The organism is Pedobacter foliorum (assembly GCF_013266735.1).
Classification (GTDB): Bacteria; Bacteroidota; Bacteroidia; order Sphingobacteriales; family Sphingobacteriaceae; genus Pedobacter; species Pedobacter foliorum.
This window is the reverse complement of the sequence record NZ_JABSNU010000013.1, coordinates 57,672-165,685: the sequence shown is the minus strand read 5'-3', so window position 1 is coordinate 165,685 and position 108,014 is coordinate 57,672. Positions and strand designations below refer to the sequence as shown.

85 protein-coding genes (1 of these 85 only partly in view) are annotated in these 108,014 nt (G+C 39.3%); 22 read left to right on the top strand and 63 right to left on the bottom strand.

Annotated features, from left to right (window positions below; all coding sequences use genetic code 11):
* Positions 1 to 256 precede the first annotated feature (256 nt).
* From HQN83_RS20955 to HQN83_RS20845, 23 genes are all read right to left on the bottom strand, one after another.
* The gene (locus tag HQN83_RS20955) at positions 257 to 433 is read right to left on the bottom strand and encodes a hypothetical protein (protein WP_048904203.1); all 177 of its coding nucleotides are present in this window, start codon (positions 431 to 433) and stop codon (positions 257 to 259) included.
* Positions 434 to 691: 258 nt separating this feature from the next.
* Positions 692 to 1,933: an aminotransferase class I/II-fold pyridoxal phosphate-dependent enzyme gene (locus tag HQN83_RS20950; protein ID WP_173093015.1), complete on the bottom strand. Its 1,242-nt coding sequence runs from the start codon at positions 1,931 to 1,933 to the stop codon at positions 692 to 694.
* 160 nt (positions 1,934 to 2,093) lie between these two features.
* Positions 2,094 to 3,728, bottom strand: coding sequence for a cell division protein FtsZ (gene ftsZ, locus HQN83_RS20945; RefSeq protein WP_173093013.1), 1,635 nt, complete (start codon positions 3,726 to 3,728; stop codon positions 2,094 to 2,096).
* 129 nt (positions 3,729 to 3,857) lie between these two features.
* A complete protein-coding gene (gene ftsA / locus HQN83_RS20940; protein ID WP_108203430.1) occupies positions 3,858 to 5,216 on the bottom strand; it encodes a cell division protein FtsA in 1,359 nt (452 codons plus the stop codon).
* Between the two features lie 51 nt (positions 5,217 to 5,267).
* Positions 5,268 to 6,152 (bottom strand): cell division protein FtsQ/DivIB, encoded by an 885-nt coding sequence (locus HQN83_RS20935; RefSeq protein WP_173093011.1) that lies wholly within the window; start codon positions 6,150 to 6,152, stop codon positions 5,268 to 5,270.
* The gene (gene murC / locus HQN83_RS20930; protein WP_173093009.1) at positions 6,145 to 7,500 is read right to left on the bottom strand and encodes a UDP-N-acetylmuramate--L-alanine ligase; all 1,356 of its coding nucleotides are present in this window, start codon (positions 7,498 to 7,500) and stop codon (positions 6,145 to 6,147) included. Before murC ends, HQN83_RS20935 begins: the two co-directional genes overlap by 8 nt.
* Positions 7,500 to 8,615 carry an undecaprenyldiphospho-muramoylpentapeptide beta-N-acetylglucosaminyltransferase gene (murG, locus tag HQN83_RS20925; protein WP_173093037.1) on the bottom strand — a complete coding sequence of 372 codons (1,116 nt, stop codon included), beginning with the start codon at positions 8,613 to 8,615 and terminating at the stop codon, positions 7,500 to 7,502. The genes murC and murG overlap by 1 nt, the downstream gene beginning before the upstream one ends.
* A gap of 9 nt (positions 8,616 to 8,624) precedes the next feature.
* Positions 8,625 to 9,782, bottom strand: a complete 1,158-nt coding sequence (locus HQN83_RS20920; protein WP_173093007.1) for an FtsW/RodA/SpoVE family cell cycle protein — start codon at positions 9,780 to 9,782, stop codon at positions 8,625 to 8,627.
* Positions 9,783 to 9,794: 12 nt separating this feature from the next.
* Positions 9,795 to 11,138 carry a UDP-N-acetylmuramoyl-L-alanine--D-glutamate ligase gene (gene murD / locus HQN83_RS20915; RefSeq protein WP_173093005.1) on the bottom strand — a complete coding sequence of 448 codons (1,344 nt, stop codon included), beginning with the start codon at positions 11,136 to 11,138 and terminating at the stop codon, positions 9,795 to 9,797.
* Complete coding sequence (gene mraY, locus HQN83_RS20910) at positions 11,138 to 12,409, bottom strand: phospho-N-acetylmuramoyl-pentapeptide-transferase (RefSeq protein ID WP_173093003.1); 1,272 nt, start codon at positions 12,407 to 12,409, stop codon at positions 11,138 to 11,140. The genes murD and mraY overlap by 1 nt, the downstream gene beginning before the upstream one ends.
* Positions 12,409 to 13,866 (bottom strand): UDP-N-acetylmuramoyl-L-alanyl-D-glutamate--2,6-diaminopimelate ligase, encoded by a 1,458-nt coding sequence (locus tag HQN83_RS20905; protein ID WP_173093035.1) that lies wholly within the window; start codon positions 13,864 to 13,866, stop codon positions 12,409 to 12,411. Before HQN83_RS20905 ends, mraY begins: the two co-directional genes overlap by 1 nt.
* Before the next feature lies 1 nt (position 13,867).
* Positions 13,868 to 15,967 (bottom strand): penicillin-binding protein, encoded by a 2,100-nt coding sequence (locus tag HQN83_RS20900; RefSeq protein ID WP_173093001.1) that lies wholly within the window; start codon positions 15,965 to 15,967, stop codon positions 13,868 to 13,870.
* The gene (locus HQN83_RS20895; protein WP_173092998.1) at positions 15,957 to 16,367 is read right to left on the bottom strand and encodes an FtsL-like putative cell division protein; all 411 of its coding nucleotides are present in this window, start codon (positions 16,365 to 16,367) and stop codon (positions 15,957 to 15,959) included. The genes HQN83_RS20900 and HQN83_RS20895 overlap by 11 nt, the downstream gene beginning before the upstream one ends.
* On the bottom strand, positions 16,364 to 17,269 hold the full coding sequence (gene rsmH / locus HQN83_RS20890) for a 16S rRNA (cytosine(1402)-N(4))-methyltransferase RsmH (RefSeq protein WP_173092996.1): 906 nt from the start codon (positions 17,267 to 17,269) through the stop codon (positions 16,364 to 16,366). Before rsmH ends, HQN83_RS20895 begins: the two co-directional genes overlap by 4 nt.
* A complete protein-coding gene (mraZ, locus tag HQN83_RS20885) occupies positions 17,259 to 17,732 on the bottom strand; it encodes a division/cell wall cluster transcriptional repressor MraZ (RefSeq protein WP_173092994.1) in 474 nt (157 codons plus the stop codon). The genes rsmH and mraZ overlap by 11 nt, the downstream gene beginning before the upstream one ends.
* A gap of 212 nt (positions 17,733 to 17,944) precedes the next feature.
* Positions 17,945 to 19,138 (bottom strand): phosphoglycerate kinase, encoded by a 1,194-nt coding sequence (locus tag HQN83_RS20880; protein WP_173092992.1) that lies wholly within the window; start codon positions 19,136 to 19,138, stop codon positions 17,945 to 17,947.
* Positions 19,139 to 19,176: 38 nt separating this feature from the next.
* Positions 19,177 to 19,611, bottom strand: a complete 435-nt coding sequence (locus HQN83_RS20875; protein WP_173092990.1) for a GNAT family N-acetyltransferase — start codon at positions 19,609 to 19,611, stop codon at positions 19,177 to 19,179.
* A complete protein-coding gene (gene gap / locus HQN83_RS20870) occupies positions 19,604 to 20,599 on the bottom strand; it encodes a type I glyceraldehyde-3-phosphate dehydrogenase (RefSeq protein WP_173092988.1) in 996 nt (331 codons plus the stop codon). The genes HQN83_RS20875 and gap overlap by 8 nt, the downstream gene beginning before the upstream one ends.
* 233 nt (positions 20,600 to 20,832) lie before the next feature.
* Positions 20,833 to 21,114, bottom strand: coding sequence for a type II toxin-antitoxin system RelE/ParE family toxin (locus HQN83_RS20865; RefSeq protein WP_173092987.1), 282 nt, complete (start codon positions 21,112 to 21,114; stop codon positions 20,833 to 20,835).
* Positions 21,114 to 21,320 carry a DUF2683 family protein gene (locus HQN83_RS20860; RefSeq protein WP_173092986.1) on the bottom strand — a complete coding sequence of 69 codons (207 nt, stop codon included), beginning with the start codon at positions 21,318 to 21,320 and terminating at the stop codon, positions 21,114 to 21,116. The genes HQN83_RS20865 and HQN83_RS20860 overlap by 1 nt, the downstream gene beginning before the upstream one ends.
* Positions 21,321 to 21,423: 103 nt before the next feature.
* Positions 21,424 to 21,822: a DUF6266 family protein gene (locus HQN83_RS20855; protein ID WP_173092985.1), complete on the bottom strand. Its 399-nt coding sequence runs from the start codon at positions 21,820 to 21,822 to the stop codon at positions 21,424 to 21,426.
* Positions 21,797 to 22,411, bottom strand: coding sequence for an STN domain-containing protein (locus HQN83_RS20850; RefSeq protein ID WP_173092984.1), 615 nt, complete (start codon positions 22,409 to 22,411; stop codon positions 21,797 to 21,799). Before HQN83_RS20850 ends, HQN83_RS20855 begins: the two co-directional genes overlap by 26 nt.
* A gap of 325 nt (positions 22,412 to 22,736) precedes the next feature.
* Positions 22,737 to 23,957 (bottom strand): FecR family protein, encoded by a 1,221-nt coding sequence (locus HQN83_RS20845; protein ID WP_173092983.1) that lies wholly within the window; start codon positions 23,955 to 23,957, stop codon positions 22,737 to 22,739.
* A gap of 311 nt (positions 23,958 to 24,268) precedes the next feature.
* Between HQN83_RS20845 and HQN83_RS20840 the strand changes: the two genes are divergently transcribed.
* The gene (locus tag HQN83_RS20840) at positions 24,269 to 24,637 is read left to right on the top strand and encodes a VOC family protein (RefSeq protein ID WP_173092981.1); all 369 of its coding nucleotides are present in this window, start codon (positions 24,269 to 24,271) and stop codon (positions 24,635 to 24,637) included.
* Here HQN83_RS20840 and HQN83_RS20835 read toward each other — a convergent pair.
* The gene (locus HQN83_RS20835) at positions 24,634 to 25,947 is read right to left on the bottom strand and encodes an ATP-binding protein (protein WP_173092980.1); all 1,314 of its coding nucleotides are present in this window, start codon (positions 25,945 to 25,947) and stop codon (positions 24,634 to 24,636) included. The genes HQN83_RS20840 and HQN83_RS20835 overlap by 4 nt on opposite strands.
* Before the next feature lie 107 nt (positions 25,948 to 26,054).
* Positions 26,055 to 27,434 (bottom strand): hypothetical protein, encoded by a 1,380-nt coding sequence (locus HQN83_RS20830; protein ID WP_173092979.1) that lies wholly within the window; start codon positions 27,432 to 27,434, stop codon positions 26,055 to 26,057.
* A gap of 270 nt (positions 27,435 to 27,704) precedes the next feature.
* Between HQN83_RS20830 and HQN83_RS20825 the strand changes: the two genes are divergently transcribed.
* Together HQN83_RS20825 and HQN83_RS20820 are read left to right on the top strand one after the other, a co-directional pair.
* Positions 27,705 to 27,941, top strand: coding sequence for a UPF0175 family protein (locus tag HQN83_RS20825; protein WP_173092978.1), 237 nt, complete (start codon positions 27,705 to 27,707; stop codon positions 27,939 to 27,941).
* Complete coding sequence (locus tag HQN83_RS20820; RefSeq protein ID WP_173092977.1) at positions 27,913 to 28,392, top strand: DUF3368 domain-containing protein; 480 nt, start codon at positions 27,913 to 27,915, stop codon at positions 28,390 to 28,392. Before HQN83_RS20825 ends, HQN83_RS20820 begins: the two co-directional genes overlap by 29 nt.
* 31 nt (positions 28,393 to 28,423) lie before the next feature.
* Here the strand turns inward: HQN83_RS20820 and HQN83_RS20815 are convergent, their stop codons facing one another.
* Both HQN83_RS20815 and HQN83_RS20810 read right to left on the bottom strand, forming a co-directional pair.
* Positions 28,424 to 28,585: a hypothetical protein gene (locus tag HQN83_RS20815; RefSeq protein WP_173092976.1), complete on the bottom strand. Its 162-nt coding sequence runs from the start codon at positions 28,583 to 28,585 to the stop codon at positions 28,424 to 28,426.
* A gap of 90 nt (positions 28,586 to 28,675) precedes the next feature.
* Complete coding sequence (locus HQN83_RS20810; RefSeq protein WP_173092975.1) at positions 28,676 to 29,260, bottom strand: RNA polymerase sigma factor; 585 nt, start codon at positions 29,258 to 29,260, stop codon at positions 28,676 to 28,678.
* Between the two features lie 168 nt (positions 29,261 to 29,428).
* On the opposite strand from HQN83_RS20810, the gene HQN83_RS20805 reads away from it, so the two are divergent.
* Positions 29,429 to 30,928: a serine hydrolase gene (locus HQN83_RS20805; protein ID WP_173092973.1), complete on the top strand. Its 1,500-nt coding sequence runs from the start codon at positions 29,429 to 29,431 to the stop codon at positions 30,926 to 30,928.
* On the opposite strand, the gene HQN83_RS20800 is transcribed toward HQN83_RS20805, so the two are convergent.
* A complete protein-coding gene (locus HQN83_RS20800) occupies positions 30,925 to 31,383 on the bottom strand; it encodes an SRPBCC family protein (protein ID WP_217277442.1) in 459 nt (152 codons plus the stop codon). The genes HQN83_RS20805 and HQN83_RS20800 overlap by 4 nt on opposite strands.
* Before the next feature lie 243 nt (positions 31,384 to 31,626).
* On the opposite strand from HQN83_RS20800, the gene HQN83_RS20795 reads away from it, so the two are divergent.
* A complete protein-coding gene (locus tag HQN83_RS20795) occupies positions 31,627 to 32,580 on the top strand; it encodes a SphA family protein (protein ID WP_173092972.1) in 954 nt (317 codons plus the stop codon).
* Positions 32,581 to 32,965: 385 nt separating this feature from the next.
* Here the strand turns inward: HQN83_RS20795 and HQN83_RS20790 are convergent, their stop codons facing one another.
* The 3 genes from HQN83_RS20790 to HQN83_RS20780 all read right to left on the bottom strand — a co-directional run bounded on the left by HQN83_RS20790 (position 32,966) and on the right by HQN83_RS20780 (position 38,975).
* Positions 32,966 to 34,174, bottom strand: a complete 1,209-nt coding sequence (locus tag HQN83_RS20790; protein WP_173092971.1) for an efflux RND transporter periplasmic adaptor subunit — start codon at positions 34,172 to 34,174, stop codon at positions 32,966 to 32,968.
* Positions 34,175 to 34,182: 8 nt separating this feature from the next.
* Positions 34,183 to 38,565, bottom strand: a complete 4,383-nt coding sequence (locus HQN83_RS20785; RefSeq protein ID WP_173092970.1) for a CusA/CzcA family heavy metal efflux RND transporter — start codon at positions 38,563 to 38,565, stop codon at positions 34,183 to 34,185.
* A 92-nt stretch (positions 38,566 to 38,657) separates the two neighbouring features.
* Entirely contained in the window at positions 38,658 to 38,975 is a 318-nt protein-coding gene (locus HQN83_RS20780) for a hypothetical protein (protein ID WP_173092969.1), read from the bottom strand.
* Between the two features lie 85 nt (positions 38,976 to 39,060).
* On the opposite strand from HQN83_RS20780, the gene HQN83_RS20775 reads away from it, so the two are divergent.
* Both HQN83_RS20775 and HQN83_RS20770 read left to right on the top strand, forming a co-directional pair.
* Complete coding sequence (locus tag HQN83_RS20775; RefSeq protein WP_173092968.1) at positions 39,061 to 40,623, top strand: sulfatase family protein; 1,563 nt, start codon at positions 39,061 to 39,063, stop codon at positions 40,621 to 40,623.
* A 56-nt stretch (positions 40,624 to 40,679) separates the two neighbouring features.
* Positions 40,680 to 41,231: a hypothetical protein gene (locus tag HQN83_RS20770; RefSeq protein ID WP_173092967.1), complete on the top strand. Its 552-nt coding sequence runs from the start codon at positions 40,680 to 40,682 to the stop codon at positions 41,229 to 41,231.
* 168 nt (positions 41,232 to 41,399) lie between these two features.
* Here the strand turns inward: HQN83_RS20770 and HQN83_RS20765 are convergent, their stop codons facing one another.
* The gene (locus HQN83_RS20765; protein ID WP_173092965.1) at positions 41,400 to 42,242 is read right to left on the bottom strand and encodes a hypothetical protein; all 843 of its coding nucleotides are present in this window, start codon (positions 42,240 to 42,242) and stop codon (positions 41,400 to 41,402) included.
* A gap of 187 nt (positions 42,243 to 42,429) precedes the next feature.
* Here HQN83_RS20765 and HQN83_RS20760 point away from each other — a divergent pair, with 187 nt between their 5' ends.
* The 3 genes from HQN83_RS20760 to HQN83_RS20750 all read left to right on the top strand — a co-directional run bounded on the left by HQN83_RS20760 (position 42,430) and on the right by HQN83_RS20750 (position 44,987).
* Positions 42,430 to 43,038, top strand: coding sequence for an RNA polymerase sigma factor (locus HQN83_RS20760; RefSeq protein ID WP_317172527.1), 609 nt, complete (start codon positions 42,430 to 42,432; stop codon positions 43,036 to 43,038).
* Entirely contained in the window at positions 43,025 to 44,290 is a 1,266-nt protein-coding gene (locus HQN83_RS20755) for a hypothetical protein (protein ID WP_173092964.1), read from the top strand. Before HQN83_RS20760 ends, HQN83_RS20755 begins: the two co-directional genes overlap by 14 nt.
* A gap of 280 nt (positions 44,291 to 44,570) precedes the next feature.
* Positions 44,571 to 44,987, top strand: coding sequence for a DUF1801 domain-containing protein (locus HQN83_RS20750; RefSeq protein ID WP_173092963.1), 417 nt, complete (start codon positions 44,571 to 44,573; stop codon positions 44,985 to 44,987).
* A 227-nt stretch (positions 44,988 to 45,214) separates the two neighbouring features.
* On the opposite strand, the gene HQN83_RS20745 is transcribed toward HQN83_RS20750, so the two are convergent.
* The 4 genes from HQN83_RS20745 to HQN83_RS20730 are packed head-to-tail and all read right to left on the bottom strand — an operon-like array spanning position 45,215 to position 50,705.
* A complete protein-coding gene (locus HQN83_RS20745) occupies positions 45,215 to 45,595 on the bottom strand; it encodes a c-type cytochrome (protein ID WP_173092962.1) in 381 nt (126 codons plus the stop codon).
* 59 nt (positions 45,596 to 45,654) lie between these two features.
* Complete coding sequence (locus HQN83_RS20740) at positions 45,655 to 46,770, bottom strand: Gfo/Idh/MocA family protein (RefSeq protein WP_173092961.1); 1,116 nt, start codon at positions 46,768 to 46,770, stop codon at positions 45,655 to 45,657.
* 32 nt (positions 46,771 to 46,802) lie between these two features.
* The gene (locus HQN83_RS20735) at positions 46,803 to 47,660 is read right to left on the bottom strand and encodes a sugar phosphate isomerase/epimerase family protein (RefSeq protein ID WP_173092960.1); all 858 of its coding nucleotides are present in this window, start codon (positions 47,658 to 47,660) and stop codon (positions 46,803 to 46,805) included.
* A gap of 18 nt (positions 47,661 to 47,678) precedes the next feature.
* Positions 47,679 to 50,705, bottom strand: a complete 3,027-nt coding sequence (locus tag HQN83_RS20730) for a PVC-type heme-binding CxxCH protein (RefSeq protein ID WP_173092958.1) — start codon at positions 50,703 to 50,705, stop codon at positions 47,679 to 47,681.
* Positions 50,706 to 50,827: 122 nt separating this feature from the next.
* Between HQN83_RS20730 and HQN83_RS20725 the strand changes: the two genes are divergently transcribed.
* The 6 genes from HQN83_RS20725 to HQN83_RS20700 all read left to right on the top strand — a co-directional run bounded on the left by HQN83_RS20725 (position 50,828) and on the right by HQN83_RS20700 (position 57,403).
* Positions 50,828 to 51,706, top strand: coding sequence for an AraC family transcriptional regulator (locus HQN83_RS20725; RefSeq protein ID WP_173092956.1), 879 nt, complete (start codon positions 50,828 to 50,830; stop codon positions 51,704 to 51,706).
* A gap of 262 nt (positions 51,707 to 51,968) precedes the next feature.
* On the top strand, positions 51,969 to 52,175 hold the full coding sequence (locus HQN83_RS20720; RefSeq protein WP_173092954.1) for a hypothetical protein: 207 nt from the start codon (positions 51,969 to 51,971) through the stop codon (positions 52,173 to 52,175).
* Positions 52,176 to 52,238: 63 nt separating this feature from the next.
* Entirely contained in the window at positions 52,239 to 53,411 is a 1,173-nt protein-coding gene (locus HQN83_RS20715) for an HlyD family secretion protein (protein WP_173092952.1), read from the top strand.
* 7 nt (positions 53,412 to 53,418) lie between these two features.
* Positions 53,419 to 55,584 (top strand): peptidase domain-containing ABC transporter, encoded by a 2,166-nt coding sequence (locus tag HQN83_RS20710; protein ID WP_173092950.1) that lies wholly within the window; start codon positions 53,419 to 53,421, stop codon positions 55,582 to 55,584.
* 102 nt (positions 55,585 to 55,686) lie between these two features.
* Positions 55,687 to 56,118 (top strand): SRPBCC family protein, encoded by a 432-nt coding sequence (locus HQN83_RS20705; protein ID WP_173092948.1) that lies wholly within the window; start codon positions 55,687 to 55,689, stop codon positions 56,116 to 56,118.
* Between the two features lie 52 nt (positions 56,119 to 56,170).
* Positions 56,171 to 57,403 (top strand): TCR/Tet family MFS transporter, encoded by a 1,233-nt coding sequence (locus HQN83_RS20700; RefSeq protein ID WP_173092946.1) that lies wholly within the window; start codon positions 56,171 to 56,173, stop codon positions 57,401 to 57,403.
* Here HQN83_RS20700 and obgE read toward each other — a convergent pair.
* The 10 genes from obgE to HQN83_RS20650 form a co-directional block, all read right to left on the bottom strand.
* Entirely contained in the window at positions 57,400 to 58,398 is a 999-nt protein-coding gene (gene obgE, locus HQN83_RS20695) for a GTPase ObgE (protein ID WP_173092944.1), read from the bottom strand. The two genes, HQN83_RS20700 and obgE, sit on opposite strands and share 4 nt — an antisense overlap.
* A 102-nt stretch (positions 58,399 to 58,500) precedes the next feature.
* The gene (locus HQN83_RS20690) at positions 58,501 to 59,070 is read right to left on the bottom strand and encodes an adenylate kinase (RefSeq protein ID WP_173092942.1); all 570 of its coding nucleotides are present in this window, start codon (positions 59,068 to 59,070) and stop codon (positions 58,501 to 58,503) included.
* 338 nt (positions 59,071 to 59,408) lie between these two features.
* Entirely contained in the window at positions 59,409 to 60,980 is a 1,572-nt protein-coding gene (locus HQN83_RS20685; RefSeq protein WP_173092940.1) for a right-handed parallel beta-helix repeat-containing protein, read from the bottom strand.
* Between the two features lie 82 nt (positions 60,981 to 61,062).
* Complete coding sequence (locus tag HQN83_RS20680; protein WP_173092938.1) at positions 61,063 to 62,370, bottom strand: IPT/TIG domain-containing protein; 1,308 nt, start codon at positions 62,368 to 62,370, stop codon at positions 61,063 to 61,065.
* A gap of 33 nt (positions 62,371 to 62,403) precedes the next feature.
* Complete coding sequence (locus tag HQN83_RS20675) at positions 62,404 to 64,275, bottom strand: RagB/SusD family nutrient uptake outer membrane protein (protein WP_217277441.1); 1,872 nt, start codon at positions 64,273 to 64,275, stop codon at positions 62,404 to 62,406.
* A gap of 24 nt (positions 64,276 to 64,299) precedes the next feature.
* Entirely contained in the window at positions 64,300 to 67,728 is a 3,429-nt protein-coding gene (locus tag HQN83_RS20670) for a TonB-dependent receptor (protein ID WP_173092934.1), read from the bottom strand.
* Between the two features lie 181 nt (positions 67,729 to 67,909).
* Positions 67,910 to 69,079 carry a FecR family protein gene (locus HQN83_RS20665; protein ID WP_173092932.1) on the bottom strand — a complete coding sequence of 390 codons (1,170 nt, stop codon included), beginning with the start codon at positions 69,077 to 69,079 and terminating at the stop codon, positions 67,910 to 67,912.
* A 62-nt stretch (positions 69,080 to 69,141) separates the two neighbouring features.
* Entirely contained in the window at positions 69,142 to 69,729 is a 588-nt protein-coding gene (locus HQN83_RS20660) for an RNA polymerase sigma factor (protein WP_173092930.1), read from the bottom strand.
* Between the two features lie 89 nt (positions 69,730 to 69,818).
* Positions 69,819 to 70,919, bottom strand: a complete 1,101-nt coding sequence (locus HQN83_RS20655) for a glycoside hydrolase family 2 TIM barrel-domain containing protein (protein WP_173092928.1) — start codon at positions 70,917 to 70,919, stop codon at positions 69,819 to 69,821.
* Positions 70,920 to 70,944: 25 nt separating this feature from the next.
* The gene (locus HQN83_RS20650; protein ID WP_173092926.1) at positions 70,945 to 71,760 is read right to left on the bottom strand and encodes a phytanoyl-CoA dioxygenase family protein; all 816 of its coding nucleotides are present in this window, start codon (positions 71,758 to 71,760) and stop codon (positions 70,945 to 70,947) included.
* Positions 71,761 to 71,914: 154 nt separating this feature from the next.
* Between HQN83_RS20650 and HQN83_RS20645 the strand changes: the two genes are divergently transcribed.
* Complete coding sequence (locus HQN83_RS20645; RefSeq protein ID WP_173092924.1) at positions 71,915 to 72,775, top strand: AraC family transcriptional regulator; 861 nt, start codon at positions 71,915 to 71,917, stop codon at positions 72,773 to 72,775.
* Here HQN83_RS20645 and HQN83_RS20640 read toward each other — a convergent pair.
* Complete coding sequence (locus HQN83_RS20640; RefSeq protein WP_173092922.1) at positions 72,772 to 74,685, bottom strand: GxGYxYP domain-containing protein; 1,914 nt, start codon at positions 74,683 to 74,685, stop codon at positions 72,772 to 72,774. The two genes, HQN83_RS20645 and HQN83_RS20640, sit on opposite strands and share 4 nt — an antisense overlap.
* A gap of 186 nt (positions 74,686 to 74,871) precedes the next feature.
* On the opposite strand from HQN83_RS20640, the gene HQN83_RS20635 reads away from it, so the two are divergent.
* Entirely contained in the window at positions 74,872 to 78,207 is a 3,336-nt protein-coding gene (locus HQN83_RS20635; RefSeq protein WP_173092920.1) for a VCBS repeat-containing protein, read from the top strand.
* A gap of 82 nt (positions 78,208 to 78,289) precedes the next feature.
* Here the strand turns inward: HQN83_RS20635 and HQN83_RS20630 are convergent, their stop codons facing one another.
* The 14 genes from HQN83_RS20630 to HQN83_RS20565 all read right to left on the bottom strand — a co-directional run bounded on the left by HQN83_RS20630 (position 78,290) and on the right by HQN83_RS20565 (position 99,895).
* Positions 78,290 to 80,509: an IPT/TIG domain-containing protein gene (locus tag HQN83_RS20630; RefSeq protein WP_173092918.1), complete on the bottom strand. Its 2,220-nt coding sequence runs from the start codon at positions 80,507 to 80,509 to the stop codon at positions 78,290 to 78,292.
* Between the two features lie 34 nt (positions 80,510 to 80,543).
* Positions 80,544 to 83,741 (bottom strand): TonB-dependent receptor, encoded by a 3,198-nt coding sequence (locus tag HQN83_RS20625; protein WP_246254559.1) that lies wholly within the window; start codon positions 83,739 to 83,741, stop codon positions 80,544 to 80,546.
* A gap of 59 nt (positions 83,742 to 83,800) precedes the next feature.
* Positions 83,801 to 84,811 carry a fasciclin domain-containing protein gene (locus tag HQN83_RS20620; RefSeq protein WP_217277440.1) on the bottom strand — a complete coding sequence of 337 codons (1,011 nt, stop codon included), beginning with the start codon at positions 84,809 to 84,811 and terminating at the stop codon, positions 83,801 to 83,803.
* 34 nt (positions 84,812 to 84,845) lie between these two features.
* Positions 84,846 to 86,072 carry a fasciclin domain-containing protein gene (locus HQN83_RS20615; protein ID WP_173092914.1) on the bottom strand — a complete coding sequence of 409 codons (1,227 nt, stop codon included), beginning with the start codon at positions 86,070 to 86,072 and terminating at the stop codon, positions 84,846 to 84,848.
* A gap of 21 nt (positions 86,073 to 86,093) precedes the next feature.
* The gene (locus tag HQN83_RS20610) at positions 86,094 to 87,173 is read right to left on the bottom strand and encodes a fasciclin domain-containing protein (RefSeq protein ID WP_173092912.1); all 1,080 of its coding nucleotides are present in this window, start codon (positions 87,171 to 87,173) and stop codon (positions 86,094 to 86,096) included.
* 24 nt (positions 87,174 to 87,197) lie between these two features.
* Positions 87,198 to 88,394 (bottom strand): hypothetical protein, encoded by a 1,197-nt coding sequence (locus tag HQN83_RS20605; RefSeq protein WP_173092910.1) that lies wholly within the window; start codon positions 88,392 to 88,394, stop codon positions 87,198 to 87,200.
* Positions 88,395 to 88,407: 13 nt separating this feature from the next.
* Positions 88,408 to 90,132, bottom strand: a complete 1,725-nt coding sequence (locus HQN83_RS20600) for a DUF4397 domain-containing protein (RefSeq protein WP_173092909.1) — start codon at positions 90,130 to 90,132, stop codon at positions 88,408 to 88,410.
* A gap of 2 nt (positions 90,133 to 90,134) precedes the next feature.
* On the bottom strand, positions 90,135 to 93,695 hold the full coding sequence (locus tag HQN83_RS20595; RefSeq protein WP_246254558.1) for a carboxypeptidase-like regulatory domain-containing protein: 3,561 nt from the start codon (positions 93,693 to 93,695) through the stop codon (positions 90,135 to 90,137).
* Between the two features lie 167 nt (positions 93,696 to 93,862).
* A complete protein-coding gene (locus tag HQN83_RS20590; protein ID WP_173092907.1) occupies positions 93,863 to 94,894 on the bottom strand; it encodes a FecR family protein in 1,032 nt (343 codons plus the stop codon).
* 66 nt (positions 94,895 to 94,960) lie between these two features.
* The gene (locus HQN83_RS20585) at positions 94,961 to 95,554 is read right to left on the bottom strand and encodes an RNA polymerase sigma-70 factor (protein ID WP_173092905.1); all 594 of its coding nucleotides are present in this window, start codon (positions 95,552 to 95,554) and stop codon (positions 94,961 to 94,963) included.
* 163 nt (positions 95,555 to 95,717) lie between these two features.
* Positions 95,718 to 96,188, bottom strand: coding sequence for a carboxymuconolactone decarboxylase family protein (locus tag HQN83_RS20580; protein WP_173092903.1), 471 nt, complete (start codon positions 96,186 to 96,188; stop codon positions 95,718 to 95,720).
* 150 nt (positions 96,189 to 96,338) lie between these two features.
* Positions 96,339 to 98,330 carry a conjugal transfer protein MobC gene (gene mobC, locus HQN83_RS20575; protein WP_317172525.1) on the bottom strand — a complete coding sequence of 664 codons (1,992 nt, stop codon included), beginning with the start codon at positions 98,328 to 98,330 and terminating at the stop codon, positions 96,339 to 96,341.
* Positions 98,331 to 98,339: 9 nt separating this feature from the next.
* The gene (locus HQN83_RS20570; RefSeq protein WP_173092902.1) at positions 98,340 to 99,518 is read right to left on the bottom strand and encodes a relaxase/mobilization nuclease domain-containing protein; all 1,179 of its coding nucleotides are present in this window, start codon (positions 99,516 to 99,518) and stop codon (positions 98,340 to 98,342) included.
* The gene (locus HQN83_RS20565; protein WP_173092901.1) at positions 99,503 to 99,895 is read right to left on the bottom strand and encodes a plasmid mobilization protein; all 393 of its coding nucleotides are present in this window, start codon (positions 99,893 to 99,895) and stop codon (positions 99,503 to 99,505) included. The genes HQN83_RS20570 and HQN83_RS20565 overlap by 16 nt, the downstream gene beginning before the upstream one ends.
* Before the next feature lie 544 nt (positions 99,896 to 100,439).
* On the opposite strand from HQN83_RS20565, the gene HQN83_RS20560 reads away from it, so the two are divergent.
* Positions 100,440 to 101,069: a hypothetical protein gene (locus tag HQN83_RS20560; protein ID WP_173092900.1), complete on the top strand. Its 630-nt coding sequence runs from the start codon at positions 100,440 to 100,442 to the stop codon at positions 101,067 to 101,069.
* Between the two features lie 108 nt (positions 101,070 to 101,177).
* Here the strand turns inward: HQN83_RS20560 and HQN83_RS20555 are convergent, their stop codons facing one another.
* On the bottom strand, positions 101,178 to 102,131 hold the full coding sequence (locus HQN83_RS20555; protein ID WP_173092899.1) for an RteC domain-containing protein: 954 nt from the start codon (positions 102,129 to 102,131) through the stop codon (positions 101,178 to 101,180).
* A gap of 309 nt (positions 102,132 to 102,440) precedes the next feature.
* On the opposite strand from HQN83_RS20555, the gene HQN83_RS25540 reads away from it, so the two are divergent.
* Complete coding sequence (locus HQN83_RS25540; RefSeq protein ID WP_173093023.1) at positions 102,441 to 102,614, top strand: YdeI/OmpD-associated family protein; 174 nt, start codon at positions 102,441 to 102,443, stop codon at positions 102,612 to 102,614.
* Positions 102,615 to 102,742: 128 nt separating this feature from the next.
* On the opposite strand, the gene HQN83_RS20545 is transcribed toward HQN83_RS25540, so the two are convergent.
* Positions 102,743 to 103,300, bottom strand: a complete 558-nt coding sequence (locus HQN83_RS20545; RefSeq protein WP_173092898.1) for a helix-turn-helix domain-containing protein — start codon at positions 103,298 to 103,300, stop codon at positions 102,743 to 102,745.
* Between the two features lie 565 nt (positions 103,301 to 103,865).
* Between HQN83_RS20545 and HQN83_RS20540 the strand changes: the two genes are divergently transcribed.
* The gene (locus HQN83_RS20540; protein WP_173092897.1) at positions 103,866 to 106,877 is read left to right on the top strand and encodes a SusC/RagA family TonB-linked outer membrane protein; all 3,012 of its coding nucleotides are present in this window, start codon (positions 103,866 to 103,868) and stop codon (positions 106,875 to 106,877) included.
* A gap of 10 nt (positions 106,878 to 106,887) precedes the next feature.
* Positions 106,888 to 108,014: the 5' portion of a RagB/SusD family nutrient uptake outer membrane protein gene (locus HQN83_RS20535; protein ID WP_173092895.1), read on the top strand. Its footprint extends 247 nt past the window's final position; only the first 1,127 of its 1,374 coding nucleotides appear in the window; its start codon is at positions 106,888 to 106,890; the stop codon falls past the right edge of the window.

The following is a 108,014-nucleotide window of genomic DNA, read 5'->3' as shown; positions in this document are numbered from 1 at the left end:
ATATTCAGGAAAATAATATTTCAGAAGCCAAATATTGCAGCCATTTGTAAGTCGGCTGTCCGGTTAAAATTTATTATAAAACTTTCTCCGGACAACAGTGAATTTATTTCAGGACCTCGCATCAGTAAGTCTAACCCAGAGAGTGTGGGGTCCTGAAATAAATTCAGGATAACGAGTAGTCTAAAAACATTCAACAAAAAAAGCGTCCCGAATTATCGAGACGCTTTTTTTTCATCAAAACAAAAATAGGGTGGTTCTAACCTTTATTTTTTGTCTCTTGAATCTCTAAACGAATAGTTTGAGCTAAGTTCTTAAGGTCTTGCATACCTTTACGTACACGTGTACCTGCAGCGCTGTTCGCCTTGTTGTAGAATTTGTCGGCATCAGCTTCTAAAGCTGCTACAAGTTCTTTTACTTCATTAAATTTTTTCATCGTTAATTTACTCCTTTTAGGTTTTTAAGGTTTTGATTAATACTCTATTACTAAAGTAAGATGTTTATTTTACAAAAAAAATTTTTGGATTAATAAAAAAATGCCCATAACACTGTTTTTTTCCACATTCAAAGGGGTTATTCACAATTAAAACTCAATAAAAAAACATCACTCAACTGAAAACCAACCAATTACAAAACACCGAATAGCAAAAAAGCCCCTCTAACAGTGTTAAAAGGGCTTTTACATTAATTAATATTATGCTATTGAGAATTGATTCTCTTTGTAGTATCCACTTTTCAATTTATCAGAAACCTCGCTAAAGGCATCTAATGTACGCTGTACATCTTCCATTGTATGAACAGCCGTTGGTATCAACCTAAGCTCAATTAGTCCTTTAGGAATAACAGGATACACTACAATCGAACAGAATATTGAATAGTTCTCACGAAGATCCATTGTAAGCGCTGTAGCGTCCAATAGCTCTCCTTTTAAGAATACCGGAGTAACCATTGTATTTGTTACGCCTAAATCAAATCCACGCTCTCTAAGACCTTTCTGCAATGTATTAGCTACATTCCATAATTTTTCTCTAAGTTCCGGATTGTTCTTTAACAGCTCTAATCTTTTTAACAAACCAATAACCATAGGCATTGGTAATGCTTTAGCAAAAGTTTGAGAACGCATGTTGTAACGGAAGAAATTAGTTATTTCCTCTGTAGAGGCAACAAATGCACCAATACCTGCCATAGATTTTGCGAAAGTGCCGAAGTAAACATCAACACCATCTATGCAGTTTTGCTCTTCGTGAGTACCTGCACCAGTAGGGCCCATAGTACCAAAACCATGAGCATCATCAATCAATAAACGGAAGTTAAATTCCTTTTTAAGATCGACAAGTTCTTTCAATCTTCCTTGTGCACCCGACATACCGAAAACACCTTCAGTAATTACCAAGATACCGCCACCACTTTGTTCGACAAGCTTAGTTGCTCTTTCCAGTTGTTTACGTGCACTATCAATATCGTTATGTTTGTAAACAAAACGTTTACCCATATGCAAACGCAATCCGTCAATGATACATGCATGAGATTCAGCATCATAAACAATAACATCATTTCTATCTACAAGACTATCAATGATAGAAACCATTCCTTGATAACCATAGTTTAATAAGAAAGCATCCGGTTTACCTACAAATGCTGCAAGTTCCTGCTCTAATTGTTCATGGTATTTAGAGTTACCCGACATCATACGAGCACCCATAGGATAAGCCATTCCAAATTCTGCAGCACCCTTTAAATCAGCTTCCCTTACTTCAGGGTGATTAGCTAAACCTAAATAGTTATTTAAACTCCATACCAGGTGTTCTTTGCCACGGAAGTTCATGTGAGGAGCAATATCCCCTTCTAATTTAGGAAATGAGAAGTATCCATGTGACCATTTGTGATGTTGCCCAAGTGGGCCCATATGCTTTGTTATCTTTTCAAAAATATCCAATGTTATATGTATTAAGTTCTTTTATTTTTTTTTTGCAAATTTAAGATTAATATGACTGATACGCAACATCAGCATATACCGAGGCCAATAAGCTATTATTATGCCAAAAAAGCCCTAACATATTTATTGCTAAGGCTTTTTATTTTTTATGTGTTAATAATTAATCAACATTATCGTGAAGGAAGGAGTTATTAGGTCTGATTTCAGTTGATCCGTCTTCATCATTACTTAAAGTAAATCTTGAAACCTGAGATTCAGATGAGTGCTGAACCTGCTGTAATTGCATTTGCTTACGTTTATAAGCCGGCTCATTCTCTAACTCTTGCAAACCATTGCTGGTTCTTAATTTCATACTAAGATCTTTTAATCTTAAGATTCTCTCTTTTGATTTTTTAAGCTGATCTTCTATTGATTCATCGTTTTTGTCATCATCAGCTCCTGCTTCATGAACTTCTTCTCTATGAGGTTCAACATCGTTATTGAAAACAGATGCAGGGGTTTCAAATACAAAATCTGTTTCGGCAAGCTTAATTTCGAATTCAAAGCCTGAAGACTCTTGATGAGTTTCCTGAATAGGCTCTTCTTCAATTAAGGTATGTCTTACGATTGTATTTTCAGGCTCATCAACTTTTCTGGCTTTGTTGATATTAAACAAATCGCCGAAAAGATCAGATTGCTTTATTTCTTCTTTAGCTCTCATTACTGGTTCCTCAGAAGGAACCTCAGCCTTAGGCTGTATGAAAGAGTTAACAGGCTCTACCGGACGCACCATAGGCGCTTCTTCAGGGGTTAATAAAGAGATCTTTTTAACGTTCTTTTTATCCTCTTCGCGCTGTTCTTTCGTTTGGAAACCAGTAGCAATAATAGTTACTGATAATCTTTCGCCAAGGTTCTCATCAATACAGTTACCCCAGATCAAATCAGCAGAAAGACCTGCTTTTTCCTGGATGTAATCAGTGATGATAGTAACCTCATCCATTGTTACTTCCTGTACTCCGGAACTAATATTTAATAAGATATATCTTGCACCTTCAATCTCATTGTCTTTCAACAATGGAGAAGCTAAAGCGCCTTCAACAGCATTTAATGCTCTGTTTTCGCCTTCGCATGCAAAACTACCCATTATAGATACACCACTGTCTTTCATAACAGTACGCACATCTTTAAAATCCACGTTGATATATCCTGGTACAGTTATAATCTCCGCAATTCCTTTTGCCGCAGTTGTTAAAATATCATCCGCTTGGGCAAATGCTGAACCTAAAGTAAGGTTACCGAATATTTCACGCAACCTGTCGTTAGAAATAACAAGGTAAGAATCTACATATTTTTTCAGTTCATCCAAACCATCGTTAGCTTGCATTTTACGTCTTTTACCTTCAAAGGCAAAAGGAGTAGTTATGATTGCTACCGTTAAAATATCTAATTCTTTAGCAGCTTTGGCAATGATTGGACTGGCTCCTGTTCCGGTACCTCCACCCATTCCCGCCGTGATGAACAACATTTTTGTAGTGCTGCCCAACATCTGCTTAATATCATCAATATTCTCTATGGCTGAATTTTTACCAACTTCAGGGATTGAGCCCGCTCCCATGCCTTCAGTTAAACTTGCACCAAGTTGAACCTTATTAGGAATAGGACTAAACTCCAAAGCCTGAGCATCAGTATTACAAATGATAAAGTCTACACCTGTAATTCCAGAACGGTACATATGGTTTACCGCATTACCTCCACCGCCACCAACACCAATTACCTTGATGATTGACGACTTATCTTTTAACATTTCAAACTGCATATCTTTATGAATCAGTTATTTAAAAATTCGTTTTTCCTGTTCATCTCTCTATGTAATATTAACACTTTTTTAACAGGCGTTTTCCACAACTGTTAAGAATGTGGAAAAATCGTGTTTTGTTGAAAAATATTACGGCTTTATATAATCTTCATCACTTACATTCATGTCGTCTTTGATGAAATCCTTTGTTTTTGCAAGGAGTTTATCAAACAATCCGCCACCTGAACGCTTCACTTTCTCTTTATCTTTTGGTCGCTCTACAAATACTCCCGGCTGCTTCATTTCTTCAAGTAGCTCCTCAGCTTTTTGAATTCCTTTAATCAACAAACCAACACTGGTAGCATACATTGGGCTTTTCAAATCATCGTAGATGGTTTTAGGCATGTCTTCATATTTAGACAAATGCTCATTTGGATATCCAACGCGGCAATCTAATCCGGTTACATATTCTACCAACTGCGACAAGTGCTTCAACAAAGCACCACCACCTGTAATCACTACTCCTCCGATTAGTTTTTTCTCATATCCTGAAGATTTGATTTCGTAATAAACATGCTCAATGATTTCCTCCATACGGGCCTGGATTACATAAGCAAGATTTTTCACAGAAATCTCTTTAGGTTCTCTTCCTCTTAATCCCGGAACACAAATAATCTCGTTCTCTTTATTTTCTTCAGCAAGTGCAGAACCAAAACGGGTTTTCAACAACTCTGCCTGATTTCTCATCACAGAACATCCCTCTCTGATATCTTCCGTTACGCTATTACCTCCAAAAGGAATAACAGCAGTATGACGGATAATTCCTTCGTGGAAAATTGCAATATCGGTAGTACCACCACCTATATCAACTAAAGCAACACCTGCTTCTTTCTCTTCGTCGCTCAACACCGATTCAGAAGAAGCTAATGGCTCCAGTATTAATTCCTGAGTTTGTAAACCTGCATTGGTTACACACCTCATTATATTTTTTACCGCAGTAACCTGACCAGAAATGATGTGGAAGTTTGCTTCCAAACGCACTCCTGCCATTCCAATAGGATCTTTAATACCTGGCTCATTGTCGATAGTAAACTCTTGTGGCAAAACATGAATGATTTCTTCTCCTGGGGGCATAACCAGTTTGAACATATCATCAATTAATTTGTCAATATCTTTCTTCCCTATCTCATTATTTAACTCTCTCCTGGTCAAAATACCTCGGTGCTGTAAACTTTTGATATGCTGGCCAGCGATACCTACATTAACAACGCGGATTTCGACGTTCGATTGCCCACTTGCAAGTTCCACCGCCTGAGATATCCCCTGAACTGTTTTTTGGATATTGGATACCACACCACGTGTTACCCCTGCGGATTCTGCTTTTCCTATACCTAATACTTCTATTTTTCCGTGTTGTGTTCTGCGACCAACGATCACACAGATCTTAGTAGTACCAATATCCAATCCTACTACAATTGGAGACTGAGTGGTTAATTTTTCTTTGCCCATAACTATATTGATTTGTTGAGTTTTTTATTCTTGTTTTTCCTGGTATCTGTATTAATTGTCTTCTTTTAGTTCATCCGGCATCTCTTCACGTACCATCGTATCTATCGGCTTCTTATTCGTGGAATCTAAACCCGCTTTAGCTCCCCCCGTTAAAGAATCAACCTTGTTCTTTTCGCAAACAACCTGGTTGGTATATTTTATATTGATGGTTTTATAAGTGTCCCATCCCACCTTAGGCATTGCCTTGTTGTAAAAAGCCCGCAAGTTCCTCATCTTAACTTCCAAAGAATCCGCACTTCCCAAAATGATCCGCTGATTACCTACTCTTGGCACCAATTCAATATCATTCTTATCATTTACAACCAATTGTTCAATCTGCGCATCCCACAGCGTATCCTGCTCTATGTAGAATGCCGTTTTATATAAATCTTTCGCCAGCTTAGTAATTAAAGTATCAACCTTACCACTAAAGCTTTCCAGTATCCTTCCATTAGCCACCAATACACTGGCGGTAAAGTTTGGAGAAATCGGCATTTTCAGTCCATTTCTATCAATATAGAAATCCTGATCACTAGCATTTATTATCCTTAATATCGGCTGACGCTGCTTCACATTAATATGAATTACACCATTCATATCAGCATAGACAGTTGCAAAAGCGATATAAGGATTAGCTTTTAATTTTTGCTCTATCTGTTCGAGATTGATCTGCTCTAATTTCTGTCCGATCAATACTCCCTGACTCTGCTTTAAAATTGCGTCTACTTCTTCTCGCTCAATAAAATTATCCGCTCCAGGAATTAAGATTTTAATATTGGTACAAGTCACAGTATTTTTCTTAATGCTCACAAAACTCATGAGCACTATGATTCCGGCCAGACTAACTATCCAGGCAAAACCTTTAAATACCGATCTCCAATCTATTCCCTTAAGCATTCGTTAACAGAGTTTTTAATGGTTGTATCAATGTATCTATATCTCCAGCACCTACAGTTAAAAGTAACTCAGGCTGTTTGTTCTTTATGCGTTGCACAACTAAATCTTTTCCACATATCTCTTTGTTATTCAAGGAGATCTTATCCAACAAATACTGCGAATTAATCCCTTCCAGCGGCAATTCCCTGGCAGGATAAATTTCTAACAGTACCAAATCATCCGCTGTGCTTAAAACTTTCGCAAAATCATCTGCAAAGTCGCGGGTACGGGTAAACAAATGCGGCTGAAAGATCACAGTTAGCTTCTTGTCAGGATACAATTGTCTTACTGCATTAAAGCAGGCTCTTAATTCTTCAGGATGATGCGCATAATCATCTATATAAATATGCTCCGGAGAATTTACGATATACTCAAATCTTCTCTTTACACCTTTAAAATTACCTACAGCAGTTTTTATTTTTTCAGGATCAATCCCTAGTTTCAAAGCAACTGCAATTGCAGCCACCGTATTTTCTACATTATGTTTTCCAGGAAGCATCAGACTGATTCCTTCTATCAAATGCTCACCATCACTATAATCGAACACAAAACTTGCATTCTCTACCCTGATGTTTTGCGCCTTAACCTGTGAATCCAGATCTGCGCTATAGCTTATAGCACCTGATAATGGCAAACCTTTTTTCGCAAACAGTGTTCCCTCAGGTTTTAGCTGACCGGCAAACAATTTAAACGATTCCTGCAATTGTGAAGCATCACCATAAATATCCAAATGATCTGCATCCATAGAAGTGATCACGGAAATGTCTGGATGTAATGTCAGGAATGAACGATCATACTCATCAGCCTCAACAACTACTACATTATTACTACCAATTAAAAAGTTACTGTTATAATTGGTAGCTATCCCTCCTAAAAAGGCAGTACAGCCATACCCCGTATCTGTTAAAATATGAGCTACTACAGATGAAGTAGTGGTTTTACCATGCGTACCGGCAACAGCAATACAAAACTGACCCTTACTGATGATACCCAAAACCTCGGAGCGTTTTTTAAGCTTAAAACCATGCCCTTTAAAGTAATTCAATATTTGAGAATTCTTAGGTATAGCAGGCGTATAAACAACTAGCGTTTCTTTATCATCTATAGTAAAGCAATTAGGCAAAGTGTCTTCATTATCTACATAAGATATTAAGACTCCTTCTTGCTCAAGAGCTGTCGTAAGATTGGTTTTTGTCTTGTCATAACCGCACACAATACACTTTCTCTTTACAAAATAGCGAGCAAGTGCACTCATTCCAATTCCACCAATACCCACAAAATAAACTCTTTTTATATTGTCCAGTTCCATTATTTATGCCCTCCCTTTCCAGCTAAATTTAAAACCTGTTGTGCAATCAGATTATCGGCATCAGGTAAAGCCATCTGACCAATATTCTCAGAGAAAACCTTACTTCTATCCTTGTCCTTTAATAAGGCCAAAGCTTCTGGAACCAGTGTATCTTCGGCAGAGCGATCTGCAATTAAAAGTGCGGCATTGTTTTTCACTAAAGCCAAAGCATTTTTAGTTTGATGATCTTCAGCAACATTTGGCGAAGGAACCAGAATAACAGGTTTCTTAATCAAACACAATTCTGCAATAGTGCCAGCACCAGCTCTTGATATAATCACATCAGCCGCTGCATAAGCCATATCCATCTTATTCAGGAATTCCAGAATTCGCACGTTTGGATGAAAATTTAAACCTAAACGTTCAACAATTCCTTTATAATAGAACTTACCTGTTTGCCATATTACCTGCACATCTTCCTTCAGTATTTCCGGCAAGTGCTTTTCAATGCTTTTATTTAATGTACCGGCGCCTAAACTACCGCCTGTAACTAATATTGTTTTCTTAAGCGGATCAAGCTTTAGCAATTCTGCTCCTGCATGATGCTTATTTAAAATATCGACAACATCTTTCCTTACCGGATTCCCAGTTTTCAATATATTGGCAGCAGGGAAAAACTGATCCATGTTGTCAAAAGCCACACAAACTTTAGCAGCCTTTTTACCCAACCATTTATTAGTTATACCTGCATAAGAGTTTTGCTCTTGTATCAGATAAGGAATATTTTTTAATGATGCAGCGTATAATATTGGTCCGGATGCGTAGCCCCCAACCCCAACAACTACATCTGGTTTAAATTCTGAGATCAGCTGCATTGCCTTTCTCACACTTCCTAAAAGCTTAAATGGCAAACCAAGATTCTTAATAATAGATCCCCTTTGAATACCACTAATATTTAAACCGACAATTTTATATCCGGCAGCAGGAACTTTTTCCATTTCCATTCTGCCAGTAGCGCCAACAAATAATATTTCGCACTCGGGCTCCATACGCTTTAGCGCATTGGCAATAGATATGGCCGGAAAAATATGTCCGCCAGTACCGCCACCTGAAATAATTACTCTTGTTGGTTTCATCATCTTATATTATGCCATTGCGGGTATTTCACCTACAATTACTTTCTTATTACTATTCTCTTCAACATCCTTACTCACACTCAATATTATACCAAATGCAATACTTGTAAATAACAAAGAGGTTCCTCCCATACTTACCAACGGCAAAGGAACACCGGTAACCGGCCCCAAACCAACTGCTACAGCCATATTTGCAAAGGCCTGTATGGTTAAACTAAAACTTAATCCTGCTGCCAGTAGTGCCCCAAATGCTTTGGGCGCTCGGGTTACAATCTTTATACATCGATAAAGCAATACCAGATACAATGACATTACAATTATCCCTCCAATAGTTCCATATTCTTCAATAATCATTGCAAAAACAAAATCGGAATAAGGGTGAGGCAAAAAGTTCTTTTCAATACTATTTCCAGGTCCTTTACCAAACACACCACCCGAGGCCAGTGCAATTTTTGAGTGGTCGGACTGGAATGTTTTATCCGAATTCTGACGTTCCGGGTGCATGTAAGTCTCGATACGAGATTTATACACTTCTCTACGTGGACCTAAAAAGGCTACAAAAAGTAAAAGCACAAAACCTCCGGCACACACCATCATGATCTGCTTAATACTGATACGACCAATAATCAACAACAAAATGCTTACACCAAATAGCATTAAAGCTGTCGACATATTTGCCCATGCAATCAATACAAAGACCACACAAACAGAGCCCATAATAGGAATAAATGCCTCCTTCACATCCTTAATATTTTCCTGTTTTCGGGTCAGCATCCTCGCCAAAAACGTAATCAGGGCCAGTTTAGCTAAATCGGACGTCTGAAATGTTAAACCAATCACCGGTATCTTCACCCACCTTGAAGCATCATTTACGTTTGCTCCAAAAATCAGTGTATACACCAGTAATGGAATAGTAATCACCATCAACACTTTAGAGATTCCGGCGTAATATCGATAATCCAAAAGGTGGGCTATATAAATCATAGCTATACCTATAAGTACAAAGATTACGTGTTTGGTAAGCAATAATTTTTCCACCCCCACACCACGCTTAAATGCCAAAGTACTGGTAGAACTGTATACTACCAAAATGGAAATAAGCGACAACAAAATGATGATCAGCCAAATCCAGCGATCTCCTTTTGTCTTGTCCAGAAGTTTATTCATTGCAAACATAACCTACAATTCTTTAACAGCAGTTTTAAATTGATTGCCTCTATCTTCGTAATTTTTAAACAAGTCAAAGCTTGCACATGCCGGCGAAAGCAATACTGTATCTCCTTTTTTAGCAAGGTGATAAGCTACCTGTACTGCTTCATGAGCAGAAAAAGTATTCACTATGATCTCTACATCATCTTCAAAAGCTTCATGAATACGCTTGTTGTCTTTACCTAAACATACAATAGCTTTCACTTTCTGATGTACCATATCCTTAAGCATATTGTAATCATTACCTTTATCAACACCACCCATAATCAGGATCACGTCAGTACCTACGCTCTCTAAAGCATACCAGGTAGAATTCACGTTAGTAGCTTTAGAATCGTTGATATAATCTACACCCGAAATCTTTGCCACATGCTCTAACCTGTGTTCAATATTCTTAAAATCTCCCATACTCTCGCGGATGGAAGTATTTCGAATGTCTAATACTTTGGCAACTATGCCCGAAGCCATAGAGTTGTAAATATTATGCTTGCCCTGAAGGGCTAACTCTGAAATAGACATGGTTAGTTCGTCGTTTAGGTGTATATTTATGTGTATGTTATCGCTTTCCAAGTATGCCCCGCTCTCAATTTTCTTACGAATAGAGAAGGGATACATTTTTGAACTTACGTTCGTATTCTTTAAAACTTTTAAAGTTTCAGGGTCATCAGCGCAATAGATGAAAACATCATCTGCTGTCTGATTTTGAGTAATGCGCATTTTTGAAGCTGCATAATTACCCAGTTTATAATCGTACCTGTCTAAATGATCAGGTGTAATATTCAATAGTACTGCTATATCAGCCTTAAACTCATGCATATCATCCAGCATAAAGCTCGAAAGCTCCAATACATACCAGTCATATTCTGCTGTGGCTACCAAAGCCGCAAAGCTATGTCCAACATTACCCGCCAAACCTACATTCATCCCCGCATTTTTCAGGGCATGATAAGTAAGCATTGTAGTAGTTGTTTTACCATTTGAACCGGTAATACAAACTGTTTTTGCATTGGTATATCTTTTTGCAAACTCAATTTCAGAAACTACAGGAATCCCCTTTTTCTTAATCTCCTTAATAATTGGAGCTGTATCAGGTATCCCCGGACTCTTGATCACCTCAACTGCGTTCAATATTTTTTCAGCAGTATGTTGCTTCTCTTCAAAATCAATACGCAGTTCTTCCAGAATCTCTTTGTACTGCGTTGCTATAGCCCCAAAATCAGACACAAAAACATCAAAACCCTGTTTTTGCGCCAGCATTGCTGCTCCAACCCCACTCTCTCCTGCTCCAAGAATTACAATTCTATCCTTTTCCATTATCGCAGTTTTAAAGTGATTATAGTGATGATGGCCAACAAGATTCCAATGATCCAAAAGCGCGTTACGATTTTAGCCTCATGGTATCCTTTCTTCTGGTAATGATGGTGTAATGGCGACATTAGGAATACCCTTCTACCTTCACCAAACCGTCTTTTTGTGTACTTAAAGTAGCTTACCTGAATAATTACAGACATATTCTCTACCAGAAAAACTCCGCATAAAATTGGAATCAATAATTCTTTTCTAATCATGATGGCAAAAGCCGCGATGATACCTCCAATAGCCAAACTACCTGTATCTCCCATAAATACCTGGGCAGGATAAGAGTTATACCATAAAAAGCCTACGCAAGCACCTACAAAAGCACCCGCAAAAATCATCAGCTCTCCCGAATTGGGGATATACATGATGTTGAGGTAGTCGGCAATCACCGTATTACCAGATACATAAGCCAACAAACCAAGGGTTAAACCTATAATAGCCGATGTCCCCGTTGCGAGCCCATCAATACCATCCGTAATATTAGCTCCATTAGATACCGCAGTTACAATTACCACTACAAACAACAGAAAAACCATTACGGCATACTTCTCATAACCAGGGCCTAAAAACTTCAGCACCTTAGCATAATCGAATTCGTTATTTTTATAGAAAGGAACATTGGTAATAGTAGATTTAACGTCCTGTGTATAATAAAAACTTTCGCCCTTTTGCCTTAAAACCATTGGGGCAGTAGTCTTCGCAGCTATACCGGTTGTTGCTTTTACATTCGCACCTTCATCAACAGTCTGTCTTACAACAATATTAGGATTAAAGTACATTGTCCACCCAATAATAAGTGCCAATCCAACCTGTCCAACAATCTTAAAACGTCCTGCTAATCCTTCTTTATTTTTTCTAAAAACCTTAATATAATCATCAACAAAACCAATAACCCCCATCCAAACTGTGGTTACAATCATCAGGATTACATAAATATTAGTAAGGTTGGCAAATAACAATGTAGGCACCAAAATACCCAGCAAGATTATGATACCCCCCATAGTAGGCGTACCTTGTTTTTGCATCTGGCCTTCTAAACCCAGGTTTCTAACCGTTTCACCTACCTGCATTTTTTGCAGATAATTGATCAATCTTCTACCATAAACAGTTGTGATGATCAGCGAAATAATCACAGCCAAAGAGGTACGGAAAGTGATGTATTGAAACAACCTCAATCCGGGAAAATCATAATTCTGATTTAGATATTCGAATAAATAATACAACATTAGCTGATCAAGTTAAATTGTTCCATCAATACCTCTTTATCATCAAAATGATGTCTTACACCATTTATTTCCTGATACTTCTCATGCCCCTTACCTGCCAATAAAATAATATCACCAGGTTTGGCCAAATGACAGGCAGTTTTAATTGCCTCTTTCCTGTCCACTATACTTAATGTTTTTCTTTTGTTTGTTGGCGAAACACCCTTTTCCATATCCTCCACTATCGTTTGCGGGTTCTCCGTTCTCGGATTATCCGAGGTTAAAATCACCTTATCACTCCAATCGCAGGCAACCTGCGCCATGATAGGTCTTTTAGTTTTATCCCTATCACCACCACAGCCAATTACCGTAATCACCTGCTCGGTTCCTTTTCTTATATCCTGAATGGTACTCAATACATTTTGTACAGCATCAGGTGTATGTGCGTAATCAATTATTCCTATTACACCAGTATTAGAAACTATGTATTCAAATCTACCCTCAGCACCTGTCAACCTGCTTAATACAGTCAACACCGAAAGCTGATCCTGCTCCAATAACATTGCAGTACCATATACCGCAAGCAAATTATAAGCATTAAAAGAACCTACCAGCTTAAAGAATACATCAGCCCCATCAATATCAAGATGCAAACCGTTAAAGCTATTCTCCAGAACCTTTGCTTTAAAGTCACCTAATTGCTTAAGCGCATAAGTCTTTTTTGATGCCTTAGTATTCTGAAGCATCACCATTCCATTCTTGTCATCAACATTGGTTAATGCAAAAGCTGATTTTGGCAACCCATCAAAAAATGCTTTTTTCGCTTTTATGTAGTTATCAAAGGTTACATGAAAATCTAAATGGTCGTGAGTGATATTAGAAAACACGCCGCCAGAAAAGTCTAACCCTTCAATTCTATGCTGAACCACAGCATGAGAACTTACTTCCATAAAGCAATAGCTACAATCAGCCGCTACCATATCCTGTAAAAGACTATTTAAAGCCAATGGATTTGGTGTGGTATGTGTGGCAGGAATAACCTCATCGTTGATATGATTTTCAACTGTAGAAATCAACCCAACTTTATAACCAAGCTCTCTAAATAATTTAAATAATAAAGTAGCAATGGTAGTTTTACCATTAGTACCCGTAATACCTATTAATTGAAGTTTAGAAGAAGGATTTCCATAAAAATTAGAGGCCATAATACCTAGTGCAGCAGCACTATTTTCTACCTCTATATAAGTTACCAGTTCATTTTTAACCTCAGGGATTTCCTCACAAACAATCACACTCGCACCAGCTTCAATAGTAGCAGGAATGTAAGTGTGTCCGTCAGACAAAGTACCTTTAACCGCAAAAAACACACTATCCTTAACAACCTGACGTGAATCAAACACCAAAGCAGTAACTTCCCTGTTGGTTGATCCAACCAGGTTTGTTATTGCTACCCCATATAAAATCTCCTGCAATCCCATCTTATTGTAATTCAAGTTGAACTAATAATCCCCTTCCAATTCTATTTCCGGCAGGTATAGACTGAGCTATAACCTTACCGCCACCTTTTACTCTGGTTTTTAAGCCTGCATTACCCAACAGGTATAATGCATCTTTTAAACCCATGCCTTTTACATCAGGCATTACCCCTTTTACAGCGGCATGCTCTTCATACGGAACACCGTTATTGGTATCAATACCACTTACAGACTTATCAGCATAAAGGGCTTTAATACCCAAGGTTTTATATATCTTTTTAACCGCTTTGCTCTCACCTACTTTCGCTTCAGGAGCTTTTGTATTTCCTACCAGATGATCGTTTGGAATGTCATGATACATTTCCATATCGCTGGCATAAATGCGATCTGCAATTTCTTTAAACACCGGACCAGCCACTGCTGCACCATAGTAACCATTTTTCGGCCCGTTAATAGCAACCATAATGGAATATTTAGGCTTATCAGCCGGGAAATAACCACAAAAAGAAGCCTGATAGCTTTTCTTTGCCCTATAACCTTTGTTGCCGTCAGCTACCTGTGCAGTACCGGTTTTACCCGCAACTCTATATAATGGAGATCCCATTTGTTTACCCGTACCTTTGGTAACTACAGACTCAAGCATCGCCTGTAATTTCTTAACTGTTTTTTCAGAACAAACTCGCTCCGATATCACCCTTGCACTAAACTGCTCAATTGGATTTCCCAGTCTGCGAATTTCCTTAACAAAAATTGGTGATATGTACTTACCATCATTAGCAATAGCATTATAAAATGTCAGCATCTGTAAAGGAGTAATCTGCATTTCATAACCATAAGCCATTTGCGGCAGGGTCATATTTTTATTCCAACTTTTAAAAGATGGATTCTTTATCACAGGCTTAGTTTCTCCAGGTATCTGCAGGTCAAGCCTTTCATTCATATGAATATCATACAAATGATCAGTAAACTGCGATGGATTATCCTGATAAGCGGCATTAACCAATTTAGCTACCGCAGTATTTGCCGATTGCTCAAAAGCTTTCATTACGGTAACCGTTCCAATACCACCATGCGAATCTTTAATCGTATGTCCCGGTATCCTGTAAGTTCCATCTCCCGTAGCCACCATTGTATTGGTATCTACTTTATTATCTTCCAAAAGCGCCATGTAAGAAGCCAACTTAAAGGTTGAGCCAGGATCCTGACTACCGCCAATAGCATAATTAAACTTCTCTTCGTAAACCCCTTCTTTAACTCTGGTGTAATTGGCAACCGCCCTTACCTCTCCGGTAGTCACTTCCATCAATATCACCGTTCCGTGATCCGCATCGCTAATTTTTAATTGCTTCTCTAATGCGCTTTGCGCCAGATCCTGCATATTAATATCAATGGTAGAAATGATATCAGCACCCTCTTTAGGTGCTACCTCAGCTTCATCATTAACAGGCATCCAAACACCACCAGATATTCTCTGAACCAGTCTTTTTCCACTTTCACCATTAATGTATTCACCATAAGCACCCTCTAAACCAACACCATTGCTAACATTTTCATTCTTATAACCAATAGTTCTGGCAGCCAAATATTTAAATGGCTTAATTCTTTTGTTTTGTTGAACAGCAATTAAACCACCAGTGTATTTCCCTACATTATATAAAGGAAAAGTCCTGATTGTTTTCAATTCCTGATAACCAACTTTACGCTTAATCAGCAGGTAACGTGCACTATCACGTCTGGCTGAACGTAAATACCTTGAATACTCTTTAGGGCTTTTATCTTTAAAGAATTGAGAAAGTCTCAATGCCAATGAATCAACCTTACTATCAAACACTTCATTGTCAGCAATACCACCGGCATACAAATCCATGCGGAGCTCATACTCAGGAATAGAAGTTGCAAGCAAACTTCCATCATTTGAGTATATATTTCCACGCGCTGCTTCCACATTGATATACTTTGTAGAGAGACTGTCGGCCATGGCACGCCATTTATGTCCCTCCACAAACTGTACATCGCAAAGCCTGATCAGTACTGCCACGGCAAACAGCACAATCAGTCCGAAAGACAGATAAACACGTAATAATATGTTAGCTCTAATATTCATTACTGCTTATTACAATTTTTTTAGGCGGCTCTGTTAATTCTTTTATCCCCAGAGTATCCACCTTTTTAGCAACCTCTGTTAGTTTACTTTTGAACATCAAATCAGCCTTAAGCGATTTGTATTCCCAGCTCATTTCTTTTACCTCTTTACTTAACTGATCAATATTTCTGATGTTTTTGATGGCCATATGGCTATTCGCGATATACAGCATTCCCAAAACCGACAGAAATATCAAAAACGGCAACATCTCTGTTGCAGCTTCCTTACTCACTACTCCTTCTGTAAACAACTTCCTAAAGAACTGATTTTCGGATACCGGGGCTTTTTTCTTAATCCTGATATCCATCTCTCCTTCTTCTTCGGGCTCCTCATCTAAATGCTCCCTAAACCTGTTACTCATAACCGCTCTCCAATCCTCAATTTCGCACTTCTGGACCTGCTATTGCGTTCCAACTCTGCTTCATCAGCCATTATGGCTTTCCTGGTTATTACTTTAAAAGGCTTTTGTTCGTTCCCGTAAAAGTCTTTATCCACCTCACCTTTAAACTTTCCTTTGGCCAGGTAATTTTTTACCGGCCTATCCTCCAAAGAATGGTAAGACATCACCACCAGACGTCCTCCACTCTTTAGCACATCAGCAGTCTGTACCAGAAAATTCTCCAGCACTTCAATCTCGGCATTCACCTCGATGCGCAGGGCCTGAAAAACCTGCGCCATATATTTATTTTCTTTTCCTTTTGGAATGTATGCAGCTACCGCTTTCTTAAAATCAGCCAGCGTTTCTATAGGGCGTTCTATACGACCAGTTACAATTGCTTTAGCCAACGACTTTGCATTTTTAACCTCACCGTAGATTCCGAATATCCTATGTAACTTTTCTTCTGTATATGTATTTAATACTTCCGCCGCAGTCAACTTACCCTGTTTATCCATTCGCATATCTAATGCAGAATCAAACCTGGTCGAGAAACCTCTTTCCGGCTCATTAAACTGATGAGAAGAAACACCAAGATCAGCTAGGATGCCATCAACAGCTTTAAAACCTAGCAAGCGCAGGTTATTTTTAAGAAAAGCGAAATTCTGATCTACAAAGTGAAAGCGCGGATCATCAATCTTATTTCTTTGCGCATCCGGATCCTGATCAAAAGCGATCAGCACACCGTCTTTACCCAAGTGTTTAAGAATCTCTCTGGAGTGTCCGCCACCACCAAATGTAACATCTACATAAACACCATTAGGTTTAATATCCAAACCATCGATGCACTCTTTTAACAATACTGGAACGTGGTAATTATTTTCCATCTTCCCTCCTGTTTTTATCTCCCATCACTTCGGCAGCAAGCAGCGCAAAGTCAGCAGGATCTTTATCAAATAATGCTTCGTATGATTTTTTAGACCAAACCTCAATCTTATCAAACTGACAAGCCAGTACCAGCTCAGTATTAATTTCAATACCTACTGATTCCAGTAAAGAGTTAGGCAAATTAACCCTACCGGTCGCATCCAGTGTCAATTCCGTCGCGCCGCGGGTAAATAATCTTATAAATTCTCTGTTTTTTTGTTCGTACGGATTCAGCTTACTCAAGTCCTCCACTATCTTTTCCCATACTTTTTTAGGATAAACTACCAGGTGCTTCTCAAAACCCCTGTTAATCACAAGTCCCTCTTGCTCAACATTAGGCAATTGTTTTTTTAGGCTCGAAGGGACCATCAAGCGGCCTTTCGCGTCTAATTTACAATCAAATTCTCCTAATAACTGAACCATTATAATATGTGCACTTTTTATGTAGTGTAAAAATAGGTACTTCTACCACTTTTTACCACATTCTACCACAAAAAGTTTTCCACATATTATTTACCTACCACTTTCCCCCATTTTTACTATAAAAAGGCCATAAAACACGGTGGGAGGAAGTGGTAAACAAAACAGGCGTTTCGCAAAAACGAAACGCCTGTCCTTAAAATTAGTCAGGTTGTCTAGTCATTTATAGCCTTAACACCCGGTAATTCTTTACCTTCCATATATTCAAGCAATGCACCACCACCGGTAGATACATAACTTACTTCATCTTCTAAATTAAACTTCGCAATTGCAGCAGCAGAATCACCACCACCGATTAAAGAGAAAGCATCGTTTTCTTTAGTTGCAGCAACAACCGCGTCAGCAACCGCACGTGTACCTTGCTCAAAGTTTGCCATTTCAAAAACACCCATTGGACCGTTCCATAACAATGTTTTAGAGTCTTTAATGATACTTGAGAACAACTCAACAGTTTTCGGACCGATATCTAAGCCCATCCAGTCAGCAGGAATTTGTCCGGCATCAACTGATCCTTTTTGTGCATCATTGTCAAATTTATCAGCAATAACAGTATCTACAGGTAAAACTAAGTTTACACCTTTAGCCTTAGCTTTATCCAATAACTCTAAGCAAAGCGCCATTCTATCAGCTTCTAATAAAGAAGTACCAATTTCACCACCTTGTGCTTTAGCAAAAGTATAAGCCATACCACCACCTATAATCAGGTTGTCTACTTTTTCAAGTAAGCTTTCAATCAATAAAATTTTGTCAGAAACCTTAGCACCACCCATAATAGCAGTAAAAGGTCTAACAGCACCATGATTTACTTTCTCAGCATTTTTCAATTCTTCAGCCATTAAGTAACCGAAGTATTTATCATTAGGAAAAAACTCAGCAACAATAGCAGTCGAAGCATGTGCACGGTGTGCAGTTCCGAAAGCATCATTTACATATACGTTTCCAAGTTGAGCCAATTTTTCAGCGAAGGCTTTATCACCTTTTTCTTCTTCTTTATAAAAACGTAAGTTTTCTAATAAAAGAACTTGTCCCGGAATTAAGTTTTTCGCTTTTTCTACGGCTTCAGCACCAATACAATCATTAGCAAATTTCACCTCGATATCTAACATTCTCGAAAGATCACCTAAAATGTGTTTCAAAGAATCTTTATCATTCGGACCATCTTTTGGTCTGCCAAGGTGAGACATTAGAATTACACTACCGCCATCATTTAATATTTTATTGATTGTAGGTAGCGCAGCACGCATTCTTTTATCATCAGTAATATTAAAATCTTTATCCAAAGGGACGTTAAAGTCAACTCTGACTAAAGCTTTCTTATCTGCAAAGTTGCATTGATCTATTGTTCTCATTTTTTAAATTATTGTTTTTGTATTGGTTGGTTCTAAATTTATGCTGTTAAATATTTAATCATGTTAAAGTGCGGCCCTATTCCGGGAACTTCAAACTCATCGGAGATTACCTCAAAGCCTAATTTCTTGTAGAATACCACAGCCGAACTCCTTGCGTTGCACCAAATATAAGAAGCATTAGCGGATGTAAGTGCCGAAACTGCAAAATTTATCAGTTTTGCCCCATAACCTTTACCTGCAAAAGCCGGATCGGTAGCCATGCCGCGAAGCCTAAATCCCCCTACACCCTGCTCTGGATAGTCTTCCGGAAAAAATGTAGCTATAGAAACTATTTGCTCATCTGCTACAGCCCCCAAGTGAAAACCTCCATCAATATCATCTGTCGGAAACACGCACTGATCAAAAGGAAGGCTGTCCCTTAAAACACTGCTCCTCAGTGGCAACGTATCCTCAGCATTTATATATTTAACCATTATTCTTTATAATTTTCTGCACCACATCTACCAGTCGCGCAGAGTAGCCCGACTCATTATCATACCACCCTACTACCTTTACCAAGTCGCCCACTATCGAGGTTAGCTGACTATCAAAGATGCAGGAATGCGGATTGTCTAAAATATCAACGGAAACAATCGGGTCTTCAGTATACTCCAATACTTCATTCATCTCATTTTGCGAAGCTTTTTTAAAAGCCGCATTGATCTCTTGGATGGTAGTTTCCTTTCTAAGAATACAGGTAAAATCAGTTAACGATCCATTTAATACCGGAACTCTGATACCTGCACCACCCAACTTACCATCCAAATGAGGAAATATATTGGTAATCGCTTTTGCAGCACCCGTACTGGTTGGTATAATAGATGCCGATGCCGCTCTTGCCCTGCGTAAATCTTTATGTGGAGCATCATGCAGGTTCTGATCGCCTGTCATCGAGTGCACAGTAGTGATGTATCCATCAAGGATTCCCCAGTTGTCGTCCAATATTTTAACCATCGGCGCCACGTTATTTGTGGTACACGAAGCATTGGAAAGCACCTGAGCTGTCAAATCTACATCTGCATCATTCACACCCAACACCACCATTTCTACACCTTTATCACCACATGGCGCCGATATCAGCACTTGTTTAGCACCTGCTTTTAAATGAAGATCAGCCCCTGCCTTACTTGCAAACTTACCTGTCGACTCTAATACCAGATCAATCCCCAGATCAGCCCATGGTAGTTTTTCAGGATTAGGTTCTGCATAAACAAGAATCTTCTTTCCATTAATGATCAAGCTGTCATTTTCAAATTTCACTGTCCCCTTAAAACCTCGGTGTACGGTATCGTACTTAAAAAGGTGAGCCAATGTAGCCGGATCTCCCAGATCATTGATGGCAACAACGTTGATGTTTTTTTCGATAGCAGTACGCAAAAAGATGCGCCCAATCCTACCAAAACCATTAATTGCGATATTCATTTTACTCGTTTTGTTCTGGCGGCAAAAGTACCTATATTCTTATTAGCAGTGGTATAAAATTGGAAGGGATTATTAAAAATTACGTGGGTATTATACCAATAGCATTTAGTAAGTAGTACTTAGTATTTAGACGATGGTATTAAAGGGGTCGTCATCAATAAAGTGGCCGTCATCCTGAATTCGTCATGCCGGCGAAGGCCGGTATCAGGACCTCGCAAGAGAAAGTAAGCTGATTAGAAAGATAATGGTTCTTGTCTGTTATCCCAAAAAAACAGTAGTCCGATATGATCTTCATGAATCTCATAAAACACAATAGATTGAGATACAATTACAGCTTTCCTCACACTCGGAATTTCTGTTTCGGGAAACATATGAGGCATTGAAGAAATTGATTTCAGCAACTTTCCCGTCTTTTTTATAAAGCCCCTTGAAGCCGAAGTACCCCAATTATTTGTAATAAAAGTAACTATAGAATCAAATGTCTCCTCTGCTTCGGGAGCCCAAATTATTTGCATTATAAATTCTCGTATTTTCTAAATACTTCTTGTGTAGTTTTGCCCAATCCACTTTTAAGCTGATCCTGTCCTCTTTTAATGCCTTTAACTACATGATCAGGAAGCGGCTCATCCTTTTTCTTCTCATAAGGAACGGCCAAAGCCTTTAGAAAAGCCCTTAATGCTTTTTCCTGCGATTTATCCGGATGCACAAAATACGTTTCCATAATTTAAATAATTCTTGTCAGTGAATACAAATTTAACAAATATTGTTCCTAATAACAATGCTAATGCTTCCAAATTCTCATTACCTCATTAAAACCTCCCCCTTTACCCAATCACCATTTCTCCTAAATAAACGCTAGTACTTACTTTATCACCCGCATCATTTACATACCCCATCCAGCAATGCACAAGATCCCCCGTAAAATTACCAGGCAACTGTAAGCTTACCTCATTGTCACTTCTTTCTGCTGAATTCTCAAACGTAACAAACTGCTCCTTGATGGGATTATACACAATAAAATTAGCCCTATCATTATCTTTACAATACACCGACTCAGGAGCATAAGCCCATTTAATGGTTAACAAACCATCTATTAAGCATAAAATCTCCAATATCCACGACACCAACAACTCACCTCTGCTAAACACTGCCTTTTTAAAATCAATCGTATAATCAGGGCCTTTGCCAACAACCGCCTCATTTAAATGAAGTGAAGTCGCCAAATTCATCTAGTTTAGACAAACTCAATTCCAACACCACACCCCCAACATCTTTCGAAGCCTTTACTTCCTTAGGTGCATAACCTATAAATGAAATCAACAACACCGCACCCTCGTCTACATTCTGCAAAGAAAACTCGCCTTTGCTATTGGTACTGGCAGCTTTATTTCCTTTCCCTTTTATCCCTACCGAAGCCCCGACCAACGGCTGACCATTAGCATCAACCACCCTACCATGTACATCGATTGAACGAAATAAATTCAGGATAGCGCTTTTCGTTTTATCAACAAAAGAAGCCTCCTTTCTTCTAATCACTATGGTATTATCACTCAGTTCATAACTTAACGCTTGCCCTTCCAACACTTTATCAAGCGCATCTTTTAAAGGAATATCAGATAATTTAACACTCACCTTTTTAGCCTGATCAAAAATATCATCAGCAAAAAGGATGTTCATTTTACTTTGTACTTTTATCTTATTCAGAACCTGTTCCAGAGGTGCATCTACTTCGGTCAAAGTTATTCTCTGCCCAAAACCAGAAGCACTAACCTGCAGTAAAAAGGTAGTCATGATCACTATGATTAATCTCATAATCAGTAGTATTTTGGGCGGCAGCCACAGACGCGACATGCCCGGGTTAAAAGCAGTTAATTTCATACTTTCATCGTTATTTGTATTCTCCCCAGGGCAGCCGATGAGAGCCCGTAATTATTGCTTTGTTAAGCAATAATGCCTAAGTTTGAAATGGTTTGAGTTGATGGTAAATTGTTCATACGATTTTTTTATCCCGGCATACCGGGAAAGGTCATCTCAAACTATTGTCGGGTGGTGTATCGAGCACTACCCGGCTTAATTTTAAGTAACCCGAGCGCTCCTTTAGCGCTGCTCCTTCAGATTTCTTTTCATACGTTGCTGTTTATTTATATTTTTCAACTATTATTTTATTTCCTTCTATACTAAAATGTACTTTCTTGGTTTTTTCGAGCACACCAAGCAGGGTAGATACTTTGTCAAATCTGGATACTGATCCGCTAAAAGTAACCGGCTCTATTTCTCCCTTGTAAATCACATCTACATTGTACCAGCGCTCTACTTTGCGCATAATCTCTTGAAGTGATTCTTTTCTTAATACAAACTGCCCGTTCTTCCAGTCAATGGCATCTTCAGGGTTTATATTTTTGACGGCAAGCTGGTTTGTGGTAAGGACGGCTTCCTGGTCGGGTTTGAGTATTATGGACTGAGCTGTGCGAGGTCCTGAACCAAGTTCAGGATGACGACCGTTTATAGCGGATGCAGAAACTTTTACAGAGCCTTCTAGCAGTGTTGTTTTGGTTGCGGCTTCATCAGCATAACTGTTGATATTGAAATGTGTACCGAGAACTTCAACGCTTTGTTTATCTGTTGTCACTATAAATGGATGGGATTTATCTTTTGCTACTTCAAAGTAGGCCTCGCCACTCAATTCAACTTTTCTTTTTCCTAATTCGTGAAAAGTTGATGGGAATTTAAGAGAGGAAGCGGCGTTTAGCCATACTTTGGTACCATCCGGCAATGTGATTTGGTATGTACCACCGCGAGGGGTTTGTATAATGCGAGGTCCTGACCCTGAACTAAATTCAAGGCTGGTTTCAGGATGACGACCGTTTATAACAGATTTGTTAGCTGTAGCGCTGTTAACTTCAGTACTGTCATTATACCGGAGTTGTTTATCGCTTACCACTACTCCTGATTTTGCTTCACTAAGCACAATGGTTGATCCATCGGCAAGAGTAATGGTTGCAGTATTTTTGCCGGGAAGTATATCCAGAGATCCTGAAACAAGTTCAGGACGACGACCGTCGGCCTGACGAGTTGTATAAAAGTATATTGCTGTACTAAGAGCGATTACAACAGAAGCCGCCACAGCAATACGAGGCCATAACCTAACAGGTTCTTTAACTCTGGTTTGTTTAATGTGGTCTTGTATCCGACCAAACATTTTTTGCTCTATCTCCTGTTTAACACCCAATACCTTTTCATCCCAAACAGTAGTATCCTGAAAGCTGCCATAGTAGTTAAGCAACATTTGCTCTTCCTCCATTGAAGCATCACCTGCAAGGTACTTATCTATAAGTGCTAAAAACTGTTGCTTATCCATTTTATCCAGGGTATAAATACCGCCTCTTAACCCTTAGAGTAAAAAAGCAGACCTATCCCCTAGTCGGTCAGAAAATATTTTTATATTTATTATGAATTTTCATTTTTGATGTCACACTTTTACATTGTTTAATGGCCTAATTCGCCATGCTGAATTTATTTCAGTATCTCACATCTGCTATTCAAAACCTGCTCAAATGAGGTCCTGAAACAAGTTCAGGATGACGAGATGATGAAAAGTGTGCCAATTAATATGTGAAAATAAGCCATCAAAAGAGTAAATTCACTTTTACATAAATAAACACCAATATCATGGCAACACGCATCACAGGCATCGGCGGTATTTTCTTCCGTTCTAAAGACCAGGAAGCCCTGGCAGATTGGTATGAGAAACATTTCGGCATCAACTCTATGAAAACCGGATACATCTGGAATCAGGAAGCCGGCCCTACGGTATTTTCTCCTTTCCCTCAAAACACTGATTACTTCGGCAATGACAACCAGCAATTCATGCTCAACTTCCGTGTTTCCAATCTAGATGAATTACTTGTCGAGCTAAGAGCCGAAGGTGTAGTAATTGACGAGAAAACAATGGAAGAAAGCTATGGCAAATTCGCATGGGTTTATGATCCCGAAGGAAACAAAATTGAGTTATGGGAACCATTAGAGCCTGAAAGTTAAAGAGAAAGTAACTTTTCAGTATAATCCACCATAAACAGAGGGATGTTAATCAACCCCTCATCTTTTTTAAGATTTTTCAATGAATACCTTATTCTAACAGGTGGCTGATAAAGACCATTATATACAGAAAGGCTTTTACTCTTGACATTCTCGTCTGACTTCACTTCTATTGGAATAATTTCATTCTTAACTTGAATCAGAAAATCTACTTCAGCCTGATTATTCGATGTCCAATAACGAGGCTGTACCTCAAAATTCTTAATTAAATGCTGTAGCACATAATTTTCCGTTAGGGCGCCTTTGAACTCTGTAAATAAACGATCTCCTTCTCTTACCGCTATAGGATCCAATAATGAGAGTCTACGAAGCAAGCCCACATCAATCAGGTAAAGTTTAAATGCTGATAGGTCATCGTATGCTGAAATTGGCAAACCCGGTTTACTACTTCTACAAACTTTGTGTACAAGCCCTGCGTGCGAAAGCCAAAGCAAGGCATCTTCATATTCGCGAGAGCGAGCTCCGCTTCTAACGCTCTGGTATAGGAATTTTTTATTATCTCTTGCCAATTGAGAAGGAATAGACGACCATAAATGATTAATCCGAGGTACATCTTTTGGCTCAGCATATTTTGAAAAATCAAGTGCATAAGCACTTACAATGTTTTGCAACACTTGTTGAGTTCTTTCCACATCCTGGGTATCTAACAAAGTAACTACTGCTTCCGGCATTCCACCGCAAACAAAAAACTTCTTTAACTTATCAACTAGTGGATTGAAAAAAATATCAGGTAAAGGCTCTATTTTGTCAATTCCCTCCAAATAGTTGAATAACTGTGAATCATCGGCCGCTAAAAATTCAGAGAAACTAATTGGGTTTACTTGCAAAAAATCGACCTTTCCAACTGGGAAAGAATTCCCTTTAGACATGGCAACTCCCAATAATGAGCCTGCACTTACCACTGCATACTCGGGAGCATTCTCATAAAAGTACTTCAAAGCATTTAAAGCCTCATTACACTCTTGTATCTCATCAAAAATAATAAGCGTTTTTTGAGGTAATATGGCCTGCCCATATACTAACGATAAATTTTGTAGTATACGCTTGATATCCTTTGTATTTTCAAAAAATTGTTTCAAATCCGGTTGCTCTTCAAAATTGAAGTAAGCAACATTATCAAACTCAGTTGCACCAAAATGTTTCAACAACCACGTTTTACCAACTTGTCTTGCTCCCTGGAGCACCAGTGGTTTACGATTTGAATCTGTTTTCCAAAGCGATATTTTTTTTTGTACTGTTCTGTATATTTGCATAAAATCACACTTTAAGTGACAATTATGTGTAAAAAATCACATAATTGTCACTTAACTATGTAAATATACAAACATTCACCGATCTTCGCCAACAATATTTCAAAGTATTAAATCCTATTTACTGTTACAGATTTCCCTGCTTGTACCCAAACTGGTGCTTTAACAATCACCTTGCCTTTGTCGTTCAAAAACCGAGGTTGCCACAGGATTTTCTTTTTACCATTATTGGTTAATACTGACTTTTTGTTCCCTTCGTGCTTTAGCGTGATCAATGTATTTAACACCGGCAAATCATTCAACTCCGATGTAACTTCACTTTTTCCGCGATACAGTGTGCTAATCTTACTAACACGTGCATCCGCTTCTACACCCATTAAACCCTCTACAAAACCCTTTATCACACCATAAGATACCTCAGGATACTCTCTTCTTTTCGTTTCAGGATTAGTCAAGTGAAGCATATAATTGTAAGCTCTATCAGCCTGACCATTCTGATACATGATCAAAGGAAAGTATGATAGGTTTTCAATATTCCAATCTCTAGACAATAAATGCTGTATGGTCTTTTCCTTTCTGTCTCCTTCTTTCAATGCATCAAACCAAAGCAAAAAGGTATCTCCTTCTTCCATGCCAAACTTAAGATCATTTGAGTAATAAGTATTGTAACGTGAAGCCGACTCATTCCACCACAAATCATCGATGCTCTTCTGATAAGCCGCTGCTTTTTCTTTATACAATTTCGCCTTTTGAGTTTGTCCTTTTAACTCCAATATTGCAGCATACGACATCAACCCTCTGTATATCGCTCCAACCAAATCTACTCCCATTTTAATATTAGGCACTCCCTCCGAATAAGAAGGTAAACCACGACATCTGTGAAAAGAATCTTCAATATTAAAAGGCACCGGTGCATTTGGATGGGTCGGTCTGGTCAAAAGGGAATCAGCCTGTAATACCCATCTATCAATAAAATCTGTTACAGATTTTTCATGGAAGTTCTCAAATCCGGCTCCTTTAATATATTCCTGATCGCCCGTCCACAAATACAATTTCCAGTTGGTATTTAAAACATCAAAATTTGCATTTAGGTTATACCAAAACTCTTTATCATTGCGGTAATCTTCTCCTGCTGGTTTACCCAAATGGTTTATTTCCCAATAGGAGCACCAGTCTTTTGATTCGGATATATTGTTCACAAAAAGACGTTGCATATTTTTGTTCTCTTTGTGTAATCCCAAAATTTCTCCGCCTATGCTTTGATGTGAAACATCTCGCATACAGAATGCCGCTCGTGGTGGCAATGCCGATTCATACCATGGGCCAACCGGATCTCCCGGTTTTCCCTTATAGCTTAAAGCCATTTCCTTCGCCCTGCCAAAAGCAGTTTGCAAAGCCGCATCAGATGATTTAAATGTTACTCCACCATTCTGGGCATAAGCACCGCAGCAAAGGCAAAGAAATAAGTATAAAAGAAGGGATCTTTTCATTTATAGGTTTAATAATTTGGTTTGGTTATCGTGAAGGTAATGACAAATTTGTTTAATCAACCCGTCACCCTGAATTTATTTCAGGGCCTCGCACTTGCATGGGTTTCTTTCTCTTGTGAGACCCTAACTACGAAGAAGCAGCGAAGCAAAATAAATTCAGGACGACCAGAGTTTTGAATTTCAATTCGCTCCTTCTATCTTACAGCGTTTGGTATAATAGCATGGAAATTATTATCTTTACATATAACAACAATAATCCATCATAAAGTTATGACCACGATAACATTAGAAGTTCCTGATAGCCTAGCTGAGTATCATAACGATACTGTTAGATTTATTGCGGCTAAATTATTCGAATCTGGCAAGCTTTCACTAGGTCAGGCTGCCGATATGGCCAGATTATCCAAGAGAACCTTTGCTGAATTACTTAGTGATTATGGTGTTTCTTACATTAACTATTCTGCTGACGACTTAAGAGATGAATTGGACAGGATCTCGGGAATATAATATCATCATTACCGAAACCAGCTGCTTTATTACTTTAGAAAAGATTGGCGCGTTCGAAATACTACATCAAGTATTCAAAAATATAGTTACCACACCTGAAATTCAACAGAAATTTGGCTCAGAGCTACCCAATTGGATTGAAATCAGATCTGTTCGTGACACTGCACTCCAGGAGGTTTTTAAAGAAAATGTTGACGCAGGTGAAGCCAGTGCAATAGCGCTGGCAATGGAAACATCAAATGCAATTCTAATTGTTGATGATTTAAAAGGACGCAAATTAGCTTCAAGAATGGCCTTAAATTTCATGGGAACACTCGGTCTCCTAGTGAAAGCTAAAGAATACGGCGTCATTTTAAATGTTAGACCTTATATAGAGAAAATTCAAGCTACGGATTTCCGGATTTCACCCGCTTTAGTGGACTTAGTTCTTGAAAGAACAGGAGAAAAATAAAGCTAATCCAATAATAGTATTAGATCTGATATCAGGCTTCAAGTTTACTATAAACCTTCATAAACTTACCTTTTTTAGTAAGAATCCCAGCTTTGTTAAGTGAAAGAATTGCCTCCTTCTTAGTCATGAGTTTAGCCTCAGCTAGTTTTATCCTAGCCAAATCAATTAACATTTCGATATCCTTATCATTCATGTAATTAAAAATTTATAACCATATTCATTTACAACAAACAAATTGAGGCTGCCTATCTGTTTTTCCATAAAAGCTTATCCGGCCAAAGACCTAATGATTCTTCATTAACCAAGTAATCACCTCTATAGTCAGCAAACCGCCAAGAGAACCGCGCAACTGACTCAGTGCTCTGGTCATATGATTCTCCACAGTTTTTGTGGAAATGTTTAGCTTTTCAGCAATCTCTTTATGACTAAGGTTTTCTTCTCTGCTAAGCTTGTAAACTTCCCTGCATTTCTCAGGCAAAGCATCTACAATCGAATTAATCTGTTGAAGCAATTCCTTATGCTCCAAACTACCATAAGCAGATGGCGCATGCAAACGTTCTTCCAACCCGTCAAATATTGCTACCTGAACTTTTTGTGTTTTAATCTGCCTGAATACTTCATATCTGCAGCTTGCAAACAAGTAAGCTTTCAACGAAATGCTGATCTCCAGACTTCCTCTTTTATCCCACAGTTTAATAAAGATCTCCTGAATAATATCTTCGCAAGCTTGCTGATCTTTTAAGATGTTGTGAACGGACACAAATAGTCCTTCCCAATATTTATTGTAAATATGAGTAAGCGCTCGTTCATCTCCTGCTTTCATTAAAGCAAGTGTTTCAACATCAGTAAAATTGCTGTAGTCAGCCATCAATAATAATACCCTTACTGTAAAGCTATATAATATTAAGGAAATGTTAACTAATTAAACTGCAAATATTTAGTTAGTGTACTACTCACACACAGCGAGTTAGCTTCATCACTACCTATTGATACAGTTAGAGAATTAATATACATTTGATATACAATCCCTAAGTAAATGAACCACAAACGCTTTACAAGGACAACACAAAAGATCCTCATCATTCTTCTGTTGCTTGCCCCTTACCTCTCTTTCAGTCAGCAAAACGACTCGACTGATATTGATGAATTTATTGCGAAACAGGTGTCTGATTATAAGATCCCCGGTCTTGCCATTGGAATCATTAAAAACCATAAAGTAATCTTTAAAAAAGGTTACGGTGTAACTAGCACATCAAAAGGACTACCGGTAAATACCCAAACAATTTTTCCTATATCTTCCTGCACAAAAGCCTTTACTGCAGCTGCACTTGGCATTCTGGTAGATGAAGGAAAAATCAAATGGGACGATAAAGTTGTTAAATACCTGCCCAATTTTAAACTGAGCGATCCCTGGATTACAAAAGAGCTCACTATTGTAGATATTTTAAGTCACAGATCAGGCCTAAAAACATTTGATGGCGACCTGCTTTGGTACGGCACCAAATACACCAGAGAAGACATAGCTAAATTAATCCGTTACTCTCCAATCCGGACCAATTTCCGTACAGATTTTGCTTACCAGAACATCATGTACCTGGTAGCAGGACTCGTTGTTGAGTCCGTTACCGGAAAAACATGGGACGAGTTCCTAAAAGAAAGGATTTTCAAACCATTAAAAATGTCGGGCACAATTACCAACAGAGATTCCATAACCAGTGAAAGCAATTTTGCCTTGCCGCACATCCAGAATAAACCGATCAAACCACTCAACATGCACAACATTAGCCCAGCGGGTGGTGTAGATTCAAACATTGACGACATGCTAACCTGGATGCAAATGTGGCTTGCAAATGGCCGGGCTAACGACACCACCATACTGAATGATGGGACTATTAAAACCATAACCAGCATTAAAACACTAACCTCAGATAATAAAGACGATGGGTATGGATTAGGTTGGTTCATTAAACAAACCAAAAACGGCAAGATGGTTAACCATAATGGAGGGATGCCAGGCTATATATCCAGCGTGGTTCTATTCCCCGACAGCAGTTCCGGCATAGTAATTCTCACCAATAAAATATCACAGATTAACGATCAGTTAGTGAAAGAAATCGCTAACTACATGACTAAAAAAGACACATTCAACTGGAAGGAAGCTGACAAGGATATGTCTGGAAAAGCTACCGTTTTTGATTGGGATAAGAAAAGAAAACCGCAGCCTAAAAAAAGCGATGTAATACCCAACTTTAACCGCTATCAAGGTGAATATGAAGATCTGGCCTACGGCAAAGCAAGAATCAGAAAAGAAAAAGGTAAACCGTTCCTCGAATTACTTCCTACAAAGGAACTTTTCTCGGGTTTTTTATACAACATTGACGCCGATCGATTCAAAATTGTCTTTAATGATCCTTTTGTACAGGAAGGCGAGGTAGTTTTTACAAGAGATAACAACAAGAAAATAACCGGATTTAAGCTAAATATCGATTCCGACGACTTCCTGTTTAGTGATCTGGATTTTGATAAAACACCCTAACTTTTCGCAAACTTATCTGCTATTAAATTCAGGTTGATGCCATGCTCCAGATAAGCCTTTAGGCCGTCAACTACAGTAGTAAAGCCACCGCTGGCTCCATTGATCTCTGCCAGCAACTCATCTCCTGTCGTCTGAAAACCGTGCTGTGTAATGGTAACATAGGTAGTGCCCTCACTTAATGCCTGAAATTCAAAATCAACGGTAGTTAAATAAGCATCCCATTCAACAGATATTTTTTCATTCGGCACAATTTCTTTAACCAATACAGAATTGGAAACATTATACATTTCCCATTCCCAGGCAATTGTTTTCCCTTCCTCCAGCCTACCACTTCCTTTGGTAAACCAAAAATGTTTGGTGATCTCAGGATCAATAAATGCATCAAACACAACAGCAACGGGCCTTCTGATTAGCATTTGCGCCTGTACACTTGGAGTTTTAGTTACTTTTTCCATAGTTATAGATGTTTAGTTAAATATAGCCATTTTATTCCCTGCTTTTGCGCACCTTCTGCGGGGCTTCTGCACAGCAAATGCGGAAACCAGGTGCTTTTCCCGCAGAAAGTACGCAGGAGGTACGCTCAAGGTGCGCAGAAACGCATAACAACCTCAGGCTTAACACTTTTCTAAAAACAAAAATCCTCAAAATTTGTTCATCCTTTAAACCAACCATAAACAATTACGCTAATTCTCACTCCTATGAAAAAACTTTTTACACTATTGTTAACAGTATCCCTCTACTTTTCTGCTTTCTCCCAAGGTCATTACACAGGTTCATCTTTTAATCCCGGTGATTATTTTGCGCCGCATCCAGGGCTTATTATTCCCGTTTGGTATGGTTTCGCGAATATGGACTACCACAATGCTGCCGGTAACAAATCCGATCAACTGATTAACCCAGCCCCAGGAAACCCGACATCACTTAAGATAGCACAAAATGTAAAAACCCATTCCTTTATCCTAATGGCCATTTATGGTGGAAAAGGTAAAATATTGGGTGCCAACTGGGGAATGATGGCGATCCCGATGCTAAACAGTCCGACTGCGAATATTGCCCTCGACTATTATTCGAGTCAAACCGGCTCCGGCACTTATGTATTTACCAACAAAAGTATAGGTTTTGGTGATATGTATGTGCAGCCTGTTTGGTTATCATGGGCAAAAGGAAAATTCAGCTATGCAGTAAATTATGGGTTTTGGGCACCTACAGGCAGATATAAACCACATGATCTTGACAATGGTGGCCATGGTTATTGGTCGCATAACATTAGGGTAGCAGGCAGAGTAGAACCTGCTGATAAAGTCACTGTTTCATTGGCTACCACAGTTGAATTGAATTCATGGCAGCATGATACTGATTTCAAAGAAGGAAGTCACTTGACAGTGGATTTAGGTGGCACTTATTTATTGAGCAAAAGAGGAGATCAGGTAGGTATATTTAGCCATTACACCAGTCAAATCTCAGATGATAAAGGCACGAACGGAGGTTTTGTTTCCGATCGTATTGCAGGTGTTGGAGGTTTTGTTTCATACTGGATAACCCCAATGAAAGTAGGACTTATGGGGAGGATAACGCAAAACTTTGGCGCGAAAAACAGATTTGCCGGAACTGCGGTTCAAGCCGGGGTTAATATTTTGATACCGTCTCATTAGATCGCATAGTCGCACAAAAAAATCGTCATAAATCGTCATGCTGAGAGCCTAGCATTAGAAAAAATACAAAAAAGTAGTAATGACAATTTTGTATACTCAGTCGTCATCCTGAATTTATTTTGCTTCGCAGCTTCTTCGAGGTCAGGACCCCGCAAGAGAAAGGAAGCCTCGCTGGTGCGAGATACCGCTCTTCAGCGGCATGACGACCGCTATATACAACGAGCAGAATAACCTCTTTGTCATTGGTAATTTATTTCAGCATCCCTCACTAGTCTGGTTTCCTTTCTCTTGCGGGATGCTGAAATAAATTCGGCATGACGAGACGAACATGACGACAACGATTGGAACTACTTCACCGATAGCGAAGACAGTCGGTTAAACAACATTAATGACCGTGCCCGGCTTCTTCGCTGTTTTTCAATTTAGAGAGCAAATCGTAAGTGCCTTTCAAAACTACCTTTCCCGTTACATCCATACCCTCCGGAAGCTGAACTTCTAAAAATCCGCCATCACTAACTCCGGTAACCACTTCTACCATTTTAAAATGGTGATTTTCTTCTACTCCTTCCTTCTTCACTCCTTCCGAAACGAAGATGTACGTCTTGCCACCAAAGTCTACCACAGCGCTATTAGGCAATGCAAGTACCTTATTAGTACCCGTTTCAATATAAGCTTTCAGATATGCGCCCGGAATAAAACTAGTACTCCCCTTAGAAATGGCATGAACAGTAATCGTTTTATCAGCATTAATCTCCCGACCAACCAACTGTACAAAAGCGATCTGCTCTTCCGTATCATTGGCCATTGTAAAGCGAACCCTTTGACCAGCCTTCACTTTCGAAGCATCCCTTTCAAACACGTTCAATTCAACGTGCAGATTAGCGCTATTTACAATTTCAAACATCGCATCATTTGGATTTACAAACTTGCCCGTATTTACATTTACCTTGGTTACATAACCGCTGATAGGTGCGTAAATATTGATCTGACTTCTGATGTTTGCAGCCGATAAGCTTGCCGGGTTGATATTTATCAATTGCAACCTTTGTTTCAATGCACTTTCTCTGGCCAGCATACTTTGAAACTGAGCACGTGCCTGCTGCAATGTTTTCTTTGCATTTACATTCTGCTCGGCCAATGTTTGCTGCCTCTTATATTCTGAATCGGCAAGTTCCAGCTGACTTTTACTTTCCAGATAGTCCTGCTGAAGCAATACATATTCTTGATTTTGTAAAACAGCAATTACCTGTCCTTTGGTTACCGTACTTCCCTGCAATAAAGGTGTCGATTTAACAATCCCTCCCATTTGGGTAGTAACGCTTACCAGATTTTGTGGAGGCACGTCAATAAAACCATTAACCTTTAGTAAACCACTTAAATCTTTAAGCTCAGGTGAACCTAAGGTAATGCCTGCCGTTTTAAATTGTGCCGCTGTAAATTCTACAGAGTTTTCATCTTCATGACCTGCTTCTTCCGTTTCTTTAACTTCTGTTTTTTCTTCAGATTTCGGTGTACTTCCTCCGCATGAGGTTAAAACCACAGCAAATAGGGAGACATAGATGATCCTGCTGATAACTTGAATAGTTCTTTTCATTTTCTTAATTATAAACCACTGAGGTATTGAAGTGTATAAACTGATTGATTGTATTGATTGATAGCCTGCAAATAGCTAAAGTTGGTTTCCGAATAAGTCCTTAATCCCTGGAGGTATTCTACATAACCGATCTCTCCATTCTGAAAGGCAATCTGCGACTGCTTTAAAATCAGGTTGGTATTTGGCAGTGCACTTTTTTTGTAGTAATCAATACTGCGTGAGTTTTTAAGCAACTCCTGATTAGCCTTATTGTATTCACCCTGCAAATTGGTCTGAAAAAGATCATACTGACTTTCCGATACCTGTTTCTCAATTTTAGCCGCTTTTATACGGGAAGAAAAAGGCTTAAAAAACAGAGGAATTGCAACTCCCGCCTGTACACCCTGAAACCTTTTACCGCCATTAAAATATAAATCCTGACCGTTTACGTTGTGAATACCAATAATAGACTGGTTAAAATAACCAACTGTAAAATCAGGACCGGAACGGGCTTTCTCTACACCTAACGCTTTATCAGCAATTTCAATCTGCTGTTTTTGTAAAGCAAGCTGTGGATTTGCACTTACACTAGTGCCTGTCGCAATATTCCATTCTGCCTGTTTAAACTGTCCTTTAACAATTTCAATAGGCTCTTGAGTGTTGAGTAAACGCTGCAGTTCAGAAGTATAAGCCAGAATATCAGATTCGTTTTTACTCATTTGATTCCTTACCTCATTATACTGCGTTTCGGCAGTCGTTTTTTCAAGCAAATTAGTTTCCCCTGTTTCGTACCTTAAGGAAGCTGCTTTTACAAAATAACTGTAAAGAGAATCCTGACTCTGATACAGATCCTTTAAAGCAACAAAATAAGCCAATTGCATATAGGTGTTTTCAACCTGATAGGTCAACTCATTTTGCGTTACAGCTACACTAATCTCAGCACCTTTAATCTGCGCATCATACAAATTACGCTGGTTTTTAAACAGTCCCGGATATGGAATGTTCTGGGAAATACTAAAATTATTGTCATTCTTAATCCCGTTAAACTGTCCGTATTGAACATCGAGATTCGTTTTCCCTAAATCAGTTGAACTTCCCCTTAATGCCTGCTGCTGATTAACCTGGAGACCTGAAGATTTCATAGCCTGGTTGTTTTTAATGGCAGTTTGCACAGCTTGTTCCATCGTAAGCGGATTTCCTTTTACGGAAGGTTGTTGCGCATTGGCTACAGGCCCAATAAAGGTGAACAACGCGATAATCGCCAGGACTGCTACCGGAACATTGGTTTTAGGCTTTCGCTTATAGCCTTCGAAATAAGTATATAGCACTGGCAATACAATTAAAGTTAGAATAGTAGAGGTAATAAGTCCGCCGATTACAACGGTAGCAAGTGGTTTCTGAACCTCTGCTCCTGCTGCTGTAGAGATAGCCATAGGCAGGAATCCCAATGAAGCCACTGTGGCTGTCATTAATACCGGCCTTAAACGGATGGCTGTACCTTTAAGCACAATTTCGTCCAATCCATATTTATCGAGTTTCCTCAGTCGGTTAAACTCAGTGATTAGCACAATCCCATTTAGCACGGCCACACCAAAAAGCGCAATAAAGCCAACTCCTGCAGAAATACTGAAAGGCATTCCGCGTAACAGCAATGCAAAAATACCACCTATTGCCGCCATTGGAATGGCCGAAAAGATAAGTACCGACTGCTTAACCGATCCAAAAGAGAAATACAGTAAAAGTAAGATCAGCGCCAACGCAACCGGAACTGCTATAGAAAGTCTTTGAGTAGCTTCCTTTAGGTTTTCAAACTGTCCGCCATAAGTGATATAATACCCTGTTGGCAGTTTAATTTGCGCATTGATCTTTTCTTCAATCTCTGTTACCACACTGGCAATATCACGACCTCTTACATTTAGTCCAACAATGATTCTGCGCTTGGTATCTTCACGTTGAATCTGATTGGGCCCTACCTTAAATTCTACATCAGCAAGCTGATCTAAAGGAACCTGATTGCCATTAGGTGCGGTTACATAAACGTTTCTCACATCATTAATGTCCTGACGATTTTGCTGAGACAAGCGTACCACCATATCATAACGTTGCTCGCCCTCGTAAACCACTCCGGCAGATTGACCTGCAAAAGCAGTATTTAGTGCCTGATTTACTGTTTCAACTGTTAAACCATATTGAGCAATTCTATCCCGGTTGATCTTTACAACAATCTGCGGAAGCCCGGTAGCCTGCTCCAGATAAAGATCTTTTGCTCCTTCAACAGTGGAAACGATCTTCCCTATCTTTTGCGAAATGTCCGTCAGCTCGCTTAGGTCATCGCCAAATATCTTAATACCAATATCCTGCCTTACACCAGAGATCAGCTCATTAGAGCGAAGCTGAATAGGCTGAGAGAAACCAAAGCTTACACCAGGTACATCCTCCAATGCCTTCCCCATCAACTCGGCCAGTTCTACCCTATCCTTGGTAGTCGTCCAGTCTTTTTTATCTTTTAAAATGATGGTAAGATCGCAGGCTTCCATAGGCATCGGATCAGTTGGAATTTCAGCTGCGCCAATCTTTCCAATCACCTCTTTTACCTCAGGGAACCGCTTAACCAGAATATCAGAAGCTTGATTTACTTTATCAATTGTTTGAGATAAAGAACTACCCGTAAGCAAGCGGGTTTCAACAGCGAAATCGCCTTCTTCTAACGTAGGGATAAACTCGCCTCCCATTCTCATAAACGATACTATACTTACCGCCAAAAGCACCACAGAAGATACAACTACAACCACGCGTTTACGCAATGCCGCCTGTATAACCGGACTATATTGACGTTGAAAGAAATCCATCATACGATCGGAGAAGTTCCTTTTATGCGTTGCTTTCTTGCTTAATACCAAAGAGGAAACCATTGGCACATAGGTAAGCGAAAGAATAAAGGCACCAAGAATGGCGAAAGAAACAGTTTGTGCCATAGGACCAAACATTTTACCCTCTATACCGACCAGTGCAAGAATTGGCAGGTACACGATCAAGATAATAATCTGTCCGAAGGCAGCAGCGCTCATCATGCGCACAGATGATTTCTCTACCTGCTCATCCATTTCAGGTTGCGTGTAGCCCCTACCCAATTTATTGCCGGCAAGAATATGCATAGTGGCTTCCACTATGATTACAGCCCCATCTACGATGAGTCCAAAGTCGATAGCTCCCAAACTCATTAGGTTTCCTGATACCCCAAAGAGGTTCATTAGGGAAATCGCAAAAAGCATGGATAGCGGGATAACCGAGGCGACTACCAGTCCGGCCCTCAGGTTACCTAAGAAAAGAACAAGCACAAAGATTACAATCAATGCACCCTCTATCAAGTTTTTAGCTACCGTACCCATTGCACGATCTACCAAAGCGCTTCTATCCAGGAAAGGCTCAACCACAACGCCTTCTGGCAAGGTTTTATTGATCCGTTCAATTTTAGCCTTTACCTTTTTTACTACATCATTGGCATTTGCACCTTTTAGCATCATTACGATGCCACCAACGGCCTCGCCATGGCCTTTGGTAGTTGCCCTTGTAAGTGCGCCATAACGGATAGAACTGCCCAATTGAACAGTGGCAATATCACGGATAAGCAGGGGAATTCCGTTGGCATTGTTCTTAACCACAATTTTATTGATATCATCAAGACTGCCAATTAAGCCCTCGCTACGGATAAAATAAGCGTTTGGCTTTTTATCAATATAAGCTCCACCGGTATTTTGATTGCTGGATTCCAAGGCAGTAAAAACATCAGCGATGCTCAAGTTAAATCCTCTTAATTTATCGGGATCAAGTGCGATTTCATACTGCTTTAACAAGCCACCAAAACTGTTTACTTCGGCAATACCGGGAGTTCCCAGCAATTGCTTTCTGACAATCCAGTCCTGAATACTGCGCAATTCTCGGGCATCGTATTTATCTTCAAAGCCCGGCTTTGCATGGATTACATATTGGTATATCTCGCCAAGACCTGTTGATATTGGAGAGATTTCAGGATTTCCTAATCCTGAGGGGATGTTATTTTTTGCCTCGGCAAGCTTTTCGTTAACCTGCTGGCGCGCCCAGTAAATATCTACATCGTCATGAAAAACGATGGTTACTACCGACAAACCAAATCTGGAAATAGAACGTACCTGTTCAATTTCGGGTATGGTAGACATGGTTTGTTCGACTGGGTAAGAAATTAGCCTTTCTACTTCCTGAGTTGCCAGAGAAGGGCTAAGCGTAATTACCTGTACCTGATTATTTGTAATATCGGGCACGGCATCTATTGGTAATTGTTTTAGCGAATAAACACCCCAGGCAATAAGGCCGAGGGTAAATAAAGCGATCACCAATTTATTATGTACAGAAAACTGAATGATTTTTTTCAGCATTGAATTTTAAATTATGTTAATAAAAAAAACATGGTAATGCATGGCGGAATCAACCCATAGGGAAATCCGATACAATAAACCTGAAATTTAAATTAACCTAATTTAGGAGGCTGCCAGACTGATGGATCTGCTGGACTGATATGGCCCGGCACAACATCTGAATACTGAACACTAACAATAGAAATGGCAGTGTTGGTTAATAAGGTTTGCGTTACAACTGTTGGGGTACTGCAGCAGCAACAAACACAAAATGGAGAGCAATTATCATTTGCTAAACTATTGTGATCATCTGCATGGCCTGCCACTGAAACACTTGTAATCTCAGAAACCTTGGCGTTCACCAAATCCTTGCAAGGCGTAAAGCTTACAACAATAACGATCAAACAAACAAGCCAACTGAAGAATTTCACAGCAAACAATTTTTCCAAAAGTAAAAAAAAATCTAACATTACGTATCTTATCCCCGAAATCTAACCGGTTATTTTTTAAGAAGATATGATAAGACTAGTCGTTTTTTGGAGCATTGCATGTGTACTTGCCGTTTTGGGGAGCATAAAATTTTTAGGTTCAAAAACCAAAGAAACTCCTCAGGCAGCAGCTCAACCTAATATTATCGTGATTATTTCAGATGATCATGCTTATCAGGCAATTGGCGCCTATGGCAATAAAATAGCTCATACACCAAACATTGACAGACTAGCCAAAGAGGGTGCGATTTTTAAAAATCAGCTGGTTACCAATTCCATTTGCGGACCAAGCAGGGCTTGCTTTTTAACAGGCAAATACAGCCATATTAATGGATACAAAGCTAATGATGGCAAATTCAATGTAGATCAGCAAATGTTGCCGGGACTATTGAACAAAGCCGGTTACCAAACGGCATGGATTGGCAAATGGCACCTGGGTACTTTACCGGGCAAAGCATTTGACCATTGGGAAATCATGCCGGATCAGGGTTTTTATTACAATCCAGATTTTATAGGCCAAAGCAATGACACTACGAGAACAGAGGGCTATGTTACCAATATCATTACCGACAAGGCTACGCAATGGCTCGATGCTCGGGATAAAAGTAAACCCTTCTTTTTGGTGGTCGGCGAAAAGGCTACCCACAGGGAATGGCTACCGGAGATACAAGATCTAGGTGCTTATGATGATGTAGATTTTCCACTTCCTACTACTTTTTTTGATGATTATGCAGGCAGACCTGCCGCGCAACAACAATACATGACCATTGCAAAAGCAATGCAGCTTGACCGCGATTTAAAGGTTAATGTAGATTTTAATGAGTTTATTTTATATAAAAGAATGAACGCCAGTCAGCGGAAAGCTTTTTCAGAATACTATCAGCAAAAGGTTACTAAAGATTTTGAGCAGAAAAAACTATCGGGCAAAGCCCTTGCTATTTGGAAGTATCAGCGTTATATGAAAGATTATTATGCTACTGCAAATTCGCTGGATAGGAATATTGGACAGATCTTAAACTATCTGGATAAAGAACAGCTGAGCAAAAATACAATTGTAATTTATGCATCAGACCAGGGGTTTTATTTAGGAGAACATGGTTGGTTCGACAAGCGCTTTATGTATGAAGAATCTTTAAAAACACCTTTTATTGTAAGGTATCCAGGTAAGGTAAAGGCAGGCAGCACGGTAAACAATATAGTAGCCAATGTAGATTGGGCACCTACTTTACTGGATGTTGCCGGTGCAAAAGTGCCTGCTGATATACAAGGCAAATCATTTTGGCCATTGCTTAAAGGTATCAAAACAGGGAAGCCTGACAAACCTGTTTATTATCATTATTACGAATACCCCGGTCCACATTTGGTAAATCCTCACTTTGGCATCAGAACCAATCAATATACCCTGATTCGTTTTTATGGAAAACTAAATTACTGGGAGCTTTATGATGTAAAAAAAGATCCTAATGAATTAAAGAATTTGGCTGACCGCAAGGAATTTGCACCAACAATGACTGACTTAAAGAAAAAGCTGGAAATCGCCATCAGTGAATACAAGGATGAAGAGGCGGAACAGGTGATAAAAAATTTATAATTTTACATTTATTTGATAATATTCCTTATATTCCGTTATTAAAGGGGGATAGCATTATGAGGTTATTATTCATGCTTACAATTTGTCTGCTAGCTATAAATGCTGTAGGCCAAACAGATTTAGTTTCTGAAAAGGTAAATGTTGTTTACGAAAAGGACATTAAGAAATTGCCTACCGGAACTACGCCAAAGTATTTTCTGGATAGCGCACTGGTTGGTGCCTGCCTCCCACTCTTTAATAAAGACGAGATCAAAGAAGTTACTGTAAATTCAGATAGTAAGTTCGGTGAGGTTTATATCGCCACAAAAAATCCGGGACTTCATAGATTCATGACGCTTGAAGAAATCAAAAACAAGTATATCGAATCTCCATCGGCCTCCACATTGTATATGGTGGATAATGATTTGGTAAAAGGTAATATCGCAGACTTTAAAATTGATGAGAATTATATTTTAAGTATTAATGTATTGTGTGAAAACGATTTTGGTTCTTTAAAAGGATCAGTAAAAAGTATGAACATCATCAAGATTACCACTAAAAGTGAAGAAAACCTGGAACGAGCAGGTCGGGTTTACATAAAAGGAACCCAGCTGCAAGCTGGGTTGTAAAGGTTATTAAACAACCTGTGTTGTAAAGCGCATTAAAAAATCCGTCATCCTGAATTTATTTCAGGACCTCGCACTAGCAAGGTTTTCTTTCTCTTGAGGGGTCCTGAAATAAATTCAGGATGACGAGGAGCATAATCAAATTGCCAGAAGCAGAATCAAATAACGCCCTTATTGCAACGGCACCGTATTAAGCGTAAGCACTGGCCAAACGCCCGGCTTAGGCACACTTACCCCCTTAGTCTCCCCTTTCACCGCATCAGATCCGAAATAGTAAAGCGGATGCCCTTTGTAAGTTAACTGGTTTTTACCAACCGAAGTAATCACCGTCAACATATCTTTTGTAAGTACAGAGGGAACATTTAATATCTCCGATTCAAAGATCGGCCACACTGCATTGTTGCTCAAATCAGGCTTTGTAAAATTGTTCTTGTTAAAAGTATCAGGAGTAAAGGCATATAAAGTACGGCCTTTTGCATCTGTCAGGTACAAAGTTACCCCATCTCCCTCCTTAGCATCTGCTGTATAATTTTTACCATCCATACCAACCAACTGTTTGCTGGCCATCATAACTGAATAATCTGGTTTAGCCACAAACCATACTCCTCCTACACCATCTCCCTTAATCTCTTCTTTGGCTTTATCTCCGTTATAATAATACAGCGGCCATCCCTTGTAAGTGGTTTGTTTTTTCCCATCAGCCCTTGTAATGGTGCCAATATCAGCGGCATTTAAACCTGAAGGAGGATTTCCATTCGCCGCATAGTATACCGGCCAGGTAACTAAACAACCATCAACACAAACAGATGTACTATTGGCATCTTTTACAAAACAATAAAGGGTTTTACCTGTTCCATCAGTAAGAACATTCCCGAACGATGCCGAAGCTGCAAGTTTAAGATCCAAAGACACTTCCGGTTCTTTGATTACTTCATTTTTCTTTTTTGAGCAGGCCGTAAAAAGTACTGCGGTTACACTACACAGCACAAGCATTTTTTTAAATAGAGTTGACATAAAGGGTTTTGTTTTTAAGGTGAATTAAATAGTTTACTTATAACTAAAAAGGATTACGGGAAGACTGCATAAATGGTTGCGTAGAACTGAGAAAATAAATATTTATTTTTAAGGCAACCTATTGCGTAACTTCAACGTACTATAGCTAGTATAGGTGAAAATGGCCAATGTAAAATCGAAAAAATAGGTGCAGGAAATTATTGAAGGTTGCATCAGGAAGGACAGATCAAGTCAGTATTTGCTCTATAAAGAATTTTATAGTTATGGCATGGCTATATGCCGTCGGTACGCTTTGAATGATGATGATGCGGCAGATGTATTGAATAATGGGTTCATGAAAGTATTTACAAATATTGAAAAATACGACCCCGAAAAGCCTTTTAAAGCATGGCTGGGAAAGATTATAACCAATACTGCTATTGACCATTACAGGAAGAGCCTTAAGTTTTCGAAACATGATGAATTGACTGATCATGAGGACATAGGCGGACCGGCTCAGGTATATGAACAAATGGCCTATAAAGATTTGCTGGTTTTGGTTCAGGGATTGCCTCCAGCTTATCGCACGGTATTTAACTTATTTGCAATAGATGGATACTCGCATGAAGAAATTTCGGAACTTTTAAATATATCAATAGGGACATCGAAATCAAATTTATTTAAAGCAAGACAAAAGCTGCAAGAAAGGCTTAATTCCTCGGGTGGAAATAAGTCGGGGGATATATATATTAACAATTTTAGTGTTCAAAGTGAAATGCCTTCACAAAACAAGATAGCTGTAGATGGAAAAAGATAATGGAATAGATAAGCTGTTTAAAGATGGGTTGCATGATCCTGAAATCCCTTTCAATGAATTGGACTGGGCAAAGATGGAGCAAAAACTGGATGCACAGGGCAAGAAAAAGGTTATCCCATTTTGGTTGTTGGCCGCAAGTGGTATTGCTGCTGCACTTGTAGTTGGCTTGTTTTGGTATTTCGCTGATTCTAATAAAACTATTATAGAAGATCCTAAAAAAATTGAAATAGCAGGTCCTAAACCACAAAAACCTGTAAATAATAATTCTGTAATTATAGGCGCTGACACAAGTTCTGTTGTAAAAGCAACTCCGGAACCTGCTGAACGTTCTGTTGAATCAACTGTTGTGACACCTGTTGAAACATCCGTTAAAAACGTGGGCAAAAATTACGTTACAACACCAAAAGTTATCGACAACAGTCAGGAACTTGTTAGCACTCCTGATACTGCCATCGTTAAAGAACAGAAAAAACAAGAGCTAATTGCAGAAGTTGTAACTCCGATTGTAACTCCAAAAGCTGAAGACAAACCACTTTTAGTTGCAATTGATAGCCCTTTGACAGACAAACCTATAGAGAAGTCGACAGATAAGAAAGCTGAGGTTTTAGCACAAACTAATAAACCCGTGGTAAATTCCGGCCTACCTGACCATACAAAACTTACACTCTCTATTATGGCAGCTCCCGACATTTCAAATGCTAAATTGAACGTAGACACCAAGATCAGCAGCAACATAGGTGTATTGGCTACTTATGCCATTACCAATAAAATTAGTGTAACTACAGGCGCAATTTATTCTAGAAAATTATACAACTATGGTGGAATTGGATCGGCAGGAACGGCCTATTTGAAAAATGCCTGGCAAGTTAATGCGGATTGTATTGTGTTGGATGTTCCGCTTAATGTAAACTACACATTTTTAAAAAGGAGAAACTATTCAATAGGTTTAAATTCTGGCCTATCGAGTTATTTTATGCTTAATGAAAAATACAAATACATAACTGGACCACAGGGAGGACCGCAAAAAATTTCAGAGCTTGAAATCAAAAATCAAAACCAGCACATCTTTGGCGTAGCAAACCTTTCTTTAAGCTTTGAAAGAAGGATAACAAACACACTTAGTTTTGGCGTACAACCATTTGTTAAATTACCACTTACAGGAATTGGTAATGGCAATGCCAGATTAAAATCTACAGGAGTTGCATTCTCGCTGAACCTTGGATTGTTTCCTAAATCTGGGGGCAAAAAATAGATTTTGTTTTAATTCACAAAAAACTGATTTAGCTTCCTTAACTTTTTTAAAAAATTCACACCGGTATACCTACCGTAAAACCTAAGATATCCTAACCGAATATTTAATATAATTACCTATATTTAAGATTCATACAAATTTCCACATTCGTTCTTTATTTGTCATAAATCACCACTCAAAATGTCGTTTATACACCATATAAAATCTGCTTTTGTGGGATAAATTTACTATTGTAAAAAATATCTCGCTAAATACTAATCAGAATCAACCATCTCTAAATATGACTATCTCTAAAACCGCTACAAATTCAAATAAGGTAAGTGCACATATCAAAAGATTAGAGCAACCTATCGCAGCCACAACGCAGTATATACGGCAGATTATTTTAAGTACAGACAAAGAAATTGGAGAACAAATAAAATGGAACTCGCCCTGCTTCTATTATACAGGCCCGATGAAACCCTTTGACCCTAAAGAATACAAAAGAGATATTGTGGTAGTAAACCTACATAAAGGCAATATATTATTGGTCTTCCCTACCGGCGCGAAAGTTAATGATACCACCGGCTTACTTGAAGGCAATTTTCCTGATGGCAGAAAATTAGTAAGGTTTAAAGACCTGGATGATGTAAAAGCTAAACAAGATTCACTGAAAGCAATAATTACGGAATGGCTTAAACTGTTAGAAACTAATTAGGGAAAGAGTTAATTAGCGGAAGAGTTAAATAGGAAAAGAATTAATTAGAAAAGGAGTTAAATAGAAAAAGCTTTTAACTAAAAAGAGGGTGTATTTTACACCCTCTTTTTTTTACGTCCGTCATCCTGAATTTATTTCAGGACCTCGCACAAATAAGGCTTCCTTTCTCTTGAGAGGTCCTGAAATAAATTCAGGATGACGGAATCGACCTCTTTTTAGTTTAGTAATTACTTAGTAGCAAGTATATACCTTACAATTTTCTCAGCGTCTGCCTGAGTAACAGAAGGGTGTGGTGCCATAGGTATTTCGCCCCATACTCCACTTCCACCTTTAATTACTTTTTTAGCCAACATAGTAACGTTAGCCGGTGTTGCAGGATATTTCTTTGCAACATCTGAATACGCTGGTCCTACAAGTTTTTCGGTTGGTTTGTGACATGCAAAACAATCTGATTTTGCAATCAATGCTTTTCCCTGTGCAATATCTGCAGGTGATGAAACACCAGATGCCGGTTTAGCCCCCACTTTACCGGTTTTCTTAGTTTGTGCGTAGCTACTTGAGCATACAGCAAAAACAGAACAAATTAAAAAGACAAAGCTCTTTTTCATATTTAATACATTAAAATTAATTGAGTTCGGTTCATTTGATAATGCAAATAAACTAATTTTTATGATTTAAACGTGAAATCTGGCAAAGGAATTATTTCTCCCCCCTTCATTGCAGATTCATGAGCCAAAATACCTACACAGGTAATGTTCGCAGATTCCTGCGCATCAGGGTATGGAGCTCTGTTTTCAATCAATGCATTTAAAAACTCATTGACAAGATGTGGATGCGAACCACCATGACCAGAGCCCTGAATAAATGAAAGGTGTTGATTATCTTCAGAATCATATACACCCGCAGTTGTAAAATGCTGAATTTCCTTAGGCAGAAGATGTGCATAATCAGGAATCTTCACTTTTTCAGGAGACTCACCGGTGTGAATTACACTGTCTTCATGTTCAACCAACGTCCATTCAAAAGATTTTTTAGAGCCATACACATCAAAACTCTCACGGTATTGTCTTGCAGTATTAAACAGTGATCTTGTAACTTCTGCAGACAGATCCGAATCACGATATTTGATATGACAAGTTTCAATAGCAAACGGAGAACCATATTTCTCAATCAGGTTATCATCAATTTTACCTGAGCCAAAACAAGAAACATACGCTGCCTGTGCCTTTGGCAATGCCAGTACAGGCCCTACACAATGCGTAGCATAATGCATTGGCGGCAAACCTTCCCAATACCCCGGCCAACCTGCCATTTCCTGCTGATGAGATGCTCTTAGGAATTGGATTTTACCCAGTTCACCTTTTTCATAAAGTTCCTTTACAAAAAGAAATTCGCGACTGTAGATAACCGTTTCCATCATCATATAGGTTAATCCGGTTTCTTTAACAGCCTCAACAATCTGACGGCATTCCTCAACTGTAGTAGCCATAGGCACTGTACATGCCACATGTTTACCTGCTCTTAGGGCCGCAATAGATTGTTCTGCGTGATTTTGTATTGGCGTATTGATGTGAACCGCATCTACATTAGGATCTTTAAGCAATTCCTCATAGCTGGCATATCTCTTCTCTATTCCAAATGCATCTCCTATTTCCTTTAATTTTTCAGGATTACGCTGACATATAGCGTACATATTTGCATAAGGATGTTTTTGATAAATTGGAATGAACTCTGCACCGAATCCAAGTCCTACAATAGCAATGTTTATTTTTTTCTGACTCATCTTATTATACGATAGTGTGTTTTCTTGATTTGTTATTTACTCCAATTTCTTAAAAATTTAATCCCTTCGTCAGCAAAATTATCCTGACTCGAAGCAAGCGGACGCCAGATGCAAACCGCACCGGCCAATTCCTTTACTTCAGGAGTGAAACTTTCAACAGAAACTGCGCCCTGATAGTTGATAGCCTCCAAGCCTCTTTTAAAAGCATCCCATCTGGTTTGACCAGTACCTGGAGTACCTCTGTAATTTTCCGAAACCTGTACATGAAGAAGATTATCTCCTGCCAATAAGATTGCCCTTTCGATATCAGGTTCCTCAATATTCATATGAAAACCATCCAACAATACTTTCGCTGCAGGATGACCAATATCATTGATCAGCTGAACAACATCTTCTGCAGTATTGATCAGATCAGACTCGAAACGATTTAAAGGTTCTATAGCCAGTTGAAGACCCCTTTCATCTGCCATTTCACCAACCTTATAAAGATTGGAAACAGCTCTGTTCCACTCTATTTTTTTCTGTTCAGGCGAAACCAAACGCGCTTTACCTACCGCAGAATACATTGGTCCGGCAAAAAAACCTGCTTCAAGTTCATACGCTATTTCCAGACATGATTCTATATAATCAAAACTGGTGTTGTGATAGCTCACATCATCATGTGTTAAATCTCTTGAAGGCCCAAATGCCCCACAAATGGCTGCTTCCAGCTCAAACTCTTTAAGCGCTTCTTTAACACTTTTTATATCAATTAAAGCGGGATCTTCAACCGGTATTTCTACCAAATCATACCCCATACTTTTAATCTTTGAAAACAATGAAATGGTATCTGTTTTAAAGGGGGATGTCCATAACCACGTACTAACACCTAACTTAATATTTAAACTCATAATATACCCTTGCTCTAATTATTTGGTTACTTTCATTATACCATTCATGATACTCCAATGCCCAGGGAAAGTACACACAAAAGGGTAGTCTCCTGGTTTATCAGGTGCTGTAAACTGCAAAACAACTTTTTCTTCCGGATTCAACAACTTAGTTGAGAACAAGATTTCAGGAATAGCGGGCACATAATTTTTCTCTGCACCATTAGGATCTTTCGCCATTTCATCAGCCGCTGCACCAACTTTTTTAAGTGTACCTGGTTTAGCGATTACCATATTGTGCTGCATAAAATCAGGGTTTTCCAGGTTGATAGTTACTGTTTGTCCTGCTTTTACAGTGAATGAGGTTTTATTAAACTTCATCACGTGCTCAACAATCTTAATATTGATCACCACTTCATTAGCAGGATTTGCAGAATGATGCTCCTTTTCAGACGTGGCAACTTCTTTAGTTTTTACATTTGGAAGAATCTCCTTAACGATTGTCTGTATAAATGGTGACTGACTTGAAGCAGTTTTAGACATTGCTAAAAATCCCTCATGGTGCAGTAATGCTGCTGTATACAATGCCTGCGCAACATACTTATCCTTTGCATTTACAGAATCTGTAGCCGCTTCATATAAAAGATGCCCAAGGTGAACAGAAGCCGGTATATCTGATATGGCAAGTATGGCCGCTAATCGTACACGCAAATCTTTATCCTTAAGTAAATTTGCTTTTTGGATTGCCCCAATCATTGCATTGTCTTTCGGAAGTGCCTGAATTGCTGCTTTCCTTACACCAGCCGCCGGATGGCTTAACGCTGACTGCACTACTTTTAAAGCTTCAGCATTAGATCCATCTAAAGTACCTAATCCCTGTAAAGTCCAGATTGCATTTACAGCCGGTCCATTTAAGCCTATTTCATCAACCTTTTGGTTATTAATAATTTTGTAAAGACCAGGCAAAACTGACAAGTTTTTAGATTCTACCAGTAAGCGCTGAGCTGTCATCCTCCAGAATAAATTATCATTTTCTAAAGCCGACAATAATCCTTCAGGATTGTCTTTAGACAGCTTAATAGGAGTATACGGTTTTGCGTTTTTATATTTAATTCTGTAAACACGACCGCGTACACGATCACGCAATGGGTTTATATAAGCATTACCTTCACCATTCTCAAATCCACGAGGTGTAGGATTATGCTGAATGATAAAATCATACCAGTCTGCCACCCATACTGCACCATCAGGACCAACTTCGGCATGTACCGGGCCTACCCACTCATCAGAACTTGCTAAAAAGTTCCAGCCATCTTTTTCAATAAATCCAGCTCCTTCTTTTTCAAGTATTGCACTGTGGATTACACGACCAGTAGGCTCACAAACAAAAGCTGTTCTATTCCAATAGCTTTTAGGGAAATTTCTGGCTGTATAAAAATTATGTCCTGCTGCAGCAGTGAAACCACCATGCACATCCACTTGTCTTAAATTTGGAAATACCACATGCATCTCATAGTGCCCATCAATCTTCTGAACTGATTGAACATTAGAACCCGGCAATACTTTGCGCATATATTTTTCAGGCATCGAGAAAAATGCCGTATGTGTATTATTGGCTGTAGAAATAAATACGTCGTTATCTTCTGTAAAAGCTAATCCCCAGGTGTTATTACTTGTTCTGCCTTTAAAATCGAAGTTCTTACCATCAGGACTGAAGCTATAAACACCCTGACCAAACTTTAAATTCTGATCGCCAATTTTACCCTCAAAACCGGAATAACCTACAACTCCCCATATCTTATTATCAAAGCCATATTTTAAATTAGATGGCCCTGCATGAGTATCACTTTTACCCCAACCAGTTATAAGGTTCTCACGAATATCAGCTTTATCATCCCCATCAGTATCCTTCAAGAAAATAAAATTCGGAGCCTGAGCAACTATTACACCACCATTTGAAAACATGATACTGGTAGGAATATTTAGGCCATCAGCAAAAATTGTAAACTTATCGGCTTTGCCGTCACCATCTGTATCCTCACAGATTTTTATTCTATCATCACCCTTACCATCTTTATTTCTTATCGTATTTGGATAGTCAATAGTCTCTATTACCCATAACCTACCCTTTTCATCCCATGCCATTGAAATAGGATTGATAATATCAGGTTCTGAAGCAAATAACTGTATATCAAAATCTACAGGAACCTGAATGCGCTTTTGAGATTCTGCAGGTGTAAAAGCATGCTGAAATCTTGGTGCAGGATTACGATTTTCGTAATTAGGTATGTTAGCATCTGAATATACACCTACCGGAATTTTATAGTCTAAAATTTGTTTTTGAACCTTATCTCCCAATGCCCATAGTACACCGTTTCCGATAAGTTTTATAAAATCAGGTTGCTTCCAAGTACTGTCATTGTGACCACTTGCAGTGTAAAATACCCTTCCCTTACCTTGTTTACGAACCCAGGTATATGGTTCATGTAAGTCACCCTCCACACGTTCCTGCAAAACGGTCATATCTGGATTTAACTTCGTATGAACATACGTTTCGTCCCATGATGAGAATGGATTAACACCCTTCATAACCGGATGATTTTTGTTTACAGTTACCGCAGAGAATACCCCCGTTTTATGCGTACTAAACTGTCCACCGACAGCCTTAATGTACCAATCAGAATTTTGAAAGCAGAATGATGCAGAATGGATAGGTATCAATGCTTTTCCACCTTCTACAAAATCTTTAAGCGCTTTTTCTTTATCTGGCGTAATGGTATCGTAATTACCATAAATAATTATGCCATCGTATTTATTAAGCGTTTCTGTGTTTAACAAACTTGTATCTGCTGTATAAGTAACATTAATGCCCAGCGCAAAAAGAGGACTGATTAGCATTGGTGCAAGTTTTGATGAATTGTGATGGGTGCTTTCATTCCCCAGAAATAAAACTTCAGCTCTCCGAGGATGCTGCTTTTCTGTGTTTCCACCCACTACCCTGGTTTTATTGGAACAATATTGAAACAGGATACTACTTAGTACGATTAGAAAAATAATCTTTTTCATTTTGGCCATTCTTATATTTGGAAATACAAATAAGCCAATTATTATATCATTATTCTATCTAAATTTTATCAGATTCTAACTCTATTTTGTCATTGACTTATTTTTACATACTTTCACATTAGATGAAAAGTATTGTTCAAAAATCAGCTATCCCATACTCCAAAGTACTGGTTGTAAAGCGACTGGAGGAATTAAATTTCGACCCTAACTTACACTTGCATCCTGAATATCAATTGTTTTTGGTACTAAAAGGCTGGGGAACACGCTTTATTGGAGATAACATTAAACCTTTTAATCCTGGCGACCTTGTATTTACAGGGCCAAATCTACCACACCTATGGAGGAACGACCCGGCGGATATTAAAAAGTTATCCAAAACGCTAGGTATAGTAATCTACTTTCCGCAAAACTTTCTAGGGGATATCATCAACACAAAGGAGGAATTGGAGAACATCCGCTTACTATTTGAAAATGCAGGAAGAGGTTTGGAGATTCATGGTAAAACCAATAAGGTTGTCAGCAAAATGATGCAGGAATTACTTCATGCAAAAGGCGCAACTAGGATAATTATATTACTTCAAATCTTAAATACTCTAGCTGAGTCTACAGAATGCCACCCCATTACTCATGTTAATTATATCCCAATAAACAACAGAACTGAGTCTGACAGGATGAATAAGATCTATCATTACATAATGAAGAATTTTAAACACAAGATAAGCCTGGAGGTTATAGCCGATCTTATAAACATGACACCGACTTCATTTAGCAGATATTTCAAATCGAGAGTTAACAAGTCTTTTTCAGATTTCTTAAAGGAGCTAAGAATTGATTATGCGCGCAAACTTCTGAATGAAAATAAAATCAGCATCAACAGTGTGAGTTATGATGCGGGCTACACAACTCTTTCTAATTTTAACAAGCAATTTAAAGAGGTAACAGGAAAAACTCCTCTTCAGTATAGGAATGAATACCTTAAAATAAGGACAGAAAGCATCTAGAATTTTCGACTGCTGCAGACTGCACTAAATGAACAAATTGAACAAATTTGAGCACACCATTGATTTCCCTATTATACAAATGGTTTTAAAGCCAAAAACCCACATTTCACCTATATAAGTCAACATATGGTGTCATTTGAGCTCCACTACCTCGACATTGTTTTTTCACTTTTATTACTACTTTCGTTTCAGTGTTGGCCAACATAGGCGTATCCTGAAAAGCCTTTAATGAGTAAGGAATTTAATAATAACAACCCCTATTATGAACAAGTTAGAATTAAACAATCTTGGTGTTCAAGAAATGAACACAGCTGAAATGACAAAAGTTGAAGGTGGTGGTTTGCTAGGTGGTATCTTAGATAGTCTTTTGACTTCTGTTGTAGGTACTGTAAACTCTGTAGCTGCTGATACTTCTTCTTTCTTAAGCAAAACATTAACAAATGTTTTGAAACTGGTTTGGAGCCTGTAAGAAAAAATATCTGTAACCGCCATTCTGAAATTCAGAGTGGTGGTTACTTTAATATCCCCCTATATGCCCCTGTCTACCTATTCCGCAGAAACAATTTCAAGTACCTCTCTTGTTTATCGATCACAAATCAATAAGTCAACCAAGCTAATATACCTAATTGCAGTATTTGCAATCCTTGGAACCTTTGCCGCTCTCCCATTTATAAAAACTCCAATCAGTGTAAAAAGCTCTGGTCTATTACAATCTTCAATTGAAAAAACTGAACTAACAATACCTGTAAACGGCAGACTTACCCTGCTTAAGCTTACAGACAATAAGAAACTTAAACAAGGCGATACACTCCTAATTATTGATGGAGCGCTCCCCAAACAGCAGGGTGCCTTGGTACAAAACCGTCAGGGACAAATCGGACAATTCCTGAAGGATATAAGTATGCTGTTAATTTATATTAACCGAAACGGATACAGTTATCCAAGTCTGCAAACAGGTCAGTACAATGCTTCCTGGCAGCAATTTGCCCAAGAGCTTGAAAATGCAAGAATAGCAAAAAAGCAAGCCGAGAGCACCTTCAACCGATACAACAAGCTATACCAGAATAAAGTGCTTACAGAGTCTGAATACGACAAGTATAAATTTGAACTTGAACAGGCAGAATCTGCATTTTTAATGGTTAGTACAAAATATAAAACCCAATGGCAAACAGAGGCTAATCAATTGCGCAATGAATTGCGTGAGCTTTCTGGTCAGCAGGTAGAAATAAACGAACAAAAAAAGCAATACATATTAAGAGCACCTATAGCTGGTTCATTACAAAACTTAGTTGGTCTTCAAAAAGGAGCTTATGTTTTTGCCAATCAAAAAATAGGAGAAATATCTCCCGACACGAACATAACGGCCTTTTGCTATATCAAACCTGCAGATATTGGTTTAATAAAAAAAGGACAGCAGGTTCGTTTCCAAATAGATGCATTTAACTATAATCAATGGGGCTTAGCCGAAGGAAAAGTGCTGGACATTTCTGATGATATCATCATAATTAACAATAGCCAGCCCGTGTTTAAGGTAAAATGTAGTCTGGACAGGAATTATTTAGTTTTAAAAAATGGTTACAAAGGATATTTAAAAAAGGGTATGAATTTTACTGCCCGCTTTACTGTAACCGAAAGGAGTTTATACCAATTATTATACGATAAGGTAGATGATTGGGTAAATCCAAATGTTAGCGGAGCGATATGAGAAGGCTATGAGCATCAAAGTAAAACAACATGATATAACTGACTGTGGAGCAGCTTGCCTTGCCTCTATAGCATCCCACTATAAATTAGATTTGCCTCTTGCACGTATCAGGCAACTTGCAGGTACAGACAAAAAGGGAACAAACGTACTTGGAATGGTAGAGGCTGCCGAAAAATTGGGCTTTGAGGCTAAAGGGGTTAAAGGCCCATTTGATAGTCTCTTTAAAATTCCAAAACCGGCCGTTGCACATCTTATTGTCGAAAACATCCTACAACACTATGTGGTGATTTATAAAGTCACCAGTAAATATGTTGAGGTGATGGATCCGATTGACGGGCAGATGCACCGCAAAAGTCATGAGTTGTTTAAAAAAGAATGGACAGGCGCTTTAGTACTGCTTCTTCCTGCCGAAGAGTTTCAGTCGGGAAATGAAAAAGTATCTGTACAAGGTCGCTTCTGGAATCTGATACGACCTCACAAAAGCATCCTTTTACAGGCATTATTTGGCGCAATTGTTTATACCATACTTGGATTATCTACTTCTGTATTTGTACAAAAGTTAGTCGATTTTGTACTTGTAGATGGGAATAGGAACTTACTCAATTTAATGAGTATAGGAATGATTGTCATTCTGGCACTTCAACTCTTTATAGGCACGGCTAAAACTATCTTCACCCTCAAAACAGGGCAAATGATAGATGCCCAACTGATACTAGGGTATTACAAACACTTGCTAAAACTACCTCAACAGTTTTTTGACACCATGCGTGTCGGCGAAATCATTTCAAGGATTAATGATGCAGTAAAAATCAGAGCCTTCCTTAATGATGTGAGCATAAACTTTTTAGTAAACATCTTTATTGTATTTTTCTCATTTATAATGATGTTTACCTATTACTGGAAGCTGGCCTTAATCATGCTAACGGTAATCCCATTATATCTCCTGATCTACTACATTACTAATAAACTGAATAAAAAGGCTCAGAGAAAGCTAATGGAGGATTCAGCTGAACTGGAATCACAATTAGTTGAAAGCTTAAATGCTATAGGGACAATAAAACGTTTCGGTTTAGAGGGGCATGCCAATGAAAAAACTGAAACACGCTTTATAAAATTATTGCAAACAGGATTTAAATCTAATATCAATTCCGTTTTTTCAGGAACCTCTTCCGAATTGGTGTCGCGATTACTTACCATTATCTTGTTATGGGTAGGCGCAGGCTATGTATTGGAAAGTAAAATTACCCCAGGTGAACTGCTATCATTTTATACACTTATAGGTTATTTCACCGGACCGGTATCTTCTTTAATTGGCATGAATAGAACCGTTCAGGATGCCGTTATAGCTGCTGACAGGCTATTTGAGATCATGGACTTAGAGAGAGAAAATGATGAGAACCAGATTGATCTTACACCTGATAAAATAGGTGATATTCATTTTGAGAATGTTTCTTTCCGTTATGGAACCAGGGTTACAGTTTTTGAAAACCTTAACTTAACCATACCTAAAGGGAAATTCACTGCCATTGTTGGAGAAAGCGGCTCGGGTAAATCAACCCTCATGTCTATACTCCAAAACATCTACCCTATCCAAAAAGGGAATGTTAGCATTGGCAAATACGACTTAAAATATATTCGTAACTCTTCTCTTAGAAATGTTGTTTCTGTAGTACCACAGAAAATTGACCTCTTCGCCGGAAACGTAATTGACAATATTGCAGTTGGTGATTATGAACCGGATATGCAAAGAATCATCGATATATCCACTCAACTTGGAATTATAGACTTTATAGAAACACTGCCATCAGGATTCCAAACATACCTTGGAGAAAATGGGACTACCCTATCAGGCGGACAAAGACAGCGTATAGCAATAGCCAGAGCAATATATTGTAATCCAGAGATTCTTATCCTTGATGAAGCTACTTCCTCATTGGACTCAGCATCTGAGCAGCATGTGCAAAGAATGATTGAACTATTAAAGGCACAAAATAAAACTGTAATCGTTATAGCCCATCGCCTAAGCACACTAAACAATGCTGACAAGATCATTGTATTAGACAAAGGACTTGTGGTTGAAGAAGGAACACATAACGAGTTGTTATTTGATAAAAATTCTGCCTATGCAAATCTTTGGAAGTTACAAGTCCCTCAATTAACAAGTCAGGTTTAATGTCTGTTTCTAATCTTATTTTAGGCAACCAAAAGCTTTCGTTTAAACTTAGAACTTAATGGCAAAATATCTGTTGTGTATTCAATAAACAAATGTAACGCTATGAAAACGGAACCAATTGTAATTGAGAGAATCCTTAATGCTTCAATAAATAGTGTTTGGCAAGCATTAACTGACAACCAAAAGATGAAACAATGGTATTTTGACATTGAGGAATTTGAACCGGAAGTTGGTTTTGAGTTTAAGTTTTATGGTGGAAGTGAAGAGAAAAAATACCTTCATATTTGTAAAGTAACCGAAGTAGTGCCCTACCACAAACTTATTTACAGTTGGCATTACGACAGCCAACCAGGGATGTCATATGTAACCTTCGAATTGTCAGAAGAAGGAGAAAAAACGAGACTAAAGCTGACGCACGAGGGCTTAGAAAGCTTTCCTGCAGATAGGGATTCGGCATTTGCTAAAGATAATTTCACTGAAGGATGGAACATGATTATAGGCACTTTATTAAAGGAATATCTGGAGAAAGAATAATTTTCCCAAGCAAATGTTATACCTTGCGGGGTGTAAAACACTTCTACTATTTATGGCAACATCCCGAAAGGCTGCGTTAAGTTTCATTTTTATCACCTTACTACTTGATGTTATTGGCATTGGCCTTATCATCCCTGTATTTCCTCAGTTAATTGAACAGCTAATTGGCGGCAATATTAGCCAGGCATCTCAATGGAGTGGCTGGTTAACCTTTGCATATGCTATTATGCAATTTATTTGCGCTCCCATCATCGGAAACCTAAGTGATAAATACGGTCGGCGACCAGTTCTACTTTTATCCCTATTGGGATTCGGAATAGATTATATTTTCCTTGCCTTAGCCCCTACCATATGGTGGCTCTTTGTAGGTCGCATAATAGCCGGTGTTTTTGGCGCAAGCATGACCACAGCTACAGCATATATTGCAGACATCAGTACAAAAGAAAATCGTGCACAAAATTTCGGAATGATTGGAGCAGCCTTTGGAGTAGGCTTTATTATTGGCCCTGCCCTTGGAGGTTTACTTGGAGAAATTGGTCCGCGTGTACCTTTTGTAGCCGCAGCAATATTAACTTTTATTAATGTGATTTATGGCTATTTTGTATTACCTGAATCACTAGATAAAGAACATAGACGTGCATTTGAATGGAAAAGAGCTAACCCACTTGGCTCTTTGATGCAGCTTAGAAAATACAAAGGTCTCGGCGGCCTAATCATAGCACTTGTTTTCCTTTATATAGCCAGTCATTCAGTGCAAAGCACATGGACATTTATCAATATCGAGAAGTTTAACTGGAGTACCTCAATGATAGGAATATCATTAACTGTAGTAGGTGTTCTTGTAGCTGCCGTACAAGGTGGCTTAATCCGTTTTATTAATCCTAAACTGGGTAATGAAAAGAGTATTTATGTAGGGTTTATTCTATATGCTATAGGTCTTTTCCTGTTTGCCTTCGCTTCAGAAAGCTGGATGATGTTCGCTTTCCTGGTTCCTTATTGCCTTGGTGGTATTGCAGGACCTGCTTTACAAGCAATTATGTCTGGCAATGTACCTCAAAACGAACAAGGAGAATTGCAAGGTGCATTAACGAGTTTAATGAGTGTAACTGCAATTATAGGCCCCATATTCATGACAAACTTATTTGCATGGTTTACAAGGCCCGGTGCGACAGTTAAATTTGCAGGAGCTCCGTTTTTAGCCGGAGCTGTATTGATGCTAATAAGTGTATTAATTGCTTTTAAAACAATGAAGGGGCATTCGTTTATAAATAGAAAGAATGCTTAGCTATTAATAGCTGCCCAAATCATATCTTTTAATTCAACTAATCCTTTTTGTGCTACAGATGAAATAAATATAGAAGGAATATTTTTAGGAAGTTCCTTCTTCATTTCTGCTACTAGTTCCTCATCAAGCATATCTGATTTGGTAATCGCCAGTAAATGTGGTTTTTGCATAAGCTCAGAGTTATAATCCTTAAGCTCTGCCTTAAGTATTTCATACTCTTCAGTTATAGTTCTTTGTGTATCAGCAGGCACCATAAATAGCAATACAGAATTACGCTCTATATGTCTTAAAAATCTATAACCTAATCCTTTACCTTTAGAAGCACCCTCTATAATTCCAGGAATATCCGCCATTACAAAAGATTTATTATCCCTGTAAGAAACAATACCTAAATTAGGTACAATCGTTGTAAAAGGATAATCTGCAATCTCTGGTTTAGCAGCTGATACTACAGACAACAAAGTTGATTTACCCGCATTAGGAAATCCAACCAAACCAACATCTGCAAGAACCTTAAGTTCAAGTACCATCCACTCTTCTTTACCTGATTCTCCTGGCTGTGCAAAACGTGGAGTTTGCAAAGTAGGTGTTTTAAAATGCCAGTTACCTAAACCGCCTCTTCCTCCAGAAGTAAGAATCTTGGTTTCACCCTCCTGAGTAATCTCAAAAAGGACTTCTCCGGTTTCAGCATCTTTAGCAATAGTACCAAGAGGAACATCAAGAATTTCATCCTTACCCTGTTTCCCTGTTGATGTACCACTAGAACCTGGTGCACCATCCTGAGCGATAATATGCTTACGATATTTTAAGTGAAGCAATGTCCAGAACTGAGTATTTCCCCTTAGTATGATGTGACCACCACGACCACCATCACCACCATCAGGTCCACCAGTAGAAGTCCGTATATCCCGGTGCAAGTGTGCAGAGCCCGACCCTCCTTTTCCAGAGCGACAGCATATTTTAACATAATCTACAAAATTGGAACCTTGTGACATAACCTTCTTTTTTAAAAAAATAAACCTGAAAGAACTTTTCAGGGTACATGAAAATAGCGGGAAGAACTGAAAATCCGCCCCGCTATTTGTATTATTATTGAATTAGTATTTATCTATTACAGCGCTTAACTCAGCAAAAATGTCATCGATTTTTCCGATACCATTAACTTTACTTAGTTTCCTTTGCCCTTCATAGTAAGGTAAAACGTGAATAGTTTTACTGAAGTACTCTTCTATACGCTTTTGCAACTTATCAGCCTGATCATCAACACGACCAGTCTCAATTTGTCTTTGCGCAATACGTTTAGTTAGCTCTTCCTGATCAACATCAAGTGCAATTACACCGGCAATTGAACTTCCTTTGCTTACAAGAAACTCATCCAATGCCTCTGCCTGAGGAACTGTACGAGGAAATCCGTCGAATATAAATCCTTTAGCTCCAGGATTCTTATCAACTTCTTCTTCCAACATAGCGATTGTAATTTCATCAGGTACAAGTTGTCCTTCTGCAATCAGGGCACTTACTCTCTGTCCCAAAGGAGATTGATTCTTGATATGGGCCCTAAAAAGGTCGCCTGTTGAAATGTGAATTAACTGATACTTCTCAATTAATTTTTCTGATTGGGTGCCTTTGCCTGCACCCGGTGGGCCAAAGAGAACAAAATTAAGCATTCGGGTTGTCTTTAAAGTTAAAAAGCCTTCTGCGCAAGCAGTAAGGCTTTTGATTGTTATTTATACATTCACAGTTAAAAATCTCTGAGAAATTTATTGAAGATTTAATAAAATTCACTTCTACAAATAGAGATTTAACCATTCAAAATAATTTACTTATACCTATTAAATCAGTTGTGATAACTCTCCAGTTCTCAATTCATTAATCTCAATAAATACAGAGAAAAGAAGGTTACTTTTTAGCCTGCAAATATATAATTATTAATTTACTATATCCATTTTTTTACAAATAACCCCTACCAAGGGCCACTGCAAGGTAATTAAGCCATTATTACCAACTATTGATAAGCTCCTTTACTAATCAAATTATTCACAATTCGGGTTTTACCTTCTTTGTCAGTTGCCCCATTTATTGCAGTAGAAATAACCGTTCCTGTATTTTTTGCAGGTGATGCAGAATTAAGATGAAAATCATTAGCTACAGCATTTACAAACAGAGGATCTGTACCCGACAAAGAGCCATTATCACCTCCACAAGCTGCTTTCCACAAAGCAAAATCTGTATAAGGAACGTTATTCCATCGCCAAATGTTTAATCCTTTAGAATAGTACAAATTATTGCTAACAACATTATTTGAACCACCTGCAACCTGCTTATTAATAAATACACCCCTATCCACCCTTGGATAAATAATGTTATTACTAATCACATTATCATTACAATTTTCAGTTAACCTAATCTCACCCTCAACTTCATTCGAATAGCCCAAATCTTTGCTATTTTGATACAAGGTATTGTTAACTATATAACATTTATTAGTCCCCCCACCTGTATAACCTATATAACCACCAAGATATATTCCTGCCAGTGAACAATTGTAAACCACATTATTTCTTACAATACATTCCTGAGTAGGAAAGTTGTCTGTTTCGCTAACAATTCCAATACCGCGACCGCTATCCCTAACCAGATTTCTTTCAACCAGAATATTTCTAGCGCCATCAATATAAATACCTATAGCCCCATTATGATCCTTATATGCAGGAATTGGGCCTGTTCTACCATCAATATTAAAGATTTCATTATCAGCAATTATTCCATTACGCACATAATTATAAGCCGGATTAGGATTTGCAGCATAGCCCCCCGCAGCCACAATGCCAATATTCTCGCCATTGTAAACCTTGTTTTTCCTAATCTCAAAACCATCTACATAACCATTTATTGTTAAGTTTTCACTGTAGCCTGTATTGCAATCAAAAACCTCATTTTCTTCAACTAAAATTCTTGTAAGAGGAACTTCAGTATTACCAATTATATGTATCCCATGGCCACTTCTCCCTTTTTCGGGAGCAGCATTATTTTCAATATTAAATACACGGTTCTTTTTTAAGGTGATGTTATTTGACCCACCTTTTACTACTATCCCATCAACATTAGCCCATGCATTAGTCGTTTTAAAATCACAAACATCAAAACCATCAATTACAATAAAGCTTACATTATTTACCGTAATCAATGCTTCATTGCCAGACACAGAAAGTCCATCGCCACTAATAATAGCTTTTTCTTCCTGATACGGTTTTAAAGTAATCACTTTATCTTTTCTTCCAGATTTAGAAAAGGAGACTTTTTCCTTGTAGGTGCCTCCTCTTACAAAAACCGTAAAGCCGGGGTTAACTAATTCAAGTCCTTTCTTAATAGTGTTTACCGGAGCTTCCAATGTCCCATTGTTTGAATCATTTCCATTAACAGCAACATAAATATCTTTTCCTGAAGCTTGTACTTCTGGCTTATCTGAACCGGATGAGGAACTTTTCTTACTACACGCAGATAAAACACCATAACTTAACATGATGACTCCTAAAAGAAAAATGCGCTTAAAACAATTTAATCCTACTGTATTCATTTTATAAATTCAATAAGCGACCAATTAAGAGCAAAAAGCCTTTAATTGGTCGCAATGTTTGTATTAAAATCAACTAAAAAGTTTATTCTGAGACTATTTTCCTAATGCTATTGTTATTTCTATCCAACACATAAACAGTTCCGTTCTTATCAACAGTCACTCCTGCAGGAGCACTAAATGCTGCTGCTTTGCCAACTGCATTTACATTCCCTGCATTTGCAGATCCAGCGAAAGTACTTACTTCATAAGTGGTTCCATTGACATAACGAATGCTCTGATCAGGATTAGAAGTACTAGCGCCATCAGAGCCATTCCCAGCTATATATAAATTATTCTCAGCATCAATAGACATCCCCCATGCATAGGCAAATTTTGCAGTACCAGCCGCTCCATCCAAATAGCCAACTGAACCGGATCCAGCGACAGTTTTACCAGTCCAATTAGGAACATCGAATTTTTTAATTACCTGCTCTCCTTGCATATTTACAAACAGATTACCCGCATTATCAAACGCAAGCGCCGAAGGACGATTCAAACCGGCAATCACTTGACTAGTAACAGCCTCAGGCGTAACTTGATAAACGTTACCTGAAGGATTACAACTCGTATAAAAAACATTACCGCTCTTCTTATCGAAAGCAACACTCCATGGTTCTTGATTTGCCCATGCAAAAATAGTAGCAGTACCATCTGGAGTAATTTTTCTAACATCCCAATTCCCAGGATCAACACAATACAAATTACCTTGAGGATCTATTGTAAGTCCATAAGGGATACTAAACTTAGCAGCCGTCCCCTTACCATCAGCGTAACCTCCACTATTAGGATTACCAGCAAAAGTGGATACGTTTCCGTCCTTATCGATTTTCCTGATGCAATGATTGCCTACATCAGTTACATACACATTAAGATTGTCATCAACAACAATACCACTGGTCCTATACCATCCTTCACTACTAAAATTAAATACAGCATCAGCACCCTGACCATTTGCAAACCCAGCAACGCCAGAACCCGCAAGTGTAGTCACAGTCCTTGTATACTCGTACGTAAAAGTACTTGCACTTGTTGCCGTCTTATCGCCAATTGTTACTGTAATGGCTCCTGAACCTGCCTTTTTTGGCACCACAACCATCAATTGTTTCCCGTTAACTCCTATTACCTTTAAAGGTTTATCATTTAAAGTAACCTTAATTTTTGAGGTATCAGTCGTAAAATTACTTCCGTTAATTAATATTTCAGTACCGCCACTACCCTTTTCAGGAAGTATTTTATCAATTGTTATTGGAGATGAATCATCATGTTTAAATCCTTCATCCTTTTTACAACTCGCAATTATTATCACCAGAAAAGCGGCGATAAATAAGCAAGTATATATATATCTTTTCATAATCTTATACGTATTAATAAATGATGAACTCCATTACCAGCCCGGGTTTTGTACTAAAGATGAATTTTTATCAATATCATCCTGCGCAATAGGGAATAAGTACATCTTATCGGTCCAGACCCTGTTTTGAAGCAAGGTTCTTTTATTATAATCTGCAAACGCAAACCCCTGATTACCATCACTTGTAATGGTATTCATTCTGTAAATGCTTTGCACTTTCGTATCTCCCATCATCAACCTTCTGATCAAAGTAAAATACCTATCACCTTCAAAAGCCAATTCTATTTGCCTTTCTCTCAAAATCCATTTCCTCATTTCATCCTGATTCCCTACAGCTCCCGGATAAACAGTTTCCAAATTAGGAACACCCGATCGCTGCCTTACCAGATTCACGTATTTTAATACATCTGTATTACTTGGCTCCACCTCATTCAAAGCCTCTGCATAATTCAAATACATTTCAGCAAGACGGAGGTGAATAAAAGGACGATAAGCCACTGAACTGGTTCTTATATTAGAAGCAGGGCTGATATTTTTTAACACATCATAACCCGTAATATCTCCATTATTGTTTACACCAACTCCCGATTTCCCTGAGTAATAAAACTCAGCACGACCTGTACCATCCTTATTTGCATCAGAAGAGAAGAAATTCCTATCATCCGAAGTAGGCGCAGGCAAAACCGGTTTGCCGTTATACTGAATACTTACATAGAACCTTGCTTCGCGGTTAACGTACATATTTGAATTCCCTTTAACATAACCTCTATTTAAACCATCTCTTGATTTACCCCAGTTGGCCGGATCATCAGACTGAACAAAACCAGTTTCAACATAATGAGATTGAGGATCATCGATAGTCCTTCCATCACGAGTGTAAAAGGCATCTACAACATTCTGCGTTGCATTTTGCATATCAAACCCTCCTGGTTTAGGCGCACAACGTACCTCGTGCCCCCACTGCCATGAATTGGCCAAATTGGTAGAGAACAGTATTTCATTGTTCCAGTTTGTCAGAAACAGATTACGGAAAGATAGATACGGATCAAACTGAGCATCACCTTCATCAATATTTGTAAAGAGTTTATAACCCTGCAAGTTAATTACAGCTTTGGCAGCATCAGCAGCTACTTTCCATTTATTTGCATCGTACTGCGAAGGTGCTAAAGAAGTCCCATCCTTATTGTTAAACCCTGCAAACTTTGGATTGCCATTCCACAGCGGACTAGCTGCTAACAACGTTACTTGTGATTTAACAGCAAGACAAGATGCTTTAGTCGCCCTGCCATAGTTTACCGAAGAAGACCAGGCATCAGGCAAATCTGCTGCTGCTCTGTCTAATAAGGAGTTGATATGATCAACACATTCATTAAATGGTGTACGAGGGTATTTATTAAAGTCGTCATTAAGACTCAATAATTCAGTAACCTTAACAAAAGGTCCGTATTGTCTTAATAGCTTCCAGTAAAACCAACCCCTTAAAAAAATAGCTTCTGCTTTGTATTGTTTTTTCAAATCTGCTCCGATTAAACTCTCAGGCATTTTATCAATATTTTGCTCAAATACAATACTTTGTCTGATACCGGCATAATTATCACCCCAGTAATACCAATAATTACTCTGAGCATTCCAATTTCCAGTAATCATTTTACGAACGGCTACCCCTTGAATACTACATGAGGTTTCATCACTTGCACCAAGCATACTATAAGTATCTGCTGGTATTGAAATATGACTATAAATCTGATTTAGGTAAGATTCCGCATTTGCTCTGGTTTGCCAAAGCATATCAGAAGTAAGTAAATTATCAGGTGTTTTATCTAAATATTTACAACCTGGACTAAACAACAATATGCACAGTGCAATACTGCCGAAAGAAAGAAAGTTTTTATATAAGTTATTCATTGTAATCATTTTAAGTAATGGTTATTAAAACTGCGCCCTCATACCAAAAGTTACCATTCTTGTAATGGGATACTTTGCACCATTAGATCCCAATTCCGGATCCCATATCTTGAATTTACTGAAGGTCAGCAAGTTTTGACCAGAAGTATAAAAATACAAAACCGGCACACCTGCCTTTTTCATAGATTCTGACGTAAGTGTATATCCTAGAGAAGCCTGTTTTAAACGGATATAAGAACCATCCTTAAGCCAGTGAGTGCTGTTCAAATAGTTATTATCGGAAAGACTACCTACAGTTAAACGAGGATAATACGCATCCTGACGAGGATTTTCGGGTGTCCATCTATCTAAAACTTTAGCAAGGGTATTGTTTTGATATTGACCTAAACCAGAGAAAGGTACCACACCTACTCCATCAGCTCCCATACCATTTCCCTGAATATATGCGCCATTCGCCATAATTCCTACATCAGCCACTCCTTGAAAAAACAACGAAAGATCAAATCTTTTATATGCTAAAGAGAAACCTGCCCCATACAACCAGGAAGGAAAAGGCGATTTACCCAATCTTTTGCTATCATATGCATCAATAACCCCATCACCATTCTGATCCACATAGCGAATATCGCCAGGAAGCACAGTGCTGAATTTTTGTTCAGGACGTGAATCTATATCATCCTGATTGGTAAAGTATCCATCAGCAACATATCCCAAAAACTCATTATAGGCATATCCTGCTTGGCTTTGGTAGGCATACTTTCTTTTAGGCTCATCGGCAAAAATAATTTTATTCTTACTGTAGGTTACATTTCCAAATACCCTTACACCAACAGCACCAATCTGATCGTTATACTCAATGCTTGCATCTATACCCCGATTACTCATTTCACCTAGATTTGCAAAGATTGCAGTTGAACCGAAGCCTCCTATTGATGAAATTGATTCTCTTCTGATTAGAATATCTTTACGTCTCTCATCAAAAGCATCAACAATTAGATTGAACCTATTGAACAAACCTATCTCAAGTCCGATATCTCCTTTGTACGACTTCTCCCATGTTAAGTTTTCAACACCTATTAGATTTTCAGTTAAACCACCGTACCATGTTCCATTTAGTCCGAATCCGGCACCTCCACCTTCACCAATTTGTGTTAAATAAGGGAATCTACTCGCCTCATTACCTATGTTATCATTACCAACTACACCATAAGAACCGCGAAGCTTTAAAAGACTAAATGTCTCAGTAAATGGCTTAAAGAAACTTTCATTAGAGATTACCCAACCTCCAGATATTGAAGGGAAAACTCCGAATTTCTTACCTTTTTCAAAATTCTCGGAACCTGTGTATCCTGCATTAACTTCAAGTAAATACTTATCCATATAGCCATAGGTGATCCTTCCGGCTAAACTTTGATTACGGAATGGAATAGAGCCAATCACATTCCCGGCAGTACTTACCAGTCTATTCCTCATGTTATACAAAAGCATTCCACCGAAACGATGATTTCCAAAGGTTCTATCATAATTAATATTCCCCTCTAAATACATCATCCTTTCACCAGTAGAAGATTGACTGTAACCTAAAAACTGCTGTCCGATTCTCGTTTGCGTATACATCAATTCGCCATTACCATCACGACCAATCGCTTGCCAATTGTCATTTATACCCGACCTTCTGTTATCAAACTGTCCGTAACTGTCAAATGAAAATCTTGCATAAGACGACAAACCAGGGGTTAGCGCATCTAATTTTTGATTTACAGTAAACACGGATTGAACTGAGGGTCTAAATTCATCAGAGTACCCATTGTTCTGAACATCATTTAAAGGATTGGTACCGCCATTTGTTACAGGGCCTGCCCATTTACCATCAGGATATCTCGTAGGATAAGCAACAGGCGTGGTCGCATAAGACTGATACCATAAACTACCTGCCGAAATACCCGGATAACGGGCATTTACCAACATTGCTCCAAGATTCAGTTGCAATAAAGTGCTTTTAGTCACATTTACATCAATATTACTTCTAAAGTCATACCTCTTAAAGTCCAGATTGGGATTAAAACCATTCATGTTGGAAACTTTGTATGGGCCAGTTTGATTATAAAATGAGCTTGAAATGTAATATCGCACAGATTCAGTACCACCATTTATATTTAAGTGAGCATTAGTTAATGAAGAATGACTTTTGTATACCTCATCTATCCAATTTACATTTGGATACATATAAGGATCTAAGCCACTCGCCGTTTTCTGAATAGTTTCTTCAGAAAAGTTTGGAAGAAGCCCCATATTGGTTCTTGCTTCATTTAACAATTGCATGTATTGAATCCCATCCAACATCTTTGGCCTTTCTGTAAAAGCGGTAAATCCATTTTCTGCTTTTAAAGAGATCTTAGCTTTACCTGCCACTCCTCGTTTAGTGGTAATGATCAATACTCCATTTGCACCTTTTGCACCGTACATCGCTGTTGAAGAAGCATCTTTAAGAAGGGAAATACTAGAAATATCCTCGGGATCAATGTTATTAAATGAACCGCCAAAATCGCTATTCACATCATCACGCTGAACACCATCCACAATGACAAGTGGCGAGGTATTTCCTTTAAATGTTCCTAACCCACGAATAGTAAACTGTGAATTGTCGTACCCAGGCTCTCCACTTGATTGCATAGAGATAATACCGGCAACCTTTCCGGCCAATGCATTAGAAAGATTTGCAACCGGGGTTCTCATATCAGCCATATTCACAGAACTGATTGAGCCGGTTACAGTAATTTTCTTCTGAGTTCCATAACCAACTACTATAACTTCCGAAAGCTCATCAACAGCTTCTTTAAGTACCACATTTACTGCAGACTGACCGTCGACAGAAACCTCCTGAGTAATAAAACCCGTGTATGAAAAAATAAGGATAGCATTAGGCGAAGTAACAGCGATGCTAAAATCACCATTACTATTAGTAGTTCCTCCGCCTGTTTCACCCTTTATTCTAACCGTTACCCCAGGTATTCCTTTACCTTGCGGGTCAATTACACGGCCTCGTATATCGATAACACGGGCAACAACAGGTTTTCTATTTAAAAGATTGTTAACCTTTTCTCTAATCACAACCGTCCTATCCTCTATGGTATAAGACAGCGGTTGGCCACTGAAAATTTTTTCCAGCACCTCATTCAGTTCTACAGAATTAACCTTGATATCTACCGTCTTTGCATTTTGCAATAACTCTTCGGTATATAAAAAGTCGTAATTACTTTGTTTTCGTATCTCTTTAAAAATACTCTTTAGGGTCGCCTTTTTTTCAGAAAGCGTTATCTTTTGCGCGAAACCTACTGCACTCACCTGCATTATGGTTGCTATTAATATTACGGTGGTTAGTCGCATAATCAGCAGTAGTTTATTGATATACTTTTCGAGCACACCAAGTTCATTAGCATAATTTTTATACATTTGTTAGTCTGGTTATTAGCGAGTTGATTATTGCACTTGTTTAAAGCTCAATAGTTGATTCGCTGGTTAAAGTTGATTGAATCGCAAGTTTTGTTGACTTAGTAATCGAGACATTAGCCAGTTGTGTTGCAAGCACTTCTGGCTTTTTTTCACCCAAGATTACTTTATACCTTGTAAGTAGTTATTTCGTAACTATAATCCTCCTTTCTTCAATTATAAAGTGAACCTTATCAGTATATTCTAGTTTTCGGAGTACTTGTGAAACATTCTCAAAACGGCTCACCGTACCGCCAAATTTATCTTTAGAAACATTCCCTTTAAATACAACATCTACATTGTACCACCTCGAGATCTTTCTCATTACAGATTCGATACCTTCACTATCGAACATAAAATATCCATTTTTCCAGGCCAATACCTCATCCACATTTGCCTCAACAATCCTTAGTCCACCTATGCCATTTACAGCTTGATACCCAGGTTTAAGTATCTGTTCCATCCCAGAAGCTTTAACTAAGACAGACCCTTCTATAAGTGTAGTTTTGATCATTGGTTCATCTGTATAACTGTTGATATTAAAATGCGTACCCAGAACTTTTATCTCCTGGTTTTCAGTTTTAACTATAAAAGGATGTTTTTTATCCTTAGCCACTTCAAAATAGGCTTCACCTTTTAATTCAACACGTCTTTCTTTAAGAGTAGCAAAAGAAGCCGGATAAGTCAATGACGATGCTGCATTCAACGACACCTTACTACCATCAGGCAAAATCACTTGATATTGTCCACCTCTTGGTGTTTCAATATTGTTAAAAGCTGCATTTGCAACGTTACCGGACTCTAACGCATAAATAATTTTTCCATCAGCCAGTTTAGTAACAGACACACCTGGATCAGCAGCTAACATTCCGTTTTTGGCATCGGTGAGGACTATTTTTTTTCCATTTGCTAATGTAAGTATCGCTTTGTTTCCACCAGGGGCTATATCGTGAGCCAACTCGTCAGACTTCACATCCTGTTTCGAATAATAAAAAACACCAACACTTAAAGTGACGAGAATAACAGCCGCAGCAGCAATTTTACTCCAATACCAATTCCTTACGGGCAGAACCTCTATTTTATGATCGTCCTTAATTGTATCTTGTATTTTATCATGAAGTCTGGCGATTTCATCTAAAGACATTTCTGCCTGATGGCTACTGCCAACCAATCTGGATGCTTCCTCTGCGAGCACAAAATCCCATTCGCTTTTATTGCTTCCTTTTTCAATAAGCATAAAAACCCTTTCAAGTTCATCCTCACTGCATTGATTGTTTAAATATTTGGTAAACAGGTGTATGATTTCGTTGTTCAATTTCCCTCCTTTTGTAACTAATACAATTGGGATCAACGATACATCTATCCTAATGAAAAATATTATTTTATTATTGTGGCCATTAGCACAATCATAGCACTCCTAATTGTAATAAAGCCTCTAATAGATTTTAGCGCTTTTACCATTTGATTATTTACAGTGCTTTCGGAAATACCTAGTTCCAGGGCTGCCTGTTTATAGGTTAATCCCTTAATTCGACAACGAATAAATACTTCCCTCCGTTGTTCAGGTAAACTTTTTATAGCCTCACTAAATATGGAGCTGCTTTCGCTATAATCGAGTAAAAGCTCAGTAGCGTTTTCCTCGCTAACTGCACTTTTTTTAATCTCCTCCATTATGCTTGTTTCATGCTGAGCCCGTTTTAAGAGGTTAAGCAGATGTCTGCGCGCAATTGTATACAAATAAGGTTTAAACAGCTGTTCAGCGTCTATTTTATCACGATTTTCCCAAACCTTAATAAAAGTATCATGAACAACATCTTCTGCAAGAAGCGACGACTTTGCTGTTCTTAAAACAAAATACTTTAATTGTTTAACATGTAAATAATACAGACTGCTTAAAGCATTAGCATCACCCTCCCTAAGAAGTGTGATCAATTCCTTTTCACTGTAATTATTATAAATGTTCATTCGGTTTGGTTCCCAACCCGAAACTACGAAAATTAAGACAATATATATATGTTATTAATTCTCAACTATTAATCCTTAGCTAGCCGCCGCTACTTTTCATGCTCCTTCAAATAGCTGCTATTCTTAGATTTTAAAGAAAAGTCCCTTAATAACTCTATCTCACTTGAGTCATATGGCGTAAAATCACCACGAAAAAGATCATGTTGCCATACCGCAGGTATAGGGTCCGCAGGGCGATGTCCCCATGGAAGATCCGTTTGCGTTTTACCATTTACCAGTCCCCATAACATACATCCAACCTTTTCATTATAGAAAACAGCCAGATTATCTTTAATTACAGACCCATTAGGCCTATTCATCCATTCGGTATTAATCAATGGTCTGCCATGTGTTTTAAGTTCTGCAATTTGTTTAATTAGCTCATTTTTATTCCCGTAATTATGGAAAGAAACGATATCTGAATTTGCAATGGCAATATCGTTCAATTGCTTATCTCCATTCCAAACATCAATTGTTAGCGGTTGAGAAGGGTTAACTTCCCTGGCCCATTTAGCCACCTTTTTAAGCAAGGGGAAACTGGCAGAACCCAGCCCACCATTTGTTGGTTCATTGTACAAATCCCAGATAAAAATACGTTGATCATCTTTAAACCTACCAATTACAGCTTTAACATATTTCTCAATTCGAGGATGCGTGGTAGAATCTACAACCATACTGTGCCCCGGACTTGGCGACCATGCCCATGCGTACCATCCTTTAAGTGGCTCCGGTTGTTTCCCAACTTTAGGATCATGGTCAATTCCAAATACACAATCATCAAACAAGGCAGGCATAAATTTAATATTATGCTTATCACAAATCGCCAGGAACTTATCAAGCGTATTTAAAAAATATTCAGGATCATCCTCATAAACCGCATACTGAAGTACCGCCCTTAGGCAATTTAACCCGGTTTTTTGAGCCAATGCCAACTCTTTATCAATAGCTTTGGCATCAAAACTAGTCTTATCCCACATGGCGGTATAGTTAATAGCATAAGCCGGGATGTAATTAAAGCCGCAATAAAACGGCTGTTTATTATACCAGTCCCATATTTTTTGCTTAGGCCAGCGCTGGTCTGTTTGCGCCTTGGCAGGACAAACCAATAGCAATAGCAACAATAAATTTATTGCGTAAAATACCTTTCTCATTACGAAGTTTAAATATTGATTGTTCCTAAAGCACTAATGGATTGATCTCTGATTGCACCAAACCACCTATCGGAGCATTCATCAACCAACGTTCACGATCATTTACCTGCCAGCTATTTTTTGGATCAGCTACCCTTGCTCCATCAGCAACATAAATAATAGTCATTACCTCTCTCATAATATCAGATTGATTACCAGGAGCACTATGAATAGTGTTACCATAATGCCAGGTTGCATCCCCAGCCTGCATGGTAGATGAACGCATGATCGGAAAACCATTCTCATTTACATACTTCTCATACTCAGATTCAGATTCGTCAGAAATCTCATAATTAAACACTACCCCTTTCTTATGAGAATCAGAAGCAAAAGTTAGCATTCCCATTTCTACATCAATGTCTACCAGAGGCATCCACATGGTGATTGTATTATGGGTGTCTAAAGGCCAGTAATACTGATCCTGATGCCAAGGGGTAGGTCCTCCTCCCGGTTCTTTAAACAAAGCCTGGTCATGATAGATGCGTACATTTTCAACACCAAGTAAGTCTGCGGCAATTTTACCCATACGCTTAGCCAGTGTAAATTTCTTTGCATGCTCATCTACTTCCCACAAATTCATGATCTGCAAAAAAGCTTTACCATAGGTATCCCTCTCAGATAAATCTCTCTTTTCTGTATTAAACTTATCAGCTGCATCTTTTATTACATCTCTGTAAATAAGCACTTCTTCAGCAGTAAGAACATTTGGGATTAAAACATGACCGTTTTGGCGAAACTCTGCAGCTTGTGCATAAGTTAAATCATGATACCGATCTAATTCGGGCAATTTAATTGTCGACATGGCTCTATTTTGTTTAGGTTAACATTTGGTGTTGCTATTACTAAATAACTGTTTATATCTAGTTTGCAAAAGGAGTAAATTGTCCTTTTAATGGTTTTTTCTATCCATTTGTTAAAATTAACCCATAGCTTTATGAGAATATGAAACAATTACCATGGCAAGAGCTGCATTTGAAGCATTAGATCCATATAATGACAATTCCTTTCTGCTTCGTGAATTCACAGAGTTTACTGCCCCATACCATTTCCATCCGGAGCATGAACTAACACTTATTGTAAAGGGTAAAGGCAACCGCTATGTTGGTAATCACATGGACGTATATAGCTCCGGCGATCTGGTTCTTATCGGTTCAAATCTTCCCCATTGCTGGAAAATAGAAAACAATCAAAAAGAAAATGATGTTGCATCTGTAGTTATCCAATTTAACAATGACTTTTTAGGCACAGATTTTCTGGCCAAACCAGAGCTATCTCAAATACTACACTTGCTTGAAAGAAGCAAGCATGGAATACAGTTTTTAAACAACACCGCAAAAGAAATAACCAACCGCTTAATTCTCTTGGCTAAAGAGCAAAATCCCTTTAAACGGCTTATCGAATTTCTAGAAATCCTATATACACTTGCAACCTCCAAAGAATATATCCTGTTAGATCAGCAAGACACAAAGGCACAGCCATCAGGAAAAACGGAACGAATTAATACAGTTCTCGGCTATATCATCGACAATTATAAAAACGAAATCTCACTTGATCAGGCGGCGGCATTAATAAATATGACTCCAAATGCCTTTTGCAAGTACTACAAAAAGACCACAAAGAAAACCTTTATAGAAACTGTAACCGATTACCGGATAAATTACGCCATTCAACAGCTGGTAAACTCAGACAAATCTATTTCCGACATCTGCTTTGAAAATGGCTTTGGCGACCTCTCACATTTCTATAAACTATTTAAAAGAAAGATGAAGCTCAGCCCTTTAAAATACCGTAAGGAATTCAGAAAAGATGTCGCCTAATTTATCTTGCCATTAGCCGCATCAGGATTCTGTTTTAAATAGATACGATACAATTCAAAATAGGTAGGAGCATCCAGTAACTCAACTTTGGGATCTGTTCTCTTTAACTCCTCAACCACTTTTACATACCAGCCGGGATCTTTTAAAATATTGCGAAACCAGTGAAATGGTACAGGGCGTTTCCCTACCCTATCCAAAATATGTTTCACCACTACCGCAGGATCATCCTCATTAATATCATCATCTGCACGCAAAACAGGCATATTTCCATGTAAAGAAGTTAATGGTGTTTTCTGAGGAACTATTCCATTAGGGCTAAACTTAGCATAAGCATCCAAACCTTTTTGATTAAGGCCGGGCGCCTGACCATCAATTATAAATCCGGTGATACTCAAATCCCACTTCTCATAATAGGGTTTGTTGTGTGCAACCCATGCATCCAAGCCATCAGGCAATGCAGAAATTGGTCTAGGCTCTTGTAGCATTCCGGGCATTAAATAACCAGCCCCATTATCAGCCGCAGCAAAATAATCATTCCTTGTAGCCGATTCCCTTCGATATTCCATTGCCATTGGCACCCGTTCTTGTAAAACCGGACTAATGCACCACATCAACGGAACTTTGCCTCTTTCCGGACTATCCCATAAGGTAGGCGTAGTTTGAGATACCCATGAGGATGCATCATAATCGCCAACATAAAAAACAAAGAAATTACGCCCTTTAAAATCAACCTTTCCATCAGAAGTTAAATAACCTCTTTGCTTCAAATCTGCTTCTGTAACCCACTTTTGCTCATATTTCTTTTTAAGTGGATAATGCTGCCAGAAAGATGCATTTGCCAATGCACCAAATCCAATAGCATCCGCGTCTTTAAAAGCATTGTAGGCACTAATCACAGCAGAATATTCCCATTCTGTCGGAACATCTTCGTGGCCACCGCCTGCATGTTTTGTATATTTAAAAGCCCATGGAGGGAAACCACCAAGGTATGCATAATCCTTCCCCTTGTTATACTCATAGGCAGTTAGCAACAATTCTTTGAGCGTATTTAGGTCTGTTCCTGTTTTCTGAGTAAGGTCATCAGTTGCAGGTTCATCACCCCAAGGACTAAGGTCAAAGAAAAAACCTTTCTTACTTACAAAGAAATCATGATTAGTAAGCGTATGATGATTTGGTCCTGCCCCGCGAGGGTTTTTCATCCATTGCTGATCAACATAGTATGCGCCATATTTTGTATTGGTTTTGCCAGCTTTGGTATACTTCTCCAAAAACCATAAGTAAGCATCATTTTTTACCGAGCCAGTCGACAGACGTTTAGTCCCGGGAATATTACCTGATCCTGTAAATAACGCTGATCCATTTTTATTAACCAACCACACCTTAACAGGCAACTTAGGCCCTTGTAATACCAAACGGGTATACAAACTGTTTTTACCGATATCATATCGAACAGCAATTACATCTTCCTGTCCTGCAACCGAAGAGGCCACATTACTAGTTGCCGCAACATTAGGATCGTAAACCACTACACCCTTAATATCTACACGATATGCATTAATTAATCCAACAATATCCTGATAAACAACAGTGTCTCTATTACTTAACCATTTATCTTTTTTGCGATATTTATTCCACCAATACCTATCAATATCTGCCGATCCATTCTTTATCATGTAAATATATAGCCTTGGCGATTTCCGGTTTACGATCCCTTGCAGCGTAGAAACTGTGTGCACATCATCCCAAGCTGTTTTTACATCTTCAGCATTGCTTAAATCTTTTGTTAAAGTATATCCCAAATCAAATACACCTATCCGGTCATTTTTTAAAGATTGAGATTTCACATAGGGAGAGAGCAGCACAAAGCAAGCCGTTAGGAATATGCCCTTGGTTAATTTAAAGGTTATCATCAGTTGTGTGTTAATCAGTGAATATAATGAAGTAATATTAATCCTCCTCACCAATCAAAATCAAATGAGGTATTATCCAAGAAAAGCTATATATTTATTTTAAAGTAGCCGAAATATTACAATGTAATTCGTTTCTAACAAACGTGCCAAGATAGATTAGCTACTAACCAAATAAACCGATATTGTATGACAAAACTCTCCACACTAATCGTGTGCCTTTTTTTCCTGCTTTCCTGTGCAGGGTCAAAAAAAGACAATACAAACGCTGTCGCTGAAAACCCACTCTTCACCCTGCTCGATTCTGCTAAAACTAATATCATGTTCAACAATGTGATCAAAGAGGATTTTGATAAAAAAATGCTAGGGTTCTATCAGGGTTTTTACGCTGGAGGTGGCGTAGCTATTGGTGATCTCAACAATGACGGATTAGATGATATTTACTTTTCGGGTAATATGAGTGGCGATAAGCTCTATCGCAATCTCGGTAATATGAAATTTGCCGACATTACTGAAGCTGCCGGGGTAGCTGGGCGAACTCCAGGATGGAGAACCGGAGTAAACATGGTTGATGTTAACGGTGATGGGCTCCTCGATATTTACGTATGCTATGCGGGCAGAGAAGCCGGTCCGGAATCGAAAAACCAGCTTTTTATTAATCAGGGATTAAACAAAGACAGCATACCTACATTTAAAGATGAGGCCGAAGCTTACGGATTGGCTGATCCAGCCTATAGTACACACTCCGTCTTCTTTGATTATGATCGCGATGGTGATCTTGATCTCTTTCTTATAAACGACAACATTAATGTACTTAGCAACCTGGATGACGCTACAATAGAACAATTAAAAAAACAAGATGACCCTCTTTCAAGTTCTAAACTTTTCAGGAATGACAACGGACATTTCATAGATGTGACCAAACAAGCCGGATTACATAGGTCTACGTTATCATATGGCCTGGCTGGAGGAGTTGCCGATATCAATGGCGACGGATGGCCTGATATATACCTGTCTAATGACTATGCCATTCCCGATCGAATGTACATCAACAATGGAGATGGGACATTTACAGATGAATTGCAGAACAAGCTAGATCACGTTTCATTGTTTTCTATGGGTAACAGCATTACTGATGTCAATAACGATGGCTTGCCAGATATATTTACGCTTGATATGCTTCCTGAAGACAATAAGCGTCAGAAGTTATTGTCAGGCATGGACAACTATGAAGCATTCAACATCAATTTACGTAACGGTTTTTATTACCAATATGTACGAAATATGCATCATATAAATAACGGCGATGGCACCTTTAGTGAGGTAGGACAACTGGCAGGCATCTCCAATACCGATTGGAGTTGGGCTCCCCTTTTTGCAGATTATGATAACGATGGTTGGAAGGATCTTTTTATAACCAATGGTTTTATGCGCGATTTCACAAACATGGATGTGCTAAAATACAACGAGAACTATATGAGAAACCTCAATGGCCAGGTAGAAGCAAAGGATTTGGTCGCCTTGCTCAGGAAAGTACCTGCTTCTGATGTGAAGAACTATGTTTATAAAAACAACCGTGACCTTACCTTTACCAATAAAGGATTTGATTGGGGAATAAATATACCATCGAACAGCAATGGCGCGGCATACAGTGACCTCGATAATGACGGAGATCTCGACCTTGTAGTCAACAACATCAATAAAGCAGCCTTCGTCTATCAAAACCAAGGCACCCCATCAACACACTATCTAAAAGTAAAGCTAAAAGGTTCGGGTAAAAATACCGATGGTCTTGGTGCTTTAGTAACGCTATTTAATAAAGGACAGCAGCAGTGCATAGAGCAGATGCCGTCCAAAGGTTATATATCCAGCGTATCTCAAAATCTGCATTTTGGTTTAGGTAAAGAGAAAGTAATTGATTCCGTTAGAATCGTATGGCTTAGCGGTAAAAAACAGGTTCTCACCAATGTTGCCGCCAACAAACAATTAGTCCTTTTAGAAAGTGATGCCAAAGACACTTACCTAAGACCAAAACCATTAAAACCACTGTTCACAGAAATACCTTCGCCAATTGCATCCGCACAAGTTAAAAACGACATCAATGATTATAAGCGCCAGCCCCTGCTTGTCAATGCGCTATCCTTCAACGGACCATGCATGACCAAGGGAGATGTAAATGGCGATGGACTTGATGACGTATTTGTTGGTGGCGACATCAATCAACCGGGTGCAATATTCATACAGCAAAAAGGTGGAGAATTCATTAAAAATCAAAAACCGTTTATAGCTGATGCCGCAAGTGAAGACGCCAATGCTATATTCTTTGACGCCAATGGAGATGGCTACCCAGATTTGTATGTAGTAAGCGGCGGGTATGGAAACTTTAAAGACAATGATCCGTTATTTCAGGACAGGCTATATCTAAATGATGGCAAAGGTAATTTTACCAAATCGCTTAATTCACTTCCAGAAATGCATGTGAGTAAAAGTTGCGCAAGAGTAGGCGATTTTAATGGTGATGGCAAGCCTGACCTATTTGTAGGTAGTCGTGTTACCCCTTCCAAATATCCTGAAGCACCAAAGAGCTTCCTGCTGATAAATGATGGAAAAGGTCACTTCACCAATCAGATTAGAAATATTGCACCGGAACTGGAGCAAATTGGCATGGTCACCGATGCTGCTGTCCTAGACCTAAATGGCGACAAAAAACAAGACCTCATAGTTGTAGGTGACTGGATGCCGATTACTGCATTTATCAATGATGGTGGTAAGCTAAAAAACAAGACAGATAAATATTTTGACAAGCAATACAGCGGTTGGTGGAACACCCTAAAGGTTGAAGACCTTAATGGCGATGGCAAACCAGACCTTGTAGTCGGTAATCTTGGACTAAACAGCCAATGCAAAGTAAGTGACCAAGAACCGGCAGAGATGGTTTACAAAGACTTCGACGACAACGGGGCCATGGATCCTATTCTATGTTTCTACATTTTGGGTAAAAGCTATCCTTACCTAACCCGAGATGAGATTCTCGATCAAATGAGTATCATGCGCGCACGCTTCCCTAATTACAAAAGCTACTCAGAGGCAGGTATAAATGAAGTTTTCACTCCAGAAGAGCTAAAAGGTTCAAAGACCTTAAAGGCTAATCACCTCAAAACGGCTTATTTTGAAAGTACCCGTGACGGCAAATTCAAAGAGAAACAATTGCCGATACAAGCACAGTTCGCTCCGGTCTATACAGTCACTTCTCTAGATTACGATGGAGACGGAAATAAAGACCTGCTTTTATGTGGTAATATCAATCAGTCGCGCATCCGCTTCGGAAAATACGATGCCAACCATGGTGCGCTACTAAAAGGTAATGGAAAAGGTGCCTTCAAATATGTTCCTGAATTACAAAGTGGTCTTAAGCTAAAAGGTGATGTAAGAAGTGTCCTTACCATCAACAACACATTATTCGTTGGAATTAACCAGCAGAAGTTAAGGGCATTCCAGTTTAATCAAAGTCAGCCAACACCATAACCAAAAACGCCAGCTTTCAGCGTACTATAGTACGCTGAAAGCTGGCGTTAAAGTATTAATTAACCTTATCTATTAATACTACCTACTTCAAAAACATCTTTCTAATTGCATTATTTCCCGGATCTAAAATGTAAATATTGCCATCTTTATCAATAGCCATATCATCTCTGTTACGGAACTCTGCATCCATCAGCCCCCCATCCTTATACCATCCACTAGTTGATTGGCTAGAAACTGTACTCAAGTCGTTAAGCGTCATGTTCAACTTTCTGGTTGTTTGTCTAAACCCATCAGAGAAATAGAAATTGCCTTTTCCATCGTAAATAAATCCTTTTGGTGAAACCAACATCGACTGATTTTTAGGTCCATCAGAACTTCCATACTCACCATTCCCTGCCCATCCACGCAGATTTAAACCATCCACCAAGCCAAAACGGTTAATGTAAAGATTATCATTATCTGTATAGTACAAGTAAGAACCTATAATCACTGGCCTCGAGGCTTCATTGCCTCCATAAAAACCCCTTACTACCGATCTCACACCAGCCTTGTCAACCTTTGTCAGGCTATACTGTGTTTGCACATATAAATCACCACTATCGTCAATAGCTAGCCTACCGGGGCCATTAAGGTTTACTGCATAAGTATTCACCACACCGGCAGGTGTAATTTTACGAATGCTGTTGTTTATACCATCAACAACATACAGTATATCCTGCTTATCAATTACAAGCCCTGAATTATAGCTAAAATTAAAACGAGCTGCAGTACCAGTACCGTTCTGATTACCTGTTTCCCTAGTCGAACTTCCTGCAAACACCGAAATAACGCCCTCAGGTGTAATTTTTTTAATTACATGGTTACTAACTTCCATCAGAAATACGTTTCCATGACTATCTACAGCAATACTTCCACCGCGCTCACGAATATCCAGACCTGTTTGATTTGGCCCACCTGCTAAAGTCATTACACCCGCACGGTTAAAATTAACCGGCGATAATGCACTTTGACCCGCGTTTACCACTTTTACCTGACCCGATGTTAACGTTGGTGGTGTAATTACTACCAAACTCGTCGTTGATGCACTAACTACCTGTGCCAATACCCCGTTAAAGGTTACTGTATTTGCAGACGCCGTAGTATTAAACCCTGTTCCGGTAATCGTAACCTGTGTACCCGCCAAACCATTATCAGGGCTCATTTTAGAAATACCTAAGCTCTGATCTTTAAAATCCGGCCCTTGTACAATCTGATCATTTACATTCAAAATAACCTTCCCATCACCTGTTCCACCTGGAATAGTTAAGGTAATCTTAAAAGGTGTTGCGGTCAGAACAACCGTACTTTTTCCATTTATAGTTATCTTGTTCTCATCTGTATGGATACTAAAATTCAACCCTAAAATGGTCATTTCAGCGCCCAAAGGTCCGCTTAATGGCGTTACCGACTCAATTACCGGCATCGGCACAACTGTAAACACAGGCCCTGTCGCTTTTTGATCATTAATGGTAACCGATACAGGTCCGGTTTTCACATCGGCAGGAGCAACAACCACCAAATATTCTGCAGTTGCTTCTGTTACCAATGCAGGTTTACCATTAAAATCAACATAGTTACCAGCAATTACCTCATCAAAACCACCACCAGAAATCTTCACGTGCGTACCTTTTCCGCCACTTGCAGGCTTAATACCCGATATAACCTGAAACTTAAAGGTTTGTCCTGAAGCCTCTTTTCCATTTACCTTAACAGTAACTGGCCCAGTCCCAGCACTCTCAGGTACTTCGGCCACCAACAAATTATCACTGGCACTTACTACAATGGCTATTTTACCATTTATATATACCTCAGCAGGGCCTGTAGTACTACTAAAGCCTGCACCGGTAATCCGAACGTGTGTTCCGGCAGCCCCGTTTACCGGACTGATCGTTTGCACACTTAGCTCCTGATAAGTATAATTACCAACGCTGATGCTTTGCCCATTTACTTTCATCTCAATGGCTCCACTCGTTGCCGAAGCTGGCGCACGCATCACCACAGCAGTGCTAGTTGCACTTACAACATCTGCTTTTACGCCAGAAAAAGTGGCCGATATTTCATCAGCTTTACTACTAAATCCAGTACCTTCTATTGTTACCAATGTGCCTTGTGCACCACTATTTGGATAATAGTCCGTAACTGCCAGAGGCACATTAACCAATTCTGACTTATCTTTTTTACAAGCACTTATCAGCAGAATAAAAAGGCTCAATATACCGAGCCACTGATGCATCCCGGTATTAAATTTTCTTGAATAACTCATATCGTATATCATTTATAGATTGATCTGTATTACTTTAAAAAGTATATCTCGCACCCAATTGCACCTGTGTTCTTGAACCATAATAGTCAATACTGTAAGGCTTGCCCGGCGATTTAAACTGGTACAACGGATATTCCCCCGGATTTTGTGATGGAGGGAACAATACCGGAGTTAAACCAACACTGGAAGTAGAATTGAAAGTATTTGGAGAGAAATACTGAACTCCCCAACTCTTATTAATCAGATTGGTAAGGTTCATTACATCAGCAGTAAACGTAATAAACTGCTTCTTACTTGCACTAACAAACAAGTCATGAGATACATGCAAATCAGCCTGTACATTCCATGGTGTACGTCCTTCATTTCTTTCTGTAAATCCACCACGTTTACTACTTAAATACTTATCTGCATCGATAAAACTATTAAAGGCCTCTGCCTGCTTAATGGCTGTTGCACCTGCATTATCCTGGAAATAACGAACCGCTTCTTCTCTGCGAGGGATATAGGCCAAACTTACCTGTTGCGGCAACCCTTGTATACTGTTATTAACCACACCATAAGTAAACGGACTGCCAGATTGTGCACTCACAAACAAAGACACATTGGTTTTACCCGCCTTCGCCCACATCTTATTGTAACTAATGGTACTCACAATGCGGTTTCTGATGTCGAAATTGCTATTCGCCAACATAGGATTATTGGGTACCAACGACTGATTCAACTGCCAGTTAGATTCCATAGAGTTACGCACGCCATTAGAAAGGTCTTTAGATTGACCATAAGTATAAGACACCGAAGCTTGCAGCTGATCAGCAATGCTTTTGCTAATGCTAGCTGTTAAGCTGTAACGGTAACCTTTACTGGTATTGCTAAGCAAATAAGTGTTCGAAAAACGCTGATCTACTGTTCCGCTATACACCGGCTGCTGATGATTTTTATCATACCCATAATAAGTCGGATTGTCCTGCACGTTTAACTGCTGAAACAAAACATCCTTAATATTTTTAGTATAGATCGCTTCTACCCCGAATTTCCACTGACTAGTTGTAGTATAATCCAAACCTAAGCTGGTACGCAATACCTGCGGCATCACAAAACCATTGTCAATTAAATCGATCTGGGTTTTACCACTATTAGGATTATTGATCGTTGCTCCATTTTGCTGTATAAAATCAGCAATCCCATTTGCACCACCTGCAAGCGGATTACTGCCCGGCACAAAAGGTTTCTGATCAGCCTTCTGATCAAAACCACCAAAACTATCGCCATTGTTGTAAAACGCATACGCCAACCAAGCCATAGGAATCCGTCCTGTAAAAAGTCCTGCACCGCCACGTAGAATCAGACTTTGATCACCATTCCAATCATACCTAAAACCTACCCTTGGCGAAAGCTGTATCTTATTCAAATAATTGTTAGTAATCCTGCTTAAAGGTGTATAAGAATAGGTGTTTCCAAAATAAGGATCGGCCATTGCCGTACGGGTCTTTTCACTCAATTCTGGTCTATCACCTAAATAAGCCATATCTGCTCTCAAGCCCGGAATCACCTTCAGCTTTTCAGATACACGAATCTCATCCTGAAAATACAAACTGTATAAGTTGATATTAAACTTAGCACCAGGGTGCTGTTCAATATACGGACGGCTGTTATTTTCGTAACTATATGCACCACGAACACGGTAAGGATTGTTATTCAGATAATCTTCAATACTTAAATAATCTACCCTTCCATTCCATGCATTTACAAAACCATAGGTGATGTTATAAAACTCATTGTGAGTACCCACGGTAAGGGTATGCTTACCAATGTTCCAGTTTAAATTAGCAGTAAGCTCCAATGTACGCTGCTTCATATCAAAAATACTGGCTTCACGATCGGTACCCACATAAATGGTAGTACCCGGTGTTCTACCGGCAATTTGTACCTGCGGCAAACTTGGATCGCCAAAAGGATCTCTCGAATCATTTACAGCAGTAAAGCCTGCCAGTAAATTACCCGATAAGCTATTGCTAAATCTACTTTTAAGTTCGGCCACGGTAGAGCTCTGGTTATTCTTTTGCAAAAAGGCCATACTGCTGAACCTGAAATCCTGCTGATCTCTATCCATATGCGAAGCTTCAGAAATGATCGTGTTATTTCTAACAGCAAGCTGATGTTTATCATTAATGTTCCAGTCTAAACGGTTAAAAAACTTAGTCGACTTTGCATAAGTATTAAACACCCCTGAAGTTCCTGCATTAAAGAAATTGGCAGCAGTAATATCATCCGCATCTTTAGCACTTAAAATATGACTGGTTTCGGCAATACCTGCTACCAATTGCGAAGGATCTTGTCTATGAGTGATCTCCTCATTACTAAAGAAAAACAATTTGTCTTTGATGATGGGAAACCCAACACGAAAACCGGTTTGGTAATCATAAAAGTCGCTATTCATTTTCCCTAATGAACCTACCCGATCCTTACCCGTTATTGCAGCATTACGGCCAAAACCATATACCGAACCACTTAAATAATTGGTTCCACTTCTGGTTACTGCATTTACAGAACCTCCGGTAAAGTTACCAATCTTAACATCGTAAGGAGCTAAATAAACCTGCATGTCTTCAATTGCATCAATGGATATCGGGTTAGTCCTGGTCGAACTACCTGCCATTCCCGATGTACCCGACTGGCCACCCAAGGAAGGACTAAACCCAATCGCATCGTTATTAATGGCACCATCAATTGTTACGTTATTATACCTGAAGTTGGCACCACCAAAACTATTGTCTTTACTTGCCTGAGGTACTAAACGGGTAACATCAGTTATACTCCGCGACACTGTAGCCATATTACGAACCTGATCGGCACTGATGTTCTTTCCGGAGCCATAAGTACTGGCCTGAGCCCCTTTCTTTGTGGCTTTAATAGCTACTTCCGTAAGTTGCTGTGCCTGATCGATCAAGGCAAAGTTTAAAATAACTACCGCACCCAAACGGATAGTGATTCCCTCACGTTTATCGTTTTTCATGCTCATCATATTTGCTTCTACAGAATAAGGACCTCCAATACGAAGATTTGGCAAATAATAATGTCCATTCTTATCTGTAGCAGTTGCATATTTTGTACCTGAAGATTGATGTATAGCCGTAACAGAAGCACCCGGTAACGGTTGTCCTCCGGCATCAAGTACCATTCCATTTAAAGTACCGCTGGTTTCCTGACTTACCGCAGCAAAAGGCAGCAGCATACACAGGAGTAAAAATATTTTGTGAATTGTATTTCTAACTGTCATCTCTAAAATCTTAATTACTGTGTAATTCTCAATAGGCTTCCAATGGTATGCACCACACCGTTACCGGTAAGCACATCCTGTTTAGTTAATTGGATAACCGATGTATTCCCTGTTCCTTTCAATTCTATACCTATAAATGCACCTGCCACCTGTGGGTTAGGCTTAAGTATCACCTGAATAGATTTTCCATCAATCATGGTTTGGTCGCTACGATTAGAAGCTCCCGTGCTCAACACATAATCGTACACAAACCTGCGGTCAGATAAAATATGGTAGCGCATTAAACCCTGTAAAACTGTAGGATCCATACTATTGATAGCTTCAATAGTATTCAATCCGAAGGCTATCATTGCTTCATTATTTGGTGCAAACACGGTATATGGCCCCTTGCCATTTAAAGTTTCCGTTAAACCAGAGCGTTGCAAGGCCTGATGAAACAGACTTAGGTCTCTGTCTGAAGCAATAGCTTCAATAACCTTACTATGGCTGTATGGCTCCAGTACACGATCAATAACCTGGATTAACCCGTTAGATGCACTTACATTTTTTGAGACTATTTTAGACCCATTAATGGTTAAAATAGTATCGCCCTGTTTTACCCAGTGCGTTACAAAAAGTTTACCTCCGTTCGCAGATTTCACCTCCTGATTAAATAGAAAAGGTAACTTGTTAAATTCATAAACGCCGTTCAGGATGTGGTAATTCATGATAGACGAAACCCTTGAGGGATCCATACTCAAAATGGCTGTAGCATTTCCAAAACCTGCATTTCTAAAAGCATCATCCGAAGGTGCAATAGCAGTATATGTACCCTCCTTGTCTGTAACTTTAGCCAACCCTGTTCTTATCAAAGCAGTATTGTAAACAGAAAGATTAAAGTTATCTGCTATAATTGCACTGATCTTATTGTTACTGGCAGCTTTAGCAACATCATCCTTTTTACAGCCGTTAAGGATCAATCCACAACTGATCAGTATAAGGAAAATGCCCAATGGCCTTATTAATATTCTATGTAAATAATTCATGTTTCTATTGATCTTTATGAGCTAATGATACCGGTCAGAATTTAAAACCCTTAGGCGGCATTAAACGGTTTACCACATGTATGGGGCCCATCAATGTGTTGATGTCTCCCTCAACAATAGTGGCCGCCGCGTTAGTGGTTGATTTGACTTTTACAGTTACTTGTCCCGCTTCGTTTTTACCAAATTCAAATGGCACGTACATAATTGGAATAGTTCCTGTATATCCAGAGGAGGTCAGCGCATAGCCCGACAACAGTTTATTGTTCAGATCATTCGAATAAAAACAATCCGGATTATCCTCTCCGGGGCCCCAGCCATCCCTTTCTTTAAAAATTCTGCCCCAGCGATGCATGGTCAATAAGGTATCCGTGGCATAACCGGTACCTACCTGCTCATAGGTATCCCAATCAAAATATGGAAGAGGATTACGGTCATTCAATGCCATCAAATCATCAACCGTCTTAAATCCTGCCTGATGAAAAGCTTCATCCGTAGGAGCAAAAATAGATTTGAAGATCAAGTAATTATAGTCAATCGACAATCCTTTCGGAAATCGATCGCGTTCAACCGCTCCCATCATAGCCTCATCCCAAAGCATATCTGTTTTGGTCATAATTTCCACATACATCCCAAAACGGCCATCATCCTGTAAAGCCTCCAACATGGTTTTTTCTGGTTTTTTCAGTACATGGTCTATCGGCCAAAAAGTTCCATTTTTTGCCAAAGTAGCTGTCGCACTTCCGCTCTTTTTACCATTGATCAGTAGATCTTTACCTAACACATTAACATATTGACGATAGAAATAAGGATCAGTCTGATACTGATTATCATATCCTTTTACTTTTATATAAGTGTTTTCCAGTAAGCTCGTACCGATCGTATTCTCTCCCCTTTCACTTAGGTCTTTAGGGCTAACGGCGGTCGATAGCGTATGGTAAAGCAGTAAGCTATCCAACAATGCCGGGCTGGTATTATTTATAACCTCCAATGTCATTCCATCAGCTATAAATGCAGCATCACTTGGCACCAATAAGGTTATAGGTGTGTTAATACCCCTTTTTCCCAAAATACTGGTCATATTACTACGTTTCCATGCCGCTTTAAAAAGTGTATAGGGCGAAGCTTCAAGCACTTCACTAAGCATGATCGTTAAATCTTCTGCTGGTACCTGCACACCCTCTACTTCAGGCTGAAACTCGGCTTTTCTGCAAGATGCCAACGTTATAAATAACAGGCAGATGGCAATTAATTTTATATTCATCTTATTCTTGTTATAGATCATCTAATTATTCTTTATTGCCTGCTCAGGAAGGATTAAAACACCCTGAAGATCCTGCACCAGACCATTATCCGTAAGGTTATCTATGGCTTTCTGATCCTGCCCCGTTACTGAAGTAAGAATCTCATAAGGGAAATTTTTATTGGTTCTTACCTCAATATTATAGCCTATAGATTGATCGTAAATGTTGTTATAGTTAAACCTACCGGCAGTAATTGTCAGGATATAAGTATCATTAGCTATCGGATGATAGTAAAAGGAATCGCTGTTAATGATACTGAATACCACAAAATCCGACACAAAAAAGTGCTTCTTTCTCATTACGTAACAGCCAAACAGACGGTCGCCTAAATAACTATTCACATTTAATCCGGCAATTACCTCAGCAGTCATCCCCTTCGCTTCAAACTCCTTATTTTTTGGGGCCAGTATGGTGTAAGGCCCCTCTGTTGCCAGTTCATCCCAAAATCCAAACTTCTTTAACCCGCTTATCAGGATGCTATATTCCGGCCTTGCAGACAACCAACCTTGCACAGTGGTTTTTGCAGTAGATTTCATTACCCTATCCAATACATGTAAAGTACCATTGGCTAGCGTTACATCTTTTCTGCTGGCAAGAGAACCATTAAAATATAGGGTATTGTTGTTATCTCTACTAACAGTTGAGGCATACAGTTCAGTACCAGCCATTGTACGGTAACGCACATCTATTCCATTAAAAGGAATATCCTTTAGCATTATCCGTTCATTTAAAATATGGCGCTGCACCAAAAACTTTAAAGTATCCGGATTCATTTTATCAAAATCACTTGGGCGGTTTATCCCAATGATATTAAAGGCAGCGTTGCTGGGAGCCAGGATTGTAAATGGCCCCGTACTGTTTAATTCAGCTCCTATTCCTGTTTTTTCTATTGCCGTAGCAAATAAGCTCAGGTCGTAATTATTCTTTACAAAGTCGAAGCCAGGTCTGAAATTGTCATTCGCCTTATCAATATGCAGATCATCGTGCTTACAGGAATTTAAAGCCAGTAACCATAACGCCGACAAGAGGTAAAGGTATTTCTTTAATGATTTGTATTTCATTGTTCTAATTGTTGGATTAAACCATTAGTAAATTGGGGGCGCATATTTACGCTGAATGGTACTGAGGTAAACATTTCCGTTTACAATCTCGATGGTATTTACCGTAGCAAACGACCGCGGATTATATGTACCTGAGTGGATATTTACAAGCATATTAGGCAGTACCACCTCATTCCATCGTCTGTAATCCGTAAATGGAGTTAAACAATTTATAGAAGCCCAGTTTCCATCTGTTTCATTTACAGTAGGGCCATAGGGAATGTTTCTGATGTCCATTCCGGGTGCCAGAAAATCAAACCGCTGCCACATGTCAGTAAAAATACCTCCGGCACTTGCATCGGCAAACAATGGAAAACTGTAATACGGGCTAACTTCTAACACATCAGAGTTTCTGGTTAAATTGCCCAGGTATTTTCCATTATAACCGGTTAATTTCGGCATAGAAACAGTCCTGTTTTTATACAGGGTTACAAAAATGTTCATCTGGTCTTTAATGCCATTTCCCATGGCACCTTTTCCATAAACATTCCCTCCTTTTGCGTTGTTATCTGCCTGCCAGTACCCCTTGGCACTCATGTTATAGAAGTTAACATAAACTGAGGAATCGGATAATGGCAGCTTATGAAAGTTCTCTTTCCTAAGGTAAATGCCATTCCTTTTTGTCAGGTAATCTTTCTGCAATACATGCAGCGTATACACCTCCTTGCTATCTAACACCATAGTGGTATCAATCAGAAAACTCTTTTTCAGCTTAGGATCCAGGTTAAAAAATGGAACTGTATTTTTTGGGCGGAACATGAACACAATACGGTGCTTACCTGATGGAATCTGTGCCCAGCTGCTTAAATCGAAACCATTTAAAACAGGCCCTACCAGTACATTTTCTCTACCCGGATACTCTGGGTTGTTTACGCCAGTGCCACTCCCGATATGAGATGGATAAGGTGGTGCATAAGGATCGCGCTGATCCAGAAAATCTCCTTTAATCTTAGCGCTGACAGGCATACCGCCCTGATCCATTTCAGGATCAATCAGCATAGTCAAAAAAGGGAGCATTTCATCCTTATTATCGATCCCTATCTTATAATTCAGGTTGTTAAAAACCCTTAAATAAGCAGGATCATCAATTTTTTTATACTCTACCTTTGAACAGCCCGTTGCAAACCACAACAGAGCGATAGCAGCATAAAATGTGATATTCTTAGTTCTTAATGGTAACATAATTCTGGTTCTTTTATTTGGTGTGTTTCAGAATAATCATCTTTGCTTTTTGACCCGCAGGGGCTGATGCGCTGGTGCTTCCAACCAAAGCGATGGTATAAATACCAGGCTCATGATTAGGTAAACCACCTCTTACATATAATTCAGGTCTGGCAATAAGGTGCTGCCCTGTTAAAACCGGTATATCACTTGCCCAACTTCCCGGAACTATACCCGGAGTAGAACGGAAGGCCATAATTTTATATGGAATGTTATCCATATCAATCTGTATATAGGGTGCTTCGGTGGTAAAAACACCTGGAGTAAGGTTATTTACCGCAGCCGGATTCTTATTAAAACTATGGAGAAAAGATTGCCCATTATCCTTTGTAAAAGTTACATATGGTAAATCCGGACAAAGGTTAAGAAAACGGATACTGAAAGGATAGTCCAGCTTATTGCGAAGATAGGTAGCATCATCAGTTGCCGTAGTACCCGGAATTACCCTGCTTAAATCATTAGCTACCGCACTAATGGTTGCATTACCACTGGCATTAGGATGCAGCCATAATGTAAAGTTGGTATTAGGATCCAGCTTCAGCTGACTGCTTGCCAATACATTTCCAGAAGCATCTTTAGCTTCAACGTTATAATTACCTGTTATATAATTCTGATAATCTGTATGCTCCGTATACGCCAACCCATTACCCAATGCATTTCCATTCATGCTTATTTTAATCCGATTTGTACCTACCAGGGTATTTACAGCCTGCACTCTTGCATAGGTAACATTCAGCGGTTCGCTGATGTCGTTCATAATCGTGATGGCATTTTGATAATCCGAAACATACTCGCCAGGATTACCAATTAAATAAGGGATATTAAAATTGTACGGTGCAATAATAATGGTGTAAATCCCTCCCGGAGCAAAACTTTTAAATGCAGTAAAAGTTAAGCGTGTATCTTCAGGTGGCCAGCCACGAACAGAACTAAGGGTTGATGTTGAAGGAAGAATTGGCAATCTGGTAGTACCGGGCACTTGGATTCCACCGGGGGTTAACACCTTTAGCTGTGCTGTAGTATAAGGCACTTCGATGTAATCAGAATACTGCCCCGGCAAAATGTTATTCGTCTTACCACTTACCGGTGTACCATCAGCCCAGGCAAGACTCATTGGCCCTACCAGATTTTCCATGCTGTTTACCTGAATAGTGGATGAAAGATTGAGTACCCGTACTTTGAATTTAGTAGGATCTGATGGAGCAGAAACCGCACGAGGAATTTTTAGATATTTAGGTTGCCCACCCACAACACGCTCAGTAGCCAACAGGTAATAATCCATAGCCTGCGCTGCATTTTCCTCAAGATCAATTGTCAGTTTATCAGCCGGAGCATTATAACCTCCAATTTCAGTAAAAAAGCGAGCCTTCCCGTTCTTCAATAACGACTGAGGGATGCTCCAGGTTGAACCCAGTTTACCACCATTTTCAGGAAAATATTTAGTACCAGACACTACCGCAGATATTGGATCCGTTGGCAAAAGATATCTTTTATTGGTCAGCGTATCGCCATCCATTACCACCTGCCCATAACCACCCAGGTTTACAATACGTAGTGATGAACTTTTGCGGGCATCAGTAATTAGCCTATTATCATATTCAAAATCATGCTTTTCCTTTTTACAGGAACCCAGCGCCAGCAATATCAAAAAACCAAGGAATAATGGCAATTGCTGAATGTACTTCGTTAATTTCTTCATCTTTAATACAAATTATAAGTGAACCCCATCATAAATTCTCCACCACGTTTATAGCTACGGTTCAGGTATTTATTCCCATACCATTTACCACCGGTACCAGGATTGGCGTATACGGTTTCAATAGCAGGATTCAATAGGTTTTTAGCATATCCCTTAAAAATTACGCGCTTAGTTAAACGCTGACTGAACACAAAATCTAGCATTGGTACCGGGCGGGTATACAGATCCGGCTCTCCGGTTAAATTAATCTGTATCAAACGCTCCCCTACCATGTTAAATGTTCCGGTAAGGCTGGTACCCGATTTCTTGTTATCGTAATTTATCCAACCGTTAATAGAGAAGGGTGCCTGCTCAAACAAAGGACTATTATCAGGCGTATGCCTGTCCAGCGACCTGTTGGCTTCCAATCTTTCAGGTGATTTTTTAATATCACTTTGTGCCAGTAAAAGGTTAGTTCCTGCAAAGAAGTTGCGGAGTGGATCCCAGATCTTGCCCAGATCTTTTACAATCTCAAATTCTACTCCCCACACCTTACCAACGTTCGGATCATTTTCAAATCTGATGGTCGGATATTCAGGATATGTTGCCGCTAAACCACTGGTTTTTAAGCTAAACACTTTATACAACTGGTTTTCAATTCGCTTACCAAATAAGGATACAGCGATAACCTCTCCACTATTAGGAAACCATTCCCACCTAAAATCCAAGTTTTGGGTGTTCTGATTGATCAGTCTAGGATTACCAACAACCAGTCCCATTTGAAAAGCATCAAATTCAAATACATTGGTGATCTCCCTTAATTCAGGCCTTGCCAGTGTAGTATTAAACCCTGCTCTGAAATTCATATTCTCCTTAAGGTTATAGGTAGTATTTAAGGAATAATAAGGCTTATAACCTGGTTTGTAAACTGAGTTAGGGCTCATTAAAGTAAGTGGAATATTGGTGCCCGGAGCTGTTAAAGCAGGATCAAGGAAAACGCCTGATGTATCTACTGCCGACTGGATGTTGGTAGATTCGAAACGAATACCCCCTGTTAACCTTAAATCTTTAGTCACTTTTAAATCCAACATGGCATAAGCCGCTTTGGTCTCAAAAAATCCGGTATAATTGTTTGGCGATTTCTGGCTGTTGTATAAAAACCCTCCAACCGGACTCGCACCTTCGCCCATACCTGCTGTTGGTGCATGGATGCCGATAATCTCATTACTTACCAAACGATCCAGGTTTCCAGAAACCGTATACAATGGCAGCGACTTGTTGGAAGAAAAATTAGAGCCCGGTAAGAACAACACATTCTCTGTAAATACGCGATCGCGGTTCAGGTAATTTACCCCGGTTTTAAACTCCTGCTTTTGTCCGAATAATTTAAATGGCACAGATAAATCTGCCTTATAGTTGTAATTGGTCTCGTCCAGATTTCTGTAACGACGACCATTAGGCTCAGCCTGAATAATTCCATAAGCACCAAAGCCATTAACATAACCAGAAGAAAGTGCATATAAATGCGTACTGAATACCTGATCAGGATTGGTATTGCCATTGCCGGTTGTAGGTCTATCAAAATACCCACCATTACGCGGCGTATAATCTGCCAGCGTTACAAAACGGTAATCAGGATCATTCTGACCAGCCTTAGAAGAAGAAATGTTGTAACTTAACTTAGGCGAGTAGTCTGATTCCAGAAACTTATGCTCGCCCTGAAGGTTAAAGGTATTTAGTGTACGATAACTCTGTTTTAAAGAATATATGGTACTTTTTACATCTCCAGGCAAACCGGTATATTGATAAGCACCATACATATTAGTGGCTTGCGTTTCGCCTCCCCAGCTACCCAGGTATTGCATACTGATTTCATTTCGGGCATCAAAGCGATAAGTTAAACCACCTAAAACACCATAATTAAGCGTTTCGTTACCGGTATTTTCCTTATAGGTTTGGTACCTACCCATGTACAGGTTGTTCGGAGTAATATAGTTAGGGATGTTTCTTGGACTGCTTACCTGCGGATTTCCGGTTACCACACCCTGATAGATACTATATTGCTGTATATCTCCGCCAGAAATATCTGTAGTACGACGATAATAGTTACCACCGGCTATAACTCCTAGTTTATGCTTTTTAAATAACGTGTAGCTATTACCAAAAGTGGCAGAATACAACTGGTTTAAAGGAGCCTGTTTATACCTGGTAGTTAGCACAGGATCAAAACCTTGCATAATCCCGTTAATACGGCCAACTTCCTGCTTTACTGCAGGGCTATAACCACTGTTCGAGATCATATTCTGGATCTGGTTTAGTCCACCTTTATATTGTGTAGCCAGATTTAAGAAATCGGCAGATAAGTTCTTTTTATTGATCTTATCGCCCAAAAATCCCATATCACTGTTATAGAAACTGTTATATTGACCACCTATTCCGATATTCGAGTTAAAACCCGATTGAATAATTACATTAACCACCATGCTATCTGGCACAGATTTAGTTTTTAATTCAACAATACCTGCCGCAGCATCTGCCGGTTTATCAGGAGTAACTGTTTTATAAATAGTAACGTTATCTAAAAGAGATGCCGGTACCAAATCGAAAGGAATAGAACTCCTATCCGGGTCAGACGAAGCCAAACGCACACCGTTTAACTGACCAACAACACTCCTATCACCCAAACCACGGATGGCCACATATTTATCATCAGTAACCGTTACCCCCGGCACTCTTTGCAAGGCCTGTGTCGTGGTGATACTTGCAGTACGCTCTATTTGAACTGCAGAAATAGCATCCTGTACAATGGCCGCTTTTTTACGTTCATCAAGCACTGCCACCTCTGTATTTGTTTTTCTACGTGCCTGAACAGTTACCTCTCCCAATTGAGTAGAAGATGATTTCAGTAAGATTTTCAGTTCCTTAGTGTTGGCATCAACCTTAATCTCTAAGCTCTGATAACCAATATAAGAGATCACAAGTGTTGCTCCACCCTCAGGTACGGTAATGCGAAACTTACCATTCGTATCTGTAGATGCACCGCCACCCATTGTTTTAATGCGAATACCTACACCAATCAATGTTTCGCCGGTTTTCTCATCCACAATTGTTCCTAAAATGATGATGGGCACAGGCTTTTTGGTAATTACAACATAACCCTCTATTACTTTATATTCGAGGTTAGTATTGATTAAAACTTTAGCCAAAGCATCTGCCACAGTAATTTCTGCAGCATTTAAGCTTATTTTTTTTGTGATTTTACTTAACAAGCTTACCTGTGCATTGATCTGTATGTTCGATTGTTTTTCTATCGTACTCAAACAATTCTCAACACTTGCATTTTCCAGTTTAAGCTTAATTTTCTGATTCAAATTCTGACTGCGAACAGAACTGGCACACAACATTCCAACGAATGTGAGGTTGACAGCGATCAGAAGGAACGAGCATTTCATAAAGAAATAGATTTTATCTGTTACCAGATTGTTATTAGCCATCTCGCTAAACTTCTTTCTGATGATAATAGCACCTTTTAGTAACATGCTAATAAATCGAAAAGAAGAACGCAGATGTAATCCTTTTTGCATATTTTTGATCATTACGGGTTTTCGCCTATGGCGTATATCTGTTAATATTTATCGCTGGGCTGATGCGTCTTCGAAAACAACCAGTCCTTTGATGATTTTTGCGTCCTCCTTTACGGGAGGGCGTTTCTTTTTTAAAGTCTAAGTATTACATATCTTTTCCTTTCCAATTAATTAATAGTAATGTGATTGCCTTGAATATTATATTTGAACTGTCCCGATACACTTAGAATTTTCATCAGTGTATTGATTGGCACATTTGCAGTCAGATTAACTTTCATCAGTTTTAAAGCTGTTTTTTTATCGCTAAAACTAATATCCACGTCATACCATCGCTCCAAAATGTGGGCTATTTCAGATAAAGGAACCTGATTAAACACCAACCGTCCATCTTTCCAGCTACTGATATCAGTAACCACAGCCTCGCCTAAAGTTTTTAAATGATTAGTTTCATTCCAGGTTACAGTTTGGCCGGGTATTAATACCGCTAGTGATTCTGTTTTGCCTGCGGTATGTCTATCTACCCTCACTTTACCAGTACTTACAGAAACCGTAACCGGCTTATTCAGAAATGCCTCTACTTTAAATGAAGTACCTAGTACTTTGGTGGTGATTATTCCGGTATGAATAATAAAAGGTTTCTTTGGATTTTTAGTAACCTCAAAAAAAGCTTCACCCTCTAATTTTATTTCCCTGGTGTTGCCACTAAATTTTTCGGCATAACGCAATTTGCTATCCGGACCAAGATAAACCGTTGAACTATCGGGAAGGGTGATGATGGTTCTACGCCCGTTACCATTGTGCTTTTCTACATAAGCTATACTGGTTTGCTCTTGAGTTTTTTTATTGGTAACAACCCATAGCCCGGCTCCAATAAATAATAGAGCTAAGATTGCTGCATATTGCCAGTTGGCAATTCTTTTTATAAAAGGAGTGCGAATAGGTACAACAACAGTTTCTGTATTTAAAGACTCCTGATTAATCCGTTGGTGTATTTTATTTTTCCAGTCGGAATTTTGTACTTGATTAGAGACTACGTTATCTGCTTTAATTTTATCAGCCCATTGCTCATTCCATACTTCATCAAATATTTGTTGCGCATTTTCCTGCTTAAGAAAATCACGCACCAATTCTAATTCTTTATCATCACAGTCACCATCAAGATATTTTTTGATGAGCGCCTTATCTACTTTTAAATTCATTATTTCTATCCTTCAATTACAAGACACAACTTGTATAGGGATAGGGTGAGTGGAAATGAAAATAAATTAAATAAAGAAAATTAGCACAAGAAACATGGTGATATCTATATGCTCTTTGAGACCTTCTCTAAGATGTTTAAGAGATACAAGCATTTGAGTTTTTATGGTATTTACAGAAAGATTCATGCTTTCAGCAATCTGAGGGTAAGTCATTTGTTCCTCTCTGCTTAGCTTAAATATCTTTCGTCGTTGTGGGCTCAGCTGATTCAGTTTTAACTGATAAACTTGTTCAAGTTCTTTGTAATGAAGTTCATGATCGGCAGATTTATCCGTTGTAGCATGTTGCTCTGGAAGCAATTCTATATTGGTAGTTACCAATTCCTTTTTGCGGATGAAATTGAACAGTACATTTTTCATTGCACTAAACAGGTAAACACTTACCTCCCCATTTATTTGTAGCTCGTTTCTCTTTTTCCAGATGTTGAACATCAAATCCATAACTAGCTCTTCGGCTACAGCTGTATTTTTAACATAAGTAACTGAGAAATTGTAAAGAACACCAAAATACCGTTCAAATAACTGATCGTATGCTTTAATGTTATCCTCGCGGCATTTTTGAAGCAATATTTGATCTGATAATGTGGTGTAATCTTTAATCATTCGTGGAACAAATAAATCTGACAGCAAAAGTACCGGCCAAAACATACACCTACATTACCGCAATATTAACATATAGTAAAGAATACCTAATGGAATTATGACAAACAAAAAAGGCAACCCTTTATCAATTAAGGACTGCCTCTTCATCTAAAAAAACTAACTATTAATCTTTCACCGCAAATGCACCAGGCTTATAATCTCCTGCCGGAGTGCGGAAAGCAATATTGATACGATTGTAACTGTTAATAGTAGTGATGGCTAATGTCAAATCAATCAATTCCTCTTCTGTGAATTGTTGTGATGCCTGGTTGTATACCTGGTCAGAAACATCACCTCCTGATATTTTTGTTACCGCCTCTGCCCATGCCAGCGCCGCACGCTCGCGATCTGTATATAACGGAGCATCTCTCCATGCATCCAACACAAACAAACGCTGTTCGGTTTCGCCCTTTACACGAAGATCTTTTGAGTGCATATCTAAACAAAAAGCACATCCATTAATTTGCGATACCCTGAAATAAATTAAGTTTAAAAGTTTTTGTTCTACTGGTGATTTAGAAAGGTAAATTCCTAAGCCATACATTGCTTTCATTGCGTTTTGACCTTTTACGAAGGCATTGATTCTTTGTCCCATTTTTTTTATCTAAACTGTAATACCATATTGTTTTATAGCTCTATTACGATTGAGTTTTTAGAAACAGGACATGAATGAAAAGATATTTTGATTTTTTTATCCCCAACCTCATCTAAAGGCAACGTGTATGCCCCTAAGCAGATAAATCGGCTAAGCTTTGCGAATCACCAGGTGAGCCAGTGCCGGGTCACCAATCATCCGCTGAAGCTCAGACTGTACAATGTCCTGCACATCCTGTTTGATCTGCAGGTAGTTCTTTTGCACCATGGTTGAATTGACCATCCTGATCACCGGGATGGGTACATAGGTAGCTTCTTCCCTATTCAGGGCCTCGAAGTCATTTTGTATCTCGCCATGGAAAGCCTTTAGCTTAATTTTTTGATCCGGGATATCGGCGACCATTCCTACGAATTCCCCGCTAGAAAGCGATGCAATCTTAGAAGCCGGAACTGCAAACTCCAGCTGCTTGCTTTTACTGATCGAAGTATCACCACTATTGATGGACATGCTTTGACGGTCTTGCATGATCTTGCCGATACGTTCGCTCAGCTGTTTAGCGGTGTCCCCGGTCACCTGCCCGGCAATGATGTTCCCCACCGTACTCATAATCACATCCGCCTGCTCCCGGCCATAATCCTTACGCAGCTGGCTGGCATCCTGGATACCGAGACAAACTCCGATTTTATTGCTCCTACCGGTGGCAATGGTAGGGATGATGTCCGTTGTCAGCGTTGGGAACTCATCGAAGACTAGCATAGATTTCAACTTATTCTTCTGATTGATGATTTTCAGTAAACGATTTACGTACAGCGAAAGCACTGCCCCATAGGTCTGAATTTTCTGCGGGTTGTTTCCCATACAGATGACCTTGGGATGTTTCGGATTGTTGATATCCAGGCTAAAATCACTACCAGACAACACGTAGTAAAGCTGAGGCGAAGACAACCTGGCCAAAGCAATCTTAGCTGAGGCAATCTGTCCCTCGAGCTGTTCCATGGCGTCATTCAGGTAAGCGGTTACAAATGGATTAATCAGCACCTCTATCTCCTTCTCTAGACGCATTACGGTGAACAGGCTATCATAGTCCAGCTGAATCAGTTCAATGGCATGTGGTAAGGTACAATAGATACCATTTTGATATTTACGCAAAAACCAGATGATCGCCGTCACAAAATTAATTGGGGATTCCACAAAGAAGTCGCCTTGTTTTTTCTGCCATTCCCGGTTCAGTCCCAGCAGAATGGTACGCGCAGATTCTGAGGCATCGGTAATGTCAATCATCCCCAAAGGATCAAACACATTCCCCCTATGGCACCTGGACAGGTCGTCAAAATTGATAAAAATACATTCAGGCTCCCCCAGATAGCGCTCCTTATGCTTTAGCCAGTGGTTATATGCAATTAAAGACAAATCGGGAAACTTGAAATCGTAAACCAGCATGGAATAAGGTGACACTTTGGCCAGTGCCTGGGTGATGAACTCCCGGATACAGAAGACCGATTTCCCTGAGCCGGGATTACCAAGGACAATGGTTGCCCTTGCAGGTGAGATCACATTGATGTAACCATTTCTTTCCTTTCCTTTTAGCTTATACTTGGTTGGCAGATTGATCGAGAACTCATTTTCCAGCAGACGTTCCTCCTGTGGAAAGCTCTCCTGATCACTATTAAAGATATCGCCATTCAGCTTACCTTTAATGATCCTGGAAAATAGTGTTGCTCCAGCCATTATCAATAAGTAACTAAGAGCAGTTATCCCCATATACAGCATCCCTGCCAAGCGAAAATTCAGCTCCAATACCAAGACCAATGCACTGATAAAATACAACAGCAGGCCAGTAAACAAATATGCGAGACCTGCTTTATGACTTAATTTCTCATCCTTTTTCCCCCTTACACCCCATAGCGAAATGAACAGAAAAGCCAAAGCAATAAGCTTGGATGTATGAAAATCCTCAAACAATCCTGACCGGGCAATATTAACCATTATCCGGTCAGTGAAAGCACTGGCAAAACCCCAAAAATGAAATGCTAGGTATCCATAATAGTAAAAATGCAGCAATAGCATACTGATAGAAATGAACCTGGTCATATCTAGGATCTTTCTCATTGCCTGTTCATTTTCTCCTGTTTGCATTGCCATATCTTCCAATTAATGTTGAATTCTTTGTTTTCTTCGACGCTCCTTGCTTTTGGTTTCTGCAACTGCGGGCAAATGGCTTAAAGCCAATAAATCACGCCTGTCTTCAAATTCCAGCACATCGTTAACACGATCTGCTCCAATATTTTTTTGATTTGCGTCGAAGCCCCTCAATACGCCATTGGCACTGTAAGGCTGACCCAGATCTGCTCCGGGGAATACACACTTACTATGGTGATCTACATAAGTTATCTCCTGTAATCTACCCTCTGCATCCCGGCGGAGTATCACATCAATTCCCTTGTTTTTCAGCAAAGCGCAGAACGAGGCTGAGTTGTAAATCTCTTTTCTGTTCAGTGCAAGTGTGATTTCGCTGATGACCCTATCCTTCAAACCGAGCTTAAGAGGTATATTCATTTTAAACCTTTCCTCCAGCATATTTAAGCCCGGATTGCAAGGCAGTGCACTGGCTTTAATGGGTACACCTACCCCATCACCAGCTCCGTCTAGTAAACGGTAAATCAATCCCCGATTTTTAAACATCTGCGAACCTTCTTTACCCCGCTCTGCCTGAACGTTATACAAACCTAGTATCGCATTTACCTCCGCAAATGAGGTAAAATGATATTCACCAAGCACAGCTTTCAAAACCTTAGCCATCCCTCTGAAAGTTTGAGATTCACCATAGGCCGGTTTTGAACCTGAAGCAGGAGCCACTTCGTTCCCTTCTCCTCCGGTAAGCAGGCCATAACGGATTCGTATCTGTTTGGCCAGGGATTGGAAACTGCTCGTCTTCATAAATAGATTTATCCGGCTGCCATCTGCCCTTATGTTAGTCGTCAAAATATGAAGGTGTGGATGCGCAGCATCAAAATGCTGATACATTAAATAGGGCTGGTTACCAAAACCAATACCCTGCATATAAAATTTTGCGATCTCCCTCAACACTCCTGAGCTTAGCTGGTTTGAGGGATCAAAATTTAAGAAGATGTGAAGACCATTTACTTTAGTACGTGGATTTAATGCCGCCATTTTTTGCAGCATCTGCAAACGGTCCGACTGATTCAGCTCGGCCAGTTGAAGCGGGTAATTTTCGACCATCAGACAGCTGGCATCCCCTAAGCTCAACTTACGTTCGTTGTAATAAAAACTTCTACTTATGGACTTAATCATCTTTATGAGTGCAACCATTTTTCAGCAGTTAGATTGATAAAAACTTTAATTTGCTCAATGGATTTCAACATTTTTCTCCGATCCATTTCATAGTTTAAAAGCCAATCCTGGAGTAGCGGACGATCAGCTAAGGCATGTAGTTTTTGTACCACATGACTAAAGTGAATTGTTGCCTCGTTTAAGTCCTGCCTTAAGGCAACTAGCTCAGCAAAAATATCTTGAAGGGACTGGTTTCTAACCGCGGCAATCATGGGCTTTCCCAGCAAAATTGACCGTGCATATTCACTAAACCTAGTATGGGTTGTGCTCGAAAAGTTCTTCAGTAGCAGATCCTGCTCAGCAGCAGTCAAGCGCACCGCGTAGCATTTATCTCTGTTAATTTTCTCCTTTTTCATACCATATTCTCAAATACCAGTAAAAAAACAATAGGCCTCAGCCTGGGGTAAAAGACGACACACAGCTCCCTTCTAACTTAAAAGGTGCTGACTTTAGCTGACTAGCAAAACCTTCATAGGCAGCATATACTCCGGCTTGTTGGATAAAGGTAAGGCGGACAGAAACCAAAAAACGATCCAGGGTAAATTCTAAAGAGGATATGGAGATCCTTTGACTTCATACAAATCGAAATTAACCTTTCAGGTAAGTATCAACCAATTGAAACAAACACTGAGCTCAAACGGATAAAGTTGAAAAAACAGCTAAATATTACCGGATAAAATAGTTTTCAATTCAGCATTCCACAATGCCCTTTAAATTCTAAATAGGTTATTTTGCGCTCAACCGCTGACCTTTGCCCATTCCCCTAGCTCAAAGGAAAAGAGACAAATGTAATAGCTATCCATATGCTACTAAATACGACTTCACGACACTATAAAAAAGAAACAGGCCATCATTGACAAGAATATTTAAGCGATCAACCTTTACCTAAATTCATAAATTATGGGAGAATACATAAAACACAAAAACAGGATCATCAAACTAGGCACCTGTGAGTCCCTCTACTATGTTTCTTATCCAAAGTACACCCTGGCACTAGAAACAGGTCAGCTCACACAAGAACCCGGGAACCTACCTCCTGAGCAATATGCCAAAGCAGATACGGGCTTCCTGTTTCGCTTCCCCTTTCCAGATGAAGATCATTTGAAATTAGGGGATGTAGAGGATTACAGGCGCGGAGTACCGATAACCATTACTGAACGGTCGGCATTGGATGACGGTCCATCCCGGGAGGGCGAGCCCTATCCAAGGCAGATTGAAATTACACAGCAAAAGCTAATACACCGTAACTCCGACGAAAAGCTTTGCCTGGTTCTGGTTTACCGGGATCCTTATCTTGGCAGCTCTTTCCGGGTTGAAGACGACGCAAATATCAAGGAGATCCTCAAGCAGCTGATCAGAAACAACATTGTACAGGAAAAAACGCCTCAAACCAAAGCATTTTACCGGGAGGTTGCGCGTAGGATCATCAATGGATATCAACTAAAAAATCACAGCTTAAAAATCGTTCATCAACAAAAAAGCACAACAAATCCAAGAATCTCCACCACTAGAAAAAAACAAGCTGATTAGAATAACTCCTAATTTAATGCCAACAATATTCAGCAATCCATTAATGGGCCGCAAACAGGACCCAGAATAAATTGTGCGAAAACCAATTGGCTAAGCTAAAAACGGCAGTTAATATTCCTTTATCAAGCGGATCATCTTTTCCAGTGAGCGAATGAGGATATGTTTATCTATGTCTTCACCCGTATAGGCGTTGCTACGGAGGCTTCCCGCAGAGACACTAGTCTGCCCAGAACTGGTCACCACCAAGGGAGCCAGCTCCTCACATAAAGATTGAAAGGATTTACCTTTGACCAAAGAAGCATCAAGTGCGGCCCGGGCAACCATTCCCAATTGATCCACCGACAGATTAAATTGTGTCTGTATTTTTTTCTTCTTTGGTAGATTTACCAATGCAAGGGGAGTATCAGGCTTGTCCAAATCATTGAGCTGCGCCAGTACATATTTCGTTATCAATTCGCAAGCTATGAACCTAGCGTAAAGGTAATCACAAACAGTCCGTGACATTCCGGTCGATACAGGTAACTCCGGTGTAAGACTAACCGTTTTCAAATCCGGCAGAAAATACAAATGGTCTGCTTGACTCATTCCACTGCGGAAGTAACTGTAATAAAAGCCATAGCGTTTCAGAAAAAAATCAAGCTGCCTCAATTCTAATTCATAAAAAGACCTGATTGCTTCCTTAGTGCCGAGCGGCTTACCCAAAATCAGGTGATAACGTTCCAGATAAAATAACCAAAGGGCTACAAATTTCGGTCGAATCTGTTTAAAAAATACGATCCGGAAACTATCAGACAAGTCAGCCAACTCGGCAAATGAATTATCCAATACCTGTAGATCGCTCTGAATTAAAACCAAAGCAGCATTCAGAGTTTCAAGTGGAACGCCGACTTTCATATCTGTCAAGCGTTGCTGGAGATTTAAAAAGGCCAATTCAGATTTTTTTTCAAATAAAATCCAGGCTGGAGTCGGGTTTGTGTTTTCATTTTTCATCATAGGGAGAATGAGTTTAACAAAAATCAGTAAGAAATCACCACCAGATGAAAAACCATCAAGGCAGTTCATTATTGCCTCTAATGTGACATTTAAAGGCAAATACGTCAATAGGGAATTCTCCCTATTCTGAAAAATAGGGAGAAACCCCTATTGCTCTTAAATGAGCTAACCTTTCCGTTTGACCCAAAATTTATCTCATTCAACCAGTGCAAAAGCCAGGGACATGGGTTCCTGCTTCGCATTCACCGGGACAACGCAACACGATGAAGTTGTACGTTGAGCAACTTAATCAACATGGTATTGAGATTATAGAAGACTAGATGAAAATGAACAAGGCATAAAAAGTCAAAGCTACAAAAAGCAGAAGCCCCTAGCACAATTGAAGTACCTGATTATTTTGCGACAGCGCCCGTATTATATCCAGAAGCTGAAGAAGTTTTCAAAAGCAAATCTCTGTTTTTTCAAAAGGATTGCTTGGTTTGGATCATTGACGCCAAAACAGAAGCCACTACGCATAAAAAAACGGAACAAGCTTTACTATGGATTACCTAGGAAAAAGGCAGAGTGATTTGGTAAACAACAATTCCAAAATGTTCAAAACAAATAAATAAAGGTATTTGAACAATTCTCGAATCAAAACGAAGGATCGACTGCTTTAAATGCGACTAGAATTGTTTTATCTAGTTATCTGCAAGCCTTTTCAATTTATAAAGGAATATACTTTTTCTGCCTGTTTTATCCTGCCTAGTTAAGATACCTGAATCGACAAGCCTATTAAGCTGTCTAGATAATTCCTTACTTGTAAAATCTTTATTAAATTCATTTTTTATAAACGATTTAATTTCGTTAACTTCTTTTTCATTAAATAAGAATCCAGAAGGAAGAATGCTTTTATTCAAAAAAAAAGCTACGCTGTTCTCTCCTCTTCTATGAAGGAAAAATTGAGGATTATGCTCATTCGCATTATAAAATGCTCTAATGGTTTTAATATCCTTCCACTTTTTTAGCTTAAGAATTTTAGAGGAAAATAGGTCTCCTAACTCAACTTCAAAAAAGTCAGCAATCTTTCCAGCTGTTTTACTTGAAATAGATGCTTTTCCATTTTTTATGGTCCGGAGGTGGTTAACAGACATTTCTATTGCTTGCGCTAAACCTACGATGCTGATTCCCGATTGAGCAAGCAACGATGTTATTTGTTTTCCTACTATTTCTGCTCTAATTTGATGTTTCTGCTCCATAACGGAACAAAAAAAGACACAATTCTGTCCTCATTATTAACGATTTATTTGTTTTTTAGAGCTCAGATTATTATATTTACATTTAACAATTGATATTACATGATCATATAAAAAAATAAAGATCAAAAACTTCTAATTGAGAGGTATTAACAAAGAGTCTCGACTGGCAAATTCTGACATTCAAGGGAAGAGACAATAGATTAATGCCCATGACATTATTTTGTGTACTTTTGGGTGCACTATAGCGTTATGGGCTCTATTGTAATTCCGTTCCCACGGCTGTCAGAAGCCTGCCAGTATGGTATTTAGAGCTCGCTATAGTGCATCTGTATATAGCATCCTCCTCATTCCCGAGACTCATATAATTTTCAACTAACGAAAAATAAATATGAGAACTACTATTCAATCTACTTACAACAACATCTTTAAACTCATCATCAGAGCTCCGGAATAGTTACGTCATTTCAAAGCCGGCGGGAGTGTAATTAATCGGAATTAGGGAGCCGCACGACCGCCTGGCTTTGATCCAAGTCCAATCTTTCAACTAACCGACATAAAAACTGATATGAAAAAAACGATACTAACCATCGTCCTGGCCATACTATGCTTAATTTTTAGATTACAAAGTCAGGAGCAGGACACCATCACAGGAACCATATATACACAAGACCGAAAACCTTTAGCGGGTGTTACCATTAAAATCATGGATACCGACATCAGCGCCACGACAGACCAAAACGGTAAATTTTCCCTGGTCAGTAAAACAAAAAAAGGGACTGTCATCTTCTCCTACACCGGATATGAAACTCAGTCCATGGACTATATCATGGGGAGGGAAGACAAATTCAAAATCTTCATGCGAGAGCTCCGGAGCCAGCTGCAGGAAGTCGAGATCAATGCAGGGTACTATACGGTGAAAGAGCGCGAACGGACAGGGTCCATTTCACGCATCAGCTCACAAACGATAGAAAAACAGCCCGTCAACAATCCCTTACAGGCCTTGCAGGGACGAGTTCCGGGTGTCGCCATCACACAACAAACAGGATTGCCAGGGGGTGGCTTCTCCGTTCAAATTAGAGGACGCAACAGCATCACTAGTGGCAATGATCCTTTATATATTGTCGATGGGGTATCTTATCCCTCAACCAACATTTCGTTTAACTACGGAGGCAATATCCTGGGGAATAACGGGGCAAACCCACTGAGCCTATTGAATCCCTATGACATTGAAACCATTGAGGTTTTAAAAGACGCCGATGCAACAGCAATTTACGGCTCAAGAGGTGCCAATGGAGTCATACTCATCAAAACCAAAAAGAACCGGACTGGAGACAGCCGTCTGAATGCGGTTTTCTCACAGGGTGCCGCTGCGGTAGATCGACGAGCCGAACTGCTGAACACCGAACAATACCTGGGAATGCGCCGTGAAGCCTTCAAAAATGACGGTTTAACACCCACCACAAGAGATTTTGATGTGAATGGCACCTGGGCAGCAGATAGCTATACCAACTGGCAAAAAGAACTGATTGGCGGTGCAGCACCCATGACCAATGCCGCGCTCAACCTCAGCGGCAGCTCCGGAAAGATCAGCTACCTGCTGGGTGGAAATTACTATCGCGAAGGAACGGTCTATCCCGGATCATTTGGCTTTAATCGGGGCGGCATGCATTCCAGCCTGGACATAGGCTCCCCAGAGAGCCCCTTCCGGGCCAGCTTCAGCACAAACTATTCGCGTACCAACAGCATCCTGCCCAGAAATGACCTTACCCAATTCCTGGCGCTTGCCCCTAATGCACCTGACCTGTATGATGCCTCCGGGAACTTGAACTGGGCAAACAAAACAGTATACATCAACCCCATGGCCTTAATGCTGCGCACGAACAAAGCGGCAACAGACAACCTGATCGCGAACCTAAACCTAAGCTATAAACTGTGGCGAAATCTAGAACTGAAGGGTTCATTTGGTTACACCACGCAGATCAGAGAGGAATTAAACAAAATCCCTCTTGCTTCATTTGCACCGGTCAACAACGCAACCGCAGCTTCCAGGGTCAGCTATTTCGCCAACGCGCGCAACAACACCTGGCAGGCTGAGCCCCAGCTGAATTACAGCACAAAACTTGGCTCCGGGCGCCTGGAAGCATTAGTTGGTTTGACTTTCCAGGAAAACAGAAATGAAATGAAGGCACTGGAGGCCTCTGGTTTCAGTAGCGACGAGCTCATGGAAAACATCCTATCCGCAGCTAATGTCCTGCCCTACCAGGTCACCTATTCCCAATACCGCTATACCGCTATCTTTGCCCGTTTGAATTATAGTCTGGGTGGAAAGTACTTTATGAACCTGACCGGACGGCGCGACGGCTCAAGCAGGTTTGGACAAGACCGGCAGTTCGCCAATTTCGGAGCCATCGGAGCAGCCTGGATATTTTCCGAAGAAACGCTGTTTAAAGAAAACCTCCGTTTTTTGACCTTTGGCAAGTTGCGAGCAAGCTATGGGATAACCGGTAATGACCAGATTCCTGACTACGGCTACCTGCAGCTATGGTACTCCGGAAATAGTTACCAGGGAAAAGCAACTGTCAGACCCAACACCGGCCGTGTCGGGAACCCCGACTTTGCCTGGGAGACCAACCGGAAACTGGAAGCAGCCGTTCAGCTAGGGTTCTGGCAGGACAAGATCAATCTGGAAGTTTCCTGGTACAGAAACCGCTCATCAAACCAGCTGATTGGAGATCCCCTGCCTTTGAGTACAGGCAGTTCCACCATCACTGCCAACCGCCCGGCCACTATTGAAAACTCAGGACTAGAGATCGGAACAAATTTTAAGCTGATCAACAAAACAAACTTAACCTGGTCAGCCGCATTCAACATGAGTATCCCCAAGAGCAGGCTCATTGCCTATCCCGGACTTGAAAGTTCCGATGATGCCTACAATTACATTATCGGACAACCCTTGTCCATTCGCAGAAATTATCATGTAAATGGGGTTAATCCACAAACAGGATTTTATGACATCGAGGATTATGACGGTAACGGTACCTTAGACGATGTCGACCGCTATCGTTATAAATTTACCGGCCAGTATTTTTTTGGGGGAATCCAGAACTCCCTGCGATATAAACAGTTCAGTTTAGATTTCCTCTTCTCTTTCGTGAAGCAAAACGGCAACAATTACATGAGCACGACCACTTTCACGCCGGGCAGGTGGACACCAGAAACCCCGTATGGCAATCAGCTCACCATCGTTCTGGATAGATGGCAACAGCCCGGTGACCAGTCCCAAGTCCAAAGGTTCAGCACCACCAACAGTGCCAACACCATTTTCAGCGATGCAAAAAATGAAGGTGGCATGGCCATTCAGGACGCTTCCTATATCCGCTTAAAAAATATCTCTGTTTCCTATATTTTACCAGCGAAACTGCTTTCGGCTGTCAGGATCAAACAAGCATCACTGAATATACAAGGACAGAATGTACTCACCTTCAGCAAATACAAGGGACTGGACCCGGAGAGTCTGAGCATGCTCAGCTTACCACCGCTTCGCGTATTTTCTGTGGGTTTAAATCTAACCTTTTAACACTAGGGTCATGAAAAATATCAAACTAATTTACCTCATTTCCGGGGTCATCATTTGCCTTCAATCATCCTGTAAAAAGTTCCTGGACATAGATGCGCCAAAAGACAGCCTATCGGCAGCACAAATATTTAAAAATGATGAAGTCGCAACCTCAGCTGTTACCGGAATTTACAGCGGCATGGCAAATTCAGGATATGCCTCTGGTGGAAATGCCAGCATCACCTCTGTATGCGGCCTGTCATCAGATGAATTTGAAAACTACAATTCGAGCCTGGTGGAATTTTACGAAAACGAACTCCATCCTCAAAATACCAGCATCGGTTCCCTTTACGCATTGCCCTATACCCATATCTATACCGTCAACGCGATCCTGGAAGGGCTGAGTGCTTCTAAAGGCATTAGTGCCACAGTCCGCTCACAACTGGAAGGAGAAGCACATTTTGTACGGGCATTTTGTTATTTCTACCTGGTCAATCTTTTTGGACCCGTGCCACTCCAGCTGAATTCAGACTATCGTGAAAGCCGAAATAATCCCCGCGCACCAGAGGCAGCGGTCTATCAGCAGATTATTGCTGATCTGGAAACAGCAGAACGTCTCCTGACCGATACCTATGTAAGCGGGGAACGCGTCCGGCCGAACCGTGCAGCAGCTGAGGCCCTACTGGCCAGAACTTACCTGTATATGAAAGACTGGCAGAATGCGGAGAAATATGCTTCATTGGTCATCAGCAAATCCAACATATACGACCTGGTCGGTCTTGACGAGGTTTTTATTAAAAACAGCAAAGAAATCATTTGGTCCATTTTTCCCTCCGCAAACACCAACAGCCAGGAGGGCAATTTGTTTATTCTCCAGGGTACTCCCGATTATGTATCCTTAAGAACAAGCTTTGCCAGTACTGCTTTTGAGCCAGATGACAAACGAAAAACTGCCTGGGTCGGAAATTATACAGATCAAACCGGAAGTTATGATTTCCCTTACAAATACAAAGTAAAATCCTCTACAACCATCTCGGAGTATTCTGTAGTCTTCCGTCTGGCCGAACAATACCTGATTCGGGCCGAAGCCAGGGCGAGGCAAAACAAACTGACCGAAAGCGCGACCGATCTGGACCAGATCAGACACAGGGCCGGGCT

What these genes read in the sequence shown, in the direction of transcription:
- HQN83_RS20955 (WP_048904203.1), bottom strand. Translation starts at nt 433, where the DNA reads ATGAAAAAATTTAATGAAGTAAAAGAACTTGTAGCAGCTTTAGAAGCT.
- ftsZ (WP_173093013.1), bottom strand. Translation starts at nt 3,728, where the DNA reads ATGCAGTTTGAAATGTTAAAAGATAAGTCGTCAATCATCAAGGTAATT.
- ftsA (WP_108203430.1), bottom strand. Translation starts at nt 5,216, where the DNA reads ATGGGCAAAGAAAAATTAACCACTCAGTCTCCAATTGTAGTAGGATTG.
- HQN83_RS20935 (WP_173093011.1), bottom strand. Translation starts at nt 6,152, where the DNA reads ATGCTTAAGGGAATAGATTGGAGATCGGTATTTAAAGGTTTTGCCTGG.
- murC (WP_173093009.1), bottom strand. Translation starts at nt 7,500, where the DNA reads ATGGAACTGGACAATATAAAAAGAGTTTATTTTGTGGGTATTGGTGGA.
- murG (WP_173093037.1), bottom strand. Translation starts at nt 8,615, where the DNA reads ATGAAACCAACAAGAGTAATTATTTCAGGTGGCGGTACTGGCGGACAT.
- HQN83_RS20920 (WP_173093007.1), bottom strand. Translation starts at nt 9,782, where the DNA reads ATGAATAAACTTCTGGACAAGACAAAAGGAGATCGCTGGATTTGGCTG.
- murD (WP_173093005.1), bottom strand. Translation starts at nt 11,138, where the DNA reads ATGGAAAAGGATAGAATTGTAATTCTTGGAGCAGGAGAGAGTGGGGTT.
- mraY (WP_173093003.1), bottom strand. Translation starts at nt 12,409, where the DNA reads ATGTTGTATTATTTATTCGAATATCTAAATCAGAATTATGATTTTCCC.
- HQN83_RS20905 (WP_173093035.1), bottom strand. Translation starts at nt 13,866, where the DNA reads ATGGGATTGCAGGAGATTTTATATGGGGTAGCAATAACAAACCTGGTT.
- HQN83_RS20900 (WP_173093001.1), bottom strand. Translation starts at nt 15,967, where the DNA reads ATGAATATTAGAGCTAACATATTATTACGTGTTTATCTGTCTTTCGGA.
- HQN83_RS20895 (WP_173092998.1), bottom strand. Translation starts at nt 16,367, where the DNA reads ATGAGTAACAGGTTTAGGGAGCATTTAGATGAGGAGCCCGAAGAAGAA.
- rsmH (WP_173092996.1), bottom strand. Translation starts at nt 17,269, where the DNA reads ATGGAAAATAATTACCACGTTCCAGTATTGTTAAAAGAGTGCATCGAT.
- mraZ (WP_173092994.1), bottom strand. Translation starts at nt 17,732, where the DNA reads ATGGTTCAGTTATTAGGAGAATTTGATTGTAAATTAGACGCGAAAGGC.
- HQN83_RS20880 (WP_173092992.1), bottom strand. Translation starts at nt 19,138, where the DNA reads ATGAGAACAATAGATCAATGCAACTTTGCAGATAAGAAAGCTTTAGTC.
- HQN83_RS20875 (WP_173092990.1), bottom strand. Translation starts at nt 19,611, where the DNA reads ATGGTTAAATATATAAATGCTGAGGATACGTTGCCACTGAGGAGCAGT.
- gap (WP_173092988.1), bottom strand. Translation starts at nt 20,599, where the DNA reads ATGAATATCGCAATTAATGGTTTTGGTAGGATTGGGCGCATCTTTTTG.
- HQN83_RS20865 (WP_173092987.1), bottom strand. Translation starts at nt 21,114, where the DNA reads ATGCAAATAATTTGGGCTCCCGAAGCAGAGGAGACATTTGATTCTATA.
- HQN83_RS20860 (WP_173092986.1), bottom strand. Translation starts at nt 21,320, where the DNA reads ATGGAAACGTATTTTGTGCATCCGGATAAATCGCAGGAAAAAGCATTA.
- HQN83_RS20850 (WP_173092984.1), bottom strand. Translation starts at nt 22,411, where the DNA reads ATGAGATTAATCATAGTGATCATGACTACCTTTTTACTGCAGGTTAGT.
- HQN83_RS20845 (WP_173092983.1), bottom strand. Translation starts at nt 23,957, where the DNA reads ATGGATAAGCAACAGTTTTTAGCACTTATAGATAAGTACCTTGCAGGT.
- HQN83_RS20840 (WP_173092981.1), top strand. Translation starts at nt 24,269, where the DNA reads ATGGCAACACGCATCACAGGCATCGGCGGTATTTTCTTCCGTTCTAAA.
- HQN83_RS20835 (WP_173092980.1), bottom strand. Translation starts at nt 25,947, where the DNA reads ATGCAAATATACAGAACAGTACAAAAAAAAATATCGCTTTGGAAAACA.
- HQN83_RS20830 (WP_173092979.1), bottom strand. Translation starts at nt 27,434, where the DNA reads ATGAAAAGATCCCTTCTTTTATACTTATTTCTTTGCCTTTGCTGCGGT.
- HQN83_RS20825 (WP_173092978.1), top strand. Translation starts at nt 27,705, where the DNA reads ATGACCACGATAACATTAGAAGTTCCTGATAGCCTAGCTGAGTATCAT.
- HQN83_RS20820 (WP_173092977.1), top strand. Translation starts at nt 27,913, where the DNA reads ATGAATTGGACAGGATCTCGGGAATATAATATCATCATTACCGAAACC.
- HQN83_RS20815 (WP_173092976.1), bottom strand. Translation starts at nt 28,585, where the DNA reads ATGAATGATAAGGATATCGAAATGTTAATTGATTTGGCTAGGATAAAA.
- HQN83_RS20810 (WP_173092975.1), bottom strand. Translation starts at nt 29,260, where the DNA reads ATGGCTGACTACAGCAATTTTACTGATGTTGAAACACTTGCTTTAATG.
- HQN83_RS20805 (WP_173092973.1), top strand. Translation starts at nt 29,429, where the DNA reads ATGAACCACAAACGCTTTACAAGGACAACACAAAAGATCCTCATCATT.
- HQN83_RS20800 (WP_217277442.1), bottom strand. Translation starts at nt 31,383, where the DNA reads ATGGAAAAAGTAACTAAAACTCCAAGTGTACAGGCGCAAATGCTAATC.
- HQN83_RS20795 (WP_173092972.1), top strand. Translation starts at nt 31,627, where the DNA reads ATGAAAAAACTTTTTACACTATTGTTAACAGTATCCCTCTACTTTTCT.
- HQN83_RS20790 (WP_173092971.1), bottom strand. Translation starts at nt 34,174, where the DNA reads ATGAAAAGAACTATTCAAGTTATCAGCAGGATCATCTATGTCTCCCTA.
- HQN83_RS20785 (WP_173092970.1), bottom strand. Translation starts at nt 38,565, where the DNA reads ATGCTGAAAAAAATCATTCAGTTTTCTGTACATAATAAATTGGTGATC.
- HQN83_RS20775 (WP_173092968.1), top strand. Translation starts at nt 39,061, where the DNA reads ATGATAAGACTAGTCGTTTTTTGGAGCATTGCATGTGTACTTGCCGTT.
- HQN83_RS20770 (WP_173092967.1), top strand. Translation starts at nt 40,680, where the DNA reads ATGAGGTTATTATTCATGCTTACAATTTGTCTGCTAGCTATAAATGCT.
- HQN83_RS20765 (WP_173092965.1), bottom strand. Translation starts at nt 42,242, where the DNA reads ATGTCAACTCTATTTAAAAAAATGCTTGTGCTGTGTAGTGTAACCGCA.
- HQN83_RS20755 (WP_173092964.1), top strand. Translation starts at nt 43,025, where the DNA reads ATGGAAAAAGATAATGGAATAGATAAGCTGTTTAAAGATGGGTTGCAT.
- HQN83_RS20750 (WP_173092963.1), top strand. Translation starts at nt 44,571, where the DNA reads ATGACTATCTCTAAAACCGCTACAAATTCAAATAAGGTAAGTGCACAT.
- HQN83_RS20745 (WP_173092962.1), bottom strand. Translation starts at nt 45,595, where the DNA reads ATGAAAAAGAGCTTTGTCTTTTTAATTTGTTCTGTTTTTGCTGTATGC.
- HQN83_RS20740 (WP_173092961.1), bottom strand. Translation starts at nt 46,770, where the DNA reads ATGAGTCAGAAAAAAATAAACATTGCTATTGTAGGACTTGGATTCGGT.
- HQN83_RS20735 (WP_173092960.1), bottom strand. Translation starts at nt 47,660, where the DNA reads ATGAGTTTAAATATTAAGTTAGGTGTTAGTACGTGGTTATGGACATCC.
- HQN83_RS20730 (WP_173092958.1), bottom strand. Translation starts at nt 50,705, where the DNA reads ATGAAAAAGATTATTTTTCTAATCGTACTAAGTAGTATCCTGTTTCAA.
- HQN83_RS20725 (WP_173092956.1), top strand. Translation starts at nt 50,828, where the DNA reads ATGAAAAGTATTGTTCAAAAATCAGCTATCCCATACTCCAAAGTACTG.
- HQN83_RS20720 (WP_173092954.1), top strand. Translation starts at nt 51,969, where the DNA reads ATGAACAAGTTAGAATTAAACAATCTTGGTGTTCAAGAAATGAACACA.
- HQN83_RS20715 (WP_173092952.1), top strand. Translation starts at nt 52,239, where the DNA reads ATGCCCCTGTCTACCTATTCCGCAGAAACAATTTCAAGTACCTCTCTT.
- HQN83_RS20710 (WP_173092950.1), top strand. Translation starts at nt 53,419, where the DNA reads ATGAGCATCAAAGTAAAACAACATGATATAACTGACTGTGGAGCAGCT.
- HQN83_RS20705 (WP_173092948.1), top strand. Translation starts at nt 55,687, where the DNA reads ATGAAAACGGAACCAATTGTAATTGAGAGAATCCTTAATGCTTCAATA.
- HQN83_RS20700 (WP_173092946.1), top strand. Translation starts at nt 56,171, where the DNA reads ATGGCAACATCCCGAAAGGCTGCGTTAAGTTTCATTTTTATCACCTTA.
- obgE (WP_173092944.1), bottom strand. Translation starts at nt 58,398, where the DNA reads ATGTCACAAGGTTCCAATTTTGTAGATTATGTTAAAATATGCTGTCGC.
- HQN83_RS20690 (WP_173092942.1), bottom strand. Translation starts at nt 59,070, where the DNA reads ATGCTTAATTTTGTTCTCTTTGGCCCACCGGGTGCAGGCAAAGGCACC.
- HQN83_RS20685 (WP_173092940.1), bottom strand. Translation starts at nt 60,980, where the DNA reads ATGAATACAGTAGGATTAAATTGTTTTAAGCGCATTTTTCTTTTAGGA.
- HQN83_RS20680 (WP_173092938.1), bottom strand. Translation starts at nt 62,370, where the DNA reads ATGAAAAGATATATATATACTTGCTTATTTATCGCCGCTTTTCTGGTG.
- HQN83_RS20675 (WP_217277441.1), bottom strand. Translation starts at nt 64,275, where the DNA reads ATGAATAACTTATATAAAAACTTTCTTTCTTTCGGCAGTATTGCACTG.
- HQN83_RS20670 (WP_173092934.1), bottom strand. Translation starts at nt 67,728, where the DNA reads ATGTATAAAAATTATGCTAATGAACTTGGTGTGCTCGAAAAGTATATC.
- HQN83_RS20660 (WP_173092930.1), bottom strand. Translation starts at nt 69,729, where the DNA reads ATGAACATTTATAATAATTACAGTGAAAAGGAATTGATCACACTTCTT.
- HQN83_RS20655 (WP_173092928.1), bottom strand. Translation starts at nt 70,919, where the DNA reads ATGAGAAAGGTATTTTACGCAATAAATTTATTGTTGCTATTGCTATTG.
- HQN83_RS20650 (WP_173092926.1), bottom strand. Translation starts at nt 71,760, where the DNA reads ATGTCGACAATTAAATTGCCCGAATTAGATCGGTATCATGATTTAACT.
- HQN83_RS20645 (WP_173092924.1), top strand. Translation starts at nt 71,915, where the DNA reads ATGGCAAGAGCTGCATTTGAAGCATTAGATCCATATAATGACAATTCC.
- HQN83_RS20640 (WP_173092922.1), bottom strand. Translation starts at nt 74,685, where the DNA reads ATGATAACCTTTAAATTAACCAAGGGCATATTCCTAACGGCTTGCTTT.
- HQN83_RS20635 (WP_173092920.1), top strand. Translation starts at nt 74,872, where the DNA reads ATGACAAAACTCTCCACACTAATCGTGTGCCTTTTTTTCCTGCTTTCC.
- HQN83_RS20630 (WP_173092918.1), bottom strand. Translation starts at nt 80,509, where the DNA reads ATGAGTTATTCAAGAAAATTTAATACCGGGATGCATCAGTGGCTCGGT.
- HQN83_RS20625 (WP_246254559.1), bottom strand. Translation starts at nt 83,741, where the DNA reads ATGCTGCTGCCTTTTGCTGCGGTAAGTCAGGAAACCAGCGGTACTTTA.
- HQN83_RS20620 (WP_217277440.1), bottom strand. Translation starts at nt 84,811, where the DNA reads ATGAATTATTTACATAGAATATTAATAAGGCCATTGGGCATTTTCCTT.
- HQN83_RS20615 (WP_173092914.1), bottom strand. Translation starts at nt 86,072, where the DNA reads ATGAATATAAAATTAATTGCCATCTGCCTGTTATTTATAACGTTGGCA.
- HQN83_RS20610 (WP_173092912.1), bottom strand. Translation starts at nt 87,173, where the DNA reads ATGAAATACAAATCATTAAAGAAATACCTTTACCTCTTGTCGGCGTTA.
- HQN83_RS20605 (WP_173092910.1), bottom strand. Translation starts at nt 88,394, where the DNA reads ATGTTACCATTAAGAACTAAGAATATCACATTTTATGCTGCTATCGCT.
- HQN83_RS20600 (WP_173092909.1), bottom strand. Translation starts at nt 90,132, where the DNA reads ATGAAGAAATTAACGAAGTACATTCAGCAATTGCCATTATTCCTTGGT.
- HQN83_RS20595 (WP_246254558.1), bottom strand. Translation starts at nt 93,695, where the DNA reads ATGCAAAAAGGATTACATCTGCGTTCTTCTTTTCGATTTATTAGCATG.
- HQN83_RS20590 (WP_173092907.1), bottom strand. Translation starts at nt 94,894, where the DNA reads ATGAATTTAAAAGTAGATAAGGCGCTCATCAAAAAATATCTTGATGGT.
- HQN83_RS20585 (WP_173092905.1), bottom strand. Translation starts at nt 95,554, where the DNA reads ATGATTAAAGATTACACCACATTATCAGATCAAATATTGCTTCAAAAA.
- HQN83_RS20580 (WP_173092903.1), bottom strand. Translation starts at nt 96,188, where the DNA reads ATGGGACAAAGAATCAATGCCTTCGTAAAAGGTCAAAACGCAATGAAA.
- mobC (WP_317172525.1), bottom strand. Translation starts at nt 98,330, where the DNA reads ATGGCAATGCAAACAGGAGAAAATGAACAGGCAATGAGAAAGATCCTA.
- HQN83_RS20570 (WP_173092902.1), bottom strand. Translation starts at nt 99,518, where the DNA reads ATGGTTGCACTCATAAAGATGATTAAGTCCATAAGTAGAAGTTTTTAT.
- HQN83_RS20565 (WP_173092901.1), bottom strand. Translation starts at nt 99,895, where the DNA reads ATGAAAAAGGAGAAAATTAACAGAGATAAATGCTACGCGGTGCGCTTG.
- HQN83_RS20560 (WP_173092900.1), top strand. Translation starts at nt 100,440, where the DNA reads ATGGGAGAATACATAAAACACAAAAACAGGATCATCAAACTAGGCACC.
- HQN83_RS20555 (WP_173092899.1), bottom strand. Translation starts at nt 102,131, where the DNA reads ATGAACTGCCTTGATGGTTTTTCATCTGGTGGTGATTTCTTACTGATT.
- HQN83_RS20545 (WP_173092898.1), bottom strand. Translation starts at nt 103,300, where the DNA reads ATGGAGCAGAAACATCAAATTAGAGCAGAAATAGTAGGAAAACAAATA.
- HQN83_RS20540 (WP_173092897.1), top strand. Translation starts at nt 103,866, where the DNA reads ATGAAAAAAACGATACTAACCATCGTCCTGGCCATACTATGCTTAATT.